The sequence below is a fragment of the Dawidia soli genome (genome assembly GCF_018598185.1).
Classification (GTDB): Bacteria; Bacteroidota; Bacteroidia; order Cytophagales; family Cyclobacteriaceae; genus Ohtaekwangia; species Ohtaekwangia soli.
Window position 1 is genome coordinate 57,672 of record NZ_JAHESC010000016.1, and the last position, 82,517, is coordinate 140,188.

Here is an 82,517-nt window from a genome sequence, read left to right on the forward strand (position 1 = left end):
TGATGTGTTTCGGTTGCACATCACAGTACGGCTCTGAATCAACGTACGGATACATCCATTCGTAATTTCGACCTTGAAGGTTTATCAGAAACGAAGCAGCACCATATTGGAAGTTGAAAAGAAACGTATCGTCGTCAACCTTTTAGAACGGAGGTGAATTTCTTTCCATCCAAGTTCATATTTATCGTGAAAAACCGATATAGACTTGAAGTCGGTTTGCAAGCGCTGCATGCGACTCGATCTGTTATAGGCGAACTAAGGTTCGAACTAAAAATCAGGTCAACAACACAGGATTAGAACCATTGAAGGCGGTGAATGCCCGCAAAATCAAGTAAATGCCAATAGCTATAAACGAAAAAAGGCAGCAAATAATGGTATTTACTGCCTTTTACCGCTCAGTGGGCAATACTGGATTCGAACCAGTGACCCCTACCTTGTCGAGGTAGTGCTCTAAACCAGCTGAGCTAATTGCCCGGATACGGGGGCGAATCTAAAAATAAATGAGAAGGATGCAAACACTATTGATTGCCAATCTATCCTATATTGTAGAAGAAAGTCCACGTTGCGATGTCATTTTTTGAATCGTGGCCCGATTCCTGTAGCAATAAGCGTGATCTGCAGTCGTTTATGGTTTTTTGTATTGTCTACCGTACATTCTCTCTTACATAGTGTTTCCATGCGCAGAACGGTATTATTTGTGGCAATGGTCCTGGTGTGGACGGGGCTTTCGGCGCAAATAGATTCTGTGAAGACGAAGATCCTGAACAGCCGTGTGTCGAAAGAGGTGAAGAACCGCATCTGGCGAAAGGCACCGAAAGATACGGTCGTCACGGTGAAAAGTGAGGCGGCCTTCATGCCCTACCGGGACAAATTCATCCGCCGGATCTACATCCGCCAGATCGGTTTTGAGCGGTCGATCTACGACTCGTCCAAACGGATCCGCGACCGCATTACGCGCCTGGCGAACTCCCTCCACTACGATACCCGCGAGAGCGTAATCCGCAACCATTTGTTCATTCGCGAAAAGCGACAGTTGAATCCGTACAAAGTAGCCGACAACGAGCGCTACCTGCGCGACCTCGACTTTATTCTCGACTCGAAGATCTACGTACATCGTGTTCCGGGTCAACCCGATTCGGTCGACCTGGAAGTAGTCACCCGCGACGTCTTCAGCTTAGGCTTTACGGGCTCCATCAAGGGCCTGGACGAATATGTGGTGGGCGTATACGACGCTAACGTCGGTGGGATGGGCCAACGCGTACAGGCCGATCTGGGCATTGAAACGCGGCGTGACCCTGTCGTGGCATGGGACGTGATTTATCGCAAGTCGAGTATCATGGGAACGCTCATTAACGCTTATGCCGGCTATACGCGACTTAACAACTCGCGCAGCCTGGGTGAAGAGTATGAGCATGCCTACTTCTTTCGCCTGGATCGACCGCTGGTATCGCCCTACTCGCGTTTTGCCGGCGGCTTTGAGGCCAGTCAGAACTGGTCCAGGAACGTGTACCACACGTCGGACTCACTCTTTCGAAAGTACCGGTATAATTTCGAAGATGGCTGGGTGGGATACAACCTGGGGGCCAACAGCTTTAACAGCCGTAATCGCCACTTTACAGCCGTACGCTATTTTCGTCAGCACTACTCGCGACAGCCCACACAAGAATGGGACCGTGTGCGCGGCTTATACAACGATCAGCGTTTCCTGCTGGGTTCTTTCACCTTTTACAATCAAAACTTCTATAAGACCAAATATGTCTACGGCTTCGGACGGACGGAAGACGTGCCATACGGACAGACCATCACGCTTACGTCAGGATGGATGGAAGAGCTCGGTGAAAAGCGACTGTATACCGGTGCGTCCGTGTTAAAAAGCTTTGTGCACAGGGGGGGTAACTTTTACCAGGTCGAGGGCGGCTTCGGTACCTTTTATCGCAACAAGAAAGCCGAGGACGCTTTTCTTTCCATCAGCGGACAATATTATAGCAAATTGTTCATTGCAAAAAAGTTTAAGCTGCGCCAGCTTATAGAAGCGGGGTATGCGCGGGCGTTCAACACCCGCATACGCGAGCTCTTGACATTGAACGAAGAGCTCAAGGGTTTCTCGCCCGACAGCCTGTACGGCGCCCAGCGCATCATTCTGCGTACGGAGACCACGTTATTCACCAACTGGGAGTTTGCCGGGTTTCGATGTGCACCCTTTGTCTCGCTCGAGAGCGCGCACCTGCGTGCGCAGTCGCCCGTAGTGTTGCCCAGGAACTTCTTCTGGGGGGCTACGGGCGGCTTTCGCATCCGGAACGAAAACCTGATCTTCGGTACCATCGAGCTTCGCGCCTTTTACTTCCCGGACGCCATCGACGGGGTCGACAATCTTAGTTTCAGGGTCACCACCAACCTGCGGTTGAAATATAGCGGCCGGTTTGTCACGCCGCCGTCGCTGGTGCGCTATAATAACTAAGCCTCCTAAAACCAAAGGCCGGTCTCTGTGAGGAAACCGGCCCAGGCATTTACACTGTTTAGCTTTATTCCGAGCGCAGCGAGTTAACCGGGTTGGCCGTCGCTGCCCGGACCGATCGATATCCTACGGTGACCAATGCAATGAGCAACGTTATGCCGATCGATAGCATAAAGATGTCGGCACCAATATTAATCTTATAGGCATACTCACTCAGGAACTGGTTCATCACCACCCACGCCACCGGCGCCGCCAGCACAAAGCCGATGACGATGAGCCGCACATATTCTTTTGAGAACATCAGCACGATGCTTTCCGCGGAAGCGCCCAGCACTTTGCGAATGCCGATCTCTTTCGTTTTCTGGTTGGCCATAAACGTAGCCAGACCGAAGAGGCCGAGGCAGCCGATGAAGATGGCCATGGACGTAAAGATGGAAAGCATGACCGACATCTTCTTTTCTTCTTCGTAGAACTCGCGGATGTCGTCGTCCAGGAACGTGTAGGAGAAGATCTGCTCGGGATAGGTGGCCTCCCACTTTGTTTTCATCGTTTCGATGATCTCCTGGCTGCGGGCCATGTCGATCTTTAATGCCAGGTCGTTGTATCCCCGCAAGCTGTTAAACAATACCGTGGCGCCCATGGGGTCGTGCAGGGACTGGGTATGAAAGTTCTGTACTACGCCTACGACGGGAAAGGTTTTGCCCCAGATGCGAATGTCGGTACCGATCATGTCGGGCGGATTGCTGAAGCCGGCCAGCCTGGCCGTCTTTTCGTTGACGATATATCCCTGGGCGGTATCGAGGTCTTGTACATTCTGACCGGCCAGCAACGTGAGCTTATACAGGTCGATATAATTGTTATCGATCTGTTTGATCTCCACTTCAAAGGGTTTGTCTGCGCCATCGATCTTCAGGTTAGTACCCTGTACGCTACCCGACGACGGCGGCGCACTTGCCAGGCTGACCAGGGTTACGCCTGGCACGCGGGCCATCTCGTCGCGCAAGGTGCGCATCTTGCTTATACGTTCGCCCTGCCGGGCGTCTTCCCGCTCGGGTATCGGCACGTTGATGATGGCATCTTGCACAAAGCCCAGGTCTTTCTTCTGGTAAAAGTCCATCTGGCGGATGATGATGATCGTGCCGATGATGAACAGCTGCGAGATGCAAAACTGTACCACCACGAGCGTACGCCGCAGCGCATAGCTGGACGAGTTCTTGTTGCCTGCCAGGTTCTTGAGCGCAAAGGCGGGGTTATAGCCGGATACGACAAAGGCCGGATAAAGCCCAGAGCATAACGATACCACGACCGTCACTGTCAATAGGTATGCCCACAGTGAGCCCGCCATGAGATCCAGCGTGAGCGATACATCTAGGAAGATGTTGATATACCCCAGCGCAACCTGCGTGATGACGAGCGACAGGACGACCGCCACGATCGTTACCAGCGACGTCTCGCCCAGGAACTGACCGATCAGCTGCGAGCGAGTGCTGCCGAGTGATTTGCGTACACCTACTTCCTTCGAGCGTTTGATGGCTTCGGCGGTAGACAGGTTTATGAAGTTTATACAGGCTGTAATGATCAGGATGATGCCGATCACGCCCAGGGTGGTGAGCGTGGCCCGCGAAACCGTAGACCGTGAGTATGTGCCAAAGCGTTTGTCGAAGTGCATGTCGGCCACGGGCTGTAAAAAGAACTGCGTCTTATCCGGGTCGTCTTTGCCCAGGTACTTCAGCGAGAAGTCGGGCAGACGCTTGTCGATGGCAGCGGCCTGCTGTTCGTCTTTCACCAGGATATAGCATTGTTGCTCGCTCCAGGTGTTGCCCCAGCCCGGCTCTTCGGTTTTTTTCTTAATGGTGCTATACGATAGAAATAAGTTGAAAGGGAAGTCCGTCGCGGTAGGGGCATCGGCTACCACCGCCGTGATCTTATAGGTTTCCTTGTTGAAGACGATCTCTTCGCCAATGACATCTTCACGCCCGAAATATTTGCGCGCCCAGCCGGCGGTGATGACGGCTTCGTGGGGCTCGTCGAGGCCTTTGACCGGATCACCTTCCCGCACATGCCTGTCAAACGTGCGAAAGAAACCAGGCTCGGTAAACATGATGCCTTTTTCTTCCTGATATTTCTTAGGCTCGCCACTGGCCTGCGGGATGGTGACCATGTCATCCGCGCGATTGGATATAAATACCACTTCCTGCACGTCGGGAAAATCGGTGCGGAAGGCGTCGGGCAATGCCGGCGGCACGCCCTGGCTATAGTCTTGTCCTTCGTTGCCCTGCGACTGGCTCACCACCCGGTAAATGCGATCGCGACGGGGCTGGTCGGCGTCGAAGCTGCTCATGTAGTTTACCATCAGGAACAGGATGAGGCCGCAGGTGATGCCCAGGGTCAACCCCGACAGGTTGATGACCGAGATGCCTGCCTGACGCAGCAGGTTCCGAAAGGCCGTTTTGAAATAATTTTTCAGCATGGTATGCGAAGTTATCCGACGGGGAGATTACCAAGATCGAGCCAGGCCGCGAAATCCGGAAAAAGTGCCTTAACGCGCGCTGGGTAGCCCTGGGCTTGTCCGAACGTGCATCGGAACGTCCGGGAGCGGACGTGTGACTACCGCTTGCGAATCCGCCCTTCCACGGAACCGGCGGGCCGGCGGGCGTGTTTGAAAGACAGGATTTTGTACCTTTATGTTATGATCCAAACGATTTTGATCCTGATTGTCTTTGCAGGCGCGGTAGCCTATCTGGGCCGCATGGTGTATCGTTCGTTTCGCACCAGGACATCGGGTGCCGGCTGTGCCTCGGGGTGTGGTAAATGCGGCGCGGTGGATTTTAACAAGATCGAACAGCAGCTGCGGCAAAAGGGCATCTGACACTACGCCCAGACCTTCGCTCCCTCCGTACAATTCTTACAGATCTCTATTTCGCTGCGCGACCGCATAAGCGCCGCGCGGAAGTCCTGGTAGGCCGGCCCTTGCCAGATCTCTTCAAAGCTTTGGTGGTTTAAATCGCCGAGCACGTGGTGCGCATCTTTGTCAAAGCAGCACGGCACGATCTTGCCGTCCCATGTAATGACACAACTGTGCCACATCTTCCAGCAATGATTGTCGAGGTTGTTCTTGATGCCATAGGTGCCATCGGTCTTTTGGTAATAGCGCGCGTACTTGTCCTGCGTGGGTATGAGATCGGAGCCGTTTTCGTAGTCGTATATCTGCGCCGTCTTCAACAACACCTGGTCTACGCCTAATTCTTTGGCCAGCGCATAGACCTCGGGTATCTGATGTTCGTTGGGCTTTACCACCAGGAACTGAAAGATGACATGCGGTGCTTTTGCTTTCCGTTTTTTCTTCCACGCCAGTATATTACGCGTGCCTTCTATCACCTTGTCGAGGTTACCGCCGACGCGATAGGATTGATAGGTGTCCTGCGTGGTGCCATCGATGGAGATGATCAGCCGGTCGAGGCCCGACTCGACGGTGAGCCTGGCGCGTTCTTCCGTCAGATAATGTGCGTTGGTGGACGTGGCGGTATAGATGCCTTTGCGCGATGCGTACTGCACCATGTCGAGAAAGTCGGGGTGCAGGTATGGCTCGCCTTGAAAATAAAACGTGAGGTAGCTCAGCGACGGGGCCAGCTGGTCGATGACGTTTTGAAACAAGGCTTTGCCGAGCATGCCGGTGGGTCGTGTAAAGGACCGAAGACCACTGGGACACTCGGGACAGCGCAGGTTGCACGACGTGGTGGGCTCGAACGAGATGCTGATGGGCAAGCCGGCCATGACGGGCGTGCCGGTGCGGCGCGACCGTTGGTAGCTGGTGTATATCCGGGCAGCATTCCAGGCCCGCTTTGCGGTTGTTTTGGAAGCAAAATTCAGCCGGTCATTCCATCCACCCATCATGGGCGCAAGATAGTCGGTAAAAGGCGCTTTCGGATGGCAGAATGTCATTATCTTTCCCGGCGCGTGCCGTCTCTACGCGCCCCTGTTTATGAAGAAAATGTTATTGCTGTTGCTGGGCTGCATGGCCCTGCAAGGTTACGCTCAATCACGCCGGCTGTCCGACCAGGCCACTATTTCGGTCATCACCTGCGCCCCGTGGCAAGGCGAGCTATACTCGGCGTTTGGCCACAGCGCCTTTCGCGTGCACGACCCCGCGCTCGGTCTCGACGACGCCTATAACTACGGCATCTTCGACTTCGACCAACCCAACTTCTATCTCAACTTCGCCCGGGGCTATATGTATTACCAACTGGGCGCGTATCCCTACGAGCGTTTTAAGGTGCCCTATATTTACCACAACCGGTATATTCACGAACAGGAGCTAAACCTCACGCCCGAGCAAAAACAAAAAGTATTCGACTACCTGGAGTGGAATACGCTGCCGGAAAATGAACACTACCGCTACGATTACTTCTACGATAACTGCGCCACCAAAATGCCGGGCGTGCTGATCAAGGCCCTGGGCAACAGCATTGCCTTTGACGATAAACATATCACCACGCATTACTCCATCCGCGAGCTGACCGACCTGTACCTCCACCGGCAGCCCTGGGGCGACCTGGGTATAGACGTCTGCCTTGGTTCGGAGATAGACCGCGAGGCGCCGCCGTTTGACTATATGTTCCTGCCCGAGTACGTCGAGCAGGGACTCGATCACGCCACGGTCAAGCACGGTGACCAGTGGGTGCCGCTGGTGCAGAAAAAGAATATCGTCTACGCGCCACGGGAAGAAGACCCGGTGAAAGGCCTGCCGCACCCGCTATATGTATTCAGCGCGCTGGCGCTGGTAGCCATTATACTCTCCGTGGTGGATCTGCGACGGAAGACACTATCGACGTGGTGGGACGTGCTGCTTTTCGGCGCGGCCGGGCTGATCGGCGTGCTGTTGTTCCTGCTGTGGTTTGCCACCGATCACAAGTCGTCATATAACTACAACCTGTTGTGGGCGCTGCCTTCTCACGTCGTTGCCGTCTTTGCTTTTATACGGCAGCCCCGCTGGCTGAAAACGTATTTTCTCCTGACGGCCGTTGTGCTCGTCGTGACCCTGGTGAGCTGGCCCGTGTTGCCGCAAAAGCTCAATACGTCGCTTATACCTGTAGTGATCGCGTTAGCAGTGCGGGCGTTTACACAATATCGCATTCGCCAGGCGAGAGCTTAGCAACAACCGAAAATAAAAAAGCCTCCCGAAGATCTTCAGGAGGCTTTTCCTTTTTATACCCTTGCGGGGATATTTCATTACATGTGAATGGCGCGATTTTCGGTCGCGGCGAGGCAAGCCTCTTTCACCGCTTCCATATAGGTAGGGTGCGCGTGCGACATGCGCGCTACATCCTCCGCAGAAGCGCGGAACTCCATGGCGGTAACGCCGGCGGCGATCATATCGGCCGCACGCGCGCCGATGATGTGTACGCCGAGGATCTCGTCCGTGGCTTTGTCGGCCAGGATCTTTACCAGACCGTCGGTGTCCATACTTGCCCGCGCCCGGCCGAGGGCCTTGTACGGGAAGCTACCCACTTTGTAGGCGCGGCCTTGTTGTTTGAGCTGGTCTTCGGTCTGCCCCACGCTGGCTACTTCCGGCCAGGTGTATACTACACCGGGAATGAGGTTGTAGTTTACGTGCGGTTTCTGACCGGCCAGTTGCTCCGCTACAAATACACCTTCTTCCTCCGCTTTGTGTGCCAGCATGGCGCCACGTACGACATCGCCAATAGCATAGATGTTGTCTACGCTGGTGCGCAGGTGGTTGTCTACCGGGATCTGACCCTTCTCAGTCTGGATGCCTACTTTATCGAGGCCGAGGCCATCGGTATACGGACGACGGCCAATGCTTACCAGGCAGTAGTCGCCTTTCAGCTCGATGGCGTTGCCGCCGTTCTTCGGCTCGGCCTTGACCAGCACTTCCTCACCTTTGCTTTCCACGGCCGTTACTTTGTGGCCCAGATACGTTTCGATGCCCATCTTCTTGGCTACACGCGCCAGTTCTTTGCCCATCGTACTGTCCATGGTCGGGATGAGGCTGTCGAGGAATTCCACGACGGTAACTTTCGAACCGATGCGTGCATAGACCGAACCGAGTTCCATACCGATCACTCCGCCACCGATCACGATGAGGTGCTTGGGTATTTCCTTCAGTTCGAGGGCCTCGGTGCTGGAGATGATGCGTTTCTTGTCGAAGGGAGCAAACGGCAGCGGCGTAGGCTTCGAGCCGGTCGCGATGATCACTTTCTCGGTGGTGATGGTGCTTTCTTTACCATCGGCCGTGGTGATCTTGATGGTGTTCTTGTCAACGAACGAGCCGGTGCCGGTGTGCACATCGATCTTGTTCTTTTTCATCAGGTAGGCGATACCGTCTACGTTGGCCTTTACCACGTCGCCTTTGCGTTTGATCATCTGCCCGAAGTTCACTTTCGGCGCGGGGATGTCGATGCCGTGCTCGGCAAAGTGGTCTTTGGCGTTGGCAAAGTGCTCGGATGAATCGAGCAGGGCCTTGGACGGTATACAGCCTACGTTGAGGCAGGTTCCGCCCAGGGTATTGTATTTTTCAATAATGGCTGTCTTGAAGCCCAGTTGCGCAGCGCGGATAGCCGCTACGTATCCTCCCGGGCCCGAGCCAATGACGGTGACATTGTATTGCATAAGGTCTGAATGTCTTTTTAGTGATTAATGACGATGTCGGCTTATACGCCCAGGATCAACCGTCCCGGATCTTCCAGCAGTTCTTTCACGCGCACCAGGAAGCTCACGGACTCGCGGCCGTCAACGATACGGTGATCGTAGGAAAGTGCCAGGTACATGATCGGACGTACAACGATCTCGCCATTCTTCACTACCGGACGTTCTACAATGTTGTGCATACCCAGGATCGCCGACTGCGGCGGGTTGAGGATCGGCGTCGAGAGCATGGAACCAAATACGCCCCCGTTTGTGATGGAGAAGGTACCCCCCGTCATCTCTTCGATGGAAAGCTTACCGTCGCGGCCACGGGTGGCCAGGCGGATCACTTCACTTTCGATCTGGTTAAAGCTCAGCGCTTCGGCATTGCGGATCACCGGCACGACCAGGCCGCGCGGTGTAGACACGGCAATCGAAACGTCGCAGTAGTCGTGGAAGATAACTTCGTCCTTGTCGATCGACGCATTTACCGCCGGGAAGTCCTTCAGGGCCACGCACACAGCCTTCGTAAAGAAGGACATAAAGCCGAGGCCAACGCCATACTTTTCTTTGAACTGATCTTTATATTTCGAACGCAGATCCATGATAGGTTTCATGTCCACCTCGTTGAACGTAGTGAGCATAGCCGTCTCGTTCTTTACCGACACGAGGCGTTTGGCGATGGTCTTGCGCAGCGACGTCATTTTCTCGCGACGCTCGTTGCGGGCGCCCGCTACTGCCGGAACGGCAGGGGCTGCCGCCGGCTTGCTTTCGGCAGGCTTCGCGGCCGGTGCTTGCGCTTTCTGCGCATCTTCTTTGGTCACACGACCGGCGACACCCGTACCGGCTACCTGGCCGGCAGCGATACCCTTTTCGTCGAGGATCTTGGCAGCGGCCGGTGAAGGATGGCCGGCAGCATAGGTCTTATCACCCGAGGGTTGTGCCGGCGCCGCGGCAGCGCTCTCTTGCTTGGCAGAAACAGCTGCGCCGTCGGTAATTTCAATACGGCAGATCAGACCGCCGATCGGCAGGGTCGTGCCCGCCTTGGCTTCAATGCGCAGGATGCCCGTCGCTTCGGCCGGCAGCTCGAACGTTGCTTTGTCCGATTCTACTTCGGCGATGATGTCATCGATTTGCACCGTATCACCATCTTTCTTCAGCCACGTAGAGATGGTCACTTCCGTAATGGACTCGCCCACCGCGGGTACTTTCATTTCTTTCACACCACCGGTAGCTTTGGGTGCCGATGCTGCAGGTGCCGGCGTGGCGGCCGGTTTCGCGGCGGCCGCGGCAGCTTCTTCTTTCTTGGGCGCCGGGGCTGCACTCGCCTGACCGTTGGCGTCGATCTCGCAGATGACCTCGCCGATCGGTACGGTCTCGCCCTGTTGTTTGACGATCTTCAGCACACCGGCGCTTTCGGCGCGCAGCTCAAAGGTTGCCTTGTCGGACTCCAGTTCGGCGATGATCTCATCGGCCTGTACGGCTTCGCCATCTTTTTTCAGCCAGTTGGCGATCGTTACTTCGGTGATCGATTCGCCTACGGCCGGTACTTTTATCTGTAATGCCATTCCGTTATGTTTTGATGATACGTTTATCAGATTTCAAATGCCTTATTCACGAGCTTGTCCTGCTCAACCTTGTGTACTTTCACATAACCCGTTGCCGGCGACGCGCTGGCCTTGCGGGATACGAACTCGAGGTTGTATTTCGGCATCATGCGTACAATATAAGAAAGCGCGCCCATGTTTGCAGGTTCTTCCTGCGCCCATACCAGCTTGGCATCTTTATACTTCTTCAGAACAGCCTTCAGTTGTTTTTCCGGGAAGGGGTGCAGCTGCTCGAGGCGGACAACGGCAGTATCTTTGGTTTTCTTCTTCTGTTGTACTTCTACCAGGTCATAGTAGATTTTACCGCTGCAAAGGATCACGCGGTTCACTTCTTTGGCGGACGAGAGGGTTGGATCATCCAACACTTCGGCAAACGAGCCTTCTGTAAACTCTTTCATCGGCGAGATCACGGCCGGGTGACGCAACAGTGACTTGGGCGAGAACACTACCGCAGGCTTACGGAACGGCCACGCTACCTGACGGCGCAGCAAGTGGAAGAAGTTGGCCGGCGTGGTCGGGTTGGCAATGACCATGTTGTACTCGGCGGCCAGTTGCAGGAAACGCTCGGGACGGCAGCTGGAGTGCTCGGGGCCCTGGCCTTCGTAACCATGGGGCAGCAGCATCACCATACCGTTCATGCGTTGCCACTTCGACTCGGCGCTTGACAGGAACTGGTCGATCATGACCTGCGCACCGTTTACGAAGTCACCAAACTGGGCTTCCCACAGTACGAGGGCGGTAGGCGACGACATGGCGTAACCATATTCAAAGCCCAGTACACCGAACTCCGACAACAGCGAGTTGTAGATGTGGAACTTGGCCTGGTTCTTATCGAGATTGTTCAAGCCGCAGTACGGCTCGTTGGTATTGGCATCGAAGAAGTACGCGTGACGGTGCGAGAATGTACCCCGCTTCACGTCCTGACCCGACATGCGCACGGGCGTCTTGTCGAGCAGCAGCGAGCCATAGGCCAGCAGTTCGGCTTCCGCCCAGCCCAGCACCTTTTCTTCGAAGAATGCCGTGTTGCGGTCTTTCAACAACTTCTCGATCTGCTTCAGCGGTTTGAAGCCTTCGGGAATTTGTGTCAGCGCCTTCCCGACTTTCTCGATCATGCTTTCTTTTATACCGGTCTCGGGCGACTTGTCAAAGTCTTCTGCCTTTGCCCAGCGCATCTGCTCCCACTCCTCTTCGATCTTCTGAGGTTTGTAGGGCAGCGGCTTCTGTTTTACTTCGTTGAGACGGTCTTGCAGCTGGTTGCGGAAGTTCTTGTCGAGCTCATCTGCCAGCGCTGCGTCTATGTCGTTGCGCTCGACGAGTCTCTTCACATATATTTCGCGCGGGTTAGGATGCTTGGCAATGATGTTATACAGCTTGGGCTGGGTGAACTTCGGCTCGTCGCTTTCGTTGTGACCGTGACGACGGTAGCACAGCAGGTCGATAAAGATATCTTTCCCAAACTTGTTACGATACTCAACAGCCAATGTCGCCGCAAAGTTTACCGCTTCGGCGTCGTCGCCGTTTACGTGCAGTACCGGGGCGTCTACGATCTTCGCGATGTCTGTACAGTAAATAGAGGTACGGGCATCATCGTAGTCGGTGGTGAAACCTACCTGGTTGTTGATGACGAAGTGAATGGTACCGCCCGTAGTATAGCCCGGCAGACCGGACATCTGTACTACTTCGTATACGATACCCTGGCCGGCCACCGCGGCGTCGCCGTGGATGAGGATCGCCAGACCTTTGGAGAGCTCTCCTTTATATTCGTCGTCGATCTGACCGCGGGTATAGCCCAGCACCAGCGGGTCTACCGCCTCGAGGTGGGAAGGGTTCGGCGTCAGCTTGACATAGATCTTTTTACCCGACGGCGTATTGATGTGGCTGGAGTAGCCCAGGTGATATTTTACATCGCCGTCGCCCATGGTCAGGTTCTCGGGCGTTACGTTGCCTTCAAACTCCGTAAAGATCTGCTCGTAGGTTTTACCCAGGATGTTACACAGTACGTTGAGGCGACCCCGGTGGGCCATGCCGATCACGACTTCTTTTACCTCTTGTTCGGCAGCTTTGTTGATGATGGTGTTCAGCGCGGGAATGGTGTTTTCGCCACCTTCCAGTGAGAAACGCTTCTGACCGAGGAATTTTGTATGGAGGAAGTTTTCGAATACAACCGCTTCGTTGAGCTTGCCGAGGATGCGCTTCTTTTCGTCCTGGCTGGGGTTGTAGGAATAATACTCCTTTTCAATCTTCTGGTACAACCACGCGCGGATGTCGTCGTTGCGGATGAAGTTATGTTCGAAGCCGATGGGACCGAGGTACACAGCCTGGAGCTTTTCGATGATCTTGCGCAGGGTGGTGCGCGGCATACCGATCTCTGACGCGACGTCAAATTCAGCGTCGAGGTCTGCGTCGGTCAGGCCAACGCTTTTGTGATCGAGGTATACTGTGTGGTTCCGTCGTTCGCGCACCGGGTTGGTGTTGGACTTGAGGTGACCGAAAGAACGGTATTGAAAGATGAGGTTGCGGACCTGAGTTTCCTTAATGGACGTGGAGTCGGAAACCGTAGCGCCCGAGCCAACGGTCGGTACATTCGACCCATTGCCAGCACCGCCGTGCTGCTGCGAGAAGTCGAAACCTTCAAAAAATTTCTGCCAGGTGGGATCTACAGAGGCAGGGTCGTTTTTGTAGTTTTGGTAGAGCTGGTCAACATAACCAACGTCTGCATTGGAGATATATGAATATTTATCCATGGTATTTGTAGAAAGCCTTTTATTTAAGAGCGAACAAATGTAGAGAACGTGTTTGAGTTTAAAAAACTGAATACTCGTGTACCCAAATACTTCCCTGACGTTCTGTTAAAACGGTTACAATGCATCGAAGGCTGCTTTTCCTGACACCTGACCTCCCCTGTTTTTGAGAGCTTGAAAAACGGGCTGTAGAACGGGAATCTGCACGAAAACGCTGTTTCCAGCATCAGAACGATGCCTGCACTCCTAAAACCGCATTTTTCAGCCAACCAACTGCATTTCTCCTGAATTTTCGCTCATGCTGTCACAACTCCGGTAAGGGGTACTGCTCATTGCAGCGTATTGATGATGAGCAATATAGAAAATCCGCGCACGATATGAATTTCCGGTAAAAAGGAATATCTTTGCACCCTTTAAAAATTAGGACGAGTTCCATATTTTAAACTAAACAGTAATGGTTAAAATCAGATTGGCCCGCAGAGGCCGCAAGAAACTGGCGATGTACGATGTAGTCGTAGCCGACGCCAGAGCTCCACGTGATGGACGGTTTATTGAGAAGATCGGGACCTACAACCCCCTGACGAACCCTGCTACGATCGACATCAACGACGATCGCGCATTTCATTGGGTGATGAACGGTGCCCAACCGAGCGACACAGTAAAAGCTATGCTGTCGTACCGCGGCATCCTCCTGAAAAAACACCTGCAGATCGGTGTGCTTAAAGGTGCGCTGACACAAGAGCAGGCTGACGCTAAACTGGAAGCTTGGGTAAGTGGCAAAGACGCTAAGATCCAGGCTAAACGCGAGACATTGGCACAAGCTAAACAAGCTAATGCTAAAGCTCGTAAGGAAGCTGAGACAAAGGTGAAAGACGCCCGCGCAGAAGCAATCCGTCAGAAAGCAAAAGTAGCCGAAGAAGCTGCCGCTGCTGCTGCCGCACCGGCTCCCGCCGAAGGCGAAGCCGCTCCCGCAGAATCTGCAGAGCCGCAAGCTTAATCGCACAACACCAAATACAGGAAATGCCAATGCCCACGCATTGGCATTTTTTATTACAACGACCTATGGAGTTCAACGACTATTTTAAGATCGGATATGTGCTCAAGCCCCACGGCCTGAAGGGAGAGGTGACCGTCTCCCTGGATGAAGTCGACCCTGCGGACCTGGCCGGCATCGGCACGGTGTTCCTCGAAAAGAACAACCGCCTCGAACCCTACTTTGTCGAGTCGCTCTCGGGTACCGGCAGCAAGGCATTCCTGAAAGTAGAGGACATCGATACGCCGGAGTCTGCTCAGGGCATCTCCAAACGCAGCATCTATCTGCCCAAGGCCGCCCGTCCGAAATCGGCCCGTGGTCAGTTCTACGACGATGAGGTGATCGACTTTGAAGTGACCGATGCCCAGCTTGGCGCCATCGGCAAAGTGGTGGGGGTCATGAAGGCCGGCGCCAACCGCCTGCTGGTACTGGACTATCAAGGCAAAGAGGTGCTGATCCCGGTGAACAGTCCGTTTATTAAGAGCATAAACAAGAGCAAAAGACAAATTTCGGTGGATCTGCCGGAAGGCTTTCTCGATATTTAACCTATGTTCAGCCAGGGCTGGCATAGGCCGGCCTTATAGATTACCCGTATCAAAGCTATACCATAGCTATACCAGCGCTATCCTTTCCTTATATTATCCCTATGCACATAGACATCATCACTACCCTGCCCAGGCTCGTAGAAAGCCCCTTTTCGGATTCCATCCTGAAACGTGCGCAGACAAAAGGACTTGTGACGGTAAACGTGGTGGACCTGCGGCCGTATTCGACCAATAAACACCGCACGACCGACGACTATGCCTTTGGCGGCGGCGCCGGCATGGTGATGATGATCGAACCCATCGACAACTGCATTAACGACCTGAAATCCAAGCGCACTTACGACGAGGTGATCTATATGAGCCCCGACGGCGAGCTGTTTCAGCAGTCCATCGCCAACGAGCTGAGCCTGAAGCAAAACCTCATTTTATTATGTGGTCACTACAAAGGCGTAGACGAGCGTGTGCGTCAGCACCTGGTGACGCGCGAGATCAGCATCGGCGACTACGTATTGTCGGGGGGCGAGCTGGCCGCCGCCGTGGTAGCCGACGCTGTTATCCGCCTGCTGCCGGGCGTATTGTCTGACGAGACCTCGGCCCTGACAGATTCCTTTCAGGCGGGGCTGGTCGCGCCGCCGGTCTATACACGCCCCGCCGAATATAAAGGCTGGAAGGTACCCGATGTGCTGCTGTCGGGCCACTCGGTGAAGATTGAAGAATGGCGCCACGACCAGGCCATTGAGCGAACCCGCGCCCGCCGGCCAGGGCTGCTGGAATAATATCGAATCGGTATATTCATGGCAAATTGTATTGCCATGAATTTTAGGAAAGCTACCCGGACGGATCTGCCCGCGATTGTCCGCCTTTTAGCGCAGGACATGCTGGGCCAGCAGCGCGAAGCCTATCAAGACCCGCTTCCCACCAGTTACCACGAAGCCTTTGACCGGATCGACGCCGACCCTAACCAGGAACTGATCGTGGTGGAGAATGCCGACCGTGAAGTGATCGGCACCCTGCAGCTTACGATCTTGCCCTACCTCACCTACCAGGGCAGCAGCCGGGCGCTGATCGAAGCCGTGCGGGTGCGCGAGGACCACCGTGGCGGCGGCATCGGTGGAGAGCTTTTGCGGTGGGCCATTGCGCGGGCTCGTGCGCGCGGCGCGCGAATGCTGCAGCTCACCAGCGACAAACAACGCGTGGATGCCGTGCGTTTTTATGAAAAACTGGGGTTTAAGGCCTCGCACGAGGGATTAAAAATGTTCCTGTAACGCGCTGAAAGGGCCTGTTTTACAAAATATTGATCGCGACGCTGATATTTTAGATTCTTTCCCTACATTTGCAGTCCAATTTTCAAACCATCGAGTTATGGCAGATTTAATTAAATTAGTTGAGCAGGAGTTCACAGCAGTTCGTGAAACACGTCCCAGCTTCAATCCTGGTGACACCATCAACGTTCACGTGAAAATAAAAGAAGGTAATAAAGAGCGTGTACAGCAGTTCCAGGGCACGGTGATCCAACGCCGTGGCGAAGGTACAGGCGAGACCTTTACCGTACGGAAAGTATCGAATGGCGTAGGTGTAGAGCGTATCTTCCCGATCGTATCCCCTTCCATCGACAAGATCGAGGTTCTGAAAAAAGGTAAAGTACGTCGCGCGAAGCTGTACTACATGAAAGGCCGTCAAGGCAAAGCTGCCCGTATCAAGGAGAAGCTTTAATCGAAAAAAGGTTCTTTTCTTTTTTGATTTTATACAGAATGAAAGAAGCTGTCCTTACCGGGATGGCTTCTTCTTTTTTTGGGATGGTTTGACACGTGTGCCTAACACGTTTGCGTCGAGGCAAAAACCACGAAATTTACGCCCGTTAGCATACTATTAATTATTTGATAACTTTGCCCCGCTCATTCAAAATCCAAACAAACCAGACCAATTACCAAACATTATGGCAAAGAACATCGCAGATCTGCTGGGCAAGGATGCCGACTTCCTGCTCAAGCATCAAAGCAAGACCATCTCGAAGGATCAGCTCCACCTGCCCAGCCCGAGTTTTGTCGACGACATCTTCGCGCCATCTAACCGCAACCCCCAGGTATTAAGAAGCCTGCAACAACTGTTTAGCACCGGTCGCCTGAAAGACACCGGCTTCCTGTCGATCCTGCCGATCGATCAGGGCATTGAGCACAGCGCGGGTGCGTCGTTTGCCAAAAACCCTGCCTACTTCGATCCTGAAAATATTGTGAAGCTGGCCATCGAAGGCGGCTGCAACGGTGTAGCCACTACCTTTGGCGCGCTGTCTCTTGTTTCACGCAAGTATGCCCACCGCATTCCGTTCATTGTAAAGATCAACCACAACGAGCTGCTGACCTATCCCAACAAACATGAGCAGATCATGTTCGGCAGTGTGCGCGACGCCTACAACCTGGGTGCCGTGGCCGTGGGGGCAACGATCTACTTTGGCTCCGACGGCGCTTCGCGCCAGATCATTGAAGTAGCCAAAGCTTTTGAAGAAGCTCATAGCCTGGGTATGGCCACCATTCTGTGGTGCTATATCCGCAACAACGCCTTCAAACAAGGCGGCGTAGACTATCACGTATCGGCCGACCTTACCGGCCAGGCGAACCACCTGGGCGTAACGATCCAGGCGGATATCATCAAACAAAAGCTGGCCGAAAATACCGGCGGCTACAAAGCCCTCAACACCGGCGGCAGCAGCTATGGTAAACTGGACGAGCGCATTTACAGCGAGTTGTCGTCCGAGCACCCGATCGACCTGTGCCGGTACCAGGTAGCGAACTGCTTCATGGGCCGCGCCGGTCTGATCAACTCCGGCGGCGAGTCAAAAGGTACAAGCGACCTGGCAGATGCCGTACGCACAGCCGTGATCAATAAACGCGCCGGCGGTATGGGTCTGATCTCGGGCAGAAAGGCATTCCAGCGCCCCCTGAAAGAGGGTGTGGAGATTCTCAACGCCATTCAGGATGTTTACCTGGATAAGTCGATCGACATAGCATAATTGTTTTCCATCACAAGCCGGTGTATCTTCGATACATCGGCTTATTTTTTTACTAAATAGAATTAATTATATGGCTTGGTTCAAGCGCAGTGATAAAGGTATTCAGACGCCGACGGAAGCGAAGCGGGAAGTACCTGATGGCCTCTGGTTCAAATCACCGGCCGGTAAGATCGTTCACACCCGTGAACTGAAAAACAATGCCTATGTCGTACCGGATGAAGATTTTCACGTACGCATCGGTTCAGAAGAGTATTTCGAGATTCTCTTTGACGACGGTAAATACACCGAGCTCGACCCCAACATGGAGTCGGCCGACCCGCTGAAATTCAAAGACACCAAGCCTTATCCGAAGCGGATCAAAGAATCGCAGGAGAAGTCGCAGTTGAAAGATGCAGTACGCACGGCCTACGGCAAGCTGAACGGCATCGACATCACCATCGGCTGTATGGACTTCAGCTTTATCGGTGGCTCGATGGGGTCGGTTGTAGGCGAAAAGATCGCCCGCGCCATGGACCACAGCCTCCAGAACAAAAAGCCTTTCCTGATGATCTCCCGCTCAGGCGGTGCGCGTATGATGGAGGCCGGCATCTCGCTGATGCAGATGGCCAAAACATCGGCCAAGATCGCCCTGCTGGACGAAGCCCGGATCCCCTATGTTTCCTTACTGACCGACCCGACCACGGGCGGTGTAACAGCATCGTACGCCATGCTGGGTGACTTCAACATCGCCGAGCCCGGCTCGCTGATCGGCTTTGCCGGACCCCGCGTGATCCGCGAGACGATCGGCAAAGACCTGCCCAAAGGTTTTCAAAGCGCGGAGTTCGTACTCGAGCACGGCTTCCTCGATTTCATCGTAGACCGCCGCAACCTCAAGAGCCGTTTAGGCACACTGTTGAAGATGCTGCAGAACTAGTCGCGATTGACTATATCCATATATTGAAAGGGGCCGTGCCCCTTTTCTTTTTTCAAACAATTATCGTTTCAACCGACCGTTCAACACCTGTAAAATCTCCTGAATATCGGCTCTCACGGTATAGTCCTCGTTGGCAAAGGCATAGATAATTTTCTGATCCGTATCGACTACATAGGTTGCCGGCAGGGGTAGCTCAAGCGCATCAGAAGCATTGTGGCGCTTAATGTCGACGCCGAATTTCTCATATACCGGAACGAGATAGGACGGCACCTGGTATATTATTCCATATTGCCGGGCAACGGTACTGTTTATATCGCTGAGTACCGAAAACGCCAATTTGTGCTTTTCTATGGTGGAAAGACTATTGTCAGGCGACTCCGGTGAAATGGCAATGAGTTGTGCGCCTGCATCCTTAAATTTGGGAAGCGTCCGTTGCAGGGTATTCAATTCCAGATTGCAAAAAGGGCACCATCCGCCTCTATAGAAATTCAGAACTACCGGTCCATCCTGAAGGGCGGTCTTGAGCGAAACATATTTCCCACGCGGATCCTTCAGACGGAAATCCGGGGCGATGTCGCCTACCGACTTGCGCGAGGTATTGCCCGCTTTGAGATCAACGACCAGTTGATCTATTTTTTCTTGTAACTCCTTTGGCGTCTGGGCCTCGACATCAGCCTTCAACGCGCGAAATTCTTCTCTGAAATTCATAGCTTAAATTGTTTGAAGAGTATTCATGATCCTCACGCTCGTCCACACCAAATAAAAACTACCCAGCGTGTCTAAATGTAAAATTGAACAAAAGAAACGTTACTCCCCGTGATACTTTTGTTACTTCTTCAGAAGAAGACCTCAGTCCGCGTTGCCGACGCGTTAGCCGTCTATTATTTTTTGATTCGTCGGCACAATAGTTTCTATTAGCGTAAGTGCTGCTACCTGCGCCGATAATAATGCGCCGTTTAACGTTCCTGCTTCGCCGGTTGTCTCAGCAGCTTCCCCCGCAAAAAACAATACATCGTTCACTGGCACAGCCAATGTAGCACGGTCCTGATTTGAGCCCTCGGCAGTACAATATGCGACGCCCCCCCGGATGTACTCCTCCTTCGTCCAATCCATGATCACAGATAGTATGTTCCCGGAAGGATCCCGTCGGATACTCTCGGTCGCCTGCCCCTCAAATATATCGTCGAGCTCCTGCAAGATTACAGGCACCATATCCTGCCCCAGCGCCGAAAGCGCTGCCGCCCGCGGACCGTGTATCGTTATATCCAGTGTCTTGAGCTGATCGTCGCGCCCGATGCCTGCGTTGAAATACTCCGGAGCCTGCGTTCCACCGAAGATGAAGTTTGTCTGCGTACCCCAGAAATTTTTCCGAAACTCCAGCCGCACACGCAGGGCAGCCTCCATGTCCATACGCGACAAGGCTGTTAGCTTGTCTTCCGGCAACGGGGGATTGAACGTTATCATCTCTGCTTTTAAAACCGATACGGGAACCGTTACAATTACACGATCTACTTCGGCCGAAAAAGGCTCTGCAGCGCCGGCCGTGGTGCGTTGACCAGTCAATACCACCCGAGCACCATCGTATCGTACACCCGTAATGGCCGTGTGTAACTCTACCATGCCGAGCACGTTGCTAAACCGCGACAGAACCACATCCTGCATAGGGTTTGCCCGCAACATGGCACGATTGGTATTACGCGTCAATAACGTTACGGCTTCGGCTACGCCCTTCATGCCCAACTTCCCATTTGCCGTACCCCGGCGGTTGCCTATCCAGCCATTGAGTATAGCATGTACACGCGGGTTAATACCTGCGCCGGCAATCGCATTCTGAACCGTTCCCGCTTCTGCATGCGCCTTCAATGATGCATAAAACTCAAGGGCGGCGGCTACGTCGGCGTCGGTTGCTGCTTCGGTTGCTGTACGGGGTATGCCGTCCAGCACGTATACGTCGTCTCCCAACGGTCCAAAATCTATGACCGGCGCCTTCATCTGACTGACTACGCGTGCCAGTTCGCTGTCGGTGCCTTCGATGAAGGCAGCGCCTAATTCAAAGGGATACTTGCTGATCGGGGGATCCGTCGTACTAAAAGACAGCGACGCCGTGGGCTGATCGAATTGCCGCAGGGTCCGTACCCGGCCCCCGAGCACAGACGATGCTTCGAATATGCGCACCTTTACACCCTTGCTCCGCAAAATGTCAGCCGCATGTAACCCCGCCGCGCCGGCACCGATTATACCAACAACACCGTCGTACTGAATCTCGGGCTGAGGGTCTTTGTCGCTGCAGGCCGCGAGCCAGGCGGGGAGCACCAGCCCCGCCGATACGCCTACCCCTATCTGTTGCAATGCTTGCCTTCTCTTCACCGTGTCATGGATTTTGCGAAAATGATCAGAGACTCGGATTTTACCAGAAATATAACCGATTTTCGTTTTATGAATGCTTTCGAGATACCCCCGGTCCCCAAAGTGGCCATCATCGGCCCCGAGTGCACAGGAAAATCGGCCCTGTCTACCTACCTGGCCGACTATTTCAAAACCGGATGGGTACCTGAATATGCGCGCCAATATATTGGTAACCTGAGGCGCCCCTATACCGAAGAAGACCTGCTCACCATCGCTCACGGCCAACTGCGCCTGGAGGACGAATGGGCCCGCGACGCCAACGGCGTGCTGATCTGCGACACCAATCTGTATGTGATCAAAATATGGAGCGAGTTTAAGTACGGTCACTGCCACCCCGAAATCTTACACGCCATTGCCACCCGCCACTACGATCTATATTTGCTAACCTACGTAGATCTGCCGTGGGAAGAAGACCCGCAACGCGAGCACCCACAACAACGCGAAGCGTTGTACACGCTCTACCTGCGCGAGATGCAACAGCAGTCCGTACCTTTTGTCGAGATCCGCGGCGAGCGGGACCAACGCCGCCAGCAGGCCCGCGAGGCGATAGAGAAAATGCTCACCACACCAAACGCCTGACGCCCCGACGATGCAAAACATCTCGATCAATACTCCCGCTCTCTTGTTCCCGGCAATCACCCTGCTGATGCTGGCCTACACCAATCGCTTTCTGGCGTTGGCAACGCTGATCCGAAACCTGCATGCCAAATACAAACAGGTACAGGAAGACCGCGACGTAATCAAGGCTCAAATACGCAACCTGAAGAAACGCCTGGTCCTGATCAAACAAATGCAGGCCTCCGGCATCGTCAGCTTTTTCTTCTGCGTACTGAGTATGCTGTTCTTTTTTCTAGAGTATGAAGTCTGGGCTATTACGATCTTCGGCTTGAGCCTGATCTTTTTGCTGCTGTCGCTGGCGTTGTCACTCAATGAGGTTTACATCAGCACAAAAGCGCTGGAGATTGAGCTGAAGAATATGGAGGAGGAATAGCCTTGACAACTGGCGCCAGCGTCCGCGCGAAGCGCATCTCGGGTGCCTGCCGCTGTGGCTAGGTCTTTGACTGGCGGACAGAAAGCTCTCGGCACACCGTGACGCCAACAATACCGGCTACTTCTCCGTAATCAAAAACTCCACCCGACGATTGCGGGCACGCCCCTCTGGCGTCTTGTTCGATTCGATCGGGCGGGCGGTGCCGTAACCTCTCGCCGTGAGGCGGTGCTTCGGCACTTCTTTTTCTACCAGGTAGTTCATCACCGCCTTTGCCTGGTTCAAGGTAGACACCCTTGTACCGGGAGCCGTATAGGCACCAATCTCGACCTTCATGCGCGGGTTCTTTAACAGGAATTCCGCCAGGCGGTCCAGCTCGCGATATGACGACGGGTGCACCGTGATCACCTTGCCGGCATTAAACGTGATGTTGTTCAACGGAATAGACTGGCCGCGTTGCAGGGGTGCAATGACCAGGTCGCGCAAGATCGAGACATCGGTCGTCTCGCGCGTAACGTCAACCGATTCATACAGCGGATAGTATCCCTCGGCCTCCGCGCTCAACACGTAGCGCTCTTTGACCGGGAAGCGAAGCTCATATTCGCGCGTAAGCGAATCGACACTAGCTGTAACCGACGACACTCCTTCAACCACCACCTGCACCGGCACCTCTGCGCCTACCGGCTTGGCTGTGCGCAGGTCTAAGATCTTACCGCTTACGATCGCCATCTTCTCGGCGTCGGCTTGCAGGTCAAGCATTATTTCTTCATAGCCATCGACGCCCTTTAGGTCTACCAGGTCGGGCAGCGACTCAAAGCCCCGGGCACTCACCTGCACGTAGTAGACCGTGCCGTGCGGCAGGCGGATGGAGTATGTTCCCTTCGCCACATCGACCTCGGCATAATCTACCTCTTCACCATCGACCATGATCCTGGCCTTCGCCGAAGCCGGAATGGTGCGCTCGGTATTCTTCACCATCAACTTTCCTTTCAACAAAGCAAAGTCTACAGGCTCTTCTTCCAGATCGAGTCGGATGCGTTTGAACTCACGCCCCACGGCGTCAACAGGATATGTCTTCGGTCCGTACTGAAAAAGCTTGGCAGAAAGCTCGTACCGCGCTCCCAACGGCAGCTCTACGCGGAAGGTGGCCGAGTCTGCGTTTACCGACGACACGGCGGTCTGCTTACCATCCACCAGGATGGTAATGGCTTTCTTCGTCAGCGGGCGCTTGGTCTTCGCATTGATTATTTTACCCGTCACGAGTACATACGGACGGTCTTCATACAATTTTACTTCAAGGATGTCGGCCTGCTCATCCGCGTCGGCGGTAGAGGCAAAATATCCCCAGGCACCGTTCGCATTAGTCTTCAATCCTTCTTCATTACCCTTCGTATTGATGGTATCATTGAGTGCTACGGGTGCGGACCAGGCACTCCAATCAGCACTGATGCGTTCCACTTTAAAAAGATCGGATTGTTTTCCTTTGATCTCGCGCGAGAAGTACACCGTCTTGTTATCGGACAGAATAAAAGGGCTGTATACTTTTCCCTCTATGCCTTTTACGGCCTGTGCCTTTTGCCAATGCCCTTCGGCATTGCGGTCGATGCGGTACAAGGTGCCTCCGCGGCTGAACAGTATATATTTCCCGTCTGCCGACAACGTCGCTTCCATGGACGCTTTTACACCCACCTTCTGCGGCGCCGACCAAACGCTGCCCTGCCGTGTAGCCAGGGAGAGACCTTCGTCGTTATAGAGTAATAAGCTCAACCCGTCAGCCGAAATCCCCAGCGGATAAGAGCGTTGCCCAATGTTCAGGGAAGTCGACCGGGTAGCCTCCTGCCACGAGCCGTCGGCAAGGCGTGTAGAGGTCCAGATGTCTGCGGTCTTTTTTGTACCCAACGCGTTTTGCGGATGGTTCTTGCGGGCAAAGAACAACGTGCTCCGGTCCGCCGAAATCACCGGATTTACCTCATCATAAGAAGAATTAACCCCGGCACCGAGCTTTTTAGGAATAAAATCGGACTGGGCTGACAGCCAGGTGACAGACGCCAGGAACGCAACTGCGGTGAGGATTATTGACTTCATGATAATTTCCAGTGGTTTACTGATCCGGGATGAGCGGGGCTAAAATTAGAAGGTGTCGCGCATATGGCCCCGCGGATGTAATAAAAACTGCAAAAAAAGAAGACCGGTGCGTCCGGTCTTCTTCAGAAAAGTTAAAAATCCAAAATCATGTGTTACAACGCGCCTGCCTTGATCTCGTCTACTACGGCAGGATCGAGTAACGTAGTCGTGTCGCCCAGGTTGGAAACATCACCCTCCGCCACTTTGCGTAAAATTCTCCGCATGATCTTACCCGAACGTGTTTTGGGCAGCCCACTGACAAATTGGATCTTGTCTGGCTTCGCAATGGGACCGATAATGCGCGACACGGTGTCGCGGATCTCGCCACGCAGCTTTTCTTCATCCTTCGGCTTCTCGTAGCAGATGACAAATGCATACACCGCCTGGCCTTTGATGTCGTGCGGATAGCCCACGACGGCCGTTTCTGTCACCAGCGGGTGCTCGTCGACGGCGCTTTCAATCTCGGCCGTGCCCAGGTTGTGTCCCGACACGATAATGATGTCGTCTACCCGACCTGTGATGCGGTAATAACCGTCCTCGTCACGCTTACAACCGTCGCCCGTGAAATACTTACCGGGAAAGGTGGAGAAGTATGTATCCTTAAAGCGCTGGTGGTCACCGTAAATGGTACGCGCCATGCCCGGCCAGGGAAACTTGATCGTCAGGCGTCCTTCCACGTTGTTACCATTCACCTCCAGGCCGCCTTCGTTCATCACGGCCGGCTGTACGCCGGGTAACGGTAGCGTGGCATACGCCGGTTTCAGCGGCGTCACCCGGGCGATAGGCGCAATCATAAAACCGCCCGTCTCCGTCTGCCACCACGTATCGACAATGGCACACTGGCCTTTACCGATGTTCTTATCATACCAGTGCCAGGCCTCCTCATTGATCGGCTCGCCCACACTGCCCAGCACGCGCAACGACGAGAGATCGTATTTCTCCACAAATTCCAGCGGCGCTTGCTGCAAGGAACGGATGGCCGTAGGGGCCGTGTAAAAGATGTTTACCTTGTGGCGGTCTATCACCTGCCAGAACCGGCCCGGGTTAGGCCAGGACGGCACACCTTCAAACATGACGGTCGTCGCTCCGGCCGACAGCGGACCGTACAAGATATAGGAGTGACCGGTAACCCATCCGATGTCGGCCGTACACCAGTACACTTGTCCTTCCTGGTATTGAAACGTTGTGCGGAAAGTATAATTGGTATAGACCATGTAGCCGCCACAGGTATGCACCATACCCTTGGGCTTGCCGGTAGAGCCGGACGTATACAGGATGAAGAGCAGGTCTTCGGCATCCATCTCTTCGGCAGGGCAGTCAGCCGAGACCTTGGCGATCTCGTCATGCCACCACACATCGCGTCCCGGTGTAAGCGGTGCGCCGGACTTGATATATTCTTTTACGATCACCTTCGAAACAGAGGGGCAATGCTGCACGGCTTCGTCTATGATCTTCTTCAAATTAATGGTCTTGTCACCACGGTATGCGCCGTCGGATGTTACGACCACGTTACAGCCCGCATCGTTAATGCGGTCGGCGATCGATTTGGCCGAGAAGCCCGCAAATACTACGGAGTGCACGGCACCGATGCGCGCACATGCCAGCACGGCATAGGCCAGCTCGGGTATCATCGGCAGATAGATACACACGCGGTCACCTTTCTTAACGCCCTGTGCCTTCAGCATGTTGGCCGTCTTACAGACTTCTTCAAATAACTGCTGGTAGGTAATGTGCCGGGCATCTTCGTCCGGATTGTTAGGCTCCCAGATGATGGCGGTACGGTTGGCATGGTTGGTCAGGTGCCGGTCGAGGCAGTTCTCGGTTATGTTCAGTTTACCGCCGATAAACCATTTTACACTTGGTTTGTTAAAATCCCACTCCAGCACCTTATCCCATTTCTTGCGCCAGGTAAAGCCGTGCGCCACATCGCTCCAGAAATTCTCCGGATGCTCTATACTTTTTTGATAATGATGCTGATAGTCTTCAAAGGTTCGAATTACGTTCATGGTTGTTTTTGCCTGGGTAGATTAGGGTTACTCGCGTGCTGCGCTCCCTAACGGTTGTAATCGTTTTAAAGCACTGCGCAGCGATAAAATTCTACTCTTTTTTGGGAAATTCAAATAATATTCTGCGTGTGTTTGAACACAGCGACACCAATGACCAAAATAGGTCGATATGCGGTGGTGTGCGAAGAAACCTTCCAGCCAAATCTTGCGTCTTAATTAAAAAAGATGGGCGCCCCGTTTGATCATATCGCCGCTCCGTACGACGCTGCCTTTCCGCAAGGCGCCATCGGACAATTGCAGCGTAAACACATCTGGGCCTACTTGCAGCAAGTCATACACCGGTTACCCGGCCTCGACATTCTGGAGCTGCACCAGGGCAGCGACGAAGACGCTTTGCTGTTTGGCTCACGCGGCTTCACTCTGGTCGCCACAGATGTAACCGAGGAGGTGGCGCGCGTTATAGACCCGCCCTCGCGCCAGTACTCCATGCCGTCGAAGATCAGCTCGCAGTGCCTCGATCCCTATCATCCCGAAGAGACGCTGTTCGACAAACATTATCATCTGATCTTTTCGCATACGGGTGGACTAAACGCCCTGGACCCCGCGTCACTGCAAAGATTGTTGCGCCAGGCGGCTACGTTGCTGGCGCCCGGCGGGCGGCTCGTGGCCGTGGTCATGCCTAAATGGTGTTTGTGGGAAGTACTTTACTTTCTGATCACCGGGCGCTTCCGCCGCATCTTCCGCCCGTGGTCGGCGCGGCAGTCCGACGGTATATCCCCCGTGTTGCGCGAGTTCTTTTATACCCCTCACCAGCTGAAACGCCTCGCACGGCAGGAATTTGAAGTGGTGGCCATAAAGTCTGTCGGGTTTGCATTGCCACCGGTATGCCTGGAAAATGTTTTTGGCCCACGTAAGACGCTCCTGAAGTTCCTGAACCGGTGGGAAGAACGTCTTCGGAGGTTCTCGTTCCTGGCCGGCATGGGCGACCGGTACATCATCGACCTGCGCAAGCGCGCCCCCCGCAAGCGCTAAGCGCTATACATTACATCAATCCGTATTCTACCAGCACCGCCACCAGCGAGCCGACAATGGCTACGGTAAGCTTTTTAGCATTAAAGCGGTGTTCCGGACTGCTCTCAAAAACAATGGTGGTCGATATATGCAGGAAATTACCACACACAACAGCATAGAGAAAGATCATACCTTCTCCGGTCAATATTTCATACTCCGCCAGCGACGTGCTGATCAAAAGTCCAAACGGCGCGGCCAGCGAGAACCCCAGCAGGTACGGTAGCGCCCGTCTGCGCGAGCCGAGCTGATATGCCAGCACCGTCATCAATGCAAAGGCGGCAGGCGCGCGGTGCAACGCAATGCCTAGCAAAATGGCGTGTACGTCGTAGGGCACGCCCATGGTGGCCGGTTGCGCCAGCATGCCCCCCTCCAGGAACGCGTGAATGCACAGCGCCATCAATAACACGACGGCCGATACCGACTGATGCGTGTGCGTGTGGTGCGGATGCCCTTGTTGCCCGGGGGCCACGTGCCCATGCATGTGGCCGTGCTCGATACCGGCCGTGAAGTATTCCAGCACCTGTTGTAAAAAGAAGCCCGCCAGTACGAAGAGGCCGATATACTCCAGGCCGACGGGCTGATGGTATAGCTCGGGCAGGATGTGGATGATCGTGATGGCAAAGAGATACGCCCCGGCAAACACCAGCAACAGTTTAAAGCTCCTCCTGCCTTTGCCACCCGGCACCAGGAAAATGGCCAGGCCTGACAACAGGGGGGTAAAAAACAAAACGAGTAATTTTAAAGTCATAACCGTGTGGTTTCAGGGTTGTAAGATTACCGACCGGCGCAGGTTCGGCGTGATATAGGTGGCGATCGTACCGTCGGCAGCCGTATAAAACAAGATGGCATCCAGGTCGGGCAGTGTCTCCAACACCTCGATCGTCTTCTCATGCCCCATGACCATAAAGGCAGTATCCCACGCATCGGCCGTTGTACAGTCGGGCGCAAAGACCGACACCGCCAGCAACGGCAGGTCTGCCGGATAGCCCGACTTCGGGTCGATGGTATGCGAATATTTCTTACCGTCTATCTCCCGGTAGTTGAAGTAATTCCCCGCCGTGGTAAAGGACCGGTCCTTCACGGCTACATACACCTTGAAGAACTGATCATCGCGGGTAGAGTTCGGATCGAGTATGCCGATCTGCCACGCCTTGCGCTTATATATATTCTTGCCGTGCGCCATGCCCTCGCCGCCCAGCTCCACCAACAGGTCGCGCACGCCCCGCGTCCGCAGAAAGGCCGTGATCACGTCGGCACCATAGCCCTGGCCGATGCCCCCAAAGTCGAGCTGCACCCGTGGATCGGTTTTCAACAAGCTGTCGGCTGTCATCCGGATTTTCTCCACGCCAACAAACCCGCGGATCGAATCCACCATAGCCTGGTCGGGCGTACGCGTCTTGGTCGGGCCAAAACCCCATGCATTTACCAGCGGCATAACCGTGGGGTCAAACGTGCCACCCGAATGTTTCGCCACCCGCAACGACTGCCGCAAGATCGCCAGCAGGTGCGGGTCTTTTAACGCGATGCCCCGCACGCTTTTATTGAACTGCGACACCGCCGAGTGCGGATCATAGGTGTTGATACCCTGGTTCACAGCCCGCAGCAGCGAGTCGATGGACTCCTGGAAGTTGCGCCGCCGTTTGTCAAAATAGGTAATGTGATAGGTGGTACCCATCGTGCGGCCTTCTACCCGCAAAGGCTCTTCTGCCGGACCGGCGCCCCAAAGCAAGGCTATGTGTGTAACAAACGCGAGGATCATGTCAATGTGGCGGCCAAGTTACGTAAAATACCGTACATGCAACGTTGTTGTAAGTGTGAGAACACCGGTTTGTTGGCGTTGGAGAACGTAGAATTGCTACCTTCGTGAACACAAACGGTACTATGCGCGAAGATTACCTGAAAAGCGACGGAGGCGGATTGAATGCAACGGAGAAGGAGTTTGAAAAGGCTTTGCGCCCCCTGTCCTTTGAAGACTTTACCGGCCAGCACAAGGTCGTCGAAAACATACAGGTCTTTGTACTGGCCGCCAAACAACGCGGCGAGTCCCTGGACCACGTCTTACTGCACGGCCCTCCGGGCCTGGGCAAGACCACCCTTTCGAACATCATCGCCAACGAGCTGCAGGCCAACATCAAGATCACGTCCGGCCCCGTACTGGACAAGCCCAGCGACCTGGCCGGCCTGCTCACCAACCTCGAGACCAACGACGTACTGTTCATCGACGAGATCCACCGGCTCAACCCGGTGGTAGAAGAATACCTATACTCGGCCATGGAAGACTTCCGGATCGACATCATGCTCGACTCCGGCCCCAATGCGCGCTCGGTACAGATCGGCCTGAACCCGTTCACCCTGATCGGCGCCACGACACGTGCCGGCCTGCTTACGTCGCCGCTCCGCGCACGCTTCGGCATCAACGCCCGGTTGGAGTACTACGACTCCAAGCTGCTCACGCGCATTGTGAACCGCTCGGCGCAGATCCTGAAAACGCCCATTGACGAAGACGCGGCCTACGAGATCGCCCGCCGCAGCCGGGGCACCCCGCGCATTGCCAATACGTTGTTGCGCCGCACGCGCGACTTCGCACAGATCAAAGGCGATGGTACGATCACCAAGGCCATTGCCCAGATCGCCCTCACAGCGCTGGATGTAGACGAGAACGGCCTGGACGAAATGGACAACCGCATTCTCCAGACCATCATCGAGAAATTTAAGGGTGGCCCCGTCGGACTTACGACCATCGCCACGGCGGTGGGCGAAGAAGCCGAGACCATCGAAGAAGTATATGAACCCTTCCTCATTCAGGAAGGGTACCTCAAACGTACTTCGCGTGGTCGCGAAACGACCGACATGGCCTACCGCCACCTCAAGCTGGCACCCCCACCCAGCAAAGGCCCCGGACTGTTCGACAGTACGCCCTAACGGACTGGCCGTCCTGCTCTTTTTATTATATTTGATTTATCCTGAGTTCTATATGAGAAAGATCTTCATCTATAGCAGCATCGCAGTTACTGCGCTCCTCCTCCTCTGGGCCTATTTCTGGATCGACGCACTCTTCGGCTTCCTGCTCGTAGCCCCGCTCATAATCATGGGCGTACAAGACATCGTACAAAAGAAACAATCCATCAAACGCAACTTTCCGTTGCTGGGGCGGCTGCGCTATGTCTTTGAAGACATGCGGCCGAAGATCCAGCAGTACTTTGTCGAGTCTGATACCGACGGCGCGCCCATCAACCGCAACGACCGCTCCGTGATCTACCAACGGGCCAAGCGTCAGGTGGACACTACTCCGTTTGGTACACAAATGAACGTCTATGCCGAGGGTTATGAGTGGATGAGCCACTCTATCGTACCGCACGATTTTCACAGCATGAATCATAGCCCGCGCGTGCAGATCGGCAACCGCGACTGTAAACAACCGTACGCCGCCAGCGTGCTGAATATATCCGCCATGAGCTTTGGCTCGCTGAGCGGTAATGCCATCGAAGCCCTGAACTCCGGCGCCAAGATCGGCGGCTTTGCCCACAACACGGGCGAAGGCGGCCTGAGCCCGTACCACCTCAAGAATGGTGGCGACCTGATCTGGCAGATCGGCACAGGCTATTTTGGCGCCCGCGACGAGGCCGGGAATTTCTCGCCGGAGGCCTTCCGCAAGAACGCCGCCCACCCCGAGGTAAAGATGATCGAGCTCAAGATGTCACAAGGCGCCAAGCCCGGTCACGGGGGCATCTTGCCCGGTAAAAAGAACACGCCCGAGATTGCCGCCATCCGCGGAGTGAAGGCCGGCACGACGGTGTTCTCGCCGCCGTACCACAGTGCCTTTAAGACCCCGCGCGAGCTGGTTCTGTTCATTCAGAAGCTGCGCGAGCTGTCTGACGGCAAGCCCGTGGGCTTTAAGTTATGTATCGGCCGCAAGAGCGAGTTCATTTCCATCTGCAAGGCCATGGTGTCCCTGGACATTTATCCCGACTTCATCACCGTAGACGGTGGCGAAGGCGGTACCGGCGCGGCGCCGCCCGAGTTCTCCAACTTCGTAGGCATGCCGTTGCTCGACGGCCTGGCCTTTGTCGATAACATGCTGAAAGGCTTCAACATCCGCCAGCACATTCGCATCGGCGCCTCGGGAAAGATCCTGACAGGCTTCCAGATGATCCGGGCCGTGGCCCTGGGGGCAGACTACTGCAACAGCGCCCGCGCCATGATGATGGCGGTTGGTTGCATTCAGGCGTTGGAGTGTCATAAGAATACGTGTCCGACCGGGGTGGCTACCCAAAATCCCGAGCTGATGAAGGGCCTCGACATTGCCGACAAGCGCACCCGGGTGGCCAACTTCCATAAGTATACCGTCGAAAGCTTTGTAGAGCTGCTGGCCGCCGCCGGTCTCGACAACCCGGCCAAGCTAAACCGCCACCAGATCAGCCGCCGCGTGTTTACCAATAAAGTGCGTACCCTCGAGCAGATATACCCCTCCGTCAAGGTCGGGGCCATGCTGGAACCGGTCGTACCAAAACGCTATCAACAGTCATTCGCCTCGGCCAGTGCCGACGAATTTTAGGTGGTCTGGTTTTTTAAAGTAAATATGGCACATGCCTATACAAGGCTCGACGGTTTTATTTAACTTTGGCAATTAACTGTAATTACGCCGTGCATCGAAAGTTTTTTCCGCGAGATAAGAATTATGTACTTGAGCAGGTACAGGTCTCCCTGGAAAACAACCTCCTGCAGTACATGGTTGACTATGTCAAGGTAGCCTACCTGTTGCGGTTCAACCCCCTGGGTATTGTCGACGAGACCACGCTGCGTATTCAGGAACATCCTACCAGCAACTACGACCATTTGCACGAGTTCTATCTCCTCCTGGCAGGCGTATACCGTTTCAAGTATTACAGCGACAACCAACTGGAGTTTATCTTCGACGGTCGTGACCCGCACGAAAAATACCAGGACGAGTGGCCGGCAATGTTCCGCCAATGGACCAAAGAGTTTTGCCGCCACGAACAATTCCTGCGCGCCATCCTCGAGCTGACCGTGTTCTATCCCGAAGACTACACGCCCCAGATGGCCGGCCTGCGCCTGAGCTCCTTCATCACGAAGTTCTTTGAGGTGAAGATCGACTCGCAAAAAGGCCTCACCCGCATCCGGGTGGCGTAACGCCTAATCGTTCTCCTTGTCACCCAACACCCAACGCTCGATCTGCGGTGGGTAATGCTCGTACTCCAATGCATGCACCTTTACCGCAATAGCCTCGGGCGTATCGTCCGGAGTTAACACACAGCGCGCCTGGAACAAGATGGTGCCCTCGTCGTAATGCTCGTTCACCGCGTGAATGGTAATACCGGTCTCTGCCTCGCCGGCCTGCTTCACGGCCGTGTGCACGTTCATGCCGTACATCCCCTTGCCGCCATACGCCGGCAGCAGCGCCGGGTGGATATTCACGATGCGGTCCGGGTACGCCTGGATCAGGCTGGTGGGGATCAACCACAGGAACCCCGCCAGCACCACGTGGGTCACGCCCCGCTCCTGCAGCCACCGCACCACTTCGGGTGTATCGCGAAACTGCTGACGATCAAACACCTTGGCCTCGATGCCCGCCTGCCGGGCGCGCTCCAGCGCAAAAGCCGCCGGGTTGTTGCTCAGTAACAGGACGACTTCGATCGTAGGGTGATGCTGAAAGTAAGAAAAGAGGTTTGCTGCATTGGTGCCGCTGCCTGACGCCAGGATTGCGATGCGGTATTTTTTTGCCATACGGACTGCAAAAGAAACAAAGACTTACATCTTTTAAAACATTGCTACCTTGCAGTCAAATCTCCTACCCCCATGGAACCGCAAAGTTTCGGCACCCAAGTAAAACGCACCACGAAAAAGATCGTCCGGATCGCCCTGCTCGCCGCATTGGTAGTGGGCTTTGTGATATTCTCCTTTTATTATTGGGGCACGTACGAAGACGGCGTCATGGCCGGCAAGATCCTGCGGGTAAGCGAAAAAGGAGTTCTGTTCAAAACCTACGAAGGCAAAATCAACCTCGAAACCTTTGGAGCCCTGCGCGGCGCCAGTCCGATAGCAGAATCTTTTGACTTTTCGGTCGAAAAGGGCGACCAGGAGCTTATTAAACAACTACAGCAGGTAGCCCTGAGCGGCGAACGCGTAAACCTGTATTACATCAAGCGGTACGCACGCTTTCCCTGGCGGGGTGACACCCCCTATTTTGCGGTGCGCGTAGAGCGCCTGCATCAATAAAGCTTCATTTCTTTTGCCTCCAGCTCCTGGATGAGCTGCGATTTCTCCTCCATCAGCTTAATGATCTTGTGGAGGTAGTCTATTTCCTTGCGGGAAAGCGCCAATTGCTCCTCAAAATCCGCTGGGAAAGCGGCATTTGGCGCGGCCTGGGCGGCCGCATGCGGGTCCACATAGTATTGGAAAAAATTATGTTCCAATACTTGGGATATTTTTAGCAAAAGCCCCGTATCTAAATGGCGCTTGCGAAAAATACGATACACGTTCTGGCGGACGGTTCCCAGGGAATCCGCAAAATCCGTCAGTTTCATTTGCTTGCTGTCAAAGACTTCTTTGACTTTTTGTCCGATTTCGACAGGTACCATAACGCAATAAGTAACCTTTGACAAATATATGTAAAAAATTAGTTTACACTTCTGACGAGGTTATAAGGTGATTGTCACCAATAATTTTACAACTTCATAAATTGTAGCTAAACTTGCACGCCCAAAACCGGCAAAAGCCCTTTTACTGTATGGCAAGTCCGTATTACCAGGATGAGTACGCAACCATTGAGCTGGATGCCTCCATTCCCTGCATTCAGGTCACGCTAAACGGCATTCCACGCTTCAGCGAACACTACCAGCTCGTCCAGCTAAAACGACTGGAGCTGTTGCAGCGTGAAAAAGCCAATTTTCCCAAACTTCACATGCTTACCGACAGCCGCACCGCCGGCCCGGTACTGGATGAAGACGTGCGCTATTTCAAGGAGAACGTCATGCCTGCCATGGAAGCTGCCGGCATACACTACCTGGCCATCGTCATGCCGTCTAACAAGTTTACCCAGCTCACGATCCGCGAAATGACCGAAGGCTCCGAGAAAGTATATGTGCGTTATTTTGATGTGCTGGCCGACGCCAAGCGGTGGTTGAAAGAAATGAGCGCATAGCGAAAAAAAACACCGCTGTATTTGTTTCAAACGTACATTATTTGGAGAAACGCTATATCCACATTGTTTTTATAGGGCTTAGCGTTATCTTGCGGAGTTAATAACCCTCGAACTCTCCTGTAAACCTTTATGTCAATGCGTTTGCCCTCCTAAACCTATGCAGGACCTCATCAGGAACCTACCCGCTGTAATTTATGAGTACACAGTGTATCCGGATGGAATAAGCCGGTTTACGTTCATGAGTGAATCTGCTGAGCCCATTTTAGGAGTATCTCCCAAAAAGGTAATGGAGGATGCGTCTGTACTGGAAGCGATCATACACGAAGACGATCGTCCCGGTCTTACCGCTTCTGTTGAACAAAGCTTACAAGAAGGCCGTGACTGGCACTGGGAAGGCCGCGTACAGGTACGCGGCGACATCGTCTGGATCGAAGCCCGCGCCAACCATGCCGTAGCCCCCGACGGCACCATCGTTCGCCGCGGTGTTATACAAGATATTACCGAACGCAAAGCCTCCGCCCGCGAAACGGAGCTGCGCTACCTCAACCTTGTCGAGCGGCTACCCATCGGCGTGGTCATCCACAAACAAGGCAAGCTCATCTTCGCCAACGTACAGGCACACCAAATACTCGGGGCAAAAAAATCGCAAGGCCTGCTCGGTACCGACGTCCTGAACTTCGTACACCCCGAATATCACCCGCGCATTATGCGCCGCATGCGCGAAGTCGCCGAAGGCTTGCCTTCGCCGATGGTCGAGCAACAATATGTACGCATGGACGGACGCGTGATCGATGTCGAAACGATGGCATCGCCCTTTACCTTTCAAGGTGAAGCCTGCGTACAGGTAATTTTCCGCGACATTACCGAGCGCAAGCAGACCGAAGAGCGCATCAAGAAAAACGAAACACTGCTGGCACAGCTGTTCCAGAACGTGCCCATGGCGGTGGTGCTGCTGACGGAGACCGGCAAAGTAGAGCAGGTCAACAAAGGCTTTGAAGAGATGTTCGGCTTTACGCTCGACGAGCTGAAAGGCAAAAGCATTAACGACTTTATTGTACCCGAAGAACTGGTGCACGAAGGCGTCGACCTCAACAACCTCATCACCAGCAGCCGCATCGTGAGCATCGAAACCATTCGCAAGCACCGCAGCGGCAAGCTGGTAAACGTCATCCTCTACGGCATGCCCGTGACGATGGAAAACCAGACCATCGGCATCTATGGAGTATATGTCGATTTTACCGATCGCAAGAAAGTAGAAGAAGAGCTCAAGATCAGAAATACAGAGCTCGACAACTTTGTCTATAAAGTATCGCACGACCTGCGCGCACCGCTGTCGTCTATCCTGGGCCTGGTGAACCTGGCACGCCTGCCGGGCAATACCGACAACCCGATGGACTACATTGACATCATCGGCGAGAAGGTAGAGCACCTCGACCATTTCATCGGCGACGTCCTCAGTCACTCCAAGAACCTGAAGATGGATGTCACCACCAGCCAGGTAGACTTCGAACAGATCATCGACCGTACGTTCAAAGACCTGAACTACCTGCAAGGTGCGAAAGACATGGAGCGCAGCGTCAAAATCTCGGGTATCGCTTTTTATAGCGACCCCTGGCGTATTTCCGAGATCTTCCGCAACCTTATTTCCAACGCCATCAAATACCGGCAGATGAACCTCGAGCGGCCGGAGATCCGTATAAAAATACTGATCGACCAGCGCCGCGCCGAGATCACCTTCTCCGACAACGGCATCGGCATTGACGAAGTAAGCCTGGCCAAGATCTTTGAAATGTTTTACCGCGCCACCGAGCAATCGGATGGTTCGGGTATTGGATTATATATCGTCAAGAACGCGGTGGATAAACTGGGAGGACAGATCAATGTCTCCAGCCAGGTGGGCCAGGGTACACGGTTCAGCATTATCTTACCCAACCGCATCAGTAACATCGTCCTGGTGAACACTCCCCAGGCAGTGGATGAGCAGTCATGAAGATCGTAGAAGTTACCACGGCGGCACACGCGCGTGAATTTATTGAGTTTGCCGTACGGCTATACAAAGATCATCCGGTTTGGATACGTCCCCTCGACGCCGATATAGATAATGTCTTTGATCCTGAAAAAAACAAGGCCTTTCGCCACGGTACGTGTGTACGTTGGCTGCTGCAGGGCGACGCCGGCCAGACTATCGGCCGCGTAGCCGCCTTTGTCAACGATAAGATCGTACACAAAGGCAACGATCAGCCTACCGGAGGCATGGGGTTCTTTGAGTGTATCGAAGACCGCGCCGCCGCCTTCGTCCTGCTGGACCAATGCAAGACCTGGTTACAGTCTAAAGGTATGGAAGCCATGGACGGCCCCGTCAACTTTGGCAGCCGCGACCGCTGGTGGGGGTTGCTCATCGAAGGGTTTGACCGCGAGCCCAACTACCAGTGCAACTATAACTTCCCGTACTACAAAGACTTCTTCGAAGCCTACGGCTTTCAGGTATACTTCTACCAGCTGACCTATGCGCGCGGGGTACAGGGCCCGTTGTCGCCCCGGCTGGATGAAAAAGCAGCGCTCTGCCGGCGTGATCCCAACTACGACTTCCGCTACCTGCAAAAGCAGGAGCTGGACAAACTACCCGAATACCTGCTGACCGTGTACAACAAGGCGTGGGCGAATCGCTCTGAAAATCCCGAGCTGACGATGGCACAGGCCAAACTGCTGGTGCAGCAGATGAAGCCCATACTCGACCCCAAGCTGCTGTACTTTGGCTTCTACAAAGGCGAGCCCATATCATTCTTTCTGTCGCTGCCGGAGATCAACCAGATCTTCAAATACGTCAACGGCAAAATGAACTGGCTGGGCAAGCTCAAGTTCGTATGGCATACGCTGCTGAAAACAAATAAGAAGGCCTTTGGCATTTTGTTCGGCGTGGTGCCCGAGCACCAGGGCAAAGGTGCAGACGGCGCCATGATCACCTACGCCCGCGACGTGCTGCAACCCGACGGTCGCTACACGCAGTACGAAATGAACTGGATCGGCGACTTCAATCCCAAAATGATCCTGGTCGTGGAACAGGTGGGCGGCGAGGTGTCTAAACGTCACGCCACGTACCGCAAGCTGTTTGACGAGACCAAACCCTTCCGGCGGGCCCCCATCCTGAAATAGCCGGCCGGGGCGTTTCACCAAACTTCTTTTTATGGATGCTTGTTTATCGCTAAACTTGCAGCCCGAAGAAAACACATGAAAAGCAAAACCGGAGTCCTCCTGATCAATCTGGGTACGCCCGACAGCCCCTCGGTAAGCGATGTCCGCTCCTACCTGTCGCAGTTCCTGAACGACCCGCGGGTCATAGACATCCCGTGGCTGCTGCGCAAAATCCTGGTAAACCTCATCATCGTGCCGTTCCGGGCCCCCAAGTCGGCTAAGATCTACCAGAAGCTGTGGACCGCCAACGGCTCTCCCCTGCTGTTTTACAGCGAGCGCGTCAAGACCCTGCTCGAAGACTCGCTCGGCAGCGACTACGAGGTGCACCTGGCCATGCGCTATAAAAACCCGTCGATTCCGGCAGTGCTGGAGACGATGCGCAAAAAGCATTACGAAAAGATCATCGTGCTGCCCATGTTCCCGCAGTATGCTTCCGCCTCCACCGGCTCCGCCCACGACGAAGTCATGCGCGTGCTGCGCACCTGGTGGGTCATACCCGAAGTAAAGTTCATCTCCCAGTATTACGACCACCCGCTCTTTATTGAAGCCTTTGCCGAGCGCGGCCGCAAATACAACATAGCCGACTACGACCACGTGCTATTCTCCTACCACGGCCTGCCCGAGCGCCAGGTGGACAAAGTGCACGACGACGGCGCCTGCGCCCGGCACGACTGCCAGCACACCGTCAACGAAGAAAACCAATACTGCTACAAAGCGACCTGCTACGCCACCACCCGCCTGCTGGCCGCCAAGCTGAACATACCCGCCGAAAAATATACCGTCTGCTTCCAGTCACGCCTGGACAAAAAATGGCTCATGCCCTTCTCCGACGAAGTCGTGCGCCAATGCGGCGACAAAGGCATGAAAAAGATCCTGGTGTTCTCCCCGGCGTTCACCGCCGACTGCCTCGAAACCATCATCGAAATCGGCGACGAATACCAGGAGATCTTCCACGAACACGGCGGCCAGAAGGTACAACTGGTCGAAAGCCTCAACGACAGCCCCACCTGGATCGACTGCCTCCGCGACCTCGTAAAGGGCCCGGCCAATAAATAGATTGGTGGTTGCCATGGACCTGGCGCAAGTTTAAGCACGCAGTGCGGTCCCGATGGCTATCGGGAGTGCCCGCGACTGTATGCAATCGGTGACTGCCGTTTCCCCGCGAAGCGGGACAAAAAACAAAAAGCCCGACCAATTTGGCCGGGCTTTCTCTTTATGGTCTCTCGCAATTAGCTACCACAAGCCTCGCACGCATCGGGGTTATCGAGCGAGCAAGCCATGTCCGAAAGCTTTTGCTCATATTCAGACATTGTGCTGCCATAGGCCAGCGTCTGCTGGTGTGCATCGGCTACTACCGGTTCTGCTACTGTTACCACGTCAGAACCTTCTGCCGAAGCCGCCACGGCTGCCGGTTCTGCCACCGCTGTTTTGTCCAGCGTAAACTTGATGGCATCTGCTGCAGCCGTTGTGCGCAGGTAGTACATGCCGGTCTTCAGGCCTTTCTTCCAGGCGTAGAAGTGCATCGACGTCAGCTTGCCGAAGTTCGGGTTCGTCAAGTGGATGTTGAGGCTCTGCGACTGGCAGATGTAAGCACCGCGGTCGGCAGACATATCGATAATGGCCTTCTGAGAAATTTCCCATACAGTCTTATAGATATCTTTGATGTTCTGCGGAATCTCCGGGATGCCTTGTACGGAACCGTTCGCCGCGATCAGTTTCTGACGCATGGTTTCGCTCCACAGGCCGAGGCTCATCAGGTCCTTCATCAGGTGTTTGTTCACGATGATGAATTCGCCCGACAGGGTACGACGGGTGTAGATGTTCGATGTATACGGCTCAAAGCACTCGTTGTTACCGAGGATCTGCGACGTAGAGGCAGTCGGCATCGGGGCCACCAGCAGCGAGTTGCGCACACCGTGCTGCTTCACTTCGCGCTTCAGGTTTTCCCAATCCCAGCGGCCGCTCTTCGGCGAAATACCCCACATATCGAACTGGAAGATACCTTTCGATACCGGCGAACCTTTGAAGGTTTCGTACGGACCGTGGATCTTCGATTGCTCCATAGAAGCTTCCATGGCGCCGAAGTAGATGGTCTCGAAAATATCTTCGTTCAGGCGGCGTGCCTCTTCTGAGTCGAACGGCATGCGCAGCATGATGAACACGTCGGCAAGGCCTTGTACACCCAACCCGATCGGGCGGTGACGCAGGTTGGAGTTGCGCGCTTCCGGCACCGGGTAGTAGTTGATGTCGATCACCTTGTTCAGGTTGCGTGTCGCTACCTTGGTGATCTCGTACAGCTTCTGGTGATCGAAACGACCTTCCTCTGTTACAAACTTCGGCAGCGCGATCGACGCCAGGTTACATACCGCCACTTCGTCGGGGGCCGTGTACTCGATGATCTCGGTACACAGGTTGCTCGACTTGATCGTACCCAGGTTCTTCTGGTTCGACTTACGGTTCGCGGCATCTTTATACAGAATGTACGGCGTACCGGTCTCGATCTGCGACTCCAGCACTTCGAACCACAGGTCTTGTGCTTTCACCTGACGACGGTAGCGTCCTTCTTTTTCATATTTTTCATACAAGCGCTCGAAGTCCTCGCCCCACACTTCGGCCAGGCCGGGTGCTTCGTTCGGGCAGAACAACGACCACATTTCGTTGTTTTCCACACGCTTCATGAACAGGTCGGAGATCCACAGGGCGTAGAACAAATCGCGCGCACGCATCTCTTCTTTACCGTGGTTTTTCTTCATGTCCAGGAAGTCGAAAATATCGGCGTGCCAGGGCTCCAGGTAAATGGCGAAGCTACCCTTGCGCTTTCCACCGCCCTGGTCAACATAACGCGCGGTCATGTCGAAGTTACGCAGCATCGGCACGATGCCGTTTGAGTTTCCACCGGTTCCTTTGATGTAAGAACCCTTCGCGCGAATGTTGTGAATGCTCAACCCGATTCCACCGGCGGATTGAGAGATCTTTGCACATTGCTTCAGGGTGTCATATATACCGTCGATGCTGTCGTCCTGCATGGTCAGCAGGAAGCATGAAGACAGCTGCGGCTTGGGCGTACCGGCGTTGAACAACGTCGGTGTCGCATGGGTAAACCATTTTTCAGACAGCAGGTTGTAGGTTTCGATCGCACCGGCGATGTCCTCGCCGTGAATGCCTACCGCCACGCGCATCAGCAGGTGCTGCGGACGCTCGACGATCTTACCGTCGATCTTCATCAGGTACGAGCGCTCCAGGGTCTTGAACCCGAAGTAGTCATAACCAAAGTCGCGGTCATAAATGATCGCCGCATCCAGCTCGGCTGCATGCTCTTTGATCACACGGTAGGTGTCTTTTGAAACCAGCGGCGCGTTCTGGCCCGTCTTCGGGTCAACGTACGTGTACAGCCGCTTCATCGTGCTGGAAAACGACTTGCTCGTAACCTTGTGCAGGTTTGATACCGCGATACGGGCTGCCAGCTTGGCAAAGTCCGGATGTTTGGTTGTCAACGTTGCAGCAATCTCGGCAGCAAGGTTGTCCAGTTCCTGGGTAGAAACGCCGTCATACAGGCCATTGATCACCTTCATGGCCACTTCAACAGGATTGATGAACTTCGGATCTAATCCGTAGCAGAGTTTTTCGATGCGGGCGGTGATTTTGTCAAATTTTACCGACTCTCTGTGTCCATCGCGTTTTACTACAAGCATCGTGGAAAAGGGGGAGTTAAGGGTTGTTGTGGAAAAGTTAAAAAAGTGTCTTAAAATAATTAAAAATCCTCGTTCAGAGAAAATTTCGGAGCTGAATCCTTATCCGTGCTCTTCAATACACCAGCCTTCTGGTATTCAGCTACACGTTTTTCAAAGAAATTGGTTTTACCTCTCAGCGAGATCATATCCATAAAATCGAACGGATTCGTCGCATTGTAGATCTTCTTGCAACCCAGCTCACCCAGCAGGCGGTCGGCAACAAACTCGATGTATTGGCACATCTGCGTGGAGTTCATGCCGATCAGATTTACCGGCAGGGCATCCGTCACAAACTCCTTCTCGATCGCCACGGCGTCGCGGATAATGTCCGTGATCGTTTGCTCCGGCAATCTGTTCACAACGTGCTGCGTATACAGGTGGCAGGCGAAGTCACAATGCAAACCTTCGTCGCGCGAAATTAATTCATTGGAAAAACTCAGGCCAGGCATCAGGCCGCGCTTTTTGAGCCAGAAAATGGAGCAGAAAGACCCCGAAAAGAAAATGCCTTCCACCGCGGCAAACGCGATCAGGCGCTCCTGGAAATTACCCTGGTTGATCCAGCGCAGTGCCCAGTCGGCTTTCTTCTTCACACAGTCCATGGTATCGATCGCATGGAACAGCTTGTCCTTTTCCTTGGCGTCTTTTACATATGTATCGATCAGCAGGGAATAGGTCTCCGAATGGATATTTTCAATGGCGATCTGAAAGCCGTAGAAGAACTTGGCTTCCGTGTATTGTACCTCGGCCACAAAGTGCTCGGCCAGGTTCTCATTTACAATACCGTCGCTGGCCGCGAAGAAGGCCAGTACGTGGGTGATAAAGTGGCGCTCGCCGTCGTTCAGGTTCTCCCAGTCACGCAGGTCGTGGCTCAGGTCAATTTCTTCGGCCGTCCAGAAGCTGGCCTCCGCCTGTTTATAGAACTTCCAGATATCATGATGACGAATGGGAAACAGTACAAAACGGTCCTTGTTTTCCTTCAGAATGGGTTCATCATGCTCTTTCTGGCTCATAATAAAGTAGGGTTTATGGGTCTAACCAAAATATCAAAAGGCAGGCATCCGTCGAGACGAACACCCCCGTAATTTTAACCTGTAAAAATCTTGTTTGCTTTAGAAGTCCGGCGGCTGCCAGACCTTGATCAGCTTCAAGTGTACAAATGAAATAGAACCATTCTAAAAATCAAAACGCGGTTTATAAGCTGAAATCAACGAATGTGGATAACTTGTTGATGCATTGTGGAAAGATAAGTTCCTGTAAAATAACCCGTTAGTAACTGGATTTTTCAGGTGGATTTGAGGTATAGATTCGACCAAAAAAAAACACTTTTTTTTTCGGTCTGGAATGGGGGCAAATGTGGGTAAATAACACGATAAACGGCGGAAAAAATGTGGATAGATATTCTATCTCGCAGAACGTCAGGAAGTATTCTGGGGCGGGGTGCTTAATTTTTCAATTCTTTCCCTATCTTTGCAGTCCAATTTTAAAATAGCATATGTACGCGATAGTAGACATTGCAGGTAAACAGTTCAAAGTGGCTAAAGATCAATACATCTATGCCCCCAAAATGGACGGAGAGGCCGGAGCTTCTGTAAGCTTTGACCGGGTTCTTCTCGTTGATAATGGTGGTAATATTTCTATTGGCGCCCCTACTGTAGCAGGTGTTACCGTATCTGGTAAGATTCTGGAACACGTGAAAGGCAATAAAGTTATTGTCTTCAAAAAGAAACGTAGAAAAGGCTATGTCGTGAAGAACGGCCATCGCCAGCAGTACACGAAAGTACAAATCGAAAGCATTGGTTAACCTTTAACGATTCTCTATCCATGGCACATAAAAAAGGCGAAGGTAAAGTAAAGAACGGCCGCGAATCAGAAAGCAAACGCCTTGGCGTTAAGATCTTCGGTGGTCAGAAAGTTATTGCCGGTAACATCATCGTGCGTCAGCGCGGTACTAAACACCACCCGGGCAAAAACGTAGGTATTGGCAAAGACCACACCCTGTTCGCGCTGACGAACGGTGTAGTAGTCTTCAAAAAAGGAAGAGCTGAAAAATCTTTCGTTTCTGTTGAGCCGGTAGCTCAGGCATAAGACATTGCGCTTTTAATTTTATAAGTAAAAAGGCTCCCAAAAGGAGCCTTTTTCTTTATACCTGTTTCTTCCGATTTCCGTTACGCCAGAGCTTCTACGGATTTGATCTCACCCGGCATCATACGCGTAAAGAGATTTTCAATACCCGCCTTCAGCGTTACCATCGACGAAGGACAACCGCTGCAAGAACCCTGCAGCTTCACCTTCACCACGCCGTCGTTAAAAGAGTGGTAGGTAATGGCGCCACCGTCTTGTTCAACCGCCGGACGAATGTATTCCTCCAGGATCGTCTTGATCTTACGGATCGTGTCCGTCTCTTCTTCCACCGGAGCCTCGTCACCTTCTTTTATATCGATAATGAACTTACCCGCCTCCAGGTATTTTTTGATATGATCCTTAATGGTGTTCTGGATCTCGAGCCACTCCACATCACCTTGCTTGGTAATAGTAATGAAGTTGCTGGCAAAGAAAACCCGGCCTACAAACGGATACGAGAACAGCTCGACCGCGAGCGGCGAAATAGAAGCGCTGGCCACATCCGGAAAATCGAAGCTCATCGTTTCCGGCACCAGCATTTCATTCACCACAAACTTGAGCGAGTTCGGGTTGGGGTTTGATTCCAGGTAGATGTGTATGTTTTTGGGCGCTGCCTGTAGCATGGTTCTAGTGTTTATACGATGGGAACAAATTTAACGAATTTAAGTTCGCCCCCAGCAAATCCCCTGGCCGCGGTGCCCCCAACTTTTCCTATATTGCCGGTTCAAAACAAACGGTTGTTCACCTAAACCACTCGTAATCTTGACACAAAAGGGCATTTTACGACTCGCAGTTACCACTGTTAGCATCGCCGCCGCGCTACGCATAGCGCATTTTCTAACCTCCGGCGTTCCAGACTATGCACTCCTTGTCACCAGCTGGCTGGCCCTGGAAGTTGTCCTCCTGGCCGCCATCGACCGGATCACAACGTTCAAAACAAACGCAGTGCTGGTTTTCGTGCTCTTTACACTGGCACTCGCCCTGCACCTGGTGAATGTCTACGCCTCGCCGCTGCCCGACCTTGTCCTGACCGGTTCGCGCTGGATAACCCTTGGCGCCATCGGCTCGCTGGCCTTTAAGAAAAACTCCCTGACCGGCTGGATCATCGCCAGCATGTTCATCGGCTGCGAAGTGGGCTTTACCTTTCCGGTCATCGCGTCGAACCTCGACGTGCTCAGCAGCATCTTCCTGCGCCTGATCAAAACCATCATTGCGCCCCTCATCTTCTCTACCCTCGTCGTCGGCATCGCCGCACACTCCAACCTCAAACAGGTGGGGCGTATGGGTTGGAAAGCGATCCTATATTTCGAGCTCGTCACCACGGTGGCCCTCTTCATCGGCCTGGCGGCTATCAACCTGACGCGCGCCGGCGAAGGCGCCGAGATGAATCCGCAGCAAGCACAGGTCGAGCGCGCGGAAAAGCTCAGGGCTCAGGAAAAATCCAAGGACCAACACCACGTCATACTCGACATCTTCCCCGAGAACATCGCGAAGGCCGTAGCCGAAAACTATGTATTGCAGGTCGTGGTCTTCAGCGTGCTCTTCGGCATCGGCTTGGCCAAGATCACCGACGAGGCGAAGAAGAAACCCATGCTGAATTTTGCCGAGAGCCTGTCGGAGATCATGTTTAAGTTTACCGACATGGTGATGTACGTCGCGCCCTTTGCCGTGGGCGGGGCGTTGGCCTACTCCGTGGCAACCTTTGGCTTTGGCATGCTCAAGAATCTGTTCATGCTGGTAGGTACGCTATACATGGCGTTGATTGCCTTTATACTGCTCGTGCTGGTACCGATCGGCTTGATCATCAAGCTGCCCTTCCGGAAATTTATCCGCGCCATCTCCGAGCCGGTATCCATCGCCTTTGCCACCTCCACCAGCGAGGCCGCACTGCCCAGCGCCATGGAAAACCTGGGCAAGTTCGGTGTACCCCGCAAGATTATATCGTTCGTATTGCCTACAGGCTATAGCTTTAACCTCGATGGCAGTACGCTGTACTTGTCCCTGGCATCGGTATTCGTCGCGCAAGCCACCGGCGTCGAGCTCACATTTGGGCAACAGATATACATGGTGTTTATCCTCATGCTGACCAGCAAAGGTGTCGCCGGCGTGCGCGGTGCATCGTTCCTGATCCTGGTATCCACGCTCGAAGGCATGAACCTCGACGCGCAGAAAGCTACCGCCATTCTCGCCGTCGATGCTATCATGGATATGGGCCGGACAACCGTAAACGTGATCGGCAACTGTTTGGCCACCGTCGTAGTAGCCCGGTGGGAAGGCGAATACTCCGCCACCGCAGGCGACGGCACATTCGATTAAGTAACAACAACGGGCCTAAAGACAGCGTGAGAGCGAAGTATTAGGTTCGCTTCGCTCTCGCGCTCACACGCAGTTTTATGCTGTACGACGACTCGCAACAAAAGCGATAATGCCTGCTGCCAGCAAAATGCCGCCTGTGATCGGCGACCAATAGATCGGCGTCTTCTCTTCTTTGTTGATTTCCAGCGGGCCGATGTCGGCCACCTCTTTTTTCGTGATCAGCGTAAAGCCGGTAAAGACTGTCATGATGCCGCCAATAACAATCAGAATGATGGCAAGTGTTTTCATGGGATTTGTAAGTTTATTCACGTCCCTGAAAAAGATATGCCCTGGCATACGCCAGGGCACATCCGTCCGTACCGGTATAGAAAGACGTTATTGCTGAAAAAAGTCTACACTATATACTCCGCACAGCGTTGTTCCGCAACAGGAAATCGGCCAGCACCAACGCCGCCATAGCCTCTACGATCGGCACCGCGCGGGGCACCACACAGGGATCGTGACGGCCTTTGCCGCTCACGGTCGCTTCGTTGCCATGTTTGTCGACCGAAGCCTGGTCCTGCATGATCGTCGCCACTGGCTTGAAGGCCACGTTAAAGTAAATATCCTCACCGTTGGAGATCCCTCCCTGTATACCACCCGAATGGTTCGTACGGGTTCTCACCCGGCCACCCTCGGTATAAAACTCGTCGTTGTGTTCCGAGCCACGCAGGCGTATGCCCTCAAAGCCGCTGCCATATTCAAAGCCCTTCACCGCGTTGATGCTCAGCATCGCTTTGCCCAGCTCGGCATGAAGTTTATCAAACACCGGCTCGCCCAGGCCCACGGGCGTATTTTGAATGACACACGTCACCAGGCCACCGATCGTGTCGCGATCGTGGCGTACCTGGTCGATCAGGGCGATCATCTGCTCGGCTACGGCTGGGTCAGGACACCGTACGATATTGTCTTCGGTTTTGCTCAGGTCAAGGCCTGTATAGTGCGGAGCTTTGATATCGCCCACCTGCGACACATACGCCTGTATCGTTACGCCCAGGCGCTGCAGCAACAGCTTGGCTACTGCACCGGCGGCTACGCGGGCTGCCGTTTCGCGCGCAGAGCTGCGGCCACCGCCGCGGTAGTCGCGTATGCCGTACTTGGCCTCATAGGTATAATCGGCATGTGAAGGCCGGAACGTTTCGGCGATGTGGCTATAGTCCTTGCTGCGCTGGTCCTGGTTCTCGATCACGATGGCCAGTGGCGTGCCCGTGGTCTTGCCCTCGAATACACCGCTTAGAATTTTGAATGTGTCGTCTTCCTTGCGCTGTGTCGTGATCTTGGACTGGCCCGGCTTGCGGCGGTCCAGCTCTGCCTGAATAAAGGCCTCGTCCAGTGTCAGCCCCGCGGGGCAGCCGTCGATGACCACGCCGATGGCAGGGCCGTGCGACTCGCCAAAGGTGGAGATTTTAAAAAGGGTTCCGTACGAATTGCTCATGCGGGGTCGAAGATAGCGGATTACTTCCGGAAAATGATAAAGGCCGCCGCCCCGAGTGTAACAACAATGAACGCGTTAAAGACCCACTTCTGCCAACGGTCGTCGGCAATCGTGTGTAAGCTGTTGTCGGCCGCGTCGATCTTGTCGTAAAAGCTGCCCAGATCGTTTGCCTGGATCGCTTCGTTCTTCTTGCTCTCGCCCGTCACCGTAAACACCAGCTTGGGCCGCAAACTGTCGTAACGCTGCTTAGCGGGATTAAAGAATACCCACGTGAAATAATCCTTCATGTTGTATTTCCCCGGTTCCTTGGGGATCATAAAGTAGCTGAACGATTTGTTACCCGTCACGCGGTTCTTCTGCCGGTTGATATCCTGACGGACGTTTGGTTCATAAAACTCAAAGTTCGCGTCTTTCTTCACAAGCGGTTTTTCAATCGCCGAGATGTTACCCTCTCCATAAACGTTAAATTCATAAACACCACTGGCACCGGTCTCCAGGTTGGTATTGCGGCTGCGTTCATCCAGGCGATAATCACCCACGGCGACGACGTCGCGCAGCGGATGCGGCGGCAGTTCTTTTACCGCTACACGCTTGGGCTTCGTGCGGAAGGATTTAAAATCCTCTTTCCGGTTCTGGCCAAAGAACGAAGGGTTCTTGGCCACTTTGTATTTGATCATCTCCAGGTCAAACGCAGGAAATACAACAGGCTCGGCATTGAGCGGATACAACGTGGCCTGGTATATTTTGTACTGCGAATATCCCTTGCCGTTGATCGTCACACTCTCTGCTTCGATGTTTTCTATGTTGAAGTTCTCCTCCCAGCAGTTGGTCGGCTTGATCTTCTTGAGGATCTCCGACAGTTGCCGGCCCAGCTCATAGAACTGCAGCGGCGCGCGGTTATCTTCCGCGACAAAGAACGAGATGGTGGTATTAAAACCTTCGCCTACATATACCGCATCTTTGCTGGTTGTCAGAGCAAGGAAGGCGTCTTCTTTTACATCCACAAATTCAGCCTCTCCGCCGCCCTCGTCACCTTCAAAGAAACTGCGGAAGGGGTCACGCGTTTGTTGCTGCTGCACCGGTGGCCCTACTTTTACTTTCTTGCCGGCCACCTGCACGGGCTTGTCGTTCACCTTCATGGTAAAAGAAGGGATGGTCACGACGCCTTGTTTGGTGGGCGCGTACGTCATGATCACACTGGACGATGACGAGATCTGGCCGTTGATGATATTGGTAGAGGATTGTGTGGACGTGCCCCGCTTGCGAAACCCGGGGATCTCGGGGAAGTTGTCATAGTTTTTTAACCGGTCGTTTTGCACCGTAACGGTGATCGTCCAGGCCTGATTCTCGCCGATAGCGTCAGGCCCCAGGGTGACGGTCTGCGCCTGGGCAACAAATGCCCCACCGGTAAGCAGGACCAGCAAAAACATCCGGAAGGAAAAAACACGTCGCATAGTGAAATCGATTTCAAAACTCATCGTTACAAAAATACGTTAAACGCAAACATGAGGTCTGTAAAACAACGTGAAATCCTCCCGGGTAACCCCTTTGTATCGGGTCCTGGCGCCGAAATCACCCTGCTTTACGGTAGTTCAACGAAAGTTGGGCAATCTTCTTTTATTTAATAGTTTATTTTGCTAACTTAACGATTGTTAGGATTAAATTTTTTCAACTGAAACATTTGCCATGCTGAATTATGTCAAAACTATTCTCACAAAAGTGAGTTTTGACGCTCTTCTTTTCGAGAAAGAGCTACGAAAGGCAATAAAAATGGTTATTGCCGATGAATTGAATGAACTCAGAAACTGGTGCTATGCCAGGTTTTCCGGTGAATACGAAGCCATCCTGAACCGGTGCTTCGTCGTCGCTTAAACATCTATCACCTTACGCATCTTTTTAACCCAACAAAAGATCAAAGGGCCCCTGCTTAGAGAGCAGGGGCTTTTTCATTTCTGCTCCTCCGACGGCAACACAAACCTGATGTTGCGCTGCAGTCCTTCCAGCTTGGCCCGCTTCACGGCCGAATGACGAAAGAGCTTCTGAAAGACATCCGTCGTGATCTCCTTCCACTCTTCCGCAGAAAGTTTTGCTAGATCGCCGTGTGGCTCAAAGCTCGCTTCGTTGTGCGGCTTGGCAAAGCGGTTCCAGGGGCACACATCCTGGCAGATGTCACACCCAAAGATCCAGTTCTCAAACTTGCCTTGCACCTCGGCAGGGATCTGTTCTTTCAGCTCGATGGTGAAATACGATATACACTTGCTGCCGTCGACCACAAAAGGCTGCGGAATAGCATCCGTCGGGCATGCATCCATGCATGCCGTGCATGTGCCGCAGTAGTCTTTCACGGGCCCGTCGTATACCAGTTCCAGGTCAATGATCAGCTCCGCCAGGAAAAAGAAGCTCCCCATCTGGCGATTTAACAGCAGGCTGTTCTTTCCCACCCAGCCCAAACCCGCGCGCTGCGCCCACGCCCGCTCCATCACCGGCGCCGAGTCGACAAAGGCACGCCCCTGCACCTCGCCCACCTCCTCCTGAATGCGGTCGACAAACGTCTTCAGCTTATCCTTGATGACAAAGTGATAGTCTTCACCGTAGGCATATTTGGCGATCTTCAGTCCACCCTCCGTCGCCAGATCCTGCTTGGGATAATAATTATACAACAGGCTTACGACCGACTTCGCACCCGGTACCAGCAGCGTCGGGTCCAGGCGTTTGTCAAAGTGATTTTCCAGGTAGCTCATCTTGCCCTGGTAACCCTTCTTCAGCCAGGCTTCAAGCCGCGGCGCCTCCTCTGCCAGGAACTCCGCCTTGGCAATACCACAGAAGCTGAAGCCTAACCGGGCAGCTTCTGCTTTGATAAAATCGGTATAACGTTGAATCGGCAACACGGCGTCCACTATTCCGCAAAGGTAGGAAAAAACGACGCGAACACGTTCTTCTTCGCACGCACGCGCTCACAATGCAACGCCCAGCTCCGCCAGCGCCCGACGAAGCTCGGCCGGCGATTGAAAGTGAATAGCCTGCAAGCCCACCGCCCGCGCACCTACAATGTTCTTGTAGTTGTCGTCGATGAACAGAGCCCGGGCCGGGTCTACGTTATAGCGATTGAATAAGATCTGGTAAATATCCGGAAAAGGCTTACGCGTTTTCTCCGTGCCCGATACCACAATGCCTTCGAACCAATGAAGAAAGTCAAAGTTCTCCAGCGCCCACGGAAACGACTCGGCCGACCAGTTGGTCAACGCATACAGGCGGTGACGCTGCTGCTCCTTCAGCTGACGCAGAATGGAAACCGTGTCGGGAATGGAGCCTGTAATAGTTTCTTGCCAGCGGCCGTACCAGGCACGTATCGGCACTTCGTGCTCAGGGTATTGTAACACCAGCTCCTCCGTTGCTTCGGCAAAAGAACGGCCGGCATCCTGCTGATCGTTCCAATCCAGTGTGCAGATGTTTTCGAAGAACCAGGTGATCTCTTCTTCCGTCTTGAAAATTTTACGATACAGGTAGCGCGGATTCCAATCGATGAGCACGCCGCCCAGGTCAAAGATGATCGTATCTATAGTCGTCATGAAAAAATAAGGGATGTCGGATAGCGCTCAGGGTTAACGGAGCAAGGTCAATAATCTTTCCGAAACGGCGGCCGGGGTGATCCGCGTCAGGCAAGCGAAATCGCCGCGCAAGCATTTCTCCACGCCATAGACCGAACACGGCCGGCAGGGTAATTCTTCGCGGGGTATCTGAATTATATTTTTGACGTCATAACCATACGGGCCAAAGCCCACGTCGGGATCGGTACCTCCCCAGATCGATAACAACGGTATGCCGGATAATGCCGCCAGGTGCATGTTAGATGAATCCACGCACAGCATCAGGTCCAGGTGCCGCATCAGCGCGATCTCCTGCCGCAGCTTGAGCTGCCCGGCAATGACTTCGCACTTGTCCGGAAATTGTTTCTTGAGCGACTCGAAGTATTTTATTTCTTTGTCACCGCCACCGAACAAAAAGAACTTCACGCCCGTCTGTTTGCTCACCTCCTCGATCAGCAACGGGTAATTTTCCAATGGCCAGATCTTCGACTTGTGCATGGCGAAGGGCGCAAGGCCCACCCACTTCACACCGTCCATATGTTTTTTATAGGCAAACCAACCCGAGGCCGTCTGGATCGATTCGCTCAGCGCGACATACGGCGGCGCTGCGATCGCGAACGGGAAGCCCGCCTTCTCAAACGCCTGCCGGTAGCGGTCTACCGTGTGCGGCAGCGGCGTGGTGACTTTATTCTCCCGGCGTGTAAATGCTTTTTTCTCGGGGCGGCCTTTGTCAAATACCACCACCCGCGTACCGAATATGCGGAACAAGGTGCGCAGCATCATGGTACGGATATGATCGTGCATATCGATCACCACGTCGTACGGGCCTTTGCGCAACAGCTTGCCGAACAGATCGCGTATGCCCAGCACCCCCGTGTAGGTATAATCCACGTCGGCCGGAAAGACCTGCACCCGCTCCATGTCCAGGAACAGTGTGCAAAACTTCGGGCGCGTCACCACCGTCACCTCCATGTCGGGATACGCCGCTGTCACCGATCGTACCACCGGTACCAGCAACGCGACATCGCCCATGGCCGAAAAACGGAGAATCAGGATCTTTTTCAACGAGGTCGTTTATTTTTTCTGCGCGTACAATACGGGGTTGAGCGATGCATCATTGTACATCTTCATCTGACGGTATACTTTGAACCGCCGTGTGCCCCGGCCTATATCTTCGATCAGCTCATCAAACGCCAATGCCATATCGTTCTCCTGTTCGAGCAACACCGCCAGCTTGGTCTGGCACCGGGCAATGTGGTCGGCACTCGCGTCGGTCCGCTCGGTCTGCTGGCGCATGTGATAGATCTTGAGCATCAAAATGCTCATGCGGTCCAGCAGCCAGGCCGGTGTCTCGGAGTTGATGCGTGCGCCTGGCTGGGGCGTTACGCCGCCGAACTCGGCTACGAACTGGTCGTCGATCTGCTCCACCATGTCGGTACGGTCCTGGTTGGACTTGTCGATGCGGCGCTTCAGCGCCACGGCCTCCACGGGGTTGATCGCGGGCAGGCGGATGATATCCTCCAGGTGCCATTGCACCGTGTCGATCCAGTTCTTGGCATATAACAGGGCTTCGAATGTACCGGAAGAATACGGATTCTTCACCGGCGTGTCGACGTCATCGGTCCGATGATAATCTGCAATACTTCGGCGGAAAACTTCATAGCACTGACGGGCTGATAGCATACGTTCTTGATTAATGCGCAATTTAATTAAATTCATTTCAGATACAGGCACGATAATAATTTAGCCTGTGGTGTTTACTTTACACCGATTATGTCGTCACATCATTTCGTACGGGAAGGTCAGGAGCCGGCGTTGCTCATCGCCGGCGCCGCATCATTGCAACAGGCTGAGCCGCTGTTGGAATGGGTACCCCTGGTGATCGTCACCGAGGAGGCCCTGGACCATGTCCGGGCCTGGGGCATCAAGATCGATGCCGTCGTCTGCCTTGCCGCCCATGCCACCGACATCGAGCTTCAACTGCTCGAGCAGATGCCGTTCGTCATCTTACCCCACCATCCCGGGGAAGACCCCATCGCCCGCGCCCTGCAACATGTGGCCACCACCCGCCATGCCATGGTGAACATCCTGGCCACGCCCACCGAGGCCTTGTTCCGCCGCGCCTCCGATTTTCCACAACTACAGATCACCCTGCTGGGATCCGACGCAAGGTGGTCGTTGTCAACACATTTCGAAAAATGGCTGCCCGCCGGCAGCCGGCTCTACTTCCGCCCGGCAGACGGCCAGCCCCTCACGATAAACGACCGCGAAACCATCGAAAACAGCTACCAGGCGCCACACGATGGCATCGTACGCATTCACGCTGGCCACCCGTTTTGGGTCGGCGAGCTGATGTAATTTTTTTCTTCGGGTGGCGTGGGGGTAAAACTTTTGTGAATTGTCTTATCCCCAAAGGCTTAAAACCGTAAATTTCGCTGTTTAATGAATCATCGAAACGATCCTTAGCAGTGGAATTTACTGAACAGATAAGCCCAACCTCGCTGAAAACCGGCGACACAACTGCTTTTGAGATGCTGTTCCGAACCTACTACCAGTCGCTTTGCAATTATGCGTACACGTTCATCCAGGACCGTGATGAAGCGGAAGAAGTGGTGCAATCCACCTTCTTATCGGTCTGGGAAAAGCGGGAGGCCCTCGAAATCCACACCGCGGTAAAGCCTTACCTCTACGCCATGGTGCGCAACGCCTGTCTCAATTTGCTCAAGCATGAAAAGATCAAACAACGCCACGTAGAAGGCGAGCTGGCCGTAGCCGAGCGCAGTGTCGAGTCCGTTAGCCGCACGGTCATGGCCTCCGAGCTGGAAGTGCGCATCTGCGAGGCCATGGAGCAACTGCCCGAGCAGTGCCGGCTGATCTTTAAGCTCAGCCGCTTTGAAGAGTTAAAATACGCCGAGATAGCCGACCAACTGGGGCTGTCGATAAAAACGGTCGAGAACCAGATGGGCAAAGCCCTGCGGATCATGCGCGAGCAGCTAAAAGATTACCTGCCCCTGCTGATCCTTTTCATACATGGATTTATCAACTGACCACCGTGCAACATACCACAGACGATATTGATGAGCTGATCGGCAAGTACCTTGCCGGAGAAGCGACTGCGGAAGAGGCTGCCCGCATACAGGCATGGGAGCATGCCAGCGAAGCCAACGGGCGGTATATGCACCAGTTCAGGACGATCTTTGACAAGGCATGTGCCGTCAAAGAGCTACAGACCTTCAACACCGACGCTGCCTGGAACAACCTGCAGCAGAAAATGCACAGCCAGAAGGCAGCTGCCAGCGTGCCGGAAAAAGACAATGTACGCCCGCTGCATACCCCGCCGCACCGCAACCTGTACATGCGCATCGCCGCCAGCGTGCTCATCCTGCTCGGCGTAGGCTACCTGGCGTACCGCATGACCAACACCCCTGAGGCCATGCGCCCGGTAACCGTCGTGGCCGCGGGGCAAACGGTAGCAGATACGTTGCCCGACGGCAGCGATGTATACCTGAACAAACAAACCAAGCTGGTATATGCCTACGACAAGAAAAAAGACACCCACACCGTTAAACTGAAAGGCGAAGCCTACTTCAGCATCAACCACGAAGACTCCAAAAAATTCATCGTCGATGCCGGCAATGTCTTTATCCGCGACATCGGTACACGGTTTAACGTTACCGCCTACGAGGAGTCCAATACCGTAGAGGTGGTCGTGGTGGAAGGCGAAGTGGAATTCTTTACCAAAGGCGACTCCGGCGTACGCCTGCAGGCCGGCGGCAAAGGTATTTATAACCGCACGACCAAAACCTTCAGCATCGACAAGCCCGAAGGCAATGCCCTGGCCTACAAGACCCGGTTCTTCAGCTTCAGCGGCACCCTGCTGTCGGAGGCCGTCGCGATCCTCAACGAGGTATACGAACAGAAGATCGTACTCGGCAAAAACCTCGAGAACTGCCGCCTGACCGTATCGTTCAACGACGAAGACATCTACGAAATTGCCGATGTCATCGCTGTCACGCTTAACCTCACCGTAACCGAAGCCGACAACACGCTGATCCTGGAGGGCCATGGCTGCGACGCTCCGTAAGGCCGGCATTACTTTATGGGCCTGGCTGCTGATCACGGCCGCGTGGGCCGACGATGCCAAGACGCCCCTGCTGGAGCGCATCGTCACCCTGCAATGCCAGAACGAAACCATTGCCGACGTCTTAAAACGGTTGGGGCAAGAGGCCGGCTGTACGTTTTCGTATAGCCCCTCCACGATCGATGTCAGCCGGCGAGTCACCCAGCAGTTCACCAAAAAGACCGTACGCCAGGTGCTGGACCAGATCTTTATCGGCGGCGTACAATACCGCGAACGCAGAAAGTATATCATCATCACCGCCGTGCAGGCCAAGCTCACCGACACCCGGCAGGTAAGCGGGTATATCATCGACGAAGCTACCGGCGAAGCACTCCCCGACGTGAGCGTATACGATCCCATCACCCTGCAGTCTGCCGTCACCAACGCCTATGGCTACTTCCAGCTGGAGATCCCGAAACCATCCGTGGAGGGTGTACGGCTGGCCGTCAACAAAGCAAACTATACCGACACGCTCGTTGCCGTGCCGGACCACCGCGGCCTGCTCAACATTCCGCTGAAGATCAACAAAGAGCGGCTCAACGTCATGGCCGACAGCGTCGGCAACAAGCTGAAGCGTTTCTGGATGTCCACGCTTACGGCCACGCGGCAAGCGATCAACATGGAGAACATCGACACCACCATGTACCGTCGCTTCCAGTTTTCGTTCGTACCCTTTGTCGGCACCAACCACGCGCTCAGTGGTAACATCATCAATGAATATTCCCTCAACGCACTGGGTGGCTACTCGCTCGGTATGCAAAAATTAGAAGTCGGTGGCCTTTTTAACGCGGTGCAGGGGGACGTGGAAGGCGTACAGATCGCCGGATTGATCAACGCGGTGGGCGGCCGGACGGACGGCCTGCAGATTGCCGGCTGGGCAAACGCCAGTCTCGCGTCGACACACGGTGTACAGATCGCGGGGCTCGTCAACTTCACGTGGGATACCGCGCAGGCCGTCAGCATTGCAGGGTTTGTCAACTTCTCGCGACGGGACGCGCTCGGCCCAAGGCTGGCAGGGCTAGCCAACATCACACTAGGAAAACAACAAAGTCCGCACATCGCCGGACTTTTTAATTTTTCATTCAGGAATGCCCGGAGCCTGCAAGTGGCCGGGCTTTACAATTTTGTGACCGACTCCATGACCGGCGTACAGGTCAGCGGCCTGGTAAACTTTACCCTGCGCCGTGCCGAGGGCGTACAGATCGGCGGCCTGGCCAACTTTGCCGGCGGCCACATGAAAGGAACCCAGATAGGTGGTGTTATCAACGTAGTGGCCGATAGCATGCGCGGTGTGCAAATAGGGAGTATCCTGAACGTTGCCGGTGGCAACATGAAGGGCGTCCAGGTAGGTATTGTGAACTGCGCCCGCCGTATGAAAGGCGTGCAGGTGGGCCTGCTTAACATCACCGGAGAGGTCGGCGGCGTGCCCATTGGCTTGCTGAGCATCGCGGGCAAAGGCGGTTATCATACCCTGGAGATCTCGGGCGACGAAGTGTTTTATACCAACCTGGCCTTCCGCACCGGCGTGCGTGCGTTCTATAACATTATCACCGCCGGCGTGCGGCCCAACACGCTCGAAAAGGATGAAACCTTCTGGACGTTTGGCTACGGTATCGGTACGGCTCCGCGCCTCTCCGACCGCGTGTACCTCAACATCGACCTTACGTCCAGCCGGGTCGTGGCGGGTAACAACTTCGACGGTGTCAACATGCTCAATAAATTATACCTCGGCGTAGAATATCGCTTGTCGCGAGGCCTTGGTCTTGTGGCGGGTGCCACCCTGAACGGCAACATCACCGACACCGATTACGAATATCCCGAGCTTTTCGCCGACTATAAACCGTCGATCTTCTCCCGCCGCACCTTCAGCGACAACAGGCTGCTGGAAATGTGGTGGGGAGCGAAGATCGGGATCCGGTTCTTTTAGTTAAGGCACGATCGCCGGTGCCACCGGAACTACCGCCGCGTCTACCGGCACGGTCGCTGGGCGACGGCCCAGCTCCTTCAGCATTTTCGCGTGGCCTGTCAGCGCGCCCCAGAACGTAGGTTCTGATTTGTAGGGTATCCCAAACTCTACCGCGGTATTCTCTACGATCTTCGAGATCTTCCTGTAGTGCACGTGGCATACGTTGGGGAACAGGTGGTGTTCCACCTGGAAGTTCAACCCGCCGACATACCACGAGAACCAGGTGCTCTTATTCGCGAAGTTTGTCGTCGTCAGCAGTTGGTGGATGGCCCAGCTGCTTTCCATGTTACCGCCTTCATCGGGCATGGGGTATTCGGTGCCGTCGATGACGTGCGCGGGCTGGAAAATGATGGCCAGGATAAAGCCCGCCACATAGTGCATCACCAGGAACCCGATCAGCCACTGCCCCCAGGTAATGGAAAGCACCATCATGGGAATTACCAGAATGTAGCCGAAGTACAACACTTTCGTAACGATCAGCACCGTCCACTCCGTCCGGATGTCCGCACGTTGTTTCTTCACCAGTCCATCGCGTTGATAACGCACCAGGCGCACAAAATCTTTTACAAAAACCCACACCAGCGTCATAAGCCCGTACAGGAACCAGCAGTATATATGCTGAAACTGGTGAATGACTTTCCACTCGCCGTGCGGTGTCATGCGCAGCACGCCACGCGGACTGATATCTTCGTCTACGTCGTGTATGTTGGTATAGGTGTGGTGCAGTACGTTGTGCTGTACTTTCCAGTTGAAGGCATTCCCCCCCACCACGTTCAGCGAGTAACCCAGCATATTGTTTACCCACGACTTGGTGGAATACGAACCGTGGTTTGCGTCGTGCATGATCGACAGACCAATTCCCGCCAGGCCGGCTCCCATGATCAGGCAAAGCGCGAACATGCCAACGGGGTGGCTCACTGCGCCGCCCAGGATCAGGAAGTAGGGCGTGAAATACAACACGAACATAAACACGGTTTTGATCTTCATCTCGGTGTTCGCCTGCCGCGCCGTGCCGGTGCTTTTAAAATGCTCGTTTACGCGCTGATTAAGTGTTGTGAAAAAATCTCCTCGCCGTGGGGAGAATTTAATGGGGGTTGTCGTCTTCATGTATCTTGGTTAGGAGAACTGTGTTGCCCAAATTCAAGGTGAAGTAAAAATAGGCATTGTCAGAGTTCATAAAGGTAACGATTCCCGGGTGAAACAACGTATGTAGTAATCTCTCAAAATAACATAAAAACATACATACCCCGACCAACAGTAGTTAGGGTATGTTCGACGGTTATCGGTAAAAAACAAATGCGGCTTTCGCCGCATTGTTGTGATGTTCCGGATACATGACTTTTATCATGTCTACCCGCACGCGGGTATATACGTATCGTTATCAGGCCAGCTCGGCGATAACCGTGCGCCCGCCTTTTGTAATATCGCCGATGTTGACTTTTACCTTCGCGTCGAGGGGCAGATAGATATCTACACGCGAGCCGAATTTGATAAAGCCGAATTCCTGACCTTGCTCCAGCTTCTGCCCGGCCGTGACGTAACATTTAATGCGTCTTGCCAGCGCGCCGGCGATCTGACGGAATAAAACCTCTACGCCGTCCTTCGTTTTCACCACCACCGTCGTGCGTTCGTTCTCCGTGCTCGACTTGGGGTGCCATGCCACCAGGTATTTGCCCGGGTGATATTTATAAAAGCTGATCGTGCCACCCACCGGCATGCGGTTTACGTGCACGTTCACCGGCGACATGAAGATCGAGATCTGCTTGCGCCGTCCCTTCAGGTATTCGGTCTCCTCGGTCTCTTCGATCACCACTACTTTGCCGTCGGCCGGAGCCAGCACGGTCTTATCACCTTTGGTGATGTCGAAGATCGGGTTGCGGAAGAACTGAAGGATCAGCAGGTAGAAAATAACGCTGACAAAGATCACGCTGTTCTGCACCAGTACGTTCTGCGGGAAATAATACAGAATGGCCCAATTCAAGCCAAAGAGCAGGATCAGCAGTACAAACAAGAGAAGGCGGCCTTCGCGGTGAATGGTCATAGTCGTTCGAAAGTTTTAAAATCGGTTAGTTCAGTTTCCCGGCATCCTGTAAAAAGAATGCAGCAAGCCCTGAAGGCTTGCTGCTGCAAAAATATGCGATTCTTGGTCAATTACCGCCTCGGGGCACGATTAATACCCACCGCGGAATTTGTAGGTCTTGGCCACTTTGTCGATCGCCACCATGTAAGCCGCGATCCGCATGGGCACTTTGTATTCCTGCGACGTCTTGTAGACGTTGTTGAAGGCGTCTTTCATGATCCGGTCGCTGCGGCGGTTTACCCGATCGGCCGTCCACTTATACCCCAGGCGGTTTTGCACCCACTCGAAGTACGACACCGTTACCCCGCCCGCATTGGCCAGGATGTCGGGCACCACCATAATGCCTTTTTCATTGATCACGTTGTCGGCCTTTGACGAGGTCGGGCCGTTGGCACCTTCTACGATCAGGCGGGCCTTGATGCCCACCACGTTTGAGCTGGTGATCACGTCTTCGGTAGCCGCCGGTACCAGCAGGTCTACCGGCAGCGTCAGCAGATCGTCGTTGCTGATCTTCTCGGCACCGGTAAATCCTTCCAGCGAGCCCTTGTTGGCATCGCGGTATTTAATGGCCTTCTCGATATCAATACCCTGTGCGTTGAAGTAAGCCCCCGAAAGGTCGCTCACCGCCTGTACGATCAGGCCGCGCTCGTGCAGCAGACGCGCCGCCCACGACCCTACGTTACCAAAGCCCTGCACGGCGCACGTAGCCTTGTAAGGATTGATCTTTAATTTCTCCATCGCCGCCATGGCCGATACCATCACACCGCGACCGGTAGCCTCCGTACGGCCCAGTGAACCACCCATCACGAGCGGCTTACCCGTTACCACCGCGTGTGTGGTCATGCCTTTGTAACGCGAGTACTGGTCCATCAGCCACGCCATCTCACGCGGGCCGGTACCCATGTCGGGAGCGGGGATATCCTGGTCCGGGCCAAACACATCGGCCATGGCCTGTGTATAGGCCCGCATCAGGCGCTCGATCTCTCCGGTCGACATCTCGCGCGGATTACACGTCACGCCGCCTTTCGCGCCGCCATAGGGAATGTCCACCACGGCACATTTCCAGCTCATCCAGGCCGCCAGGGCCTTGACTTCGTCCAGGTTTACATGCGGGTCAAAGCGAATCCCCCCTTTGGAAGGGCCCAGGATCGTTGAGTGAATGACCCGGTATCCTTCAAACACGCGAATGCTGCCATCGTCCATCGTTACCGGCAGCGACACGATCACCTGCCGGGCAGGGTTCTTCAGTACGTTGTAGATTTCATCTTCCAGTCCCAGGATCTGCGCGGCGACATGGAAACGCGACATCATGGCTTCAAAGGGGTTCTCTTTGTCCTTCAATGGAGCCGGTTCAATATAGGCCATAGAATAGTTTTTAGAAGTCTTTACTGATTACGGAAAAACCGTTACTAAAACGGTTGCAAAGATAAATAAATTCGACTCACGCCTTTTAATTCCCATACAAAAGCTCGCATTCGCAACACTTTTCTAATGCCTATCTAATCGCTTGTTTTTTATACAGAATTTACATGCAGTTTCCTGAATTACCGCCAAAGTTTATTGCTTTTTTAACAGCTCCCGAAGCCGCATGGACTTGTCGCCAATACGGTGACTATGCCGTGAAGACGAGCTCGCGTGTGAGAATATAAAAGCCCATGAGCAACACAAACCAGCCAAAGCTCTTGCGTAGCTGACGCGAAGAGAATGCGCCCGCCAAACGGTTGCCCACCAGAATGCCCCCCACGGCCAGCAGCGTGATCGAGAACAGGAAGGTCCAGTCCATGGTATAATTTAACACATCGCCCAGGAAGCCCGTCAGCGAATTGATGGCGATAATAAAAAGCGATGTGCCCACCGCCGTCTTAAAAGACAACCCTGTTAACAGTACTAATGCAGGAATAATCAAAAAACCACCTCCCGCGCCAACCAGTCCCGTCAAAAAACCGATCAAAGTTCCTTCCAGTACCACCAAAAAATGCCGGATCCTGTCTTCGTTGTTCTCCATCTCCTTGCGGTCGCGGATCATCGTGAACGACGCCAGGATCATCAGCACCGCGAAGATGCCCAGCAGCAAAAATCGTTTGCTCAGCATAAACGACCCCGCGGTAAAGATTACATCGGGTATCGCCGGCACCACCCACTTGCGCGTGGCGAAAATGCCGATCACCGACGGTATGCCAAACAAAAAGCCCGTGCGCAGGTTTACCAGGTGGTCTTTGTATTTCGGCACGGCGCCTACCAGGCTCGTTATGCCCACGATAAACAGTGAATACGCCGAGGCCGTGACCGGGTCCATGCGAAACAGGTACACCAGGATGGGGATCGACAGGATCGAACCGCCGCCGCCCAGTAAGCCCAGGATAAGGCCGATACCGACCGATGCTACATACCCGATGATCTCCATAAACAAAAAAAATATACTCCGCCCCGTGTGCGCACAAAGGACGGTCTTATTTTATTGAAATGAAATTTATCGAGTCAGTCGGTAGAGGATGTATGAGATGCGTTTTACTTGCGGTTGTACTCCACAATGAACGCGTCCGGGAACTTCGGAAGGATATCTGCGCGGAATTGTTCGGCTTTCGCCCGGGAGTTAAAATTACCCAGGATGAGGCCGTAATATTTTACACCGTTCATGACTTTGACCTGAACGGTCACTTTCTTCTTATACGAGTTCTTGAGGTTCTCTGTCAGGCGCATAAGGTTCACCAACTCCTGATAGGTGCCGATTTGAACGCCGTACCCCTTGGGGGTCAGGCGTTCAATTTCAAAGCTGTAAAATTCTTTCTCCTCTACCATCACATTGTCGATGGGCCGGCCCAGATCGCTGGTCTTGCCATCGCCGGGGTCGATCACTTCGAGCTTTACCTCGGCCAGTCCTTTGTTGACAAAGCCAAGCTGCTCGGCCGCTGCCCGCGACACATCGATGATGCGGCCCTCTACCCACGGACCGCGGTCGTTGATCACCACTTCCACCGATTGGTTGTTGGCCAGGTTCGTCACCCGCACCCGCGTACCAAAGGGAAGTGTCTTGTGTGCACCGGTCAATTTGTTGTGCCGGTACTTCTCGCCGCTGGCGGTTGTCACACCGTCAAACTTGTCGGCATAAAAGGAAGCTTTGCCCGTTTGAACCTGTGCAAAAGCCAGCACGACGGAAAAATTTAAGCAAAGCACAAAAAATATTCTTCTCATAAACGATAGGTTAGACGGCCAAAAATAGAGCAGGCGACCCAATTTCAGAATAAAATAAGCGTCCGTACCATACCTTGAAAGAAATATTCAGCCGATCACGGCGAATTATGTATTAAAGTGTACCTTTGCCCGGCAAATAATGACTCGTAAATTATTTGCCATGCCACTCGATAATTCTAAGTTCCTTTTCGAAGCGCTCACCTATGATGACGTGCTTCTGGTGCCCGCCTACTCAGACGTACTTCCCCGCGAAACAGACACCTCCAGCTACCTGACCCGGAACATCAAGCTGAACATTCCGATCGTTTCGGCCGCTATGGATACCGTGACGGAAGCGGAACTGGCCATTGGCATCGCCCTCGAAGGCGGCCTTGGTTTCATTCACAAGAACATGAAGATCGCCCTGCAAGCCGAACAGGTGCGCAAGGTAAAACGCTCGCAAAGCGGCCTCATTCTCGACCCTGTCACCCTCGGCATCAACTCTACGGTACAAGATGCCGAGAAGATCATGCGCGAGTTCAAGATCGGCGGTATACCCGTCGTGGACGACAACGGTCAGCTCGTCGGGATCATCACCAACCGCGACCTGCGCTTTCAGAAAGACATGACCGTGCCCGTAGAGCGCATCATGACGAAAGACAACATCATCACGGCCCCCGAAGGTATCACCCTCGAAAAGGCCGAAGGCATACTCAAGAAGTATAAGATCGAGAAGCTGCCGATCATCAACAAAAAGAACAAGCTCACCGGCCTGATCACCTTCAAGGACATTCAGAAAAAACGCAACAAACCCACCGCGTGCCAGGACGAGTTCGGTCGTCTGCGTGTAGGCGCCGCCGTTGGCGTGACGCCGGACATCCTCGAGCGCATCGACGCGCTCAAAGCCGCCGGCGTGGACGTGATCAGCATCGACACCGCCCATGGCCACTCCAAAGGCGTGATGGAAGCCGCCAAGCGTGTAAAGAAAAAATATCCCGACCTCGACCTCATCGTCGGTAACATCGCTACCGGCGACGCCGCCAAGGCACTCTCGAAAGTAGGTGCCGACGCCGTGAAGGTAGGTGTAGGCCCCGGCAGCATCTGTACCACCCGCGTAGTGGCCGGTGTGGGCCTGCCGCAGCTCAGCGCGGTATACGAAGCCTCAAAGGCCCTGAAAGGCTCCGACACCAAAGTCATTGCCGACGGTGGCATCCGCTTCTCCGGCGACATCGTAAAGGCTATTGCCGGCGGTGCCGACAGCGTGATGATCGGCTCCCTGCTGGCCGGTACCGAAGAAGCTCCGGGCGAAATGATCATCTACGAAGGCCGTAAGTTCAAGTCATACCGCGGCATGGGCTCGCTGGAAGCAATGGAAGACGGCTCGAAAGACCGCTACTTCCAGGACGTGGAAGACGACATCAAAAAGCTGGTGCCCGAAGGCATCTCCGGCCGCGTGCCGTTCAAGGGCCTGGTGTCGGAAGTATTGTACCAGCTCGTCGGCGGTCTGAAAGCCGGCATGGGCTACTGCGGTGCCAAGAACATCGAGAAGATGAAACAGGCCAGGTTTGTGAAGATCACGTCGGCCGGTGTGGTGGAAAGCCATCCGCACGATGTGAGCATCACCCGCGAAGCACCGAACTACAGCCGTAAATAATAACAAAACCCTCACCGGGCTGAAAGCCGCCTCCGCAATCCGGGGCGGCTTTTTTGTTTTCAGCCCGATTCGGCACGGGCGGTCTGGAGGCTGCCGGAAGTTTCCAAACGGCTAATCTGGCGTCAGTGTATAGAATATTTCAGTGGTACTGTAATAAGGGATATCCAATAGATATTCAATACCTACATAAGTATTGGATATCTATTGGTTAATTCTTCATTGACTATTGGTTATATATTGAATATTCTGGCTTTTGCCGACAAATTCGCCCCCTTCCGGCAGACTCCCCGCACGCGCCCTGGCCGCCTGGCCGGCACCTGGCGGGTGCACGGCGCGGTCAACGATAAATGTGTCCGGAGGCTACTGATCTGGGGGATGGCTCCGGCGGACCCATCGGTCAAATCCCGCCATCTGTTTTTGTCCGATCCCAACTGTATATACCGTGGCAACTAACGGCTGATCGCACGAGGGGACAGGTGTTTACGAATGAGCAGGTGATCGGAATTGAAACGCTGTTGCCGAAGTGCGCTCGTGCGATCCCTTGTTCTATCGCTAAAAAAAACAGGCTGCCTCGTGAGGCAGCCTGTTTTTGTTGCTGTGTTAGTCTTACAGGTGTACCAGGCGGAACTGTTCCTGGTAGTTGCCGTCGGACAGTTGCAGGATGTAGACGCCGGCGCCGATCTGGTTCATTACTTGTTGCACATTTTCGTTCAGTTCTTGCAGGGTGCCGCTGCCGATATATACTTGCATGCCGCTGGCCGAGGTCAGCACGGCGCGCAACTGGCCGTAGCTCACGTTATCCTGCTGATAGAATGTCACGCGGTCTACTACCGGGTTGGGCTGTATGGACCAGCGGGCTTTTGTGCTTTGCTCGCCGGTGATCTCGAATACTGTCCGTACGTCGCTGTACGAGCCTTGCTGGTCAAGGTCTACCTGACGGATGCGGTAGTAGTAGCGTGTCTGCATGTTGGCTTGGCTGTCGAAGAAGTCATAGTCGTTTTGGTTGTCGCCGTTCAGGGCCGGTACCGTGCCTACCTGGGTAAAGGTGCGGCCGTCTTCCGAACGCTCCACTTCAAAGTGGCTGGCGTTACGCTCCTTCTCGGTGATCCAGTGCAGGGCCACGCCCGCGCCGGCACGTTGTGCCGTGAAGTCGATCCACTGCAGCGGCAGCGGTGTGAACTGGTCGGTCGAGCCGAGGGTGAAGGGGCTGAAGTTCGTTACCGTCGATACTGTTACCGTGCCGGCTACCTGGTCGCCGGTTTGGGTGAAGGCGGCGCTTCCGGGAGGGAAATCCCAGCGGGTGCCGTCCCAGCGTACCACGCGCAGGTTCGCGACAACACCGATGACCGGATCTTTGTAGCTGCCCACATTATAGCTCAGCGTCAGGTCGGCCGCGGCCGTACCGGTGCGCGAGACGACCCAGTATTCATGAATGCTGACATCGCCCACGTTGGTGGTGTTAAACGTGGCGCTGTTGTAGCCGTCGGTCGTGCCGTCGTGCGCGATATATTGTCCTGTCCAGGTGTCGGCCGCAGACGTGCTGCTGACGCGCGCGGGGCGGTAGCGGTTTATCGGGGCCAGGGTATTAAAGCCACCCGAAGGGAATTGGAAGCTGCCACCGGCGTCGATGTCGCGGCGCATAGGGCCGGCGATAAACGATCTTGCGCTGCCTCCCGTCCACGTAGCCGCTGGTGCAAAAATCAGCGGGTTGGTAGCCGACGTGATCATATAGCCGGAATCGAGGGACAATGTGTTGTTCAGTGTAGTGGTCGCCGTGCCGTTGAGGACCACCCGCCCGCCGGACTTCGCCAGCCCTATATCATGGAAGGCGGTGGAGCCGTTTACGGCCTGGCTGTTGGCACCGGTAAAGATCACGCTGCCGGTACCGGGGTTGAAGGTACCGTTGTTGTTCCAGTTGCCGGCGATGGAGATGTCGCGGTTGTTGGCGTTGTTGTCCAGCGTCGTACCCGTCGCGACGGTCATGTTACCGTTCAGGATCAGGTCGGTGTTGGTCATCGTCAGCGTACCGGTACCGATCACGCTCACGTGGTTGTAGGTGTTCCGATTGTTCATCGTCATCGGGGCGATGTACTCGATGGTACCGCCGCCGGCGGACACGAACTGGGTATAGTTACCGGCGGGCAGCGTATTCGTTGCCGTACGCAGGGTACCGGTACCGCTAATGGCGCCGAGGTTGTGGCCTACCGTGGGGGCCGCGAGTGAACCGGTATAGAGCAGACCGTCGATGCGGGTGGTAAACGCACGTTGGCCGGCAGTGTTCATGTTCATGCGGGCACCCTCCAGGATTACCACGGGGCGACCGACCGGGATCTGGCTCAGCGGCGCGCCCTTACCATCCTCCGCCAGCGTCCAGTTCGTGGCCAGGTTCCAGTTGGCGCCCACGGTCTGGTTGGCGGCATTGGTCTGGTTGCTTGTACCGTTTGCGTCGGCAAAGCGGCTGTACACCGGCTGTACGGGGTTGGGCAGGGTCTGATCCGTACCGGCAGTATAGTGGAACTCGCCACCGGCCACCGGCATGTTTGCATTCAGGTCATTGGCAATGGTCAGGATATACGGGTCGTCGCCGGCTGGATTGTTCAGCGAACCGACGGGCCGTGTCCAGCCGATCAGGTTGATCGCATCGAGGTGTGCGCCCACGAAGGTACCGCTGCCACCGCCCACCAGGCCGGTCGGGAATTGATAAACGTGCGAGCCGGTGGCGCTATAGGTCAATGCATTGTCGCGCAGTGTCATCCAGTAATAGTTCAGGATATACTCTCCGTTGGCACTGGCGGTAGGGTGCTGCTCGTTCACAGCAATCACGGTCAGGCGGCCCGGCGTTGTCACGTTCAGCGAATACGTGGCCGGCGTGTAGTTCGTGCGTGTACCCACCGGATAGATAAAGGTGCTGGTGCCTACGGGCCAGTTCCGCACAACCCCCAGGTCGCTCGATACACCGTTGGTGCGGATAAAGCGGTTCGCGCCAGCGTTGCTGACCGGATTGTTCTGGTTACCGAACACCAACTGGTTCGAGGCGATGTTCAGGTAGCGATATGTACCTGAGGTTGTAAAGTCGAGTCTACCGTTGATGGTGGTGTTCCCCACAACGTCGACGGTCTTCGTCGCCGCGGTGCCACCGAGACTCAGGTTTGTGAATGAACCGCCGCCGCTGGTGATGGTGTGTGTCGTGGCTGTGCCGCTCATCACGATCAGGCCCGAGCCCACCTGCGCGCTGTTGTTTATAATGTTGCCGTTTACATTCAGCGTACCCAACACCGAAAGTACTCCGCGCAGGATGTTCAGGTTATTGATCGACGCCGTCCCGTCGAGCGTTGCCACACCGGCGGGTTTGTCGATCGTGATGTTCTGGAACGTACTGCTGGCCGCCAGATCGCCGGTCTGCGCGCCGCTGCCGTTGAATGTAGTGGTATTACCGCCGCCGACCGTTCCATCGTATATACCTGTACCCAGGATGCTCAGGTTACCGCCGATCGTTACATCGAGGGAGTTGGTTTCGAGCTCGGTATTGTTATTGATCCGCAGCGTACCGCCGAGGTTCAGTTTACTGGAGCGAATATTGACGGTCTGCTTGGTGGTCGTACCGAGAATGGACAGATTACCAATGGTCGGCGCAATATTCAGGCTCAGCGCAGTGCTCACGGAAGTCGTGGTGTTTGTACCGATCTCGATCGTCGCATTGGGTGACACCGAGCTGGTTGCCGGGTTGATGTAAAGATCGGCATAGGCCGTTCCAGTCGTCGAGCGGCTGATCGACAGCGTACCGCCGGTCATCGTAAAGCTGCTGCCCGGATTGTTTTCGATCTCGAAGACGCCACGGGTGTTGACGCCTGCGGCGTTACGGCCTGCGACGGTCACCGTCCCACCCGATTGGTTATAGATCAGTGCACCCGCCAGCGTGGTTGTAGGGCGGCGGATGGACCCATTTACATAAAGGTTGCCCCCGCTCACAATGATAGTCGGCGAGCCGGCAGCGGCATATTCGATGTCATTGTTTACCGATCGGTTATTCGCGGCGGCGTTAATATTGACGTTACCTCCCGTTATTTCCAATGTTCCCGCCAGCGTCAGATCGCCGCCGTTCGAATTGACGTTACCGACGATGTTTACCTGGCCTTTGTCCACTTTAAGGCGGGCGGTCGCCGGGATATTATAAGGCGTCGTATTGGTGCTGATCGTATAGGTATCTTCGTTGTTGAACTCGAACGTACCGTTCACCAGGTTCAGCCAGTTCGTGCCGAGCGTCTGTATGCTCCCGCCCATGTCGAACATCAAAACCGGGGTCTGTGAATTGCCTTTGTCGACGGTAACGACGTTTAATATAGTACCATTTGAACCGGTACCGGTTAGGGAGGCGTCGGACGGGCCGGTGAACAAGAGGTTGGCGACATGGCTGGTCGACCGGAGATATAAGCGCCCGTTGTTGATAATGCTTCCGGCGACTGTAATATTGTGTACCTGTGCGGTAGCACCGCTCATATTGAACAGGCCGTTGGTGGCGATTGTCATGTTACCTACGTACATATCCACCGCCGCTTCTGTCCGCAAGCTGAAGGCGCCCTGAAGTATTTCGAAAGTACCATTGATGACAAGCTTACGGTTCGCTGTGTTGTCTATATAGATATTTCCGGCACCGGTCTTCGTCAAATTATTATACACGAGCATGTCGTTGGCTGACAAGTAGATTGTCTGCCCGGTGCCTGGGTTGAGGATCAGGTTGTAATAGTTCAGAAGGTTAAGATTCTGGGGCGCCGAGCCCGAGGCTGGCAACGTTTTGCTATTACCGTACCACTCTATCGTACCGCCATTAGGACCGAGGAAGTTAATAAAGTCTCCCGCGGGGAATACCGATGAAGCGATGCGCAACGTTCCACGCCCAGCCACTGTTCCGCCGCCCACGTTGGTCCCGAAGTTATGCCCCGTGATCGTGCCGCAGTCCAGGAAGGCGTTGACGTTCAACTCGAGGCTGCCACATGATTTGGCCGCATCGGTGATGGTTACCGTGTGATTCAGGGAACCATCTGCCGAGCCGACCACTACGGGGCAGGTAGGGCAGGGTGTGCCGGTGGCTGGCAGAACGCGGTCAGCGTTATTACTCCACGTCGTGTTGGCGTTCCAGACCCCGCTCTGGCGGCTGTAGAATACCCGCACCGCCAGGAAAGCGCCGAGATTGCCAGCGGTATATTCACCATCGAGCATAGAGCCTGCGCTATTCGTCCAGGCCGTGCCCGTATTAAATGTATAGGGAGCGCCATTCACAGCGATGGTTGTTTGCCCAATGCCTGTGCTGGCGTTGTATGCCGCATTGCTATAAGCCCAGCTAAATGTCGCGGGGTCATAGCGGGCGGCGCGATAATCGTTACCCGCGGCTTCTGGTATGGCCGCGCCATACGTATACGTCTTGTGATTGACAGCTCCCAGACCTGCAAAGCCATTGCTGGTGACACGCCAATAAAACTGTACGCTCTGGCCGGTGGCGGTAACGTTGGGGTGCGCGCCGTTTACCGGGCGAACGGTAATGGTCCCTGCCGTGGTCGCGGTGGCGTTGATCGTGATGGGCGCATACGCCACATTCCCCGTTCCTACCGGGAACATTACGTCCGCAGCTGACGTAGCCTGGCGGGTCAATCCGCCAGCATTCTGCAAGCCGCTCGTCTCAATATTACAGTTGTCTCCAAAACCGGCCGTAGCCGCAATGGCACCCAGCACCGTCAGGTTGTGCGACGCGATGTTCAGGGTGGTGTTCGCCTTCACCAAACGGAGTGTATTGGTCACGGTTTGTTTACCGGCGGTGTACACCACAGCACCTGTTTGAACCGTCAGGTTTCCAAAGATACCGTTTGCACCCCCGATGGTATTGGAGGCGGCATTGTTGAGCACGATGACACCCGCGCCCGTACTGGTATGCACGGCGCTGTTGCTCAGTGTACCGGTAACGGTCAGCACCTTGCTGTTGTCAGCCAGGGTGCCGGCTGTAAGTTCCAGCGACGAGGTAATGTCGGGGAATGTACCCGTGCCACCCAACGCCAGCGTGCCGGCCGTTTTTTGCATGACCACCCGGTATAGGTTTGCGATCGTGCCGCTTTGCGTCCAGGCCTGCGCGCCGGTACCGTTAAATGTCGTTGTGTTGTTGTCCGGCCGGTAGGTTGTACCCCCTGCGATCTGGAAATTTCCGCCTACCGTCAGGTCGAGGCTGTTACAATCCAGGAAGGCATCGCCCCCGTTGATAGTCAGGTTATTGAGTACCGTAAGCGGTTGGGCCGGCCGTGTATAGGCGGTACCATCATCGAAGATCTGTGAAGCCAGCACGGCACCGGAAGTGCCGGTGGTGTTCGGTTTAGTGACGTCCAGGTTATAGAATGGCGCCGTAGAGCAGATCGTAAAGTTCACGTTGCTTTCCGGCAGCTGTACATGCACGTCGCCACCTGTTACCTTAACATTTGATGCAGCGGCGTAGATCAGGATACCGCCATTGCGTGTCTGATTAGTAGCATCTGTCGGTCTGGCCACGGTCAGGCTGCCGCCGCTCATTTCAAACGTACATTCCTGGTACGGCAGCGCAAAGCGGGGATATTCGTTAAAGTTGGGCCCGACCTGTCCCGCTGTTCCTACGTTCACCGAGCCACCTGTTTGTTTATATGCAAAGCGGTTGTTGGAACCGAGGTAGGTCGTTCTGATCTGCCAGGTATTAAGGGTACCGCCTTCTATCTGGAACACCCCGGAACCGCCGCCGAGCAGGCCGCGCGAGTATCCCAGGTTCATGGTACCTTTGGTCAGGCGCAGCAAACCGAAGACGTAGATCTGACGCCCGTTGTCGTTGGTGTCGGTTGTATTCGTTACCTGGATATTGACGTTGTCGCCGTTTACCCACAAAGCCGCATTTTGCGGGATCGGCCACCCACCGCCGATGCCACCACCGCCGTTTATCACGAGGTTGGGAATGGTGATGGCCCCTTGTAGTTGCAGCGTACCGTTGATCAGCGACAGCGCATTATCCGATGTATAATTAGGGGCGTTACCCGAATAGTTTTGGTTGGTGGGACCAAACAGACGGAAGTTGGCTGCATCGGTAGAATTGATCGTGAGCATGGCCTGCTGACCAGTGCCCTTGTTGACAATGAGCCGGTAAAAATCGGTTTGCCCATTCAATGTAAAGACGTTGTTGCTTAAGCCTGTCACCGTTGCTTCGACTACATTCCTTTTTAAACCACGGTTATAGATCGTGCCGGTCGTATAAGCGACATCGGTCAACTGCCCATCGCTCTCGTCAAATAGCTTGATCGAACCGTTATTGACAATATTGCCGGTGATGGTCATTTGGTGCGCCGAAGACGGAGTGCCCGTGCTGGTACGGATCTGACCGTTGGCCGATACCGTGAGGTTTCCGCCCAGAACGATATTGCGGCGAGTGGGAGCACCGTTGTTGATCCGCCAGGTAACGGTACCACTGCCGCCTGTCTGTGTGATATTGAAGTCACTGTTGACCGTCAGGTCACTGCCGCTGATAAACGTCACGGCGGCGTTGGTGTTGTTGGTCAGCCACAACTTGTTATAGACTGTTTGCGTCGTGGAAAGCTCGCCTCCCGTATTATAATATTCTACGGTCCCGCCGGTGCCGGCGGCGACGAAGTCGGTATAGGTACCGGAGGGCAGATTGACGCTGCCAATGCGCAACAGGCCGGCACCACTTACGGTACCCAGCGTGTTATTCGTGGTGGTGGCCATGTCTAGCACCGCACCGCCCTGGATCGTGGTGCTGCCGAGCACAATGTTGGAGGTATCGGCCGTAATGGTAAAGCCGTTGAGGATCACTACCTGGTCGCCGGGTTGCGGCGGCAGGTTGAGGGGGTTTACCAGGGTGGTGCCGGAGGGGTCCTGTGTCCAGTTTTCCCAGGTTTTCCAGAGGCCGGTCTGGTAGCTGTACCAGGTCATGGGATACGCATTGGCGGTGCCGATGGTATAATAGTATGTGCCTGTGCGAAGGGGCTGGCCGCCGGCCACCAGGGCAAAATAGTTGTTGGCCTCATTGAGCGGATCGTCGGTATTGTCGTTGAGGGCCGTCCAGGAACCGCCGCTGACGTTCAGGAACCAGATGGTGTTATAGTTGACTTCGACATCGCCGCCGGAAACATCTTCTGTCTGATTATAATAGAAGCGTGCGCCGGTGTTCAGCGTGGTATTTTGGGTGTTGCCCGCGACCATGAGGCGGAAGGTACGGCGCAGCTGGCCCTGGATGCTGGTGTTGAAGATCGGTTTAATGGCCAACGTACTGTTGTCGGTGGGGTCTGTGCCCGCCACTACGTTGCCACCACTCGTCAGATCGAGCGGCGTATAGCCGCCCGTGGGTGTACCGACGGGATAGATCATACGCCACTCTGCCACGTCGCCGTCGTTCTCGCGGATCAGCTGGCTGTTAGCCGTAGGCTTACCGTCAAGCTGGATGTAGCGGGTAGATCCGCCGTTGGCGATGCTCGCCCCACTGCCCAGGGTTACGTTGGCGGGTGCTTGTACCACCAGCAACGCGTTCACGCCGTTGGCACCGGGAAATGTGAGCGTGCGATCGATGTCGAGAGGCAGGCTGGTCGTTAGATTCGTATTGCCGGCAGTTGCCAGCGTCAAGTTATTAAAAGAGGTGGTGCTTCCCGTCCCGCTAACGGTCGGGCTGGTTCCACTAAAGGTCACGGTGGTGACCCTGGTGGTGTTAGCCATGTTGAAGACGTCGTCATTGATCAGGTCGCCCTGAATAATAAGCGTCTGCGTGCTGTTGGCGCCGGTGTTGCCATTCCGGATCGTGCCGCTGTTCGTGACATTGCCTGTGACCGTCAGCGTAGTGCTGCTATTGGTGGTATTGTTGCCCATGATGAGCGTGCCGGTTACGTTCAGACTGGCAATGGTCAGGGTGGCCGGGTTGCCCGTGCGGTAAGTTACCGTGTGCCCGATGACCACCGGGTGGTTAGGTTGCGGCGTACAACCACAGTTACCCCCGCCAACCCCGGTCGTAGACCATGTACCACTTTGGTCCCAATTGCCATTATTTCGGCTGTAATACGTCTGCGCGGCGACGAACTGACATCCCGCAACTGTGCAGAAAAACAGCACTGCGACGGCCGCACGCCGTCCTACTTTTGATACAAGTTGTGTCATACTTAGCAATAAATACTTAGGAACTACTTACGTGTTGACTAAAAAGGTAAAAAGTACATTTTTGTAATCAGCGAAAAGGAGAGGATTTGGGGGACTCCTCCGCGGGGACCATTTTTCCCGCTTTACAAATGTAGATTGTGGCTGATTCGGAAATATTGCAACTGAGGCTCATTTCCCCGCCATGTAACCTTTCCGAATTATTCCTATTATTGCGGAGCCAATCTTAGCTTGATTGGCATTTTTTTATTCATTATGCGCACCAAAGCCATCACCCGTCTGCTTTTTCTGGTGGGAGTCATCACCTGGCTGGCCTTGGTATTTGCGGAGATTTCGATCGTATTCAGCATTTCGAGCAACCTGAAGCAAGAGTTGCCCACCTGGCTGCCCGGCATCCTGCTGAACCTGTACATTCTGTCTGTCTTCTATTATTTCAAATTGCGGATTGAACGCGACGAAGTCCTCAACTTCGTCGACCTGCTCTGGCGTGTCTTTGCCACCGGGTTGGTGTCAACCGTGATCTCGCTCAGTTTGCGGCTGCTGGAGGTGCTCATGGGCAGTACCCGCCTGCCCAAGAACCTCGTCTTTAACGACTTCATCTACCTGATCAACCTGGGGCTCATGATCGGCTTTCTGCTCATGGCCTTTACGGTGTGGAAACGGCTTATTTTATATCAAAAGTCCAAGTGGCTGCTGCGTCTCTGGACGTTCTTCGAGGTGGGGCTGCTGCTCTCCCTGCTGTATAACAGCTTCAACATACCGGTGGTGGAGTGGTTGTACGGCACCATGTTCGGCATCTTTGTACTGACCGGCCTGGTGCTGTCGGGCAACATGAAGTGGGTGGCTTACCTCAACTTCCGCCAGAAATGGACCAGCCTGTTGCTGCTGCTGCTCACGATCTTTTACCTGCTGTACCTCATCTATACCAACCGCACCCTGGTGGCCATGCTCAGCCAGGCCATGCCGTCTATGTCGGTCCTGACCGACTACCAGGAGCATATCTTCATTCTGTCGGTGATCGTTTTTGTGACGGTGTACAGCATTTTCTCGTTCCTCGTGATCCTGTTCAACCTGCCGACGACGTCGGTCTTCGAGCAAAAGCTGGAGGAGGTGGTGAACTTCCAGCGCATCAGCCAGTCGATCCAGACCGAGCAGAGCGAGGACAGCGTATACAATATTTTGCTGGAGACATCCGTCAGTACAGTATTCGCCGACGCGGCGTGGCTGGAGGTCAACCTGCGCCAGCAGAATTACCGTCTGTTCACCTATAAGATCACCGAGAAAGAGGCGCACGATATCATCAATCACCTCAAGACACACAACATCAAGGGCATTCTTGAGCAGAGCAGCGACAAGACCAAGAACCTGTCCAGGCACCTGTCCTCGTTGAAGGGCTCGCGCTTCCGGTCGATCCTGGCCTTTCCGATCTACGTCAAGGGCGAGAACATCGGCACGCTGGCGTTGCTGCGCGAGCTGCCCGAAGGTTTTAATAAAGAGATGACGAAGATCGTGTCGACGTTTGCCAACCAGGCGGGCATATCGATCGAGAACTTCCGCCTCATGGAAGAGGCTTTGCAAAACGAACGTTACAAGGAGGAACTAAAGATTGCCAAGACGGTGCAAAAAAGCCTGCTGCCCGATGTCCTGGAAAAAGACGACGACTTCGAGATCGCGGCGTTCTCTGAGTCGGCAGACGAAGTAGGGGGAGATTATTACGACACGCTGCGCATTAACGACCACCTGGTCTCGCTCATTATTGCGGACGTTTCGGGCAAGGGTACGACGGCGGCGTTCCACATGTCGCAGATGAAAGGAATTTTTCATAGCCTGGCGCAGGAAGACATTGAACCAGATGAGTTCATGGCGCGTTCTAACCAGGCATTGGTATACTGTCTGGAACGCGGATCGTTCATTTCGGCCACCTATTTCCTGATCAACACCCAAACGAAGAAGATCCGCTATGCGCGTGCAGGGCACTGCCCGGTATTGTATTACAGCACGTCAAAAAAATCCACGGAATATTTCAAAGACAAAGGGGTTGCGCTGGGTATGGTGCGCAACAAGAGCTATAAGAAATTTATCCAGGCAAACGAATTCAGCTATTGCCCCGGCGATATCATGGTGCTGTATACCGACGGCATCACGGAAGCGAAGGATGGCAAGAATGAAGAGTTCGGCTATGACCGCCTGGCGCAGGTAGTGGGGGAGGTACAAGATCTTCCCGTGCGGGAAATACAGGAGCAGCTGATCCAGCGCCTGTACGAATTTTCGGGTACGGAGAATATCAACGACGACTACACCACCATGATCGTAAAATTCAAATAACAGGCGGCAGCGCCCTGAAAAGGGCAGCCGAGAAGGAACTAAAACATTAAAATTAAAACAACGTTATAACCTATGATCCACATCAGGAGAATACAGGAAGACGGTGCAGATGTGATCGCACTCATCGGCGAAATCGACGCCAGTTCTTCCATAGAGCTTGATCTGGCGATTGCCAAGAGTGTGGGAGAAGGATTTAAAAAGATCCTTGTGGACTGCGGTGCGCTCGAATACATTTCATCAGCGGGATTAGGGGTGTTTATGTCGTATATCGAAGAGTTCAAGGACCGCGGCATCAGGATGGTGCTGTTTGGTATGAGCGACAAGGTGTGGAATACATTCAGTATCCTGGGGCTGGACGAGCTGCTGCAGATTGGAAAAGATAAGGTAGAGGCAAAGCAAATGATCGCATGAAATACGTGCACAAAGTTGGATGCAGCATCGAAAACCTGAAGGGTGTGCGCGATTTTATACGGGTATCGCTCAAGAATCACGGGGTGGCCGATCTGGAGATCAGCGAGATCGTACTGGCGCTGGACGAGATGTGTTCAAACCTGATGATACACGCCCACCACTGCAACCCCGAAGACTTGTTTGAACTGCACATCGACATCGATAAAAACGATCCCGTGGTCTTTGAGATCGTAGACGACGGCACGGTATTCGACATCAATCAATTTCACGCGCCTGCGCTCGACAACATTGTACAAGAGAAACGCAAGGGCGGCCTCGGCATCCGCCTGGTAAAATCAATCATGGATAAAATAGAATATCAAAATATCAGCGGCCGGAATGTATGCCGTCTGATCAAATCCGTTCATTTCCAGTAATCTCCTTACCCCGAACCAACGCCTATGAGACTATTTGCAGTGTGTATCCTGCTCGGTTGTGCTTTTGCTACCACCCCCCTGCAGGCACAGAAACAAAAAAAGGCGCCCAAGCCCGTCGTGTTGTTTACCGTGAGCAAGACGCCCGTTACCGCCGAAGAGTTTATCTATCTCTACAACAAAAATCACCAGAACAAGACGGAAGACTTCACCACGGCGAAGATTGAAGAATACCTCACCTTGTTCATCCACTTCAAGCTCAAGGTAGAAGAGGCCCGCCGGCGCGGCATGGACACCACGGCCAGCTTTATACGCGAGTACAACCAGTATAAGGACGAGCTACGCCGCCCCTACCTGCCCGACACCAAGATCACCGACAGCCTCACGCGGCTTACATACGACCGCCTGAAGGAAGAAGTAAAGGCCTCGCACATTCTGCTCAACATCAAAGCCGATGCTTCTCCCGCCGACACCCTGTCGGTATATAATCGCCTCCTCGAGATCCGCAATAAGATCGTGGCCGGCGAAGACTTTGGCAAAGCGGCCATGCAATATTCCGAAGACCCTTCCGCTCGCATGAACCAGGGCAACCTGGGTTACTTCACGGCGCTGCAGATGGTCTACCCGTTTGAGAATGCCGCCTATACCACCAAACCCGGCCAGGTAAGCATGCCGGTGCGTACGCGTTTTGGCTACCACCTGGTATATGTTGCCGACCGTCGCCCCTCGCAGGGCGAAGTAGAGGTGTCGCACATCATGCTGCGCACGGGCGAAGGCAAAGACAACGACAAGGTAAAGAATCAGATCTTCGACCTCTACGACCAGCTGCAGGCGGGTGTGAAGTGGGAAGATCTGTGTAAACAATATTCGGAAGACCCGGGTTCGAAAGACAACGGCGGCAAATTGCGTCCCTTTGGCCCCGGCGCCATGGCCAGCATTCCCGACTTTGAGCGCACCGCCTTTGCGTTGAAGAACGCCGGCGAGATTTCCGATCCTTTTCAGACCGCCTACGGGTGGCACATCATGCGGCTGGAGCGCAAAATTCCGCTGGGTACTTTTGAAGCGGTAAGCCCTACCCTCAAGGGCCGCGTGAACCGAGACGAGCGCACCCAGCTGTCCAAGCAGGCCATGGAGGCCAAGTGGCGCCGCGACTACCAGTTCCGCGAAGATCCGGTCGTAAAGGCGCGGGTGCTGGCCCTGGGCGACACTTCCCTGCGCCACGCCCAGTGGAAGGCCCCGGCGGTGGCCAATGCCTCGCGCGACATGCTTTTTTCACTCAGCGGCAAGCCTTACACGGCACAAGACTTTTTGCAATACGTGCAGAAAATGCAACGCCCCAACACGCAGGACCCCGCCAAGTATTTGGAGCAGTTATACAACCATTTTGTCGATGCCAGCATCCTATCGCTGCTGGAAGCCAGGATCGCGCGTGAAAATCCCGACTATGGCTACCTCTTAAAAGAATATTACGAAGGCATTTTGCTGTTCGAGATCATGGAAAAGGAGGTTTGGAACAAGGCTTCGACCGATTCGGTGGGGCAACGGCGCTTCTTCGAGGCGCACACCGCCCAATATAAAGCCGGTGAGCGGGCTCGTGCTACGTTCTTTTCGGCCTCCACGCCGGATTTTCAGGCTACGCTGCGGCCGCTGCTGCAGGGCAAAAACGACGAATACCGCATTCAGCAAGTGGCCGGCGAAAACAAGGTGAAGTCGGAAACCGGCGTTTTTTCGAAAGAGGAGAAGCCCGTGCTGGCAAAGGTCACCTGGGCTCCTGGCGTATACACCGCAGAAAATAACGGATTGTATTACCTTGTACGGCTCAGCGAGATAATTCCCCCGGGCCCCATGACGTTTGAAGAGGCAAGGCCGGCGGTCATCTCCGACTACCAGGGCGACCTGGAAAAACGCTGGATTGAGGAATTAAAGAAAAAATACCCCGTAAAAGTGAATGGAAAAGGGAAGCAATACACTCTTCAGAAACTTCAGGCAAAGTAAAGGCTGCTACTGGTTGCTGGCAGCCCTGCTGATGACGGGTTGCGACCTTATCAAAATGAAAAACGACTCGGGCAGCGCCGCCGGGGAACGGCAGGCTGTGGCCCGCGTAGGCGACAGCCACCTGTACCGCGACGAGCTGGCAGGCTTTGTTGCCCCCGGCACGTCGCCGCAGGACAGCGCCACCCACATGGAAGCGTACATCAACAGCTGGGTACGCAAGCAGCTGCTCATCCAGGAGGCCAGCCGCAAGATCGACATTGACGAAGCCGCCGTGGAACGCAAGATCCTGGACTACCGCTACAGTATCATCGCCTATGAGTATCAGACATACTACATCAAAGAGCACCTGGACACGGTCATTGCCAACAGCGAGATCGAAAAATACTACAAGGACAACATCGACAATTTTATCCTGAAGCAGAACATCGTCCAGGCAACGTTCATCAAGGTGCCCAAAAACGCGCCCCGTACAGGAAAAATCAAAGAATTGATCTATTCCAGCCGCGACAAGGACGAGAAGGAGCTGAAGTCGTACTGCCTCAGCTTTTCGGCGGCATACCACATTTCCGATTCCAGCTGGATGGTGTTCGACGAACTGGTGCGGAATTCGCCGCTGGCGGAGATTCCCAATAAAATTCAGTTTTTAAAAACCACACCGTACTACGAAACCTCCGACGATAGCTATCTTTACTTTTTAATGGTGGACCAATACCGGATATCCGACAACGTTTCCCCCCTGGAGTTTGTCAAAGACGATATCCGCAACATCATCTTAAACAAGCGCAAGGTAGAGCTGGCCAAACGGCTGGAGGACGAGACGTATACAAAAGCATTGGACCAAAAGGAATTTGAGATCTTTAAGTAATATGAATATAGCAGGAATATCGAGGTACGTGACCCTGACGCTGTTTGCCGGCGTCATGGCCTTTCAGGCTTCGGCACAGGAGAACGAGGAGGCGGCAGGCTTTGTGGTAGATGAGATCATCTCCAAAGTAGACAACTACATTGTGTTGAAGTCCGACCTGGACCGGCTTTACCAGGACCAGCTGACCAACGGTCGCCCGCCCGGCCAGCAACTGCGTTGTCAGCTCCTGGCGATGCTCATCCGCAATAAGCTCATGATGGCCAAGGCCGAGATCGACTCGGTGGTGGTGCTGGACGCCGAGGTAGACGCCAACACCCAGCGCCGTATGGACATGATCCTGTCGCAGTCCGGCCGCTCGGCAGACGAGCTGGAAGAGCTGTATGGCAAGCCGCTGGAACAGGTGCGCGCAGAGCTGCGCGACCAGGTGCGCGAGCAGATGATCGTAAACAAAATGGAAGACGTGATGACCGACGGGATCGTGGTAACGCCCGCCGAAGTACGTCGCTTCTTTGGCAAGATCCCCAAGGACAGCCTTCCGTATTTCTCGGCTTCGGTAGAAGTAGCACAGATCGTCAAGATCGCCAAGGTCAGCGAAGACCAGAAGAATATCACACGCACCGAGCTGGTGGCGTTGCGCAACCGGCTGCTGGGCGGCGAAGACTGGGCTACGCTGGCGAAGAAATATTCTTCCGACCCCAGCGTGATCACCAACGGTGGCGACATGGGCTGGTCGGGCCGTGGCCGCATGGTGCCTGAGTACGAGGCCATGGCGTTTAAGCTCAAGCCCAACGAGATCTCCATGCCTTTCGAGTCGCCCTTCGGCTTTCACATCATGCAGCTGCTCGAGCGTCGTGGTAACGAGTATCACTCCCGCCACATCCTGATTTCACCGAAGCCTTCCGAGGCCGACCTGGCAAAGGCCAGCCACAACCTGGACAGCATCCGTACGCTGATCGTCAACGACAGCATCAAGTTCCAGAAGGCGGCGAAAGAAGTTTCGGACGACGTAGAGACAAAAGGCAACGGCGGTTTCTTCAGCGATCCCAACGGCGGCATCCGCCTGATGGTAGACGAGCTGGACCCGGTGGTGTTCTTCAAGCTTGACTCGATGCAGATCGGCGATATTTCCCGGCCTATTGTATACCGCACGGACGATGGTAAAGACGCGGTGCGGATCTTATACTACCGTTCGCGCATTGCCCCGCACCAGGCATCGCTCGAACAAGATTGGTCGCGGATCCAGGACGCCACCCTGAATGAGAAAAAGGACCGTATCTTGCAAAAGTGGTTTCAGAAGGCCCGGAAGGATGTCTTTATCAGCATCGATCCCGCCTATGATTTTTGTGGAATTTTAGATGAATAACGAATGACGAAGTTTGCCTCTGATGTCGAAGCTGCCGATGCCCTTGCCTCGGCCTATAAGAATTTAAAGTCTGAAATATCAAAGGTCGTTGTCGGCCAGGAAGACGTTGTACAACAGATCCTGACAGCCATCTTTTGTCATGGCCATTCGTTGCTGGTCGGTGTACCGGGGCTTGCCAAGACCCTGCTGGTACAAACCATCGCCACCTCGCTCGAGCTGCAGTTCAAGCGGGTACAGTTTACGCCCGACCTGATGCCGTCAGACATCGTCGGCGCCGAAACGATGGACAAAGAACGCAACTTCAAATTTGTGCGCGGTCCGATCTTTGCCAACATCGTACTGGCCGACGAGATCAATCGTACGCCTCCGAAAACACAGGCCGCCCTGCTGGAAGCCATGCAGGAATATGCCGTGACCATTGCCGGCCAGCGCTACGAGCTGCCGCGTCCGTTCTTTGTACTCGCTACGCAAAACCCCATCGAGCAGGAAGGAACTTACCCGCTGCCCGAAGCGCAGCTCGACCGTTTTATGTTCAACATTCAACTTACCTACCCTTCGTTCCGCGAAGAAGTAGAGGTGGTGAAGAATACCACCAGCGACGAGTCGCGCCAGGTGAACAAGGTGTTGAACGCAGACGAGATCGCCTACTTTCAGCACCTGGTTCGCCGGGTAAGCATTGTCGACAACGTCATTGAATACGCCGTGGGCCTGGTCAACAAGACCCGTCCGGGTGTAGCCGGCGCATCGGCCGTCGCCACCGAGTTTCTCGAGTGGGGCGCGGGGCCGCGGGCATCGCAGTTCCTGGTGCTGGGTGCCAAATGCCACGCCCTGCTTCACGGCAAATATTCACCCGACATCGACGACGTGCGTGCCATTGCCAAGCCCGTGCTGCGCCACCGCATCGTACGGAACTTCAAGGCCGAGGCGGAAGGCATCAGCGTTGATGAGCTGATCGAGCGCCTGATCTAACGCCCTTCCCCCTACCGTATTACCGCACCAGGTCCAGCAGTCCCATGCGGCGCATCTGGCGGAAGAATAACTTTTCCGCTACGTCGTCGTCTTTGATGTGGTATCGGGCACCGATATACTTCACGGTCTGGCCGTCTTCGATCACCGGTACGATCGTCGAGTCCACCCAATAGTGCGATCCGTCTTTCTTGCGGTTTTTGATGATCCCGTTAAAGGCCTTGCCCGCTTTGATCTCCGCCCACATCTGCCGGAAGATCTCCTTGGGCATCTCGGGGTGGCGGATCAGGTTGTGCGCTTTGCCGATCAGCTCTTCCTGCGAATACTGCGAGATCTCGCAGAACTTTTCATTGACAAACGTAATGGTACCATGCAGGTCTGATTCCGACAGGATGGTGGTCAGACCCAATACTTTTTCGCGGGCCTCGAGTGCGTGGCGAATGGCTGTGTTGCGTTCCAGCTGGCGGCTCATCTGTTCCTGAATGGCCTGGATCTCTTCCATGTTCTGCCGCATCTCCTCCTCCTGGCTGCGCAGCTCTTCGGTCTGGCGCTGCGAGGCTTCCAGCAGCGTGCGCACATGGTCGTTGGTCTTCATGGATTGGATCACCGAGGCGAAAGCTTCCGCCGCTTTCTCTAAAAACTTCACGGTGTTATCACTCAGTTTTTTAAACGACGCGATCTCGAGTATGCCGTTCACCTGGTCGTTGGTCTTGAGGGGTATAATGGCGACAAAGCCCGGGGCGGCCGTGCCCAGCCCTGACGTAATGCGGATATAGTCTTTGGGCACCTGGTGTAATACAATGGTTTCTTTTTCAAAATAACACTGCCCCACCAGGCCTTCCCCCAGCGCAATGGTCCTGGCCATGTGTTTTTTCCGGTCGTAGGCATAACACGCGGCCAGGGTT

66 protein-coding genes and 1 tRNA gene are annotated in these 82,517 nt (G+C 54.4%); 36 read left to right on the top strand and 31 right to left on the bottom strand.

From position 1 onward, the window contains the following. Positions 1-399: 399 nt before the first annotated feature. Positions 400-474: transfer RNA gene (locus tag KK078_RS12575), tRNA-Val, on the bottom strand. Positions 475-676: 202 nt separating this feature from the next. Here KK078_RS12575 and KK078_RS12580 point away from each other — a divergent pair. Beyond that, positions 677-2,458, top strand: a complete 1,782-nt coding sequence (locus KK078_RS12580) for a BamA/TamA family outer membrane protein (RefSeq protein ID WP_254090626.1) — start codon at positions 677-679, stop codon at positions 2,456-2,458. Positions 2,459-2,522: 64 nt separating this feature from the next. On the opposite strand, the gene KK078_RS12585 is transcribed toward KK078_RS12580, so the two are convergent. Further along, positions 2,523-4,925 carry an ABC transporter permease gene (locus tag KK078_RS12585; RefSeq protein ID WP_254090627.1) on the bottom strand — a complete coding sequence of 801 codons (2,403 nt, stop codon included), beginning with the start codon at positions 4,923-4,925 and terminating at the stop codon, positions 2,523-2,525. A 219-nt stretch (positions 4,926-5,144) separates the two neighbouring features. Between KK078_RS12585 and KK078_RS12590 the strand changes: the two genes are divergently transcribed. Then, positions 5,145-5,324 carry a FeoB-associated Cys-rich membrane protein gene (locus KK078_RS12590; protein ID WP_254090628.1) on the top strand — a complete coding sequence of 60 codons (180 nt, stop codon included), beginning with the start codon at positions 5,145-5,147 and terminating at the stop codon, positions 5,322-5,324. 2 nt (positions 5,325-5,326) lie between these two features. Here KK078_RS12590 and KK078_RS12595 read toward each other — a convergent pair whose 3' ends face one another. Next, on the bottom strand, positions 5,327-6,349 hold the full coding sequence (locus KK078_RS12595; RefSeq protein ID WP_254090694.1) for an SPASM domain-containing protein: 1,023 nt from the start codon (positions 6,347-6,349) through the stop codon (positions 5,327-5,329). 88 nt (positions 6,350-6,437) lie between these two features. Between KK078_RS12595 and KK078_RS12600 the strand changes: the two genes are divergently transcribed. Beyond that, on the top strand, positions 6,438-7,607 hold the full coding sequence (locus tag KK078_RS12600; protein WP_254090629.1) for an Lnb N-terminal periplasmic domain-containing protein: 1,170 nt from the start codon (positions 6,438-6,440) through the stop codon (positions 7,605-7,607). Positions 7,608-7,684: 77 nt separating this feature from the next. On the opposite strand, the gene lpdA is transcribed toward KK078_RS12600, so the two are convergent. The 3 genes from lpdA to KK078_RS12615 are packed head-to-tail and all read right to left on the bottom strand — an operon-like array spanning position 7,685 to position 13,451. Next, positions 7,685-9,085 (bottom strand): dihydrolipoyl dehydrogenase, encoded by a 1,401-nt coding sequence (lpdA, locus tag KK078_RS12605; protein ID WP_254090630.1) that lies wholly within the window; start codon positions 9,083-9,085, stop codon positions 7,685-7,687. Positions 9,086-9,126: 41 nt separating this feature from the next. Continuing rightward, positions 9,127-10,668, bottom strand: coding sequence for a 2-oxoglutarate dehydrogenase complex dihydrolipoyllysine-residue succinyltransferase (gene odhB, locus KK078_RS12610; protein ID WP_254090631.1), 1,542 nt, complete (start codon positions 10,666-10,668; stop codon positions 9,127-9,129). Positions 10,669-10,694: 26 nt separating this feature from the next. Beyond that, the gene (locus tag KK078_RS12615; RefSeq protein WP_254090632.1) at positions 10,695-13,451 is read right to left on the bottom strand and encodes a 2-oxoglutarate dehydrogenase E1 component; all 2,757 of its coding nucleotides are present in this window, start codon (positions 13,449-13,451) and stop codon (positions 10,695-10,697) included. 451 nt (positions 13,452-13,902) lie between these two features. Here KK078_RS12615 and KK078_RS12620 point away from each other — a divergent pair, with 451 nt between their 5' ends. The 7 genes from KK078_RS12620 (at position 13,903) to accD (ending at position 18,946) form a co-directional block, all read left to right on the top strand. Then, on the top strand, positions 13,903-14,445 hold the full coding sequence (locus KK078_RS12620) for a 30S ribosomal protein S16 (RefSeq protein ID WP_254090633.1): 543 nt from the start codon (positions 13,903-13,905) through the stop codon (positions 14,443-14,445). 65 nt (positions 14,446-14,510) lie between these two features. Further along, the gene (gene rimM, locus KK078_RS12625; protein WP_254090634.1) at positions 14,511-15,026 is read left to right on the top strand and encodes a ribosome maturation factor RimM; all 516 of its coding nucleotides are present in this window, start codon (positions 14,511-14,513) and stop codon (positions 15,024-15,026) included. A gap of 101 nt (positions 15,027-15,127) precedes the next feature. Beyond that, positions 15,128-15,802, top strand: coding sequence for a tRNA (guanosine(37)-N1)-methyltransferase TrmD (trmD, locus tag KK078_RS12630; protein WP_254090635.1), 675 nt, complete (start codon positions 15,128-15,130; stop codon positions 15,800-15,802). A 36-nt stretch (positions 15,803-15,838) separates the two neighbouring features. Then, positions 15,839-16,291 carry a GNAT family N-acetyltransferase gene (locus tag KK078_RS12635; RefSeq protein ID WP_254090636.1) on the top strand — a complete coding sequence of 151 codons (453 nt, stop codon included), beginning with the start codon at positions 15,839-15,841 and terminating at the stop codon, positions 16,289-16,291. Positions 16,292-16,388: 97 nt separating this feature from the next. Further along, entirely contained in the window at positions 16,389-16,739 is a 351-nt protein-coding gene (rplS, locus tag KK078_RS12640) for a 50S ribosomal protein L19 (protein ID WP_254090637.1), read from the top strand. A 223-nt stretch (positions 16,740-16,962) separates the two neighbouring features. Beyond that, positions 16,963-18,033 (top strand): class I fructose-bisphosphate aldolase, encoded by a 1,071-nt coding sequence (locus tag KK078_RS12645; RefSeq protein WP_254090638.1) that lies wholly within the window; start codon positions 16,963-16,965, stop codon positions 18,031-18,033. A 70-nt stretch (positions 18,034-18,103) separates the two neighbouring features. Further along, positions 18,104-18,946 (top strand): acetyl-CoA carboxylase, carboxyltransferase subunit beta, encoded by an 843-nt coding sequence (accD, locus tag KK078_RS12650; protein WP_254090639.1) that lies wholly within the window; start codon positions 18,104-18,106, stop codon positions 18,944-18,946. 60 nt (positions 18,947-19,006) lie between these two features. Here the strand turns inward: accD and KK078_RS12655 are convergent, their stop codons facing one another. Then, positions 19,007-19,654, bottom strand: coding sequence for a peroxiredoxin-like family protein (locus KK078_RS12655; RefSeq protein ID WP_254090640.1), 648 nt, complete (start codon positions 19,652-19,654; stop codon positions 19,007-19,009). A gap of 162 nt (positions 19,655-19,816) precedes the next feature. Beyond that, entirely contained in the window at positions 19,817-21,313 is a 1,497-nt protein-coding gene (locus KK078_RS12660; RefSeq protein WP_254090641.1) for a flavin monoamine oxidase family protein, read from the bottom strand. Between the two features lie 69 nt (positions 21,314-21,382). Here KK078_RS12660 and KK078_RS12665 point away from each other — a divergent pair, with 69 nt between their 5' ends. Next, positions 21,383-21,931: an AAA family ATPase gene (locus KK078_RS12665; RefSeq protein ID WP_254090642.1), complete on the top strand. Its 549-nt coding sequence runs from the start codon at positions 21,383-21,385 to the stop codon at positions 21,929-21,931. Positions 21,932-21,941: 10 nt separating this feature from the next. Further along, positions 21,942-22,343, top strand: a complete 402-nt coding sequence (locus KK078_RS12670; RefSeq protein WP_254090643.1) for a DUF2721 domain-containing protein — start codon at positions 21,942-21,944, stop codon at positions 22,341-22,343. Positions 22,344-22,460: 117 nt separating this feature from the next. On the opposite strand, the gene KK078_RS12675 is transcribed toward KK078_RS12670, so the two are convergent. Beyond that, positions 22,461-24,425, bottom strand: a complete 1,965-nt coding sequence (locus tag KK078_RS12675) for an OmpA family protein (protein WP_254090644.1) — start codon at positions 24,423-24,425, stop codon at positions 22,461-22,463. A gap of 152 nt (positions 24,426-24,577) precedes the next feature. Then, entirely contained in the window at positions 24,578-26,470 is a 1,893-nt protein-coding gene (acs, locus tag KK078_RS12680; RefSeq protein WP_254090645.1) for an acetate--CoA ligase, read from the bottom strand. A 225-nt stretch (positions 26,471-26,695) separates the two neighbouring features. Between acs and KK078_RS12685 the strand changes: the two genes are divergently transcribed. Next, complete coding sequence (locus KK078_RS12685) at positions 26,696-27,502, top strand: class I SAM-dependent methyltransferase (protein WP_254090646.1); 807 nt, start codon at positions 26,696-26,698, stop codon at positions 27,500-27,502. A 10-nt stretch (positions 27,503-27,512) separates the two neighbouring features. On the opposite strand, the gene KK078_RS12690 is transcribed toward KK078_RS12685, so the two are convergent. Both KK078_RS12690 and KK078_RS12695 read right to left on the bottom strand, forming a co-directional pair. Continuing rightward, entirely contained in the window at positions 27,513-28,289 is a 777-nt protein-coding gene (locus KK078_RS12690) for a ZIP family metal transporter (protein WP_254090647.1), read from the bottom strand. Positions 28,290-28,301: 12 nt separating this feature from the next. Next, complete coding sequence (locus KK078_RS12695) at positions 28,302-29,300, bottom strand: FAD:protein FMN transferase (RefSeq protein WP_254090648.1); 999 nt, start codon at positions 29,298-29,300, stop codon at positions 28,302-28,304. Between the two features lie 122 nt (positions 29,301-29,422). On the opposite strand from KK078_RS12695, the gene ruvB reads away from it, so the two are divergent. From ruvB to KK078_RS12710, 3 genes are all read left to right on the top strand, one after another. After that, entirely contained in the window at positions 29,423-30,463 is a 1,041-nt protein-coding gene (gene ruvB, locus KK078_RS12700) for a Holliday junction branch migration DNA helicase RuvB (RefSeq protein ID WP_254090649.1), read from the top strand. A 52-nt stretch (positions 30,464-30,515) separates the two neighbouring features. Beyond that, the gene (locus KK078_RS12705) at positions 30,516-32,096 is read left to right on the top strand and encodes an FMN-binding glutamate synthase family protein (protein ID WP_254090650.1); all 1,581 of its coding nucleotides are present in this window, start codon (positions 30,516-30,518) and stop codon (positions 32,094-32,096) included. Positions 32,097-32,185: 89 nt separating this feature from the next. Then, a complete protein-coding gene (locus KK078_RS12710; protein WP_254090651.1) occupies positions 32,186-32,692 on the top strand; it encodes a hypothetical protein in 507 nt (168 codons plus the stop codon). A 3-nt stretch (positions 32,693-32,695) separates the two neighbouring features. On the opposite strand, the gene purN is transcribed toward KK078_RS12710, so the two are convergent. Next, positions 32,696-33,286 carry a phosphoribosylglycinamide formyltransferase gene (purN, locus tag KK078_RS12715; protein WP_254090652.1) on the bottom strand — a complete coding sequence of 197 codons (591 nt, stop codon included), beginning with the start codon at positions 33,284-33,286 and terminating at the stop codon, positions 32,696-32,698. 72 nt (positions 33,287-33,358) lie between these two features. On the opposite strand from purN, the gene KK078_RS12720 reads away from it, so the two are divergent. After that, entirely contained in the window at positions 33,359-33,778 is a 420-nt protein-coding gene (locus KK078_RS12720; protein ID WP_254090653.1) for a hypothetical protein, read from the top strand. Here KK078_RS12720 and KK078_RS12725 read toward each other — a convergent pair. Then, complete coding sequence (locus KK078_RS12725) at positions 33,772-34,140, bottom strand: hypothetical protein (RefSeq protein ID WP_254090654.1); 369 nt, start codon at positions 34,138-34,140, stop codon at positions 33,772-33,774. The genes KK078_RS12720 and KK078_RS12725 overlap by 7 nt on opposite strands. Before the next feature lie 149 nt (positions 34,141-34,289). On the opposite strand from KK078_RS12725, the gene KK078_RS12730 reads away from it, so the two are divergent. From KK078_RS12730 to hemH, 4 genes are all read left to right on the top strand, one after another. After that, positions 34,290-34,703, top strand: a complete 414-nt coding sequence (locus KK078_RS12730) for a hypothetical protein (RefSeq protein WP_254090655.1) — start codon at positions 34,290-34,292, stop codon at positions 34,701-34,703. A 157-nt stretch (positions 34,704-34,860) separates the two neighbouring features. Then, positions 34,861-36,693 carry a PAS domain-containing sensor histidine kinase gene (locus KK078_RS12735; RefSeq protein ID WP_262898669.1) on the top strand — a complete coding sequence of 611 codons (1,833 nt, stop codon included), beginning with the start codon at positions 34,861-34,863 and terminating at the stop codon, positions 36,691-36,693. Next, positions 36,690-37,856, top strand: a complete 1,167-nt coding sequence (locus KK078_RS12740) for a hypothetical protein (protein ID WP_254090657.1) — start codon at positions 36,690-36,692, stop codon at positions 37,854-37,856. Before KK078_RS12735 ends, KK078_RS12740 begins: the two co-directional genes overlap by 4 nt. 75 nt (positions 37,857-37,931) lie before the next feature. Then, positions 37,932-38,951, top strand: coding sequence for a ferrochelatase (hemH, locus tag KK078_RS12745; RefSeq protein ID WP_254090658.1), 1,020 nt, complete (start codon positions 37,932-37,934; stop codon positions 38,949-38,951). A 173-nt stretch (positions 38,952-39,124) separates the two neighbouring features. Here the strand turns inward: hemH and KK078_RS12750 are convergent, their stop codons facing one another. Together KK078_RS12750 and KK078_RS12755 are read right to left on the bottom strand one after the other, a co-directional pair. After that, the gene (locus tag KK078_RS12750; RefSeq protein ID WP_254090659.1) at positions 39,125-41,587 is read right to left on the bottom strand and encodes a ribonucleoside-diphosphate reductase subunit alpha; all 2,463 of its coding nucleotides are present in this window, start codon (positions 41,585-41,587) and stop codon (positions 39,125-39,127) included. A gap of 59 nt (positions 41,588-41,646) precedes the next feature. Further along, positions 41,647-42,636: a ribonucleotide-diphosphate reductase subunit beta gene (locus tag KK078_RS12755; protein WP_254090660.1), complete on the bottom strand. Its 990-nt coding sequence runs from the start codon at positions 42,634-42,636 to the stop codon at positions 41,647-41,649. A gap of 482 nt (positions 42,637-43,118) precedes the next feature. On the opposite strand from KK078_RS12755, the gene rplU reads away from it, so the two are divergent. Both rplU and rpmA read left to right on the top strand, forming a co-directional pair. Continuing rightward, positions 43,119-43,427, top strand: a complete 309-nt coding sequence (gene rplU / locus KK078_RS12760; protein WP_254090661.1) for a 50S ribosomal protein L21 — start codon at positions 43,119-43,121, stop codon at positions 43,425-43,427. A 20-nt stretch (positions 43,428-43,447) separates the two neighbouring features. Beyond that, positions 43,448-43,711, top strand: a complete 264-nt coding sequence (gene rpmA, locus KK078_RS12765; RefSeq protein ID WP_254090662.1) for a 50S ribosomal protein L27 — start codon at positions 43,448-43,450, stop codon at positions 43,709-43,711. 80 nt (positions 43,712-43,791) lie between these two features. On the opposite strand, the gene KK078_RS12770 is transcribed toward rpmA, so the two are convergent. Then, positions 43,792-44,370 (bottom strand): NifU family protein, encoded by a 579-nt coding sequence (locus tag KK078_RS12770; RefSeq protein WP_254090663.1) that lies wholly within the window; start codon positions 44,368-44,370, stop codon positions 43,792-43,794. 139 nt (positions 44,371-44,509) lie between these two features. On the opposite strand from KK078_RS12770, the gene KK078_RS12775 reads away from it, so the two are divergent. Beyond that, entirely contained in the window at positions 44,510-46,063 is a 1,554-nt protein-coding gene (locus tag KK078_RS12775) for a dicarboxylate/amino acid:cation symporter (protein ID WP_254090664.1), read from the top strand. Between the two features lie 75 nt (positions 46,064-46,138). Here KK078_RS12775 and KK078_RS12780 read toward each other — a convergent pair whose 3' ends face one another. The 7 genes from KK078_RS12780 to KK078_RS12815 all read right to left on the bottom strand — a co-directional run bounded on the left by KK078_RS12780 (position 46,139) and on the right by KK078_RS12815 (position 52,807). Next, on the bottom strand, positions 46,139-46,351 hold the full coding sequence (locus KK078_RS12780; protein ID WP_254090665.1) for a hypothetical protein: 213 nt from the start codon (positions 46,349-46,351) through the stop codon (positions 46,139-46,141). A 109-nt stretch (positions 46,352-46,460) separates the two neighbouring features. Next, entirely contained in the window at positions 46,461-47,537 is a 1,077-nt protein-coding gene (aroC, locus tag KK078_RS12785) for a chorismate synthase (RefSeq protein WP_254090666.1), read from the bottom strand. A gap of 20 nt (positions 47,538-47,557) precedes the next feature. Next, entirely contained in the window at positions 47,558-48,991 is a 1,434-nt protein-coding gene (locus tag KK078_RS12790) for a BatD family protein (protein WP_254090667.1), read from the bottom strand. Positions 48,992-49,483: 492 nt separating this feature from the next. Next, on the bottom strand, positions 49,484-50,422 hold the full coding sequence (gene queG / locus KK078_RS12800) for a tRNA epoxyqueuosine(34) reductase QueG (protein WP_262898673.1): 939 nt from the start codon (positions 50,420-50,422) through the stop codon (positions 49,484-49,486). 69 nt (positions 50,423-50,491) lie between these two features. Then, positions 50,492-51,106 (bottom strand): HAD family hydrolase, encoded by a 615-nt coding sequence (locus tag KK078_RS12805; RefSeq protein ID WP_254090670.1) that lies wholly within the window; start codon positions 51,104-51,106, stop codon positions 50,492-50,494. Positions 51,107-51,139: 33 nt separating this feature from the next. Continuing rightward, complete coding sequence (locus KK078_RS12810) at positions 51,140-52,189, bottom strand: glycosyltransferase family 9 protein (protein WP_254090671.1); 1,050 nt, start codon at positions 52,187-52,189, stop codon at positions 51,140-51,142. Between the two features lie 9 nt (positions 52,190-52,198). Then, the gene (locus KK078_RS12815) at positions 52,199-52,807 is read right to left on the bottom strand and encodes a DUF4254 domain-containing protein (protein ID WP_254090672.1); all 609 of its coding nucleotides are present in this window, start codon (positions 52,805-52,807) and stop codon (positions 52,199-52,201) included. Between the two features lie 90 nt (positions 52,808-52,897). Here KK078_RS12815 and KK078_RS12820 point away from each other — a divergent pair, with 90 nt between their 5' ends. The 4 genes from KK078_RS12820 (at position 52,898) to KK078_RS12835 (ending at position 57,171) form a co-directional block, all read left to right on the top strand. Beyond that, entirely contained in the window at positions 52,898-53,482 is a 585-nt protein-coding gene (locus KK078_RS12820) for a hypothetical protein (RefSeq protein ID WP_254090673.1), read from the top strand. 110 nt (positions 53,483-53,592) lie between these two features. After that, positions 53,593-54,171: an RNA polymerase sigma-70 factor gene (locus KK078_RS12825; RefSeq protein WP_254090674.1), complete on the top strand. Its 579-nt coding sequence runs from the start codon at positions 53,593-53,595 to the stop codon at positions 54,169-54,171. Positions 54,172-54,176: 5 nt separating this feature from the next. After that, a complete protein-coding gene (locus tag KK078_RS30660; protein ID WP_254090675.1) occupies positions 54,177-55,208 on the top strand; it encodes a FecR family protein in 1,032 nt (343 codons plus the stop codon). After that, complete coding sequence (locus tag KK078_RS12835; protein WP_254090676.1) at positions 55,189-57,171, top strand: STN and carboxypeptidase regulatory-like domain-containing protein; 1,983 nt, start codon at positions 55,189-55,191, stop codon at positions 57,169-57,171. The genes KK078_RS30660 and KK078_RS12835 overlap by 20 nt, the downstream gene beginning before the upstream one ends. Here the strand turns inward: KK078_RS12835 and KK078_RS12840 are convergent, their stop codons facing one another. From KK078_RS12840 to KK078_RS12860, 5 genes are all read right to left on the bottom strand, one after another. After that, positions 57,172-58,317 carry a fatty acid desaturase family protein gene (locus tag KK078_RS12840; protein WP_254090677.1) on the bottom strand — a complete coding sequence of 382 codons (1,146 nt, stop codon included), beginning with the start codon at positions 58,315-58,317 and terminating at the stop codon, positions 57,172-57,174. It abuts the gene before it with no gap. Positions 58,318-58,591: 274 nt separating this feature from the next. Then, a complete protein-coding gene (locus KK078_RS12845) occupies positions 58,592-59,251 on the bottom strand; it encodes a phosphatidylserine decarboxylase family protein (protein ID WP_254090678.1) in 660 nt (219 codons plus the stop codon). Positions 59,252-59,380: 129 nt separating this feature from the next. Next, a complete protein-coding gene (locus KK078_RS12850; RefSeq protein WP_254090679.1) occupies positions 59,381-60,655 on the bottom strand; it encodes a Glu/Leu/Phe/Val family dehydrogenase in 1,275 nt (424 codons plus the stop codon). A gap of 247 nt (positions 60,656-60,902) precedes the next feature. Then, complete coding sequence (locus tag KK078_RS12855; protein WP_254090680.1) at positions 60,903-61,694, bottom strand: sulfite exporter TauE/SafE family protein; 792 nt, start codon at positions 61,692-61,694, stop codon at positions 60,903-60,905. Positions 61,695-61,798: 104 nt separating this feature from the next. Further along, positions 61,799-62,482 carry a septal ring lytic transglycosylase RlpA family protein gene (locus KK078_RS12860; protein WP_254090681.1) on the bottom strand — a complete coding sequence of 228 codons (684 nt, stop codon included), beginning with the start codon at positions 62,480-62,482 and terminating at the stop codon, positions 61,799-61,801. Positions 62,483-62,642: 160 nt separating this feature from the next. On the opposite strand from KK078_RS12860, the gene guaB reads away from it, so the two are divergent. Beyond that, positions 62,643-64,115 carry an IMP dehydrogenase gene (gene guaB / locus KK078_RS12865; protein ID WP_254090682.1) on the top strand — a complete coding sequence of 491 codons (1,473 nt, stop codon included), beginning with the start codon at positions 62,643-62,645 and terminating at the stop codon, positions 64,113-64,115. Between the two features lie 606 nt (positions 64,116-64,721). Here the strand turns inward: guaB and KK078_RS12870 are convergent. Further along, positions 64,722-73,277, bottom strand: coding sequence for a beta strand repeat-containing protein (locus KK078_RS12870; RefSeq protein WP_254090683.1), 8,556 nt, complete (start codon positions 73,275-73,277; stop codon positions 64,722-64,724). A 252-nt stretch (positions 73,278-73,529) separates the two neighbouring features. Between KK078_RS12870 and KK078_RS12875 the strand changes: the two genes are divergently transcribed. From KK078_RS12875 to KK078_RS12905, 7 genes are all read left to right on the top strand, one after another. Then, positions 73,530-75,599: a GAF domain-containing SpoIIE family protein phosphatase gene (locus KK078_RS12875; protein ID WP_254090684.1), complete on the top strand. Its 2,070-nt coding sequence runs from the start codon at positions 73,530-73,532 to the stop codon at positions 75,597-75,599. 72 nt (positions 75,600-75,671) lie between these two features. Next, entirely contained in the window at positions 75,672-76,010 is a 339-nt protein-coding gene (locus tag KK078_RS12880; protein ID WP_254090685.1) for an STAS domain-containing protein, read from the top strand. Beyond that, a complete protein-coding gene (locus tag KK078_RS12885) occupies positions 76,007-76,426 on the top strand; it encodes an ATP-binding protein (RefSeq protein ID WP_254090686.1) in 420 nt (139 codons plus the stop codon). Before KK078_RS12880 ends, KK078_RS12885 begins: the two co-directional genes overlap by 4 nt. A 24-nt stretch (positions 76,427-76,450) precedes the next feature. Next, complete coding sequence (locus KK078_RS12890) at positions 76,451-78,418, top strand: peptidylprolyl isomerase (RefSeq protein WP_254090687.1); 1,968 nt, start codon at positions 76,451-76,453, stop codon at positions 78,416-78,418. Then, entirely contained in the window at positions 78,372-79,283 is a 912-nt protein-coding gene (locus KK078_RS12895) for a peptidyl-prolyl cis-trans isomerase (RefSeq protein ID WP_254090688.1), read from the top strand. The genes KK078_RS12890 and KK078_RS12895 overlap by 47 nt, the downstream gene beginning before the upstream one ends. A 1-nt stretch (position 79,284) precedes the next feature. Beyond that, the gene (locus KK078_RS12900) at positions 79,285-80,646 is read left to right on the top strand and encodes a peptidylprolyl isomerase (RefSeq protein ID WP_254090689.1); all 1,362 of its coding nucleotides are present in this window, start codon (positions 79,285-79,287) and stop codon (positions 80,644-80,646) included. A 3-nt stretch (positions 80,647-80,649) separates the two neighbouring features. Further along, positions 80,650-81,615: an AAA family ATPase gene (locus KK078_RS12905; protein ID WP_254090690.1), complete on the top strand. Its 966-nt coding sequence runs from the start codon at positions 80,650-80,652 to the stop codon at positions 81,613-81,615. 19 nt (positions 81,616-81,634) lie between these two features. Here KK078_RS12905 and KK078_RS12910 read toward each other — a convergent pair. After that, positions 81,635-82,517 (bottom strand): PAS domain-containing protein (locus KK078_RS12910; protein ID WP_254090691.1); only part of this gene is annotated, 883 nt, incomplete at its 5' end.

What these genes read in the sequence shown, in the direction of transcription:
- KK078_RS12870 (WP_254090683.1), bottom strand. Translation starts at nt 73,277, where the DNA reads ATGACACAACTTGTATCAAAAGTAGGACGGCGTGCGGCCGTCGCAGTG.
- KK078_RS12740 (WP_254090657.1), top strand. Translation starts at nt 36,690, where the DNA reads ATGAAGATCGTAGAAGTTACCACGGCGGCACACGCGCGTGAATTTATT.
- guaB (WP_254090682.1), top strand. Translation starts at nt 62,643, where the DNA reads ATGCCACTCGATAATTCTAAGTTCCTTTTCGAAGCGCTCACCTATGAT.
- KK078_RS12750 (WP_254090659.1), bottom strand. Translation starts at nt 41,587, where the DNA reads ATGCTTGTAGTAAAACGCGATGGACACAGAGAGTCGGTAAAATTTGAC.
- KK078_RS12875 (WP_254090684.1), top strand. Translation starts at nt 73,530, where the DNA reads ATGCGCACCAAAGCCATCACCCGTCTGCTTTTTCTGGTGGGAGTCATC.
- KK078_RS12905 (WP_254090690.1), top strand. Translation starts at nt 80,650, where the DNA reads ATGACGAAGTTTGCCTCTGATGTCGAAGCTGCCGATGCCCTTGCCTCG.
- aroC (WP_254090666.1), bottom strand. Translation starts at nt 47,537, where the DNA reads ATGAGCAATTCGTACGGAACCCTTTTTAAAATCTCCACCTTTGGCGAG.
- KK078_RS12620 (WP_254090633.1), top strand. Translation starts at nt 13,903, where the DNA reads ATGGTTAAAATCAGATTGGCCCGCAGAGGCCGCAAGAAACTGGCGATG.
- lpdA (WP_254090630.1), bottom strand. Translation starts at nt 9,085, where the DNA reads ATGCAATACAATGTCACCGTCATTGGCTCGGGCCCGGGAGGATACGTA.
- KK078_RS12845 (WP_254090678.1), bottom strand. Translation starts at nt 59,251, where the DNA reads ATGACCATTCACCGCGAAGGCCGCCTTCTCTTGTTTGTACTGCTGATC.
- acs (WP_254090645.1), bottom strand. Translation starts at nt 26,470, where the DNA reads ATGAACGTAATTCGAACCTTTGAAGACTATCAGCATCATTATCAAAAA.
- KK078_RS12635 (WP_254090636.1), top strand. Translation starts at nt 15,839, where the DNA reads ATGAATTTTAGGAAAGCTACCCGGACGGATCTGCCCGCGATTGTCCGC.
- KK078_RS12655 (WP_254090640.1), bottom strand. Translation starts at nt 19,654, where the DNA reads ATGAATTTCAGAGAAGAATTTCGCGCGTTGAAGGCTGATGTCGAGGCC.
- hemH (WP_254090658.1), top strand. Translation starts at nt 37,932, where the DNA reads ATGAAAAGCAAAACCGGAGTCCTCCTGATCAATCTGGGTACGCCCGAC.
- KK078_RS12755 (WP_254090660.1), bottom strand. Translation starts at nt 42,636, where the DNA reads ATGAGCCAGAAAGAGCATGATGAACCCATTCTGAAGGAAAACAAGGAC.
- KK078_RS12880 (WP_254090685.1), top strand. Translation starts at nt 75,672, where the DNA reads ATGATCCACATCAGGAGAATACAGGAAGACGGTGCAGATGTGATCGCA.
- KK078_RS12890 (WP_254090687.1), top strand. Translation starts at nt 76,451, where the DNA reads ATGAGACTATTTGCAGTGTGTATCCTGCTCGGTTGTGCTTTTGCTACC.
- KK078_RS12885 (WP_254090686.1), top strand. Translation starts at nt 76,007, where the DNA reads ATGAAATACGTGCACAAAGTTGGATGCAGCATCGAAAACCTGAAGGGT.
- KK078_RS12595 (WP_254090694.1), bottom strand. Translation starts at nt 6,349, where the DNA reads ATGATGGGTGGATGGAATGACCGGCTGAATTTTGCTTCCAAAACAACC.
- KK078_RS12705 (WP_254090650.1), top strand. Translation starts at nt 30,516, where the DNA reads ATGAGAAAGATCTTCATCTATAGCAGCATCGCAGTTACTGCGCTCCTC.
- KK078_RS12580 (WP_254090626.1), top strand. Translation starts at nt 677, where the DNA reads ATGCGCAGAACGGTATTATTTGTGGCAATGGTCCTGGTGTGGACGGGG.
- ruvB (WP_254090649.1), top strand. Translation starts at nt 29,423, where the DNA reads ATGCGCGAAGATTACCTGAAAAGCGACGGAGGCGGATTGAATGCAACG.
- accD (WP_254090639.1), top strand. Translation starts at nt 18,104, where the DNA reads ATGGCTTGGTTCAAGCGCAGTGATAAAGGTATTCAGACGCCGACGGAA.
- KK078_RS12670 (WP_254090643.1), top strand. Translation starts at nt 21,942, where the DNA reads ATGCAAAACATCTCGATCAATACTCCCGCTCTCTTGTTCCCGGCAATC.
- KK078_RS12600 (WP_254090629.1), top strand. Translation starts at nt 6,438, where the DNA reads ATGAAGAAAATGTTATTGCTGTTGCTGGGCTGCATGGCCCTGCAAGGT.
- KK078_RS12725 (WP_254090654.1), bottom strand. Translation starts at nt 34,140, where the DNA reads ATGGTACCTGTCGAAATCGGACAAAAAGTCAAAGAAGTCTTTGACAGC.
- KK078_RS12820 (WP_254090673.1), top strand. Translation starts at nt 52,898, where the DNA reads ATGTCGTCACATCATTTCGTACGGGAAGGTCAGGAGCCGGCGTTGCTC.
- KK078_RS12695 (WP_254090648.1), bottom strand. Translation starts at nt 29,300, where the DNA reads ATGATCCTCGCGTTTGTTACACACATAGCCTTGCTTTGGGGCGCCGGT.
- KK078_RS12895 (WP_254090688.1), top strand. Translation starts at nt 78,372, where the DNA reads ATGGAAAAGGGAAGCAATACACTCTTCAGAAACTTCAGGCAAAGTAAA.
- KK078_RS12735 (WP_262898669.1), top strand. Translation starts at nt 34,861, where the DNA reads ATGCAGGACCTCATCAGGAACCTACCCGCTGTAATTTATGAGTACACA.
- KK078_RS12770 (WP_254090663.1), bottom strand. Translation starts at nt 44,370, where the DNA reads ATGCTACAGGCAGCGCCCAAAAACATACACATCTACCTGGAATCAAAC.
- KK078_RS12645 (WP_254090638.1), top strand. Translation starts at nt 16,963, where the DNA reads ATGGCAAAGAACATCGCAGATCTGCTGGGCAAGGATGCCGACTTCCTG.
- KK078_RS12615 (WP_254090632.1), bottom strand. Translation starts at nt 13,451, where the DNA reads ATGGATAAATATTCATATATCTCCAATGCAGACGTTGGTTATGTTGAC.
- rpmA (WP_254090662.1), top strand. Translation starts at nt 43,448, where the DNA reads ATGGCACATAAAAAAGGCGAAGGTAAAGTAAAGAACGGCCGCGAATCA.
- KK078_RS12790 (WP_254090667.1), bottom strand. Translation starts at nt 48,991, where the DNA reads ATGCGACGTGTTTTTTCCTTCCGGATGTTTTTGCTGGTCCTGCTTACC.
- purN (WP_254090652.1), bottom strand. Translation starts at nt 33,286, where the DNA reads ATGGCAAAAAAATACCGCATCGCAATCCTGGCGTCAGGCAGCGGCACC.
- KK078_RS12860 (WP_254090681.1), bottom strand. Translation starts at nt 62,482, where the DNA reads ATGAGAAGAATATTTTTTGTGCTTTGCTTAAATTTTTCCGTCGTGCTG.
- odhB (WP_254090631.1), bottom strand. Translation starts at nt 10,668, where the DNA reads ATGGCATTACAGATAAAAGTACCGGCCGTAGGCGAATCGATCACCGAA.
- trmD (WP_254090635.1), top strand. Translation starts at nt 15,128, where the DNA reads ATGCACATAGACATCATCACTACCCTGCCCAGGCTCGTAGAAAGCCCC.
- KK078_RS12850 (WP_254090679.1), bottom strand. Translation starts at nt 60,655, where the DNA reads ATGGCCTATATTGAACCGGCTCCATTGAAGGACAAAGAGAACCCCTTT.
- KK078_RS12835 (WP_254090676.1), top strand. Translation starts at nt 55,189, where the DNA reads ATGGCTGCGACGCTCCGTAAGGCCGGCATTACTTTATGGGCCTGGCTG.
- KK078_RS12720 (WP_254090653.1), top strand. Translation starts at nt 33,359, where the DNA reads ATGGAACCGCAAAGTTTCGGCACCCAAGTAAAACGCACCACGAAAAAG.
- KK078_RS12585 (WP_254090627.1), bottom strand. Translation starts at nt 4,925, where the DNA reads ATGCTGAAAAATTATTTCAAAACGGCCTTTCGGAACCTGCTGCGTCAG.
- rimM (WP_254090634.1), top strand. Translation starts at nt 14,511, where the DNA reads ATGGAGTTCAACGACTATTTTAAGATCGGATATGTGCTCAAGCCCCAC.
- KK078_RS12805 (WP_254090670.1), bottom strand. Translation starts at nt 51,106, where the DNA reads ATGACGACTATAGATACGATCATCTTTGACCTGGGCGGCGTGCTCATC.
- KK078_RS12685 (WP_254090646.1), top strand. Translation starts at nt 26,696, where the DNA reads ATGGGCGCCCCGTTTGATCATATCGCCGCTCCGTACGACGCTGCCTTT.
- KK078_RS12690 (WP_254090647.1), bottom strand. Translation starts at nt 28,289, where the DNA reads ATGACTTTAAAATTACTCGTTTTGTTTTTTACCCCCCTGTTGTCAGGC.
- KK078_RS12840 (WP_254090677.1), bottom strand. Translation starts at nt 58,317, where the DNA reads ATGAAGACGACAACCCCCATTAAATTCTCCCCACGGCGAGGAGATTTT.
- KK078_RS12780 (WP_254090665.1), bottom strand. Translation starts at nt 46,351, where the DNA reads ATGAAAACACTTGCCATCATTCTGATTGTTATTGGCGGCATCATGACA.
- KK078_RS12855 (WP_254090680.1), bottom strand. Translation starts at nt 61,694, where the DNA reads ATGGAGATCATCGGGTATGTAGCATCGGTCGGTATCGGCCTTATCCTG.
- KK078_RS12815 (WP_254090672.1), bottom strand. Translation starts at nt 52,807, where the DNA reads ATGCTATCAGCCCGTCAGTGCTATGAAGTTTTCCGCCGAAGTATTGCA.
- KK078_RS12900 (WP_254090689.1), top strand. Translation starts at nt 79,285, where the DNA reads ATGAATATAGCAGGAATATCGAGGTACGTGACCCTGACGCTGTTTGCC.
- KK078_RS12675 (WP_254090644.1), bottom strand. Translation starts at nt 24,425, where the DNA reads ATGAAGTCAATAATCCTCACCGCAGTTGCGTTCCTGGCGTCTGTCACC.
- rplS (WP_254090637.1), top strand. Translation starts at nt 16,389, where the DNA reads ATGGCAGATTTAATTAAATTAGTTGAGCAGGAGTTCACAGCAGTTCGT.
- KK078_RS12730 (WP_254090655.1), top strand. Translation starts at nt 34,290, where the DNA reads ATGGCAAGTCCGTATTACCAGGATGAGTACGCAACCATTGAGCTGGAT.
- KK078_RS12590 (WP_254090628.1), top strand. Translation starts at nt 5,145, where the DNA reads ATGATCCAAACGATTTTGATCCTGATTGTCTTTGCAGGCGCGGTAGCC.
- KK078_RS12665 (WP_254090642.1), top strand. Translation starts at nt 21,383, where the DNA reads ATGAATGCTTTCGAGATACCCCCGGTCCCCAAAGTGGCCATCATCGGC.
- rplU (WP_254090661.1), top strand. Translation starts at nt 43,119, where the DNA reads ATGTACGCGATAGTAGACATTGCAGGTAAACAGTTCAAAGTGGCTAAA.